Below are 115,343 nucleotides of genomic sequence, written 5' to 3' on the forward strand. Positions count from 1 at the left end.
CGGTACCCACGCAAAAACTGACGTAATCCGAGCTGTCCCACTCATAGCAAGGCTCCCCACAGGCTGGGGAGCCAGGAGACCCACCCATGATCACCTGTACCCTAAGATATGTTTTAGACCCGTACAAAATCGCCGAATTTGAGCAATACGCCCGTTTATGGATCCCTCTGGTCAATCGCATGGGCGGCACGCACCACGGTTATTTTTTGCCGTCGGAAGGCGCCAATAACATCGCACTGGCGTTATTCAGTTTTCCCAGCCTGGCCGCCTACGAGGAATACCGCGTAAAAATGGCCGCGGACGCAGAATGTTGCGCTGCCTATGAGCTGGAAAAACGCAATCGCAGCATCATCAGTTATGAACGGAGCTTTATGCGTCCGGTTCTTTCTGGACAGGACTGAGCGAAGAGAAAAATAAGGCGGGGTTCGGGTAGCTCCTGAATTTTTTATAAAAACCTGACATCTTTGCCATACTGAAAATATTTATCCAATACTTCACGATGCCGGTTAGATCATTGACATGCCATGACAATTTATCCTGCATCTTGAAGTGAACTGGGTATAGAAACATTTATATACAACCAGGGGTGAACCAGTATTCTTGAGAAAAGCGGAACGATTCGCGGATTAACTGGGCAGGCTGAGCGTCTCCTTAAAATGCTGCAACAGGAAGTCAACGTACAGACGGATCTTTGGCAACTGTTGACGATCAACAAACGTCAGTACATGCACAGGCCTTGCCAGTGGTTGATACTCCGGCAATAGAGGTATCAATCTGCCCTGACGCAAATCCTCTGCCAACAGTACCTCCGGCTGCATTAAAATTCCCAGCCCATTTAGCGCTGCACTGCGCAGAGCCTCCCCATTATTGACAGCCATAACAATATTAACAGGCACTTTAATCAATTTACCTCCCTGCTGTAGCGTCCATTCACTGCCCGCCAAGGGGTGGGCAAACCCCAGGCAGCGATGTTCGGTCAAGTCTTGAGGGTGAACAGGTGTGCCGGAGTGCGCCAGGTAGTCGGGAGAGGCACAGATGACCGACTGATAAGCAGCCAGCGGGTGAGCAACCAGCGAATTTACATGCTCAAGTTCACCCACTTTAATCATGACGTCGACGCCCTCCTCCGCCATGTCCAACATCTTGTCGCTCAGCACCAGATCCAGCGTCATTTCAGGCCAGGCCGTGAGAAACCGGGCGGTTACCGGAGACAGCGCATGTACCCCAAATGAAACGGGACAGGCCACCTTCAACCTTCCTCGTGGGCTTTGGTGCAATGCCAGCGCGACCGACTCAGTATCCTCGATATCGGCTAAAATTTGCCGACAGCGCTGATAATAAGCGCTGCCAAATTCAGTCAGGCTCTGGCGGCGGGTCGTCCGATTCAACAGGCGAATCCCAAGATGTTGTTCCAGCGCTTTGATATGCAGCCCAATCATAGTACCGCTCAGCCGCATTTCTTCAGCAACAGCGCTAAAACTTCCGCGTTCCACCACGCGGACAAACACCGACATGCTTTCCAGTTTATTCACGATTAACAAGCCCTCCTTGTTAAAGATCAAACTATATTGCTGTTTATCAATTTTTATTAGTGAGTTTTAATAGAATTTCACATAGAGAGGAAAATCACAATGGTAACAAACCCAGAGCTTCGCGAACGTGGTTTAGCGTTATTTACTGAGCTGTTTGGTAATGGTGCCGGCGAAGCATTGCGCCAAGATATGGCCGATCTTTGTCCCGACTTTACAGATATTTCAATAGAATGGGCGATGGGCGGCATTCTTGCTCGCCCTGGCTTGGATGCCATAACCCGAGAACTGGTAGTGATCGCTTCCTGTGTCACCTTGGGTCACACCGTTCCGCAATTGCGCGCACATACTCAGGCAGCACTGAATGCCGGGGCCAGTCGAGAACAAATCATTGAGACTATCCTGCAACTGCTGTTCTACGCCGGGGGGGCAGCGGTGCGTAATGCGCTGGTAAACGTGCGTGATATTCTGAACTCCCAAGGCAAAGCGGAGCAGTAAAATCTGGAACTCAGGACACCCGCTGGCTGTCGAGCCATTCCACTTCAGGCCAGCGCTCGCTGAGAGCAGAGTAGAGATCGTAGTTATCAACGACCACCTTTTCATCCGCCATTTCTAGCATCGGCACATCGCTCTGATGGTCGCCGTAAGCTCGGGAGCCACTTAAAGATAACCGATGCCGCGAGATATACTCTGCGATGAGCCGGGCTTTTCCCTCACCGATGGCCGGGGGGCCTTGCAGCTCACCCGTATAGATACCCTGCTCGCTAACCAGCTCGGTACAAAGGACTGCATCAGCTTTGAGGTAACGTGCCAACGGATCCAAGCATGCGTGATAAGAGCCTGACACCAGCACAATACGGGCGTTACACCGCTGATGGTGAACAATTTCGTCGCATATCTTGGTTTTCAGCAGTTTTATGCCGATAGAATTAAACCAAGACTCACAAGTAGCGGTCAAACTGACTACGTCAATGCCAGCAAAATGCCGGTAGTAGAGCTGATTTAAACTTGCCCTATCATTATTGTCTGAAGCCTGAGCTTCAGACAATACGGCCATTACTTCACCAAAACGCGACTCTCCCATAGGGACACCCTGTACGGCCCTCAAATGATACCTGAACGTGGCCAGCAGAGTTTTACAGTTAATGAGCGTTTCATCCACGTCTAAAAATACACTGTACGACATGATAACTCCTCCTTCAGCTGATACAGGTCAAGGGGGAAAATACGTGGACATCCTTTAAGTTGAGGCCTACTGCCCCCCAAGATAAGCCGACGCCAAATCCCGACATTATGGTCCTCCCTGGTCGTTGTCCGCCGTTACCGAAATGATGGCACAGGGTCAGAGGGATGGATGCCGGACCGGTGTTACCATAATGTTCTACCGCGATCGGTACCTTGTCAGGGATAACCTTTAGTTTTTTAGTAAGGTACTGCAGCATAAAACGGTTGGGTTGGTGTAGAAGAAAATGATCCACGTGATGTTTTTCCCATCCTTTCATTTCTAACGCCTTATTCACCGTGTTGTGTACCACTTTAAGCGCAAACTCCATCACGGCAGCCCCGTCCATCTGCAGATAACCATGGCGTAAATCCTCACCCTTCGGGACGATGAGTTTGTCATAACCACCGCCATCGGTATGAATATCAAAAGCCCAGTCATCATCACCGGCAGCAATGACCGTCGCACTGCCGGCATCTCCCAGTACCATGCGAAGTTTATGATCGTCGTCAGCAATGTGTCGGGTCATTGTGTCACCCGCACAGAGCAAAACCTTTCGACAGCTCTGCGAGCTTATTAACAGCGCAGCCTGATACAAGCCGTAAATATAACCGGAGCAACCATAATTAATGTCAAAGGCAACCACATCTTGGCGTAGTCCCAGTCGTTGCTGTAGCACGCAGGCAGTAGCGGGCATCAGATAGTCCGGCGTTTGAGAAACAAAAATCACGCCATCGATTTCTTCAGGATTGATCTGCCCACTAAAAATTTTGCTCGCTGCATGCAGGCATAAGTCAGAAGCCCGCTGTGAGGCCTGCGCAATACCCAGTTGGCCAATACCGGTGCTAAGTGCAATCCGCGCCACTTCCGCCTCACCAAATTGCTGCGCCAGCTGTGTTAGTGTCAGCTTAGTCGACGGAACAGAGGCGGCAACCGCCTCTATTTTTAACCCTCTAAGTGTGACATTCATGCTGCAGCCACTTCATTTTGCTTAAATACCAGATCAAATATTTCTCCCACACGCTGGCAACGGCCAAGAGCTTCTCCGTTCACCTGCACCGCATAGTGCTGGTCAATAGCACCAATTACAGAAACAATCGCCAGAGAATCCCAACGTCCCTCAGGATCAAGGGGATAATCATCGTTCAATAAGGTGATACTCGCCTCTAGTAGATCAGCAAGGTCGACAAGTAGTAGTGTCTTATTCATTTTATACCTCAGATAGTTGGTTGACGTTTCTTTTTAAATCTCAGACCATAATCAACTTCATTTATAAATGTGATTTTCTGAGGAACTTTAAATAAAGGGAGGAATTTCTTACACCCTAAAATCACCTCTCTCCTCAATTGAATAAGATCGATATCAACATCTGCTTTTATTTTTGCAACCACTATATTCCCCAATATAGAATTACTCTCTCCATTAACCACCACATCTTCTACTCCGGAGATTTGAAGAATAACGTTTTCAACTTCGTTCGGATAAACTTTTTCTCCGCCGACATTAATTACTTCCGTATCTCTGCCAACAATACGAAAGCTATCGTCACGCACTTCCACTACGTCACCGGTGACTAACCATCCATCAAATGTAAACGGTGATGGCGCATTCATATAACCTAACATTGACGTTTTTGATAAAATTTCCAGTTTATTATCTCTCACTCTGACCTTGACTCCTTCGTCAACGATACGAATGAAAGTTGATTGATTATCATCGCTACGAGTCTTAATTACGCCAGCCTCAGAAAGCCCATAAGCCTGAGTCAGTCTCGTTGAGGGTAGTTTTCCCGTCAGGTAGCTTAATATGGAAGCTGGCATCACTTCGCTGCCATAGTTAATTTGCTTTAGTACTTGCAGCGAAGTATTTTCAAAACACCTCTTTAAAATCATTAGGTTAAGGAAAGATGGTGAGGTAATCAGCACATCAACCCGATAACGCGATATAGCTTCACTGATATGCTCCGGTGTGCGTTGTTCAGGGATGACTAAACAGTTTCCGCTGGCAAATGCATTCAGCATGGTATTGATGCCACCAATGTGATCAAACAACAGAAACGAAATCACCGTCCTCGACTGCAAAGAGGGATTCACAGCGCCAATTAGTTGATGAAGGTTATGCACAATGGCTTTGCTTTTTCCGGAACTCCCAGAAGACATGATAATCAAGCCTGCATCACCGGAACAACGCAAAGCATTAATTAACTCATTTTCACTATTCATCCCCGTGGGTCTTATATCTTTGAACCCATTTTCGTCAATCCATAACTGGAATTCACTGCTGCATATTTCGCTGTTTCTCGCGATCTCCTCTTTACTGAGACGAGTCATTGGCTGCACAATCGCTTTTAGCTGGATCAGCGCGAGCAGTGAAGCCAACGAGTCTGGTTGGTAATCAGCAATAATAGAAACTATTTTTCCGGCAACCACACCGGCAGAGCTAAAGGTCCGAGTCAATTCATCACATCGCGACAGCAACCATTTATAGCTGTATGACTTCTGCTGGTACCAGCAGGCAATCCGGTCACCGTTGTTGTGAAGAGTATCAAATAGCAGCGTGTTATCCATCAGACGCCCCCCAAGTAAAGATTCTGCCCCGTAATAAAGTCGCTTTCTTTCCGTAAGAAGAAATCAGTGACGTTCGAGACATCCCGCAATACACCTTTACGAATAATGGCCTGGCGGGCCACCAAGCGGTCCATTTTATCCTGAGGCACAGAACGGATAAGATCGGTATCAATCGGAGTAGGCCCTACAGCATTGACGGTGATATTAAACTCCGCCAACTCGCGTGCCAGCACCTCCGTTAGGGAATAGACCGCTGCTTTTGAGGCGGCATAAATAGCTTCACCTTCAAGCTTCAGAGGGGTTGCAACGGTGGTAAAATTAACTATACGTCCATACTTGTTTTTCGCCATTATTTTCGCCGCTTCTCTGCAAAACAAGAAAGTCCCCACCACATTGGTATTAAATATGTTGTTTACGGTGGATAACGGAGTCAGCATCAGATGATTCATTGAGGCAATTCCTGCGTTATTAATCAAATTATCCAAAACACCAAACTTCAGACGGATATTTTTAAATAATGCTTTCACCGCCTGTTCATCTATCACGTCAGCAAGAAAATGATGATAGCCGTCCAACTGCCAGTCCACATCAGAACGACTGCACCCCACGACAATATGCCCCTGAGCCACATAGTGCTCTGCCAGGTATTTTCCAATTCCTTTTCGCGTCCCGGTGATTAGGGTAATAGGCTTACGCATGATGCTGTTCTCCAATTAAGTCGGCGATATAATCTGTCAGTTTACCTACTGATGAAAAAGGGCTATTTTTAACCGACATTGATTTCTCATTAGCCAGTGTGAGGGTAATATCAAAATCATCTTCCAGCTTACTTTCCAAATCAGAAATCAACATTACCAAAGAAATGGAATCAAGATGAGAGTCATATCTATAAATAAAGCATTCATCACCATGTTCAATCGGTAGTGGTTCGGTCAAGGTGGCATTAAGTTCTGTAACTGCCTGAATAATTACGTGGCGTATTTTTTCTTTCATAAATAATTCCTTATTTTATTCATTTCAATATAATGAGAAACAAACTCCAACTTTCCCAAGACTTCGTGGATAGCGACAAAACCATCAGGACGCACCAGAATATATTCTTCGGATTGAATTTCGTTTTTTTTACCCGACTCATTAACTTCTAAAAAATATATCTTCATATGATAATCACCCAACTTTTTAATCAGCTGCTGCTTATCACTTTCGCTACGTACAATAATAAAATAATTTTCTCCATCTACAATATCATAACTACTAACGCGGTTTCCCTGACAGGTGAGCGAGAGATACGGCAAATATTTTCCCGCTAGTTTCCCCCCCTCCCAAATCAATGAGGAGTCGGAGTAACGTTGTGCCAGACCTGAGAACAATTGTGGATGTAGCGTTCTCGCACGCCATCTGTTGCTGAACAATGGCAGCCAGCAGCTCGTTTTTTCGCTATCACGATCGATACGGGTAATGAGGCGAGTGCTGGTATCGGTGCTATCACGTAACATCGCCGCTACGCTGCGCCGCTCTTCACCGTAAGTATTGAGCAAATCATCAGGTTGCCGCTGACGAATAACCGCAGTCAACTTCCACGCAAGGTTCCAGGCATCCTGGAAACCAGTATTCATCCCCAGCCCCCCAATGGGACTGAAAAGGTGGCAGGAGTCCCCAGCAAGAAAAATATTGCCTGCCCGATACTGACTTGCCAGCCTATTGTAAAACTGAGATTTAGATTCCCAGACTACACGCTGAATGACAATTGGCTGCGGGATATATCGTGATAGTACAGCCTGATACTTAGCTAACGTTGGCCGCGAATCATCCTCCTGAGGGCACCGCAGAACAAAGCGATGATTACCATCCGCCAGCGGGATAACGATAATAAACCCCTGCTCGTCAACAAAATAATGTACTTCATCGCACTTACCTTGCCAGCTGACATGAGCATCAAACAAATAAAAATCAATATCGTAGTCGAATCCACTGAAGGTGATGCCAGCAAGGTCGCGTACTGTGCTATGGCTACCATCACAACCAACGAGATAGTCGCAGGTCAGCGTTACCCCGTCGGTGAGGCTGGCATTGATCCCCGCGGATCCAACATCAATTGCGTTTAACGTAACAGCACGTCGGATTTCTCCACCCAGTTCAATAAAATGCTCTTCCAGCAACCGCTCAGTTTCTGGTTGAGGAATGGCAAGAATATGCTGGTAGCAACTATTTAACTGACAATAATCAACGTGCGAAATTCGCTTCTGGTTCCAGTAAATTGAAATATCACCGATTTCTTTTCCTGACTGTTCGAAATTCTCAACTACGCCAAGAGAACGTAATAAAGCCAAAGAGGCAGCATTCATTGACAATGCTTTCGAATGCGTTGATCGAGAACATTTCTTTTCGACCACCACAACATCAATTCCATTTTTCTTCAACCTGCATGCCAGCAGCAGCCCGACAGGGCCAGCACCCACAACCAAGACCTGACAATGGTTTTTCATCGAGGCTCCCTATGCCTGGCGAATCGCTTTACGATTAATTACTCCCAGGCGCACCACAAACAGTAACCAGCTAACCAACAGTAATAATCCGCCGCCCACCACCGTTACACGGACATTAGTAGTATCAAGGAAACCGCCCAGTAACATTACCGTCAATGTGGCGAGTGCCTGAATGGAACTGATAGACCCCATAATTTCCCCCTGCTCATTTTCAGGCGCAAGATTTGAAATACTGCTTATCAGCCCAGTCAATGCAAAACCCATAGAGGTTACAAAAATGGTAATTAATATATGAAGATAAATAGTATTACTGACCATTGAAATAGCCATTACAGCAAGCGAAGACACCACTAGTGAATAACTAACCATATTTTCAGGCTTAGCGAATTTGGCAACACGTCTAACTACCAGAAATTGGAAAATAGCATAGGTGGCTCCCATTGATGCGAGGAAAGATCCAATCTGAAAAGAACTAAAACTGTAAATATCCAACAGATAAGCAGGAAGGAAAGACTCAAACAACCACCAACCTGCAACAAAAACCGTCCAGATAAAAAATGCCATTCTCAACTCAGCATGGCTAAAGGCTTTCGCTATTTGTACCAGGCCAGAGAAGACATTTATTTTTTCCTGCGTATGCTTTTCCAAAGTGTCTGGATACGCCACTAAAGTGTAAATAAATAACAGTGTAAAGATAGCAGCCATAATAACAAACGGTGTCATATATCCACTAAATTGCCCCAAAGAGAAATTGGTTAGCCAACCTCCGGCAGGTGGCCCTATTACCCAAGCCAGGCCAAGTGCAGTCTGAATCATGGTAAGATTTTTAGTTTTATTGCCCGGCGCACTGATATCAGCCATGCTTGCCTGTGCAATCGCCACATTACCCGCCATTATCCCTGCCAGTAAGCGGCTAATCAGCAGCAATCCCGCCGATGCTTCAACGACAGCATAGGCGCTGGCAGCAAAGGCGACGGCGGTGCCCGCTACTGTAATTAACATTATTTTTCTGCGGCCATAAATGTCCGACATTTTTCCCAAAATGGATGCACCAAAAAACTGACCAAGTGGGTATATTGCAAGAAAAACCCCCAATATAATTACTTTTTTTTGATGTCCCAACCCGCCAGGGAAGAGTGAAGCCGCATCAGAAATCATCATGTGGGGAAATATCGCCACCACCATTCCCAGACCAATAAAATCAAGTAACGCAACCAAGACAAGATACCAAATAAGCCCCGAATTCTCTCTCATTTTTATATTCCTCAAATTAACTCTTTCAATGCAGATGACTAAGAGATTTTACTGCCATCTGCTGCTCGATCAAACCTAGAGATCCTTTATCAATTGCACTAAATTTAACGGTGACACACAGACATAGGGTGCTGTTTTGCACTACAGTAATATTACACTCAGCAGTAAAGTCCCCTCTTAGCCCCCGACGAATATTCTTGAGAGTCATCTCCATGACTGACGCGACAGGAAAAAGATACTCCTTAAATTCAGAATTCATCATATGTAGAACAAACGATTTCTCACTGTCTTTTTTAATGAGAAAACGTTCAGAGACGGAATTAACCATCTGCCGACATGCTTCTAGTAAAACCATTCCCTGAACATGCTGCCCTGTTACGTGATCGGCCATTTCTGCACATCCGTCATCAATCAACAAATGACATTGGTATGAGGCAACATCTATTTGACTGACTTCTGAAATAAGAACATTTTCCGCTTTATTTTTATGTGTATTTCTGGTTGTTTCCCGACTCAGATAAGTCTGGTTAAACCGTAATTTTTTTTCGGTATCACACTGACGCAGTGATGTTTTAAACTCTTCTATATCTTCTTGAGAGATCCCTTGACCAAAAATAACTTGATAATTCCCGCCAATTTTAGCATCAGCAAAAAACTTCAACGCCTGAGTAAACGTAAATACATTATCATTCTCACTAAATTCGGAAAAGCGATCCCCTACAACGACTATATTAGCCATTATATCTCCTTTAACCTTACCATTAGATAGTTAACTATTTAATATTCTAAATTGATAATCACAATTTAATTTTACCTCAATGACATTCCCTCTCAGGAGAAATTAATAATGCGAGTTGCCTTTTTAGTCAACAAATTTAGTTTTGGACTCATACTAATAAAACTTGCAATTGATACTGATAAAAATAGCTTTACTCCTTATGTAAATAATATAATTGAAACAAAATAAATTTAAATGTAAAAAAGTAAAAAAAGTGGTTTTTAAATGATATTTATTCACAAAAATTAATGTTTCATTATCCAAAACCATTACATTAACTATCAAGATGTTTTTGGTAATCTCTATGAAAACGCTTTAAAAAAAACCAAATAAAAAGTAACACCATGATTTAAATAGCAAAAAAAAATAAAAATTTATTCAATATAACTTAATTGTTTCATAAGGTAAATCAATGAAACTTAAAGTTATCTAAAGCCAGTAAACTCTCTTTGCTAATACGCGCAGGGGTGTAAGAACACTCGTTTTAGTTCCACGCACTTTTTTGAGATATCCGGGTTTTCCACCAACGATCTGCGATCTCCCGAGTTTCACTCAATGTTCTGAGCAGGTAAAAACCCAATATTTATGTCCAGTACCTCTTGTTAAACCGTTCGATAAACGCGTTCTGTGCCGTCTTGCCTGGTTTGATAAACTTCAGTATTACGCCACAGTCGTCAGCCCATTACGCCAGAGCCTCACGGCTAAAATCATCCACCACGTTGAAAGTTCGGAAGTCACTGCCACACACCAGCGCATCATGCCTGTTCTGATTCACCGCCCTAATGTGGCAAGTGGCGATAAATTATGCGCCGGCAGGCGTCTTTGTAGTACCTACGGCCTCGACAGTTTTAAGAATGGCGATGATCGGGTGCTCGCTGAATGGGCTTTACGCGTGGCGATCCCCTTTGGGGAGATAATTCGTATGCCGGGAGATATCTAAGAGTGAATGCTTCTTTTACGCGGGGTACTTACACAGGCTTTAATGGCCTGAGGCAATAAAAGAGATATCGGTCGGCTAAACAGCCGACTGGCATCTGGATTTTCGGTGGGTTTAAAACTGTGGCTTTACGGCCGGAAACGTGATTGGAATTCCCTGGTGTCGGTAGCTAAAACATCCTTTAATACTCAGAGAATGGAAACGCCTCCCCTCTGAGTTTTTTATTATAGAAGCCGTTAATGACCGCTTTAAACTGTTTTGATCATCAAGAAACACTTCAGTATGGATGAACAGTAGCCCACCCAAACCACTCTGGTCAACATAAAAGTGGACATAAAAATCACTTTTGTGTCCACTTTTTCAAAAACTTAACATAACAAATTGATTTAAATATAATTATTAAGATTACCCACCATGCTAATCATGATTAAAGTATCAATTAGGCGAATGATTTCATTTTATATCATCTATTTTTAAAGGGTAATCAGGTGCTTACCAGTGTGAGTAATGCGTCCGTTGTAGACAATGTTGGTGCGTAGGATATAGTACTGCCTGCAACAATATTGTAAGGGATGCTTATGAAGACGACCAACGCTCAGCGCAAAATCAACATCATTAGAAATATAGAATATCTGATGCGAACCCGGGGCGAAACCAAGGCATCCTTCTCTAACCGCACCGGCCTGACGCGCACCACCCTCTATAAAATTCTGGATGGCCGGGTCAACAACGTGCAGCAGGCTACCGTTAACCGGATTTCAGACTTCTTCGGCGTTTCCTGTGAAGAGATTGAAGACTATGATCTGGAAAAACTGGAGCGGCTCAACGAAACGCTTTCCACCGAAGGGAATAAAAACCCTTCCGCTATCCCCGTCATTCCCCAGTCCCGATATCTCTCGGTGGCGGCCTGGAAGGTCGGGCAGTTGGTCACCGCGTTCCCTTTGACTTATTTCTTCGGCGATGAGTCAAATATGGTAGCAATGAAAATAGAAACCGAAATAAAAGGTTCATTTATCCCAGGCGAGGTCATCATTATAAAACGCCCGCCGGTGCTGGTTTGCGATTCGCCTTTATTGTATCACTCGGGAAAAAACGGCTTCTTTGTGGTTAACGGCAAAGAAGATAGCGGCATGGAAGATACCGTGCGATTTCTGGGTTATATCGTTGGAGAAAGGCTATAAATGGAATCTAATCAAAAATTTAAACTGCTGGGGTTTACGCACCACGGGACCATTGCCGCCAATGTCATGGTGCTGGCCACGGGCAAAACCATTACCCTCGGGCTGAAAGAGCTGGCAGACAGCGAGATCTCGGAGGATTTGAGCCGGCACGAACTTCAGGCGCTCTACAGAAAGCTCTACAGCGATGACAAGGTTAAGACCGCTTACGAGCTGGGCGATCGCAACGAACGTTCATGGCAAGCTTATCTGCTGATCAGCGTTGCGCTCAGCGTGATCTACATCTTCTCGACCATCTGCGGCGTAAAACCCATTCATATTCCGGTGCTGGACATTATCACGCCGCCCGGCGTTTTCATTTATCCGCTCACCTTCTTGCTGGTAGATATTCTGAATGAGTTTTACGGCCTGCGTCTGGCGCGCAGAACCATTGTCATCTCGTTTATCGCCAACCTGCTGTTCGTGCTTGGGCTGTGGGGCACCGCGTTAATTCCAAACCTGCCGGGTTGGGAATTCGGCGCGACCTATTCCGGCATGGTGAGCAGTATTGTTTCTGTCCTGCTGGCCTCTTCGCTGGCCTATTTTATTTCAGAAAATATCAACTCCTACCTGCTGTGCAAGATCAAGGCGCTGACCAATTCCAAATACCTGTTCTTGCGGGTGATTACCAGTACCGTGGTCGCCTCTGCCTTTGACAGTATTATTTTCTGCTCCATTGCCTTCTATGGCGTGCTGGGCTGGGACATTATCAAAGAGATGATTCTCGCGCAGTTCCTGATCAAGGTGGCCTATTCCATTATTGGCGTCGGCCCGATCTATCTGGCGAGAAGAATATTCCGCAACTATATTAACCGGCCTTCTACCGCGCCGGTGGCCGTCAACGACGCTGTGGCTTAAAACCGCAAAATATCCAGGGAGCCTTTCGCTCCCTGTTTTTCTTATGCCAACTGGGTTTTGCGCTTCATGCGGGCAGCCACGCCCACCTTATCTTTCCGGTAAGCCGCCAGGCCTTCGGCGCGCAGATGACAGGCCGTGCATTCCCCGCAACCCTCGCCTTTAACGCCGTTATAGCAGGTCAGCGTATCGCTGCGCACGCGCTCAAGCTGCCGATAATAGTCGGCCAGCGCCCAGATCTCCGCCTTATCCAACCACATCAGCGGCGTTTCAAAACGAATGTCCCGGGCCAGACCGAGCGCCACGCCGTGATGCAGCGCTTTGACAAACTCGTCGCGGCAATCCGGGTAGCCGGAGAAGTCGGTTTCACACACCCCGGTGATCACCGCCTCAGCTTCAACCTGATAGGCGTAGATAGACGCCAGCGTCAGGAACAGAATATTGCGCCCCGGCACGAAAGTGCTCGGCAAAGCGCCCGGCTGCGTGCCGTTAAACGCCGGAACCGGAATGTTGTCGCGCGTCAGGCTACTGATCGCCAGTTCGTTCAGCATGGTAACGTCCAACACCTTGTGGCCCTTGACGCCCAGCGCCACCGCCAACTCGCGCGCCACCTCGATCTCCGCCCGATGCCGCTGACCATAATCGAAAGTAATGCAGTGCACTTCATCATACTGCTCTAACGCCTGAACCAGGCAAGTGGTGGAATCCTGACCACCGCTAAATACCACAACTGCTCTCTTCATTACCTCTCCCTTACGTCCATACTTATTAGCAATCAAAAGCATAGACTAATCGACGAGAAAATCCCCCTGTAATCTTCCGGTGATTTTTGGTCATTACACTCGTTAACCGCTATCTTCAAACCACACCGCTAAAGGGAGTTAACGACGCATGCCCGATTTTTCACGCAGACAGTTACTGCAGGCTGCCGCCATCGGATCGGCATTTTCACTGCTGCCCGCCTCGATTCGCAAAGCGCTGGCCATACCGGCCAATAACCGCACCGGCACGATAAAGGATGTCGAGCATGTGGTGATCCTGATGCAGGAAAACCGCGCCTTCGACCACTACTTCGGCACCCTGCCCGGCGTGCGCGGCTTTAGCGATCGCATCACCATTCCTCTGCCGGAAGGCCGCCATGTCTGGCAACAGCAGGGTGCCGAGCGCTTGGTGTTGCCTTACCATCTGGACAGCAAACGCGGCAACGCCCAGCGCGTCGAGGGCACGCCGCATTCCTGGGTGGATGAGCAATCGGCCTGGGACCATGGCCGGATGAATGCCTGGCCCACTTATAAAACGCCGACCTCGATGGGCTATTACCGCCGTCACGAGCTGCCGTTCCAGTTTGCCCTGGCGGAAACCTTTACCCTGTGCGACGCCTATCATTGCTCAATCCACGCCGGCACCAACACCAACCGCCTGTTCCACTGGACCGGCACCAACGGCCCGTCGGCGGCCAACGTCGCCGTGGTGGTCAACGAGTGGGACAGTCCCGGCCCGGTTGGCGTCGGCTACGACTGGAAAACCTATCCGGAACGGCTGGAGGAGAGCGGCGTCAGCTGGAAGGTTTACCAATTCCTGCCGGATAACTTCACCGATAACCCGCTGGCGGGCTTTCGCCAGTACCGCGCCGCCAGCGTTAAGGTGGGTAACCCGGCGCAACCGCCGCAAGACTTCACTGCCTTTGTGCCCTATCGCGACGAGCTGAACGACAGAGCGCCGTTGTACAAAGGCAACGGCAATACCCTGCCGGCCGCCGACGGCAACGATCTGGACGCGATGCTGGCCGGTTTTCGCGCCGACGTGCAGCAGGGCAAGCTGCCGCAGGTGAGCTGGATAATCGCCCCGGCGGCCTACTCGGAGCATCCCGGGCCTTCCAGCCCGGTGCAGGGTGGCTGGTTTACCCAGGAGATCCTGAATGCGCTGACCGACAACCCCGAGGTGTGGAGCAAAACCGTGTTGCTGGTGAATTACGACGAAAACGACGGTTTCTTCGATCACATGCCTTCCCCTTCGGCGCCTTCGCTGCGGGAAGACGGCAGCTTCGCCGGTAAATCTACGGTGCCGTTCGAAACCGAGATATTCCAGCACGTCGCCCCGCCCGGCTCGCAGGAGCAACCGCCGCCGGATGGCCGCATCTATGGCCCCGGGCCACGCGTGCCGATGCTGATCCTGTCGCCCTGGAGCCGCGGCGGCTGGGTCAATTCGCAGGTATTCGACCACACCTCGGTACTGCAATTTCTGGAAAAACGTTTTCAGGTGCATGAACCTAACATCAGCGCCTGGCGCCGCGCGGTATGCGGCGATCTCACCTCGGCATTCAACTTTGTCGATCCCAACGGGGAAACCTTGCCCAAGCTGCCGGCCACCACCCGCCACAGCGCCGACCGCCTGCGCATGCGCCAGGAACAGCTGCCCCAGGTGCCATTGCCGCCGCCTGGCAGCCAGCAGTTACCGCATCAGCAGCGGCTGGCGCGCCCTTCCCGGGCACTGCCTTACCAGTTGCATGTCGAAGCCAGCGCCGATCCCGAACAAAAGCGGCTGACGCTCAACCTGTTGAATACCGGTGAGCAGGGCGCGGTGTTTCACGTTTACGACCGGCGGCATCTGGACCAGATCCCGCGTCGTTACACCGTCGAGGCCGGCAAGGCGCTCAGCGATGGCTGGCAAACGGCGGACGAATACCATCTCTGGCTGCTGGGGCCTAACGGTTTCCACCGTGAGCTGCGCGGCACCCTGCAACGGCCGCAGCCGGAAGTGCGTTTGATTCCACATGACGGCAGCCTGGAATTGGCGCTCAACAACCCCGGCGACCAGGCAGTAACCGTGACTATCGCCCGCTGCCCTTATACGCAAAGCGGCCCGTGGCGCATTGAGCTGCCGCCGGGCGAAAGCCATCGGCAGACCTTCGATACCTTATCCAGCGGCGGCTGGTACGATCTGGTGCTAGAGAGTGCGCACGGCTGGCAACGGCGGCTGGCGGGCCGCCTGGAAAACGGCCGGGATAGCGTCAGCGATCCGCTGATGGGCAAAGCCTGAGATATTCGTGGCGGGCGATTTATCGAAAAATGGGAGTAAAGGTTGTCGGCCTGCCGCAATGGGGAGGCCGACAGCGTTCAACTCATCAGAAACGATAGCCAACGCCGATATTGAAGCCGTTGATCGAAAGATTCCTACCGTCAGCATCCAGTCTGGAGCCTTCGTAGCCGACATCAATCGCCAGATTCTCGATAGGGTTAACCTGGAAACCGACGCCGTACATCAAGGACGTTTTCTTCTGGTTGCCACTCTCTTCGCCCATATACTCGTAAGTGTTGTAGGCGTAGTTATGCCAGGATGATTTGTAGTCGACCTTATTATAATTCAAACCCAACAGGCCATAGACGCTGATATATGGGTTAATACGGTACGCCGGGCCAACCGACAAGGAGTAATATTTAACTTCCGCATGGTTATCTATCCTGTCGCGATATACATAATAAGACTCGCTCTGATCGCCGCTCATATAGGTAAAGGAGCTGATAACGCTGATCGGTGAATCCCACTCGTAACGGTATTTGAGGTTAACGCCATTGATATTTTTGAAGTCCTGCACCTTGCTTTGCGCATAACCGGCAGTGAGGGTGCTTTGCCCGGCATGGGCCGCAGCGCTGAGGCCCAGAGTGGAAATAACCATGCTGGCGATAACTAACGTCTTCATCGAATCATCCTTAATAGTAAGTAGAACAAATACAGTGCCAACTCATATGAACCTATGAGTTATTGATGACATGAATATTTTATTGGAATTTATAAACCCAACAGCTAGTAAACAAGAATAAATAATAACTGACTTGATATAAAAATAAATCAGTCGAACTCGTAAGTTGCGAACCATCACGCATTAATAGTAATTTCTGCCGCCCAGTAACCCGGTCTTGTGATGGCATTCTTTATCTTCTTTCCCCCAAAATCTTGTCGCATGGTTACCCGCGGTTAAATCAATAATGCTTACATACGCATTGACTGGGTAAATATCATAGTCGTGACCGACCTCAGGAATGAAGCTGGAGGAGCGGGTGGCGATAGTTTGATTGTATTGCGATCTAAACGTCTCTTCTTTATAGGTGATGCTGACATGTTGATTCGCTTTGATTTTATACTCTACCGCATCCATGCCCTGCATTTCAGGCGACGGCGGCAGCATACCCGGCAATTTTTTATTGTAGGTAGACTTTATACCGATAACGTTAACCCCGGCGGTTAACGTCCTGGCGTCGGCAAGTTTGTAACACTCTCCTGATTTTTCATAAACCTCCAGCGTTAACGGCGGCATGTAGTTTTTCACTCTGATCCTGGCGGAATCTGTACCCGCATAATCTTCCATAGATTTTGTTAAGCTCACTGAACAGCCAGAGACAGCGCCGACAGAGAGGGTAACAGCCAGTATTTTTATCAATCGCTTTACAAGCATAATTAATATCCATTTTTAGCCAATAAACAGGATGCACAGCCAAAACTGACTGAAAGCACCACTCAAGAACTCGATTTATTTCTGTCCCCTGATTGTTGATACGCCAATGACTGTAGTCATTGAATACGGGCAACAGGTAATCCGGCCTGTTGCTGAATGACAGATAAAGAATCCCAGCCAAGCTGCTGGGATTCTTGCTAAGGTCAATCAGGATCTGAAGGTGGAGATTTTCGGGCTTTAATTTTATCTATCAGATTAAAGACTATTGTAGCTAATGTAATCGCTGTTCCTGCTATACACCCAAAAACAATGGCTCGCTTTAGTTGTCCATCTGGAATCAAAAAATATCCATTCTTAATGTATATAACAAACGACGCTCCAGCGCCTAATACAAAACAAAAAAGCACACAAAATAAGCAAGAATAAATTAGCAATTTGATGTACGCGATCATTTTTTACCCTCCTTTTCTTTTTCTGGGGTATTTTTCGGATCTGGTGTTTTTAAGAGCTCTTTTGTATATCCACCCAAAAATTCTGTTCCGAGTGAACCTATAGTATCAAATACTAATCCAGGTGCTTCCTTTCCTGTTATCGAATTAACGACCCCCGGTGCATATTTACTAAATCCCCAGCCCAGCCCAGCTCCACCTGCTGCGATACCAACAGATCCAACATCTGGTCCATCACTAAACGCCGCACCACCTGCGGCCATACCAACGTTCTGCCAGAGCCCACGCCCCGGTGCCAGCGCCCCTGTAATTCCCGCTGAGATACTTCCCTTATAATCCCAGGTCTTTTGCTGACTTTCTGGCAGGCTCAGATTTTTTTCACTGTTAATGTCGAACCACTGATAAGAACCATTGGCTATTTCCGCTATTGCGGCACCCGCCACCACTTTACCAATACTTGCTGCTGGCCCTAAATAAGCTGCCCCTGCTATCAGCACACCATCTTTATAGCCATTAACAATCACTTTAGTGATATTCGCCCCTTCCGGTAAATCACCTCTCGCATTCTTATTCAACGCTGCGCTTATCTCTGCCGCGCTTTTACCGTCTTTAATCATCTTTTCAGCCAAGGTCGTTGCCGCCATGCCATAACTTGACATCCCGCCCGGCAGACTCAGCTCGTTGTTTTCGAGCGAGTTCTTGCCCGCCTGTGCCCCTGCAACCGCTCCGGCAGTATCGCCACTCGCTATCCCACCGGCCAGCCCAGCCGCCAGCGTACCCAGTGCACTGATGGTCTGTTTCTGCTCTTCGGTCAGGTCCTTACGGTCGACATTCGGGTACATCTGCTGGGCGATATACTCGCCCATCACCGCGCCGGAAGCCCCTGCCAGTGCGCTGTTTCCACTGGCTTGCGCCACTACCGCTCCCAGTACAGCATGCGCCATCAGGTTCGCTTCCACGTTCACCTTGCCCGTTTTCAGGTCGGTGGTCTGGGTATGGATCACCTCCGCCAGATACGGCGCGGCTCCGCCAGCAATGGTTTTGGCAATATTTCCGCCCGCCAGCCCCTGAATCGCCGCCGTGGCCGCCTGCATGCCCTGCTGAACGCTGCTGCCGGTGCCCCACTGCTTCTGCGTCATTTTGTAGCTGTCTGTCGCGTGCTGCTTCTCGTTGTAGGCTTTCCACTGCTCTTTCGTGGCATCCCTACCCGGCTCTTTGATCCCGTTCTTCTCAAGCTCTGCCTTACCTGCATTGATGGAGCGGATATCCCCCTCGGTCCGCGCTATGTCCATCGCCTGATTGCCGATCTCGCCGATCAGCTGTGCCTGTTGCAGCCGCTTCTGCTCTTTCTCCTTGTCGAAGATCGGGCTTAACGTCTGGTTGGCGTGCTCGACGTCGCGGCTCAGATCGCTGACGTTCTGCGTCTGTTTATCCTGATCGCGAATGACGATAGTACCGTCGCTCACCGCCGCATGGGTGGTGGAGCTGTCGTGCCCGCTGTTATTAGCCCCCACCAGCAGGCCGTTGGCCATATTGCCGGCGAACTGGCTGCCGATGCTGCCGCCGGAGCTGATGCCCACGCTCTGGTGTTCTACCTCGAAGTCCGCCTGATTGTGGATGTCCTTAAAGCCCAGCGTGCCAGTGTCGAGTTTGTTTTTGTCCGCCGTGGCATCCTTGCCTGCACCTTTCCATACTACCAATATCAAATTCCCCTGCCATTAGCGCTTTGCGAAGTATCTCGCAAACTTAAAAACATCAGGATGTATTTTTTAAACATAATGATACCCTTTAAAAATAAACCCATTCCACGGGGTAACAATGAAATGCTATTTGGGTAACTCCCTTTAACAGGACTCTGTTTTCTATGCCATTAGCTGCCCGATTAAATGAGTTACGTCAAAGATTAGGGCTTTCTCAACAAGATATGGCCGATACCATTGGCATTCATGTAAACAGTTGGAAGAAATATGAAAATGCGCAAGCACTTCCCTCTCTGGATGCTCTCAAAAAAATAGCGATAGCATTGCAGGTCAGTACTGATTACTTACTTTTTGATGAATATGAACGTGGGCATACTTATGCACTGGCATTACAATTCGAAGCTGTCAGCCAGTTAAATGAAAACGAACAGGCGGTGATCCGCGAAGTATTGGAAAGTTTGATTACCCGCTATCAAACCCGACGTTGGGATTCAGCAAGAAAAGTTACAAAAGAAGGGTAGTGAAAATAACGCAGTAACAGCAGGGTGCAACCTGCTGTTACTGCTAACCACAAGCAACTATAGGAGTAGTTACTATGGCTAGAGCAGATTCTACGTCAGAACCCGCCACACCCCAAGCACGCAAGTGCATTGTTGGCTATCGCCCCAACGGCGGCAGGCCCAACCCGCCGCCACAGCTGACCCTTACCGGTAAATGGCTGGAGCAGCTCGGCTTTACCACCGGCCAGAGGATCGAGGTGATCACAGAACCGGGACGGTTGACCATCCGCATCGTACCCACCACGGAAGGAACCGCCCTATGAACATCACTTTTACCCCTGAACCGATCCCCGAACTGACGATTGCAGGCAACCAACTGGCCGGGCTGGGTTTTGGTATCGGTGAACCGTTGCAGCTCACGCTGCGGCCGGACGGACTGTGGATCACTACCGTTACCGACGATGCTATCTGGGAAGCACTGTGTGACAAATCTGCCTGGAGCAGATTTGAACGCTGCTTGCAGCGGCCCCGACAGGGGCGAGGCTCATGGATGAGCCGAGTATACCCAGCCAGCACCGCACGGATCTGGGGGCGGACTGGGTGCGGCAGAATGGCGAACTGGTTATTAGTGGCGACTGGCTCACCGAGTCCGGCATCACCGATGCCGCACAACTGGAAGTCACCGCCGCTCCGGGGGTTATTCGGCTGCTGCGGCGAGAAGTTAGGGGGTTTAGGGCTTAGAAGCAAAGATCCCGGCGCAAGGCCGGGATCTTTGTTAATCATCATATTTAAAATTGAAGAAAACCTTAGATGCTTTCAGATCAATAACAATCTCACATTCATTCCAAGCTGGCTTACCGTTAGTAAGATTATTTTTTATATAAAAATCTCTTAGCTCAACTAACAATAATCTCAGATCGTAACCCGCTAACTTATCTGGAACAAACCAATCTTCATCACCATTGTCATCTATGTAATCAAATTCATAGTCACATACATCGCCCTCTAAAGAAAGTTTCGCCCGCGTCACTATCTTTTGAGCATTGTCAGGGCCAGCATTAACTAGCAATTGCCCAATTTTATTATGGAGAACATCTAACTCTTTCATTTCATTCCTCCAGGTGCATTACTAATATCTTTGAATACAGGTCGTCCGCCATCAATAGAGTATATCACGTTAAAACTTTCAGGCCTTACGTTATCGCCTTTATAAATTGGCTCTATTTTAACATTAACGTTTTTACCATCTTTCAACGCGTTAGCCCAACTATTTTCCATCTGTTTCCAGACGCCCTTATTCAGATTACCGTCCATCGGAACAAGATTGAGTTTCTCACCTGGACCATTGAAAATACTGGCAATCAAGTGCCCACCCTCATCACCTGCACTACCACACTTACCGGCTTTACATTGTTGATAAGTATTTCGATCATTCTTGGACCATGATAATGAACTCTCGACGCTCTCTGTCCTTCCCAAAGAGTCAGTTTTAAATATCTTATTACCATCCAGGTTGTAGATCTTATTTGGCTGAGGATTATTCAGTTCTTTACTCCAGTTACCTTTGCTACCAGAAACAGCAACAATTTCATCGCTGGCCTTATTGAGTAACTTCGACGCTTCAGCAACATCACCTTTTTCCAGCGCTTTTTCTGCCGCCTTGATGAACTTACCGGCACCATCTCCCAGCACAGGAATCAGACCTACTGTCGCGGCCAGGTAATCCAGTGCGCTCTGCGCTTCCGCAAAGCTCTTGATATCACCCACCACAGGTACAAAGTCTATACCAAAACCGGCAGCGCCTTTCAGCATTTCATCTCTGTTAGCCTGCAACTTGGCCGAACAAGCATCTGGGCTCAACCCGGCACAGGTTTTCTGCTGATAGGCCTCTACTGCCGCTTTAAGCTCATCCTGCGCTCTTTGGTATTTTTCTTCCTGCGTTATCCCAGAGAATTTATTCTCTACGATATCGCTAATCGCATTGTTCTCAACCACCGTCTTACCGGTCTGCGCTCCCGCGACCGCATCGGCAGTGCTGTCGCCAATCAACCCGCCGGCCAGCCCTGCCGCCAGTGTAGCCAATGCTGATACCGTCTGCTTCTCCGTTTCGCTCAGTTCACTCACCGGTTTACCGTAAGCATTGACAGCAATCATGCCGATAAGCTCACCGGTCGCTGCACCGCCCGCACCAACCAAGGCGTTATTGCCCTGAGCCGCTGCCAGCGCACCATTGACCGCCGCATGCGCCAGGACTCTCGCTGCCGGATCGTCGATACTGTCTGCTATCACTTTGGTGATATAAGGCGTGGCCCCATTAGCCAATGCCCCCGTCAAATCGCCACCAGACAACCCCTGAACTGCTGCCGTGGCTGCCTGCATGGCGCGCTGCACCTTACCGCCCGTACCATAACCCGATTCGCTAAACGCCTGGTTATACGCCGTCTGGTAAATCTGCGCGTTGATATCGTCCTCGGTGATGACCTTGCCCGGTTTCTCTTTCGCCAGTTTAGCCGCCGCAGCCTGACGATCGGCGTCCGTGACGTTATTCATCTTCTCTTTTGCGGCTTTGGTCGCGGCGATCGAACCCTCAGTCCGCGCTATGTCCATCGCCTGATTGCCGATCTCGCCGATCAGCTGCGCCTGTTGCAGCCGCTTCTGCTCTTTCTCCTTGTCGAAGATCGGGCTTAACGTCTGGTTGGCGTGCTCGACGTCGCGGCTCAGATCGCTGACGTTCTGCGTCTGTTTGTCCTGATCGCGAATGACGATGGTGCCGTCGCTCACCGCAGCGTGGGTGGTGGAGCTGTCATGCCCGCTGTTGTTGGCCCCCACCAGCAGGCCGTTGGCCATATTGCCGGCGAACTGGCTGCCGATGCTGCCGCCGGAGCTGATGCCCACGCTCTGGTGTTCTACCTCGAAGTCCGCCTGATTGTGGATGTCCTTAAAGCCCAGCGTGCCGGTGTCGAGTTTGTTTTTATCCGCCGTGGCGGTGCTGCCGATCACCGCGCCGTTAAGCTGGGTGTGCTCGCCCACCGTCACGTCAAAACCGCCCTTGCCGGCAAAGATGCCCGTCTGCTCCTGCACGCTGTCGTAGTTGCTGTGCATTTTGTCTTTGCTCAGGCTGATGCTGCCCGAGCCGGTCATGGAGCCAAAGGTGAAGCTGCCGCCCGCGCTGGCGTTCTGCTGTTTGGAATCGTAGCGGTCGCTGTCCTGCTGGCTCTCCAGCAGCAGGTTGCGGCCCACGTCGGCTTTGACCGATTCGCCGGTGACCTGCGCGCCGATCAGATTGGTGTCGCGCCCGCTGGTGATGTTGACCCGGTTACCGGCATTGACCGTGGTTTCGGTGTAGCTGGTGCCGTTGCCTTTCTCGTTGCCCTTGCCTTTGTTGACGCTGGCCGAAACGCTCAGCCCGATGCCGCCGGAGCCGACGCCGATGCCCACGCCCAGCGTGCCGCCCTGGCTCTCGTTTTTGCCGTCCAGATACTGGGTGTTTTTGGCGGAAAGCAGGTTCACGTCGCGGTTGGCGTTCAGGGTGACGTCCCTGCCCGCCTGCAACTGGCTGCCCTGCACCAGAATGTCGCCGTCCTGGCCCTTCACGCCGTTCCCGCTGGCGGTAATGCTCAGATTGTTACCCGCCGTCAGGCTGCTGCCCTGGGCGGTACTCTGCCCGCTGTTCTGGGTAGAGGTGGAAGACTGGGTGCCGTAGGAAATGCTGATCCCCACCATGTTGTTATTGGCCGGGTCGGCACCCTGCGCCTGCGCCAAACGCGCCGCCTGTACCGCCTGCACGCCGCTCAGCGCCGCTTTGGTACCCTGCAAGGCCGCCAGGCGGCTGTCGTCGGTGGATTTTGCCTGTTGCGAGGTTTCCACGGCGGTGTTCAGCGCGCTGCCGACGGCGCCGGAAAGCGCCAGCGTCAGCCCGGATTTTTTCTGCTCGACCTTGTGGGTCTGGCTGTTTTCGTCCTGCGCCTGCGTCACCGACACATTCTTACCGCTCAGCGCCATGTCCTTGCCGGCCACCAGCTCGGAGCCGGTCACCGCCAGATTGTTGCCCGCCCCCAGCGTGACGTTGCCGTTCACGCTGCCGACGGTACTGCCCTGGTTGGTCACCCCCTGCGCGGTGTCGGTGGTTTTCAGGCTTTCGGTGCCGTAGCTGATGCCGATGCCGCCGCTGCTCATCAGGCCGGATTTTTTCTCCTGCTTGAGGTGCAGTTCGCTGTTGCGCTCGGTGGCGCCGGTAACGGTCAGATCATGGCCCGCCAGCAGCTTCACGTCCTGGGTGCCGGCCACGTTGCTGCCCTGCACGCGCAGATCGTTGCCCGCCAGCACCTTGATGCTGTCGCCGCTCAGGGTGCTGCTCTGCAGGGTCTGGCGATCCAGGGTGTCGCGGGTGGTGGTGGTTTTCGACATCAGGCCGTTGCCGCCGGTCACCTTGTGGCGCTCGTCCAGATCCTGGGTGTTTTCGCCGTTGAGGATGTTGACGTCATGGCCGGCATTCAGGTTCAGCGCCTCGCCGGCGGAAATCGTCGCCGCATGAGCCGTGATATCGTTGCCCGCATTGAGGGTCACCGCGCCTTTGCCGACCACTTCGCTGCCCACCTGCTGGCTGTTGCCCTGTTTCAGGCTGTTGTCGCCGTTCCAGATCAGGTTGTCGCGGCTGGCGGTGGTCACCGCGTTCAGGTTGAGATCGCGCCCGGCGCTCAGCAGCGTTTGGCCGTTCTCGCCGCTGTTGACCACCTGCGCCGCATCCAGTTTGATGTCGCGCCCGGCCTGCAACATCAGCTTGCCGTCGGCGCCCTGCACATACATGCCGGCTACGCTGTCGATATTGGTGCGCTCGAAGCTGTTGGCGCCGTTCACGCTTTGCGCCGATCGAGTGGTGCTGATGGCGTTGATGTCACGCCCGGCGCTGGCCAGCAGCGAGTTGTTGCCCTGGATCACGCCGCCGATATTATTGATATCGGTGCGGGCGGTCAGGCCGACGTCGGCACCCTGAATGCTGCCCGCCATATTGGTGATGTTGGCGGCACTCAGTTTCACCACTTCGCGCCCGGCGATATGGCCGCTGTTAAACAGGCCGTCGCCGAGGTTGAGGTTAAGGTTGCGCCCGGCGATCAGCGCGCCTGAGCCGTCCAGATCGCCCGGCTGCATGCGGGCATATACCTGCGGCACCAGTACGTTTTGCTGGCTGCCGTCCGGCAGCGTGACCTTGGCATTCACCAGCCAGACGATGTCTTTGGTCAACAGCCCCATTTGTTCCGGCGTCAGCGCCACGCCGACCTTCAGGTTATATTGCCGGCTGAAGGCCAGCCCCTGATCCATCAGCGCCTTGAACTGCTCTTCGTCGTTGTTGTACCCGTCCAGATAACGCTGGCCGGTCAGGTTGATCACCTGTTCGCGGATCAGCCGCTGCTCGTAGTAGCCATCCCCCAGACGTTTCAGCACGTTGTCCTGGTTGTTGGTGGCTTTCGCGATCATGTAATCCGAGCCCAGCCAGGATTTTTGGTTGGTGAAGCGCGGATCGGTTTCCACCAGATACTGGCCGCCCGGCGCCGGATTGGTTTTGAACAGGCTGTTGTCCGGCAGGCGGGTATCCGGCCCGACGATGCGCACCACGCTGCTCGCCGCGTCGCCCTGCTGGGCATTCACTTTGTTGGCCACTTCAAACTGCTGGCCCGGTTGCAGAGCCGCCGCCTGAATCACCGGCAATGCGCCACCGCCGATGCTCTGCATCCCGGCGGAAATATCGCTGCCGGTGACGACCGCGTTCACCCCACCGGCCGGGCCGATGGTAGCGTCTGTGCCTTGCGGCGTCAGCGGTGCAATGGCGATCGGGTTACCCGCCACCTGCCCGTGGTCAATCAGCTGGCTCGGTTTCAACGCGATGGTCTGGATGGTGGTCGGCGGCGTATAGGCCGTGGTGTTATGCCCCTGTTTGTCAGTGCCTTTTTTCTTGATGCGGTAGTAGCTGGTCACTTCCCCGACGTCGGTGGTCAGCCGCTGGCCCGCCACCGCCACGTTATCCAGGCTACCGGCGTTAATCGCCAGCGTGCCGCCGGCCACCACCTGGCTCTTGTCGTTCAACAAATGTCCTGCGTTGATCGCCATATCGCCACCGGCGATGATTTTGGCCGGATCGCTTTCCTTAATCTGGGTTTCCTGCACCGTCCGGTCATAGTCGTACTGATTAAATCTGTCGTTGCCGTGCCCGGTTTTACCTGGGGTGTTCAGGTTCAGCAGCGAGTCTGACGAATTGCGGTCAACGAAGACGCCTGGTTCCCCCGCCTGCCAGCGCACCGGATCGCCGGACTGCTGATACTCGGTGACTTTTTCGTTGGAAACGGTGACCAACTCGGTACTGAAACGATCGTTGATGTTGTTGATCAGCGCGGCGGACAGCGCCATGTTACCCGCAGACTCAATGGTCGAACTGTGGTTGTTAAGGGTGCCGGCCTGGCCGCTTGCCAGGTGGTTGGCGTCAAGCTGGCCGCCAATCACCATATCGCCACCGCTGTAAATCAGCCCGTGATCGTAGTTGTTCAGCGTCTGGGTGCCGATATCCACCCGCTCGCGCCCGGCCAGCGTAGCGGCGGTGCCGTTCTCCGCCAGGTTGTTGAAGGTCGCGGTCTGCACGCCGATGGCGTCGCCATAAATACGGCCGGTGCCGATGTTGTTCAGCGTGTTGGCCGTCAGCAGGGTGTGCTTGCCGTCGATCAGGCCATAGTTGGTCAGGGTGCCGTTCACCGTCAGCCAATCCTGCCCGGCATTGATCTCGCCGCTGGCTGCGTTAAACAGGTTATTGGCGTGCAGATCCAGCTTCGCGCCCGCCAGCAGCTTGCCGCTGTTGGTGACATCGCCCGGCGTGGTGAAGTTGAAATTGCCGTTGGCGATCATCTCGCCGCTGTTATTGATGCCCTGGGCGCTGACCAGATTGATATCGCCCAGCGACAACAATTGCCCATCTCCGCCGATCGCGTTGGCGTTAATCTCCAGCAGCTTGCCGGCTTTGAGCGTGCCGCCGGTGTTCAGCAGGTTGAGCGCCGAGCCCTTCAATTGCAGGGTGTCGGCCGCAGCCAGCTGGCCGCCGTGGTTGTCCAGAGTGCCATCGTTGGTGATGGCCAACTGCCGGTCAGCCAAAATGCTGCCGCCACGGTTGCTCAGCGTGCCGGTGTTCAGCGTTACCGTCTGGCCTTCCAGCCCTTTATTGTCCGCCAGCGTGGCGTCATTGGTGAACTGCAGGGCGTTGAGCGTCACGGTAGCGCCGCTGCGGATCAGCCCCAGGGTGTTATCGATAATCCCCTGCGCGCTGCCCAGCAACAGATTGCCGACCGCCTGAATCTGCCCGTTGCGGTTATCCAGCCCGGTGTTGTTCAGCGTTACCGCCTGCTCGCCGATAATCCGCCCGCCGTTGCTGTTGTCCAATTTGAGCGCCGCCAGCATGAAATCGCCCTTGGCCCCCAGCGTACCGCCCTGGTTATTGATATCGCCGCCGTTGAGTTGCAGCTGGCCCAGGCTGTGGAGGGTGCCGTTTTGGTTATCCAGCCGTTGGCCGCGGGTGTCCAGCCGCATGTCGCCGCCAGCCTGCACCAGCCCGCTCTGATTGTTCAGGCCGCCCGCACCGGTGGTAGTGAGCGTCAACGCCTGCTGCGCCACCAGTTTGCCGCCACCGTTCAGCAGCGAATCGGCATCAAGTTGCAGATTTTTGCCGGCAATCACCACACCCTGGCCGTTGTCGAACAGGCCGGTAGACAGGTTCATTGCACCCTGGCTGGTGATGCCGCCTTTCTCGCCGCTGTTGGCGTTGGTCAGCCGATCGACCGCCAGATCCAGGCGATCGCCGCTCTGGATCAACCCACCGTCGTTGTTATTGAGGCTATTGCCGTGCAGCTCCAGCGCCGTTTGGGCCGCCAGTTGGCCGCCCCGGTTTTCCAGCACGCCGAAGTTGATCTTCGCCGCATCGGCGCTGACCAGCGTCCCCTGATTATTCAGCACAGACCCGCTGTCCAGCTGCAGTTTTTTACCTGCGCCTATCACCCCGAGATTGCTGTTATCCAGCCGATCTTTGGCGTTCAGCGCCATGTCATGGCCGGATTTTATCGCCCCGCCCTGGTTATTGATCACACCGGCGGTCGCCGACAGCTGTTTTTCGGAGGCCAGCGTGCCGTGGCGGTTATCCAGTTGGCTGCCATTCAGTTGCAGGTCGCCCGAGCTGGCGATAAATCCGCTTTGGTTATCCACCTCGCCGCCGGCGATGTTCAGTTTGCCCAGGCTGCTGATGCCGCCATTTTTGCCGCTGTCGCGGTTGGTCAATGCCTGACCCTGGGTATCTATTGTCGCGTCGCTGCCGGCCTGCAACAGGCCGCCGTCGTTGGTCAATGCCAGGCTGTCGATGTTCAACCGCTGCTTGCCAACCAGCGTGCCTTTGCTGTTATCCAGCCGGCCGGTGAACACTTCGGTGGCACCGCCGCCCACCAGCATGCCCTGGCTATTGTCCAGCGCACCGCTGTGGATCGACAGCGCACCCTGGCTGAGAATGCCGCCGGTTTCGCCGCTCAGGCGGTTGCTCAACGCCGCACCCTGGGTGTCGAGGCTCATGTCGCCGGCGGATTGCAGCAGGCCGCCGTCATTGGTCAGCGCCCCGCCGTTCAGGCGCAGATCGCCCGCAGCGGCGATAGCGCCCTGTTGGTTGTTCAACGCACCCTTGCCCAGCGCCAGAGAAATGGCACCGCCAACCACTTGCCCACCCTGGTTTTCCAGCCCGGTGCCGCTCAGTTGCAGCCCCTGTTTGGCCTCGATACGGCCGCTGCGGTTATCCAGCACCTGACGGGTCTCCACCTCACCGTTGCCGGTAGCGGCGGAAACCAGGCCCTTGCTGTTATCCAGTTTATCCGCCTGCAATCGCGTATTGCCGCTCGCGGCCAGTTGGCCCTGCCGGTTGTCGAGGGTGCCGCCAATCTGCGCATTCAGGCTGCCGTCCTGCGCGGCGATCACTTTGCCGTTTTGGTTGTTCAGCTGTGCGGCATTCAGGGTCACATTGCCGTTGGCCGCCAGTTGGCCGCCCTGATTGTCGATCCCCTTACGGGTGCTGAGGCGCATGTCGCCGTCGCCGCTCTGCACCCATTGGCCGTTGCGGTTGGACAGGCTGCCGGCCTCCATAGCGATCTGCTGCGCCGACGTAGTACCGCCATCCAGCACGTAGTCGCCGCCCTGCATCGAGAGCTGCCCGTTGGACAACAGCTTGCCGTTATCCCCTTGCAGCCGGCCGGTATTCACCGCCAGCCTGCCCTTGCCGGCATGGATAATCTGCCCGCTCTGGTTGTCGATCGCCCCGGCGTTCAGCGTCAGGTTGTTGCCGTTGCTGGCGATGCGGCCGCCGCCGTTGTCCAGTTTGCCCTGCTGATTCAATGCCAGATCGTCTTCGCCAAGCTGAGCTATCTCGCCCTTGCGGTTAGAGAGATCCCGGGTGTTTAGCGCCAGTTTGTTCGCCGTCAGCGTGCCGCCGTCGTTGTTCAGCCCTTTGCCGGTGTCGGCGGCCAGTTGCTGCGCCGCCTCAACCTGGGCGTTGGCCGCCGTCAGATCGCTCTGCCCGGCGTTCAGCGTTACATTGGTGCCGGCGGTGCGGCTGCCGCTGATGTCCATACCTTGCCCGCTGGCACGCAGGTTGCCCGCAGCCAGGTTCTGGCCCTGCGCGGTCAGTTTGCCGCTGGCGGTCAACGCCAGTTCGCCGTTGCCGCCCAGTTTGCCGTCCTGCTGCACGCCTGCCGCCAGGGTGCTGCCTTTGCCGCTGTTCAGGCTGGCGGCCTGAACCTGCACATTGTTGCGCGCAGCGATAGAACCGCTGTTTTGCACTTCGCCCTCGCTGGTGACGCCTGCATTGCCCGCCGCGAACACTGAACCGCTGTTGCTGATGCCCCCTTTCGCAGCAAGCGCCATATCGCCGCCGCTGCTGATGGCACCGCTGTTTTCGATACGGCCGTCGGCGGTCACCACCACGCTGCCGGCCTGCGCGCCGATATTACCGGCGTTGCGCACCCCGACGCCGGTTTCGGTGCCGATCAGGCGGATCTTGCCGGCGTACATGCCGCCCAGCTTGGCCACGTCCACCGCCAGTTGCGGGCGGGTGGCCGGATCGTCTCCCTGTTTTTCGATCTGCTGATGCGCCGCATCCACCTTGTTTCGCCCGGTGGTGACTTTCAAATCGTTGGCCCACAGCCCGGCGTTGATCTTGGCCGAACGGGCAATGATCTCGGTGTAATCCTGACGCGAACTGTCCATGCCGGCACCTTCCACCACCACTTCGCCGCGCTCAACGTTAAAACCGGTCAGGTTGCCGTTGTTGATCTGCGCCTGGCCGGTGGTCAGCGTGGCGCGGTTGGCGTTGATAAAGCCGCAGCCGTTACAGGTAATGCCGGACGGGTTGGCGATCACCACCTGCGCGCGCTGGCCGGCGACCTCGATGTACCCGTTCAGACGGCTGGGATCGCGGGAGTTGACCTCGTTGAGGATCACCTTGGCTTCGCCTTTTGCCAGCCACGGATTGCCATCGACCCAGCCGCCCTGCTGGGTCTGGGTCATTTTGTGCGAGTTGTTGAGGATCGCGCCCTGTTTGTCGACGTCGAACTGGCTGTAGGTATTGCGGGAAACCCCACCGGCGCTTGGGGTCTGGATATTGACCTGCGGCGTACCGTTGGCGCTGTTGACGATGGTCGGCTGCTGGCCGCCCGGCGCATTGCGGTCGGCGACAATGGCCGCCTGTACCGGCTGTATCGCGCCCAGCGCCAATAACAGACTGAAGCTGACGGCGCTCATCTTGCCGATGCACTGGCTCAGGGTATGGCCCAGGCCAGGCGAACGTGCGGAGCCGGCACGGCCGGAGCGGGCGATATCCGCCACCACCATCAGCATGCCACGCGCTTTGTTGAAAACGATACGGTACAGGTTCTTGTTCATGGCAATGTCCTTATTGAATGTCCGACGGCTCGACGGCTAACGGGTGGTTCGCCCACCATTGCTGCGCTTGCTGGTGGCTGACCTGCGCGCCTTTAAAGTTCACGACGCGTTTGCCGCGCTGCGCCCCACGGTGGTACAGCGCCCGTACGCAGAACTGCGGGAAAATATCCCGGGCGATCAGATTGCGCATTTCCCGCGTGTGGCCGAACGGGGCAATCCAGTCGCAGAACCACAGGCGATCGCCGCTGTTCCAGTCGGTTTCCTGCATATTTATCGCCGGTTGCGTTAGATAACGCGCCTCGGCTTCTTGATTCATCCCGGCCCAGCTGAGGAAAAACACCGGCTGATTTTGGTGTGACGCCAGCACATATTGCTGACGCTTGATGATCGGCAACAGCAGCGTCGGCAGGGTGTGCAACGGCGCATCGCGGTGCATCGGCGAATGCATCCACAGCCATACCGCCGCGCCAAAGGCTTCCGCCTCGCTGTCATCGCCGCCGAGGATCAGCGGCGCTCGAATATCGTAGTCACCTATGCGCATCGTCGTTCCCTCAGTAGTTCCAGCTCAGGTTAAAGCCCAGCGTCACCGGGCTGGTGCTGAAGCCGTCCGGTTTGGAGAACGGCACGCCGGCGAACAGGTCGTAACCCACCTTGAAGGCGTAGCCGCGCAGACCGACCACCCCACCCGCCAGATGTTGCCCGACCAGGTAATCGGTGCCGTAACCGCCCACTTCGCCATAGTCTGCCCCCAGGTAGAGTTCTTGCCCCGGCAGCGGCGTGCGCCAGGCCAGATCGTTGCGCACGAACCAGCCGTGGTTGGCGTTCAGGGTGCGTTCGCCGTCAAAACCGCGTACCGTCCAGCGGTTGCCGATAGCAAACTGATCCTGCGGCGTCAGCGGGGTATCGCTGATCTGGCGCTGGTACTGCACGTTGTATCTGAAGTTCTGGCTGAACAGGCTGAACGGCACGTCAAGCTGGGCGTTGAGCTGAATGATTTTGCTGAGCGCCGTGGCCTCGCCAAAGGTCTCTTCCGGCGCGGGCAATGCGCCGAACCAGCGGGTGCCGCGCTGATAGCTGACGCCGGCGTCCAGCGTGGCCTGCTGGATGTAATGGCGGTGCTGCAAGCCCAGCCGCCAGCCGGAGGTGCGGCGGCGCTGCACTTCCACTTCGGTATCGTTGATGTAGTTGCTCGATTCGCGCGCCAGCACGTCATAGGTCAACGTGGTTTTCTGGCTGCCGTTGCGGTGCAGCACCCGGCTGAGCTGGAAATCCAGGTTTTTGCTCTTGCCGCTGTAGCGGTAATCCTGATTCTGCCCGGCAATAGTCTGGTGGTAGTCATAGCTGTTGGCGGTCACCCCGGCCATCCAGTAGCCGAACGGCACCGAATAGTGTCCGGTGATGTTTTTGGTGCCTCTGCCGCCCTGGTTTTGCAGGTCGGTAGTCCCGGAGATATAGAACAGATCGCTGAGCGAGAACGGGTTATCCAGCGACAGCGTCAGGCCCCCCTGATAGCGACCGGTACTCTTGGTGCCGGAGTCATCCAGCGAGGCGCCAACGCGCCACATGCGTTCTTGCTTCCAGCTCAGCGCAATGTCGCTTTCGCCGGGCTGTGCGCCGGGGATGATTTCCATATTGGCCTGCACCGTCGGCAGGCGCTGCAGGTTTTCCAGCCCCTGTTCGATATCGCGCAAGTCCAGCAGGTTACCCGCATGGGCCGGGAAACTGCTGTAAGGTTGAATGTAGCGGCCGCTGTCCGGCGTCAGTTTTACCTGGCGCACATAGCCGGGCACCACCACCAGCCGCAGTTTGCCGCTTTTTAGATCCTGCGTCGGCGCCAGCACGCGCGTGGTGATATAGCCGCTATCCACCAGCCGGTTTTGCAGGGTGCTCATCAACAGGTTGATGCCCTGCCCGCCCAGGCACTGGCCCTGCGCCTGATTGGCAATGCGCTGCAACGGCAGCCAATGCGGGAGTTTGTCCTGGCCGGTCAGAACGACCTGTTCGAGAGGGAAGCAGGGTTTTTCCTGCGGGAACGCAATGCGGCCAAAACCGGACGAAGGCGGCGACAGCCGCACATCCGGCGTCGGCGGCGTCAGCTGTTGTTCCAGCGCTTTTTGCCGCTGCTGCTGTATGATCAGTTGATCGCCATTTGGCGCTGCCGCCAGAACCGGTTGATTGAATATAAACAGCGGCAAGACAACGGAAGCCAATGGAATACAGCCCTTGCGCACAGCAAGGCTGAGCGAAGAGTAAGCAGAGAGGCGCATGACGTTTTCCCTGTCGAAGGACAAAAAAATGATAAGAATTGTAAATAAACGCGAACATTATGCGCACGAATAACTCAGGATCAACTCTATTTTGACCAATAATGAGTGCTGGGTAACAAAATACGCAGTATGAATAATCCTACAGGCTGATTTTCTCGCCCTTTCATCTTGCGAAATTACCATTTAACTGATTGTTTTTAAAATAAAAACAAACACTTTCATACATTCCCGCCAAAAATAGTTATGAATAATTGCATGGCGACAATGCAATTATTCATCATGGATAACTTATGCCTGATAACGCTAAAGGTTTAAGAGGATTCCTATTTTCAATGCATAATTACAGGAATTAGTTACCTTACGGGATAATAATATTATTAATTCTTTTCCCGCCTTTTTAATTATATTCGGCGTATTTCAAACCACCCTGTTGCCGGCCGCCAGTTAAGGTTATCGGGGCAGATTTATTAACCTGTCATCTTATTCCAGAGGGCGTCAGTTTATTCTCTTTACCCCATCTTCCGGCAGCCGGGCCTACGAACCCAGGCCGCTTTTTCGGATTCTTTCGTTGCATTGCTAAACCGGTTCTTCTATTTTAGCTCGCCATCTGACACAGGTTAAAACAGAGGTTGAGCATGGGAAATCGCGTATGGGTGCTGGGTGACGCTGTAGTCGACCTGGTTCCTGAAAATTCAAACAGTTACCTAAAATGCCCCGGTGGCGCACCTGCCAATGTCGCGGTCGGTATCGCCCGCCTGGGTGGTGACAGCGCCTTTATCGGCCGGGTCGGCAGAGATGGGTTCGGCGCTTTCCTGCAGCAGGTGCTGCGTGAAGAGCAGGTGGATATCCGCCACATGACGCAGGACGACACTCATCACACCTCTACCGTGGTGGTGGATCTCGATCTGCTCGGCGAACGCACCTTCACTTTCATGGTCACCCCCAGCGCCGATCTGTTCCTGCAACCTGAAGATCTGCCTGATTTCAAAGCGGATGAGTGGCTGCACGTTTGCTCTATCGCCCTGTCGCAAGAGCCCAGCCGCAGCACCACCTTTACCGCGATGGAGAACATCAGGGCGGCCGGTGGCTGGGTGAGTTTTGACCCGAATATTCGTGAAGATGTCTGGCGCCAGCCGGAAGCCTTGCGCCCCTGTCTGCAAAAAGCACTGCTGCTGGCGCATGTGGTCAAAATCTCGCAGGAAGAATTGAGTTTTATCAGCAACATCGGTGAGCTGGAGAGCGCCATCGACTGGATGATGCAACGCTATCCGCTGCGTTTGCTGCTGGTGACGCTGGGCGGCGATGGCGTGTGCGTGCATGACGGCAAACAGATCCGCCATTTCCGCGCCCCCTCTATTGTCCCGGTCGACACCACCGGCGCGGGCGACGCTTTTGTCGCCGGTCTGCTGGCAGCGCTGGCGCAACTCGGCGCTCTGCCACAGGATGAACAGTGGCCGGCGGTGATCGCTCAGGCCCAATCCTGCGGTGCCTTGGCCACTACCGCCAAGGGCGCCATGACCGCTCTGCCTACCTCAGAACAGTTAAAGAATTTCCTTCAGCGCTAAGCCCAATAACGGTGGGCCAGGCTCACCGTTTTGTGCTGCGGGGGCGAATTTGCGCACTCGATCACAATAGCTGAATCGGGTTAGCAAACTTGATTGCCAGTCGCCGTTCAACTCTCTATCTTTTCTCCTGAAAAACCGGTTTAGCAATTTAGCAAAAAACAATAACAACTTACCCGGATGATAGAGAATCATGAAAAAACTGAGTTATTTGGCTGTCACTACAGGGCTCCTCATCTCCACCTCTGCGGCGGCGGCTGGCGCCGACAGCAGTATCGAAGCACGTCTGAATGCGCTGGAACAACGGCTGCAACAGGCTGAACAACGCGCCCTCCAGGCCGAAACGCGTGCGACGGCGGCAGAGCGTCACGCGCAACAGCTGGAACAGCGCACCGCCAACACCGAGCGGCAAACCGTACAGGTTGCGCAGCGCACCGCGACGCTGGAAACCCAGACCGTGCCGGCCGCCAGCTTGAAGCTGAATGGTTTTAACGATCTGAAGCTGTATGGCGACGTCGAGTTCAACCTCGACGGCGCCAGCCGCAGCGGCCAGCTCACCTCGTTGAAAACCAGCAACAACAAGGACTGGAAGCCCGGCAACAAAGAGCGTTGGGATATCAACGGTCGTATTCTGGTCGGCGTGGACGGTTATCGCCGCAACCAGGACGGCAACTTCTCCGGTTTCAGCGTACAGCCGCTGGCGGACATGACCGGTAAAATGAACCTCGATGATGCCGCCTTCTTCTTCGGCAACGAAAAGAACTGGCAGACCAAAATCGGGCGTTTTGAAGCCTACGACATGTTCCCGCTCAATCAGGACACCTTCATCCAGTATTCCGGCAATACCGCCAACGACCTGTATGCCGATGGCTTCGGCTATATCTACATGATGAAAGAAGGCCGTGGCCGCAGCAGCAGCGGCGGCAACCTGATGCTGAGCAAATACGCCGGCGACTTCTACTTTGAACTCAATACGCTGGTGGAGGATGGCACCTCACTGTTCCAGGACAACGCTTACCACGGCAACAGTCTGGATAATAAGAAAAACGTCGCCTATCTGCGGCCGGTGATCGCCTGGAAAAAAGACCAGCTCAGCGCGGCGGTGGCGATGGAAAGCAACGTGGTCAACAATGCCTATGGTTACCAGGACAATCAGGGGAAATTCGTCGACCAGTCCAAACGCAACGGCTATGGCATGACCCTGAGCTGGAACAACACCGCCGCCAATCCGGACAACGGCGTGGTCGCCAACCTGAGCACCGCCTATCTGGACGCGTCGGGCGAGCAGGATTTGACCGCCGGCGTCAACGTGCTGTGGCGTCGCTTCGAAGTGGGGTATATCTACGCCCACAACAATATCAAAGAGTTTAATACGGCCGGCATGGCGGCCGACATCCATAACCCGCTCAGCGAACCGGGCAAGTATGACATTCACACCATCCATACTTCGTATCAGATACCTAACATCATGAATATGAAGAACTTCAATTTGTACCTCGGGGCCTACGTCTCGATGCTGGAAGCCAATGCCGATAGCAAAATAGCCAACGCCGATAACGATCAACGCTACGGTGTGCGCGCCAGATTCAAGTACTTCTTCTGACGCGGACGAGCAACTCATTTCCGCCGCGGAAAGCCGCGGCGGCGTTTTGATTTATTAAGGGAGAAAACATGGACATTACCGCAACTGCCAACGCGCTGTTGCCGCTGCTCGGCGGCAAAGAGAACATCGCCAGCGCCGCCCACTGCGCCACCCGTCTGCGGCTGGTATTGGTGGATGACAGCAAGGTGGACAAGGCCGCGATTGGCAAGCTTGACGGGGTAAAGGGCTGCTTCAGCAACGCCGGGCAGATCCAGGTGATTTTCGGCACCGGGCTGGTCAACAAGGTGCATGCGGAATTTATCAAGGCGGCGGGCGTCAGCGAATCCAGCAAGTCTGAAGCCGCCGACATCGCGGCGAAAAAACTCAATCCGCTGCAACGCATCGCCCGTTTGCTGTCGAACATCTTTGTGCCGATCATTCCGGCTATCGTCGCCTCCGGCCTGCTGATGGGCCTGCTCGGCATGGTGAAAACCTACGGCTGGGCCGATGCCAACAGCGCGCTGTTCGTGATGCTGGATATGTTCAGCTCGGCGGCGTTTATCATCTTACCGATCCTGATCGGCTTCACCGCCGCACGCGAGTTCGGCGGTAACCCTTATCTGGGCGCCACGCTGGGCGGCATTCTGACCCACCCGGCGCTGACCAACGCCTGGGGCGTCGCCGGCGGTTTCCACACCATGGATTTCTTCGGGCTCGAGATCGCCATGATCGGCTATCAGGGTACGGTGTTCCCGGTGCTGCTGACGGTGTGGTTTATGAGCATGCTGGAAAAACAGCTGCGCAAAGTGATCCCCAACGCGCTGGACCTGATCCTGACGCCATTCCTGACGGTGGTCATCTCCGGCTTCGTCGCCATGTTGTTTATCGGCCCCGCCGGGCGCGCACTGGGTGACGGCATCTCCTTCGTGCTCAGCACGCTGATTGCCCACGCAGGCTGGTTCGCCGGATTCCTGTTCGGCGGCCTGTATTCCGCCATCGTCATCACCGGCATTCACCACAGCTTCCACGCCGTCGAGGCCGGGCTGCTCGGCAACCCGAACATCGGCGTTAACTTCCTGCTGCCAATCTGGTCGATGGCCAATATCGCTCAGGGCGGCGCTTGCCTGGCGGTCTATTTCAAAACCCGCGACGCCAAGATTAAAGCCATTGCGGTGCCTTCGGCTTTTTCCGCGATGCTCGGCATTACCGAGGCGGCGCTGTTCGGCATCAACCTGCGCTTTGTGAAGCCTTTCCTGGCGGCGCTGGCGGGCGGTGCGCTCGGCGGTGCCTGGGTGGTGGCCAATCACGTCGGCATGAACGCCGTCGGGCTGACGGCGATCCCGGGGCTGGCGATCGTGCAGGCCAGCTCGCTGCTGAGCTATATCATTGGTCTGGTTATCGCCTTCGGCAGCGCCTTTACGCTCTCGCTGCTGCTGAAATACAAAACGGACAGTGAATGATGGAAGAACTGAATTTGATGAAACAGGCCGTTCAGGCGTTGATGAACGGCATGCCGCTGGCGCTGCGCGATCCTCACCGCCCGGCATGGCATTTGGCCCCCAGCGTCGGCCTGCTGAACGACCCCAACGGGTTTATTCAGCATCAGGGGGTTTTTCACCTGTTCTATCAATGGAACCCGTTGGGTTGCGACCACCGCAACAAATGCTGGGGCCATTGGCAATCGACGGATCTGTTGAACTGGCAGCATCAGCCGGTGGCGCTGGTACCCGGCGCCTGTTACGACAGCCACGGCTGTTACTCAGGCTCGGCGGTGGTGGCAGACGGCAAAATCATGCTGGCGTATACCGGCAACGTAAAATACCCCGACGGTTCTCGCACCGCGTACCAGTGTCTGGCGCTGGAAAATGCGCAGGGCGGGTATGACAAGCTCGGCCCGGTACTGCCGCTGCCGGAAGGCTACAGCGGCCACGTGCGCGATCCCAAGGTTTGGCGCCATCAAGACAGCTGGTACATGGTGCTCGGTGCCCGTGACCTGCAGGATCGCGGCAAGGTGCTGTTGCTGCGCTCCGCCGATCTGCGCAGTTGGCAGCTGTTGGGGGAGATTGCCGGATCGCAGCTGAACGGCATGGGCGATTTCGGCTATATGTGGGAATGCCCGGATCTGTTCACGCTGGCGGGTGCCGAGGTGTTGATTTGTTGCCCGCAGGGGCTGGCGGCGCAGGCTGAACGTTATCTCAACGTTTACCAGGCGGGCTACCTGACCGGCAAGCTGGATTATCGGCAGGCGAGCTTTGAACATGGCGAATTCCACGAGCTGGACGCCGGGTTCGAATTCTATGCGCCACAGACCACGCTGGCCGAAGATGGCCGCCGCCTGCTGGTCGGCTGGATGGGCGTACCTGAGCAGGACGAAGCCTGCCACCCGACGTTGCAATACGGCTGGATCCACACCATGACCTGCCCGCGCGAGCTGGCGTTGCACAACGGCAAGCTTTACCAACGGCCGGCGCGCGAGCTGCAACGGTTGCGCGGCGCGGGCAGCCAGTGGCAGGGGATCGCGGATAACGCGCCGGGCTGGCCGGTCGGCAGTGCCGAAGTGCTGTTGACGCCCAACGGCGCATTCAGCGCCGACTTTGGCGATGCGATGACGCTGAGCTGGGACGGTGCCTTGCTGCGTCTGACGCGCAACAACCTGCGCACTGGGCAGCCTGAACACCGTTACTGGAGTGGTGAGGTTACCCATCTGCAAATGCTGTTCGACAGCTCCAGCGTAGAGATTTTTATCAACCACGGCGAAGGGGTGATGAGTTCACGCTACTTCCCTGGCCCGCAGCCGCGGCTGCGTTTGAGCGGAGAGACGCAGCTTGCGCTGGAGCACTGGCCGCTGACGCCATGCATGCTAGAATGACGCATCTTCCGATGAACTCAGATGCCGTCAGTGAAAAAAAACAAACGCATAACCATCAGTGATATTGCCGCACTGGCCGGCGTGTCGAAATCGACCGCCAGCCTGGTGCTTAACGGACGCAGCAAAGAATACCGGGTGTCCGACGACACCCGCGACCGTATTCTGGCGCTGGCCGGCGAGCACCACTATCAGCCCAGCTTCCATGCACGTTCGCTGCGCTCCTCCCGCAGCCATACCCTGGGGCTGGTGGTGCCGGAAATGACCAACTACGGTTTTGCCGTGATTTCACGCGAGCTGGAAACCCTGTGCCGCGAGGCGGGTTTGCAGTTGCTGATCGCCTGTTCCGATGAAAACCCGGCGCAGGAAATGATGGCGGTGAACAGCCTGGTGCAACGCCAGGTCGACGGCCTGATTGTCGCCTCCAGCCAGCTCAGCGATGTGGAATACCAAAAGATTAACGCCGGCCTGCCGGTGGTGCAGATGGACCGCCTGATCACCGGTTCCGCGCTGCCGCTGGTGATCACCGACTCACTGACCTCGACCGCCACGTTGGTGGAAAACGTCGCGCGCCAGCATCCGGACGAATTCTATTTCCTCGGCGGCCAGCCGCGCATCTCGCCAACGCGCGATCGGTTGGCCGGTTTTCAGCTCGGCCTTGAACGCGCCGGGGTGACCTGTAAACCGGAATGGATCATCAACGGCAACTACCACCCCAGTTCCGGCTACGAGATGTTCGCCCAGCTTTGCGCGCAGCTCGGCCGGCCGCCGAAAGCGCTGTTTACCGCCGCCTGCGGCCTGCTGGAAGGCGTCCTGCGCTACCTGAATCAGCACCAGTTGATGGAAAGTGACCTGCACCTTTGCAGCTTCGACGACCACTACCTGTTCGATGGCCTGACGCTGAAAATCGACACCGTAGCCCAGGATTGCCGCGCCCTGGCCCAGCACAGTTTCGACATGGTCAGCCAGCTTATCGACGAACAGCCGCTGGCGCAGAATGCGTTATATCTGCCGGGCAGCATCCACTGGCGTCATCCCGGTTCGAAGGCGCTGCTCGGCCAGCCATAAATTCAGGTTTTCCCGCTTAAGGAGCCCATCATGAATCGTGAGATTAACAAAGATACCCAGCTGTGCATGTCGCTGGCCGGCCGCCCTGGCAACTTCGGTACCCGCTTCCATAACTATCTGTACCGGGAACTGGATCTGAACTTTATCTATAAGGCATTCACCACCCAGGATATTCAGGCAGCGGTAGGCGGCGTGCGCGCTCTGGGTATTCGCGGTTGCGCGGTCTCCATGCCGTTCAAAGAGAGCTGCATTCCCTTCCTCGATGAACTGGACGCTTCCGCCACGGCGATTGAATCGGTCAATACCATCGTCAATGACGGCGGGTTCCTGCGGGCCTATAACACCGACTATATCGCCATCGCCAAACTGCTGGCGCAGCATCAGATCCCGGCGGAAACCACTTTCGCCTTGCGCGGCAGCGGCGGCATGGCAAAGGCGGTGGCCGCCGCCCTGCGCGACGCCGGTTTCAAACGGGGACATATCATCGCCCGCAACCCGGCAGCAGGCCAGGCGCTGGCTAGCGCTTACGGTTATCAGTGGCTGGCGGAAGTCGGGGAGTTAACCGCGGATATGCTGATCAACGTGACCCCCATAGGTATGGCCGGTGGCGCGGAGGCGGAACAGCTGGCCTTTGCCCCGACAACCCTCGAAGCGGCGGAAATCGTCTTCGACGTGGTGGCGCTGCCGGCGGAAACCCCGCTGATTCGCAACGCGCGCGAGCAAGGCAAACGGGTGATCACCGGTGCGGAAGTGATTGCCTTGCAGGCGCTGGAGCAGTTCGTACTCTATACCGGCGTGCGCCCTACCGATGAGCAGATCGCCCGCGCCGCGGCGCACGCTCGCGGCTGAATTTTATCAAAGCATTGATATAGAAAAAGGGCGCCTCGGCGCCCTTCTCATTCTTAGCGATATTCGGCTCGCTACTTCGCGGCGCCTTCCATCCCCACCAGCCCCACTTTCAGGTAGCCGGCTTTACGCAACGTATCCATCACGCTCATCAGCGTTTCGTAGTCCACGGTCTTGTCCGCCTGGAAGAAGATGGTGGTCTCTTTGTTCGCCTGAGTGCGCTGATCCAGCACCGCCGTCAGTTGATCGGCGTTGACCGCTTGCTCACCCACATACAGCTGCTTATCCGCTTTCACCGACAGGAACACCGGTTTCTCCGGGCGCGGCTGCGGTTTGGCTGAAGAAGCGGGGAGATCGACGCGGATATCGACCGTTGCCAGCGGCGCGGCCACCATAAAGATGATCAACAGCACCAGCATGACGTCGATAAACGGCGTCACGTTGATTTCATGCAGTTCGCCGCTGTCGTCCAGATCTTCATTTAAGCGCATCGCCATAACTCACCCCACCCGCAGTTGGTGTGAATGCTGTGAGCGTTTGGCTTCCGCCGTCGCGGCCAGATCCAGATCGCGGCTCGACAGCAGCAGCACCTGCGCCGCCACGTCGCCAACCTGAGCGCGATGGCCGCCGATGACGCGGGCGAAGACGTTATAAATCACCACCGCCGGGATCGCGGCAACCAACCCCAACGCGGTCGCCAGCAGCGCTTCCGCAATGCCGGGCGCGACGACGGCCAGATTAGTGGTTTGCGAGTGGGCGATGCCGATAAAGCTGTTCATGATGCCCCAAACGGTGCCGAACAGGCCGACGAACGGCGAGATGGCGCCAATGGTCGCCAGGAAGCCGTTGCCACGGCCCATGTTGCGGCTGTAGCCCGCTACGCGGCGCTCAAGACGGAAAGCGGTACGTTCTTTGATGCCGTTGTTGTCGTTGGACTCCGCCGACAGTTCCAGCTCGTTTTGCGCGTCGTTCAACAACACCGCGCTGATGCTTTCTTCGGAGAAACCCTGCGCCAGTTCGCTGGCTTCATCCAGCGTACGCACATTGGCCAGCGCCAGTTGTTCGCGGCGCAGACGGCGCTTGGCGCGGAACAGTTCGCTGCCTTTGGAGAACAGAATGGTCCAGGTGACGATAGATGCCAGCACCAGGCCGATCATCACCGTTTTCACGACGATGTCCGCGTGCTGGTACATGCCCCAAACGGACAGATCCATGCCGCGGGTTTCCGGCGGTTGGATGGTGGGTTGCGGATTCACCGGAGTGAGGGTTTCAGGCGCAGCAGCAGGCGCGGCGGCCGGTGCAACGCTCTCGGTCACGGCGGGGTTTGCCGCCGGTGCAGCCTGCGCACTGCCGGCCAATCCAACCACCAATACCATCGAAGCGAACAGACCACGGCCTAACGCCTTGCCCCATTGCGCCCGGCCCTGGCCGAACGCTCCTTGATTTAAATGCTTGCCAGCCGTTTTCACGCTGTGCCTCCACCCGTTACCGAACAAAATTGAGGAATAATTCAGCGTGCGATCATATCAAACCAATCAGGGATTGATAGTAGTTCTCATTATTATTTACCAAATAGTCGGCAATATTTAAGATCTAGCGGCGCCGGAGCCGCAACATTCGCTTATTCACCGCCGGTTCGGCCCTTTACTCCCCTTTTAAAGAGTTTTTCGTTACTTTTCGCCCACAGAGGTGCAACAAACCCGCCCCGACAGCATTTATGCCTGCAGGCTGCCCGTTTGCCGACATGCGGGCCGGTTAAATGCCGTCAGGCAGAATGATGACGTGCCGGAACGCGCTCCGGCAGAGGATTATAGCCGTTTCTGTATCTGGAAGTTAAAACGTCTGGATGGCTATTATAGGTCATGTTAACCTAAGGGCTATCGCAAAATGCCAGTGAAAAGCCAGTAAAAGTGAGCCCATTCCCATGACATCAAAAAATATCGAAACCACGCTGATCGCCGCCGGGCGCAGCAAGCGCTATACCCAGGGCTCCGTTAATCCCGTCACCCAGCGCGCTTCCTCACTGGTATTTGACTCCGTTGCGGCCAAGAAACACGCCACCGCCCAACGCGCCCACGGCGAGCTATTTTACGGCCGGCGCGGCACCCTGACCCACTTCGCGTTTCAGGATGCGATGGTCGAGCTGGAAGGCGGTGCGGGCTGCGTGCTTTATCCGTGCGGCGCGGCGGCGGTATCCAACGCCATTTTGTCTTTTGTCGGCGCCGGCGACCACGTGCTGATGACCGGTTCGGTCTATGAGCCGACGCAAGATTTTTGCAGCCACATTCTTAGCCGCATGAACGTGGCGACCACCTATTTCGACCCGCTGATCGGCGCCGACATCGCCGGGCTGATTCAGCCCAATACCCGCGTGGTATTCCTCGAATCCCCCGGTTCCATCACCATGGAAATTCAGGATATTCCGGCGATGGTGCAGGCCATCCGCGCCGTAGCGCCAGAAACGGTGATCATGATCGACAATACCTGGGCGGCCGGCGTGCTGTTCAAGGCGCTGGATTTTGATATCGATATTTCGATTCAGGCCGGCACCAAATACATTATCGGCCACTCCGATTATATGCTCGGCACCGCCGTGGCCAACGAACGCTGTTGGGACCAACTGCGCGAATATTCTTACCTGATGGGCCAGATGGTGGACGCCGATACCGCCTATATGGCAAGCCGCGGCCTGCGCACGCTGGGCGTGCGCCTGAAGCAGCACGAGCAGAGCAGTATCGAAGTCGCCAACTGGCTGGCGGAACGGCCTGAGGTGGCGGTGGTCAATCACCCCGCGCTGCCTGGCTGCAAAGGCCATGAATTCTATCGCCGCGATTTCAGCGGCTGCAACGGCCTGTTCTCTTTCGTGTTGAAACAGCGGCTCAGCGACAATCAGCTGGCCGACTATCTGGATAACTTCAGCCATTTCAGCATGGCCTATTCCTGGGGGGGTTACGAATCGCTGATCCTGGCCAACCAACCGGAAGAGCTGGAGGCGATCCGTCCGGCGGGCGGCGTTGATTTCTCCGGCACGCTGGTGCGCCTTCATATCGGCCTGGAGAACGTGCAGGATCTGATCGCCGACCTCGCCGAAGGGTTCGAGCGTATCGCCAACGCACGCTGATCCGCAGCCCGCTGCACTGCCATTTTTATTCCGCTTCGTTTAATGTGTACTTAAGCTATTAGCAGTACACTAACCGGGTAATGGTCAGATAAGGTCAACACCGCCTCCTGGAGAAAGTGACCCCCGGGCGAAACCGGCATGCAACAGGACATAAAATGGATGTATTACGAGAGATTGTTCATGCGCTTTGGCAGCAGGACTTCATTGCCCTTGCCGACCCAAGCGTAATTTGGGTGGTTTATGCTGTGCTTTTCACCACGCTGTTCCTTGAAAATGGATTACTGCCGGCCTCCTTCCTGCCCGGCGACAGCCTGCTGCTGTTATCCGGCGCATTGATCGCCAAAGGCGTGATGGCTTTTATACCCACGCTGATTATTCTGACCCTCGCCGCCAGCCTCGGCTGCTGGCTCAGCTATTTGCAGGGCCGCTGGTTGGGCCATACCAGCCTGGTGAAAGGCTGGCTGCTGCAACTGCCCGCCCAATATCACCAACGCGCGCACAACCTGTTTAACCGTCACGGCCTGATGGCCCTGATGATCGGCCGCTTCCTCGGCTTCGTTCGCACCCTGCTGCCGACCATGGCCGGCATCTCCGGGCTGAACAGCGCGCGCTTTCATCTGTTCAACTGGTTAAGTGCGGTAGTTTGGGTCGGTGCCCTGGTCAGCCTCGGCTACGCTTTCAGCCAGATCCCGCTGGTGAAACGCTACGAAAGCCAGGTGATGACCGGGCTGATGATCCTGCCGCTGCTGCTGTTGCTGGTGGGTTTGCTGGGCGCCATGCTGGTCATCTGGCGCAAAAAGCGCGCCGCCGCCTAACCGACGGGCTTCGCCTCAATCAATTCCATATTGGCGGGCAACTTGCTCGCCAGTCGATCCACCGCCATGCGCACCTTCAACGGCAGATGCGGCGTCTGCGCCCACACCGCATGGGCGTCGAAAAACAGCCCCGGCCGATCTCGCATTATCCGCACCAATTCGCCTTTAATCAGTTGCCCGCGCACCAGCCAACAGGGCAGCCAGGCAATGCCGAACCCGGCGACGGCCGCATCCGCTATCGCCTGCAGGTCATCCATCTGCAAACGGGTACCCGGCATCATCTCGCGCGTCACGCCGTCCGCTTCCGGGATCAACCAGTTACGCACCACGCCGGCACGTACATAAGCCACCGCATCGTGCTGCGCCAGTTGTTCGATACTCTGCGGTTCGCCCCGGCGCTGCAAGTAAGCCGGCGCGGCGCAAAGCGCCATGCGATGGTTGCCGAGCCGCCGTGCCACCAGCCCGCTGCTGTTGGCCAACTCGCCGTTGCGGATCGCCAGGTCAAAACCGTCCTCAATCAAATCCACGACGCGATCGTTAAACGACAGTTCCAGCTCCAGCCCGGGGTGTTCGCGCGCCAGTTCGGTCAGCAGTGGCGCGATGCACATGCGGCCGAACAGCACCGGCATCGATACCCTCAACCTGCCGCTGACCTCGCGTTTGCCCGACTCCAGCAGCGTTTCCGCCGCGCGGATCTCCTCCAGCGCCCGCAGGCAACGTTCATAGAACAGCGCCCCGTCGTCGGTCAGGCTCAGGCTGCGGGTCGTGCGGTGGAACAGGCGCACGCCAAGCCGCTGTTCCAGTCTGGCGATGGTCTTCCCCACCGCCGAGCGCGAAAGATGCAGCCGGCTGGCGGCCAGCGCAAAGCTCCCCGCCCCCACTGCCGTGACAAATACCGAAATGCCGTTCAACCGATCGGTCATGGTTTGTATCTCTGAGGGAAACAATTGAAAGAAATCTTATCGCCACTGGCGAATATCAATCAACGATAATATCGACAGGTCTACTTATTTCCGACTTTGGAGTGAATCATGACCGACACAATGCAACGCTGGACGATGGCTGCCCTGGGGCGTGAACATTTGCAACTGACCGAAAGCGCAATCCCGCAGCCTGGCCCGCACGAGATCAGGGTGAAAGTGAAAGCGGTGGCGCTCAACTACCGCGACAAGCTGGTGATTGAAACCGGTATGGGGATGACGCTGCCGCAACCCTTTACCCCCGCCTCCGACATGGCCGGCGAGGTGGATGCCATCGGTGCCGGCGTCAGCCGCTTCCAGCCCGGCGATCGCGTAATCTCCACCTTCAGCCCAGGCTGGATCGACGGTCGACAGAAGCCTCACGGCGACGCGCGTACGCTGCCTTACCGCACCCTTGGCGGTTTCTATCAGGGCATGTTGGCGGAATACGTGGTGGTGCACGAAGACTGGCTGGCAGCAGCGCCCGCCTCGCTGGACGACGTACAGGCCAGCACCCTGCCCTGCGCCGGCCTGACCGCATGGTTCGCGCTGGTGGAACAGGGCCGCCTGCACGCCGGCGAATCGGTGTTGGTGCAAGGCACCGGCGGCGTGGCGCTGTTCGCGCTACAGATAGCCAAGGCGCACGGCGCTGAGGTGTACGTCACCTCGGCCAGCGATGAAAAACTGGCGCGCGCCAAAGTACTGGGTGCCGATCACGGCATTAACCGCCTGAACGGAGACTGGGTAGACGCCGTGTATGAACTGACGCAAGACAAGGGTATCGACCACGTGATTGACACCGTTGGCGGCCCCAACCTCGGCAACTCGGTTCGCGCCGTGGCGGTTCACGGGCGCATCTCGGTGATCGGCGCCCTGGAAGGCTTCGAAGTCTCTGCCCCTGCCGGCCCGCTGTTGATGAAATCGCCAGTGATTCAAGGTATTGGCGTCGGCCATCGCCGCGCGCTGGAAGATCTGGTGCGCGCCGTGGATCTCATCGGGCTGCAGCCGGTGATCGACCGGGTTTACCGCTTCGATCAACTGCCGCAGGCGCTCGATCATCTTGAGCGTGGGGCCTTCGGCAAGATCGTGCTGATCCCTTGAAGCATTGCCCGGCGGCAGGCTGCCGACGTTAACCCAGTGGGCTGTCGCGCAGTCGGGCAATTTCATCGCTCGGCGTCACGCCAAAGAAGCGTTTGAATTCGCGGCTGAACTGCGAAGCGCTCTCATAGCCGACGCGGATCGCCGCGGTGCTGGCCTTCAGGCCGTCGTGCACCATCAATAAACGCGCTTTGTGCAACCGATAAGATTTTACATATTGCAGCGGCGAGGTGTTGGTCACCGCCTTGAAGTTATGGTGAAACGCCGAGATGCTCATATTGACCTCGCCCGCCAACTGCTCCACGTTGAGGCCTTCCGCATACTGGTTCTCGATGCGCCGCAGCGCCTTGGCGATTTGACTAAAGTGCGTATGGCGGTTGACCAGCTCCTGCAGCGATGCCCCGCAGGAACCGCGCAACACGTGATAGAGGATTTCACGCACGATCTGCGGGCCCAGCACCCGGGCATCCAGCGGTTTGGCCATCACGTCCAGCAGACGCTCGGTGGCACACAGCATCTCTTCCGACAGCGTGGCCAGATTGACCCCGCTGCTTTCCCTGCGCGGCTGCATCAGATAGTCGTCATCGCCGATGTCGATCAACAGATCCTGCAGCATCTGGGTATCGATATTGACCGCCAACCCCACCAACGGCAGCTCCGGGCTGGCGAAGGTTTCGCACTCAAACGGCAGCGGCACCGACATCAGCAAATAGTTGCGCGGATCGTACTGGAACACCTTGTTGCCGCAATAACCGACCTTGTGCCCCTGAAAAACGATCACCACCCCGGGTTCATACATCACCGGTTGACGCGGGCAGTAGCGATCAACGTACAGGATCTTGACCCGCGGCACCGGCGACGGCGTATAGCCGTTGCCCTCGGCAAAGCGCGTGGCCTGGCGCGCCATGCGGCTGCGCAGTTCATCGATTTCCGTCACTGAAACACCCTCTTACACCTAGAACGATTCGGCATAAATAATAGTTTAAAACTCTATTTTTCTACAACGTTTTGTAGGAATAGGCAAGACTCGTACAGGAATGTGCATTGTGCTGCGGGGCTAAGGTACTGACAATACGCATCAGATATTTTTGCGCCGCCGGCGCTTTCCCCCTGCAGAAGAGAAATCATCCATGCAAAACTTTATTCTCCATACCCCAACCAAAATCCTGTTCGGCCAGGACCAAATTGCCGGCCTGGCACAGCAAATCCCTGCAGACGCACGCATCCTGATTACCTACGGTGGCGGCAGCGTGAAGAAAAACGGCGTGCTGGATCAAGTTTATGCCGCACTGGCCGGCCGTAACGTGCTGGAGTTCTCCGGCATCGAGCCCAACCCTACCTACGAAACGTTGATGAAAGCGGTCGACGTCGTACGTGCGGAAAACATCGATTTCCTGCTGGCGGTCGGCGGCGGTTCCGTGGTTGACGGCACCAAGTTCATTGCCGCAGCGGCCCATTATCAAGCGGACAGCGATGCCTGGCATATCCTGAAAACCGTCGGCAGCCAAATCACCGGTGCGGTGCCAATGGGCTGCGTGCTGACGCTGCCGGCCACCGGTTCTGAATCCAATAGCGGCGCAGTGATCACCCGCAAAAGCAGCGGCGACAAGCAACACTTCTTCTCGCCGCATGTGCAGCCGCTGTTCGCGGTGTTGGATCCGGTAGTGACCTACTCGCTGCCGCCGCGCCAGATCGCCAACGGCGTAGTGGATGCCTTTGTGCACACCCTGGAGCAGTACCTGACCTACCCGGTCAACGCCAAGGTGCAGGATCGTTTTGCCGAAGGCCTGCTGCTGACGCTGCTGGAAGACGGCCCGCGCGCGCTGGCCGAGCCGGAAAACTACGGAGTGCGCGCTAACGTGATGTGGAGCGCCACCATGGCGTTGAACGGCCTGATCGGCGCCGGCGTGCCGCAGGACTGGGCGACCCACATGCTGGGCCACGAGCTGACCGCGATGCACGATCTTGACCATGCGCAGACGCTGGCGATCGTTCTGCCGGCCCTGTTGACCGAGAAAAAAGCGCAAAAACGCGAAAAACTGCTGCAATACGCTGAACGCGTTTGGGGCCTGCACGACGGCAGCGAAGACAGCCGCATTGACGGCGCCATCGCCGCCACCCGCGCCTTCTTCGAGCAAATGGGCGTGCCGACCCGCATGGCAGATTACCAGCTCGACGGCAGCTCGATCCCGGCACTGCTCGACAAGCTGCATCAGCACGGCATGACCGCGTTGGGTGAACACCAGGACATCACGCTGGAAGTCAGCCAACGCATTTATGAAGCGGCGCGTTAATCGCAAACCGGCGATTTCCTGCTAGGCTTTAGTTTCTATTTGCCGTTTCTGCCCCCTGCGCCCGACCGATCACCGGGCGCAGTTCAGCGCTTTATCTGCGCTGCCGATCGTATCGCATGACATCGTCTCGTTAATCAATGGGAGAAAAACATGACCTGTATCAGACCGTGCCGCAACCGCTGAAATTTGGTTAGCAAACTCAGCAACACCCCGGTTTGCCAACTAGAATTTATTTATAGCCGTTTTCCGGTGCATGCAGCGCCGGGCAATCAGTTCACAAGGAGATGCGCATGACAACGCAACAACCCATCATCAAACTCCACGATGGTAATCTGATGCCGCAGTTGGGTCTCGGCGTTTGGCAGGCGAGTATTTCAGAGACCACCAATGCAGTGAGCAAAGCGCTGGAAATTGGTTATCGCTCGATTGATACCGCTGCGATCTACAAGAATGAGGAAGGGGTCGGCGCCGCGCTGCAATCTGCCTCGGTACCGCGCGACCAACTGTTCATTACCACCAAGCTGTGGAACGACGATCAGGGCGATCCGCAGGCCGCGCTGGAAACCAGCCTGGAAAAACTCAAACTGGACTATGTCGATCTGTATCTGATCCACTGGCCCAAACCGCAACAGGATCAGTACGTCGACGCCTGGCGCGGGTTGATCAAGCTGCGCGAACAGGGGCTGGCCAAGAGCATCGGGGTATGCAATTTCCACATTCCGCACCTGCAGCGCCTGCTGGATGAAACCGGCGTCGCACCGGTGATCAATCAGATCGAGCTGCACCCGCTGCTGCAACAGCGCCAGCTGCGCGCCTGGAACGCCACCCATCATATCGCCACCGAATCCTGGAGCCCGTTGGCACAGGGTGGCGAAGGGGTATTTGACCAGCAGGTAATCAAACACCTGGCGGATAAATACGAGAAGACCCCGGCGCAAATCGTGGTGCGCTGGCACCTGGACAGCGGCCTGATCGTGATCCCGAAATCGGTCACGCCATCGCGCATCCGTGAAAATTTCGAGGTATTCGATTTCAAACTGGATAAAGACGAACTGAGCCAAATCACCCAGTTGGATATCGGCAATCGCCTGGGGCCGGATCCCGAGTCTCTGTAATGTTACCCGGCCCTCTCCCCCAACGAGAGGGCCTTTTTATTTCCCCGCTATAACTGCTCGCCGTTGGTGGCGATCACCCGCTGATACCAGCCAAAGCTCTGCTTCTTCTTGCGCGCCAGATTGTCGTTGTGATCGACATAGACGAAACCGTATTGCTTCTGGTAGCCGTTGAGCCAGGAAAGCAGATCGATAAACGACCAGGGGTAATAGCCACGCACGTCGGCACCCTGTTCGATCGCCGCGCCGATCGCCTGAATATGATCGCGCAGATAGTCAATGCGCGGTTGATCGCGCACCTCGCCGTCGACAATCGGATCCTTGGCGCCCAGCCCGTTCTCGGTGATGTAAAGGGGAATATTGCCGTAGCGTTTGACGATGCGGCCAATCGCGTCGGTCAGCCCCTGCGGGTAAACCTCCCAATCCCAATCGGTGTAAACGCCGTTCGGGTTGCGTACCTGTTTGAACAACCCCTTAAAGCCCAGTTCGCGCCCGCTGCCCTTCTGGCCGCTGGTATTGATGGCATAGCCGTCCACGTCATCGTTATGCGCCACCATCTCACGCTTGTAGTAGTTCAGGCCGATAAAATCGACGATGTTCTGCTTGAGCAGTTCTTCGTCGCCCGGCGCGAAATACGGCACGCCAAACGCCTGCTGCGCCATCGCCAACAGCTCCGCCGGGTATTCGCCCTTCAACACCGGATCGTACAGCCAGTGGGTGAAGATCCCTTCGGCGATCTCGCAGGCGCGCCGATCCTGCGGCGAATCGCTGATCGGATCGTTAGGTTGCAGCACGTTGACGAAGCCGATCTGCCCGTCGATCCCCATTTCGCGGAAGCTTTTCACCGCCCGCGCATTGGCCAAAAACACATGGTGGCAGGCCTGGATGCCCTTTTTCGGATCGGTCAGTCTGGGCGGATGCGCGCCCGTAATGTAGCCCATGCCGATAAACACGATGGTTTCGTTGAAGGTTGACCACAACTCGACGCGATCGCCAAAGCGCTGATAGCACAGGCGGGCGTACTCATCGAAAGCGTCGACGATCTCACGCGATTCCCAACCGCCGAACTGTTCCTGCAATGCCTGCGGCAGATCCCAGTGATAGAGGGTGATCATAGGTTTGATATTGTGCTTCAGCAGTTCGTCGATCAGTTCGCTGTAGAAGCGGATCCCGGCTTCGTTCACCTCTCCGCGCCCCTGCGGCAACAGCCGCGGCCAGGAGATCGAAAATCGGTAGGTCTGCATGCCCAGCTCGGCCATCAGCGCCACGTCTTCTCGGAAGCGGTGATAATGATCGACCGCCACGTCGCCGTTGGTGCCCTGATAGGTGGTGCCGGGCAGATGGGAAAACAGATCCCAGTTGGACAGGCCCTTGCCGTCGGCATCATGGCCGCCTTCAACCTGATAAGACGCGGTCGCCGCGCCCCAGAGGAAATCCTTGGGAAATACGCTCATGCGTTTTGCACTCCATTCTGCTCCAGTAATCGATAAATTCTGACCAGCTCTTCCACCAGATCGCGCGCCAGCATGGCGTTCATGATGTGGTCCTGCGCGTGTACCATGATCAGGTTGACCGGCAGCTTGCCTTCGCCCTCGTCAAAACCGATCAGTTCAGTCTGGGTCGCGTGGGCGCGCTTCGCCGCCAACTGCGATTCCGCCAACAGAATATCTACCTGATCCCATTGGTATTTACGCGCCGCGTACAGCGCCTGCATAGCGCAGCTGCGCGCCTCGCCGGCATTGATAATCAGCTCCATTACCGCCGTTTCCATGTCGATCATTCGATCACTCCTTGCGTTTGTTCAATCGGATCCGCGTCACTCACTTCCTGCTCCAGCAGTTGCCGCTCATAGACTTTAAAGAACGGGTAATAAATCAGCGCCGATACCGCCGCCAGCAGCAGCACCAGCAGCGCTGCACGGAAATCCCAGCCGGTGGCCCAGGCTGCGCCAATCGGCGCCGGTGCGGTCCAGGGCACCACCGAGATCACCCGGCCGATCAGATCCAGTTTCACCGCCGCATAGGCGATGATCGCATTGACGATTGGCGCGGTGATAAACGGGATAAAGAAGGTGGGATTCATCACGATCGGCGTGCCGAAGATCACCGGTTCGTTGATGTTGAAACAGCTCGGCACCAGGCTCAGCTTGCCGATCGACCGCAGGTGCGCCGAACGGCTGCGCAGATAAAGCAGCACCAGCCCAAAGGTGGCGCCGGAGCCACCAATCACGATAAAGAAGGTCCAGAAAGCTTCCATAAAGATGTGCGGCAGCGGCTGGCCGGCCGCGAGCCTATCCTGGTTGATGCCCAGATTGGTCAGCCAGAACGCCTGCAGCATGCCGGAGACAATCACCGCGCCGTGAATGCCGGCAAACCACAGCAAATGGCCGATCAGTACCGCCAGCAGGATCGCCGGCAACGAGTCGGCGGCGGAAATCAGCGGCTGAAACAGCGCCATGATCGCCTGCGGCAACAACAGGCCAAACTGGTGTTGCACCAGCAGGCTGAGCGGATACAGCGTGATCACCACCGCCAGGATCGGGATCAACAGATCGAATGACTGTTTGATCTTGGCCGGCACCTGCTCCGGCAGCGAGATACCGATATTGCGTACTTTAAGGAAACGGATCAGCTCAGTGGTGTAGATCGCCACCAGAATGGCGGTGAAGATCCCCACGCCGCCCAACGCGGCGGTCGGCAGCACCTTCTCGGTCTGCGGCGCGGCAACCAGTAAAAAAGACATCAGCGCCAGCATCGCCGCCATAAAGGGATCGAGCTTATAACTCTGCGCCAGATTGTAGGCGATGGCGGCGGTAATATAGATCGACATAATGCCCATCGTCATATTAAACGGAGTAAGAATGGCGACCTGATGTTTTTCCGCAGCATTCAGCCACCATTGGGCTATTCCCCAACTGCTGTCGGCGGCAAAAGGCGGATAGGCGAAGACCAGTAAAAATGAGCCGACGATCATGAACGGCATGGCGGAAATAAAACCGTCGCGGATCGCCATAATATGACGCTGGGTCGATAATTTACCGGCAATCGGGCTGATGCGGTTTTCAATGAAATTGAATGCGGCCTGGCTGATACTCATGGTTCAACCCTCGGGACGTTTCTGAGTAATGGGGCAAAAAGCGGCTCAATCCTGGCCGGAGAGCCAGGGAAAACGGGTGCGGCACGGCTTTGGTTGTCTCGGTGTTATGCGATCATCGCCAAGGCTTCGGCCAGAATCTTATCCCCGCGCATCATGCCGTAATCCATGCTGTTAATAACCGCAATCGGCTTATTTTCCCGATCGGCGATCTTTTTAAAATCGGCCAGCTTATATTTGATTTGTGGCCCCAGCAGGCAGCATTGGTAATTAGCCAGCGTAGATTCGAATTCTTCTATGCCCACGGCAATAATATCCACCTCAATTCCCTGCTGTTCGGCAGACTTTTTCATTTTATTCACCACCATGCTGGTCGACATGCCGGCGGCGCAGCAAAGAAATATCTTTTTCATCCGATCTCCTGAGGCTAATCGCGTACAAATGATTCAGTTGAGAAATGAGTATGGTGGAAAATATGAAAAAACAGCAACCGGTTTCAGTAACCGGTTTCATCATTTAATCGGGTTATGTGAGGAAGATCCAGAATTGCCGCCAGCGATGAATTCATCATCATGGAGTACAAGAAAACAGCCATTTTTTTGCTAAAGATCTTTTACCCGGCTGACGCTATCATGACGCACCTGAGGTTACCCCCCACTCAACTAAAGCACGGAGCACCATGAAATTTTCTCTACGGCAGTGGTCACGCTTGGGCATCGTCTGCGCGATGCTGATATTGGCAGGCTGCGCCGGCAAAAAGCATCGCGTCAGTTACAATCCTCACGCCTACGACGACGCGATCGAAGATGCTGCCGATAAATACGGTGTCGACCAAAAACTGATCGCCGCGATGATTAAGGTAGAATCCGGCTTTAACCCAGAGGCGGTCAGTAAGTCCAACGCCATCGGTTTAATGCAGTTGAAAGCCGACACCGCCGGCTGCGATGCCTATCGCTACAAAGGCAAACGCGGCTGCCCGGACGACGACGATCTGCTGGATCCCGAGACCAACATCGATCTCGGTGCCGCCTATCTGGCCGTGTTGCAAAAACAGCAGCTTAGAGGGATCTACGATCCCGTGACTCTGCGTTACGCCACCATTATCGCCTACGTGAACGGCACAGGTGCGCTGTTGCGAACCTTTTCCAGCAACCGCGAGCAAGCCATCACGATGATTAACACGCTGTCGCCGGAAGCCTTTAACTGGCACGTGCGCAAATATCATCCTGCCCCGCAGGCACCGCGCCATTTGATGAAAGTAGAAGCGGCCTACGAGCAATTGTGATTTTCAAAAGCAAAAAAGGAGAACCCGGGGGTTCTCCTTCAGACGGCTGACAAAGCTTGTTATTAGGGAGAGCGTGCCGAAGGGGTCGTAACGGCCTTGGCCGTCGGAGCGCCCCTCGGTGCGCCAGGCCCGGGTATCTCGAACTTAAAGACAACTTTGTCATCAACCTCAAGGAGAACCCGAGGGTTCTCCTTTCGTTTTAAGCACCTGACTCAGCCGTTACGCTTTGCCGTTGCGGATAGGCTTGCGCGGCGGCTTGTTCGACGGCGTACGCTGCCGGGTAATGTCGGTATGCTTGGTCAGCGCCGGACGGGTATGACGCTGCAGACGTTTCGCTTCACGCTGCTCGTCGATGCTTGGCGCCGGCACCAGACACTCGCGGCGGCTGCCGATCAGGTGCTTCATGCCCATTTCTTCCAGCGCGGTGCGGATCATCGCCCAGTTAGCCGGGTCGTGATAGCGCAACAGCGCCTTGTGCAGGCGACGCTGACGATCGCCGCGCGGCACGACCACGTCTTCCGACTTATACCCCACCTTGCTCAACGGATTCTTGCCGGTGTAATACATGGTGGTGGAGTTGGCCATCGGTGAAGGATAGAAATTCTGCACCTGATCGAGGCGGAAACGGTTTTTCTTCAGCCACAGCGCCAGATTCACCATGTCCTCATCGCGGGTGCCCGGATGCGAAGAGATAAAATACGGGATCAGATACTGCTCTTTGCCCGCCAACTTCGAATAATGGTCGAACAGCTGTTTGAACCGATCGTAGCTGCCCATGCCCGGCTTCATCATTTTCGACAGCGGCCCTTCTTCGGTGTGTTCCGGGGCGATCTTCAGATACCCGCCGACGTGGTGGGTTGCCAGCTCTTTGATGTAGCGCGGATCTTCCACCGCCAGGTCATAACGGACACCGGAAGCGATCAGGATCTTCTTGACCCCCTCCAACGAACGCGCGCGGCGATACAGGTTGATGGTCGGCTCGTGGTTGGTGTCCATGTAGGTGCAGATTTCCGGATAGACGCACGAGGCGCGACGGCAGGTCTGCTCGGCGCGCGGGTTGGTGCAGCGCAGCATGTACATGTTGGCGGTCGGGCCACCCAGATCGGAGATCACGCCGGTAAAGCCTGGCACCTTGTCGCGAATCTCTTCGATTTCACGAATGATCGAATCTTCCGAGCGGCTCTGGATGATGCGCCCTTCATGCTCGGTGATCGAACAGAACGAGCAACCGCCGTAGCAACCGCGCATGATATTCACCGAGAAGCGGATCATGTCGTAGGCCGGGATGGTTTCCTTGCCGTAGGACGGATGCGGAATACGCTGGTACGGCAGGGCAAACACGCTGTCCATTTCCGGCGTGGTCAGCGGGATTGCCGGCGGGTTGATCCACACGTAACGGTCACCGTGCGACTGCATCAGCGCACGGGCGCAGCCTGGGTTGGTTTCATGGTGCAGAATTCGCGAAGTGTGCGCATACAGCACTTTGTCGGCCTTCACTTTTTCGAACGACGGCAGCAGCACGTAGGTTTTTTCCCACGGCTTTGGCTTGGCAGCGCGCACGGTGACCGGCTTGGCTTCCGGCTCCGGCGTACCGCCGTCGGCGCACGGCAGATCCTCGCCGTAAGGGTTAGGGATAGGCTCAATGCGGCCCGGCTTGTCCAGACGGGTAGAATCCACGCCGGTCCAGCCCGGCAGCGCGCCTTTACGCATCACCGCCGTGTTGCGGATGTCGTGGATCTCGCTGATTTTTTCACCGGCGGCCAGGCGGTGCGCCACTTCTACCAGCGGGCGCTCACCGTTGCCGTAGATCAGCATATCGGCTTTGGAATCCACCAGCACCGAACGGCGCACGGTATCCGACCAATAATCGTAGTGGGCGATGCGACGCAGGCTGGCTTCGATGCCGCCCAGCACGATCGGCACGTCTTTATAGGCTTCCTTGCAGCGCTGGCTGTACACCAGCGTAGCGCGATCCGGGCGTTTGCCGCCCACGTTGCCGGCGGTATAGGCATCGTCGTGGCGCAGTTTGCGATCGGCGGTGTAGCGGTTGATCATGGAATCCATGTTGCCGGCGGTGATGCCGAAGAACAGGTTCGGTTTGCCCAGTCGCATAAAGTCGTCTTTATTGCTCCAGTCCGGCTGCGCAATAATGCCCACGCGGAAGCCCTGCGCTTCCAGCATGCGGCCGATGATCGCCATGCCGAAACTCGGGTGATCGACATAGGCGTCACCACTGATAATGATCACATCGCAGCTGTCCCAGCCCAGTTGATCCATCTCTTCGCGCGACATCGGTAAAAACGGCGCGGTGCCAAAACATTCAGCCCAATAAGGCTTATAGGAAAACAATTCACGGTCGGGTTGGATCAGGCTGGTCGTGCTCATTCTGGTGCTCTTTCACAGGTTAATTAATCGCCGGGCGGCGATTATACGCACTAGTGGCAAAAAGAGCATGGTTATTTCACACATTAGTCACATCGCCAACCCGCTTGCCCCTCGACGCCGGGCGTTTGCGGCGTCATCATAGCCTATTCTGTCCGGCCCGGCGGCCGGCGGCGGAGAACATCAATGAGTGATTTTTTAGCAGTAAAACCGGTTTTGGTGCTGGGCAGCGCGATCGGTGAAATCGATCTGGGGCAACAGCGGCAGATTGGCGGCAGCGCATTTAGCGTGGCGCGCGCGCTAAGTCGTCTGCAGGTGCCGGTGGTCAATGGCATGCCGGTGGGCAACGGCGAATGGGGCGTGATGATTGAAACGGCCATGAACGCGCTTGGCTTGCCGGTGCTGCTGCGCCACGGCCAGAAGGATAACGGCCACCGCCTGACGCAACTGGAACCCAACGGCAAACGCACCCTTGTCAAGGTAGCGGGCTGCGAAACGCAGTGGAACAAGGCCCAGCTCGCCATGCTGCCGATGACGCCTGAAACGCTGATCTACATCCATGGCGACGAACTGACGGGCGAGAGCGGCGAAGCGCTGCGCGACTGGCTGACACGCTTGCCGTTCGATCAATGGCGCCTGATCGATCCCGGATCGCGCGTTGGCCTGCTGGATGCGGATTTCTTCGCCATGCTCAGCGACAGCGACACGGTACTGACGCTCAACCGCAGCGAAACGGCAACGCTGTGCGGTGAAGGCGACGCGGTCACCGCCGCACAGCGCTTTGCCGCGGCACACAATATTACGCTGATATGCCGGCTGGAGGCTGAAGGCGCATGGCTTTGCGATGGCCGTAACCCGCCGCTGAACCTTGCCGAATACCGGCTCCAGGCGGTGGATACTCTCGGTGCCGGCGACGCCCACTGCGCCGGTCTGCTGGCCGGTATCTCCGCCGGCTGGCCGCTGCCGCAGGCGGTCTGCCTGGCCAATCGCGTGGCTGCCTGCGTAGTGGCAAGCCAGGGTGCCGCAGACGTACCGGACTGGCAACAACTGCAACAACTGCAACAACGCTTTCCCGGTAACTGAAGCGCAATGGGCGCGCTACTGCGCCCATCTCCCCAGTGCTAATGAGCGCACTCAACGGGCCCGGCGTGCGGGTCTGCCCGCTGCAGCAGGCACCCTCAGCGGGTGTGTACGCCATTTGTCATGCCGAGAGCGCCACCTCGGTAGTACAGGCGTTTCTGGACATGTTGCGTGCGGCCCCTGGCGGTGCCGCACAGGGCCGGCTTAAGGCGCCGGCTGTACCATAAACTGGCCGGCGGTACCGCGATCTGCCATCTCCAGCGTCTGGCTGTAGAACAGGAACGGGAAGTGCTCCGAAGTGGACTGATTGAAGTAAACCAGCAGCTCGACGTCGCCGTCGACCCATACGGTATCCTTCCAGCCGCGATCTTCCGCCATCGGTTGTGCGCCATTGACGCGTTTCACCAGGAATTGCACGCCCTGAATGTGGAACGCCTGCGGCGTATCCGCGTGAATGTTCCAGCGCTCCCAGGTGCCCTGCTGCGTTTGCACATCGATGCGGTTCATGTCCCAGATGGCGCCGTTGATCCCAGGCTGGCTGTCGCCCAGACGGAATTCGCGGGTGCGACTGGCGCTGCCGTCCAACAGTTGATCCGCCAACAGGCGCATCGGCAAGTTATCGGTCACCAACGGCAACAGGCCGGTAGGCCGCAGCGTCAGCACCTGTGTGGAGACCAGAATGCTAGAGGGTTCAAACAGGCCGCGCAGGCGATCCATCATGCCCGCCGCTTCACCGGCGGTGATGGTCACCTCATCGCCTTTTGACATATCGATCAGCACTTCGCGGCGTTCGCCCGGCGCCAGCGAAAGTTGCTGCACCGCCACCGGCGCAGGCAGGAAGCCCTGATCGCTGGCGACAACGTTAAGCGGCCGGCCGTCACTCAGTTGCAGCATGTAGCGGCGCGAGTTGGAGGCATTGAGCAGGCGCAGACGTACCCAGCCGCGTGAAACCTCGACGTAGGGATTTTGCACGCCGTTGACCAGCAGCGTATCACCGACAAAACCGCCCTGCGACGGCGGATCGTATTCCGGCGTACCGAAATTATCCAACCGCTTGTCCTGAATGATCAGCGGGAAGTCGTCAACGCCGTAGTGGTTCGGCAACGGCAGCGCTTTGCTGACCTCATCCTCAACCAGCCACAGCCCGGTCAGGCCATTGTAAACGTGCGGTGCCATGCGGTTCGGCGTGCTGGCGTGATACCAGCAGGTGGCCGCGCTCTGGCGAATAGGCAACACCGGCGACCAGTCAACGTTAGGCGACATCATGCGCGGCGCGCCGCCCATCAAGGTGCCGGGCACCTGCAGGCCGCTGATGGTCATCGCCACCGGCTCCGGCAGACGGTTGCTGTAGATCAGCTTGACGTCGTCCCCGTTATAAACCCGAACCGTCGGCCCAAGATACATGCCGTTAATGCCCCATACCGATGCCTTGCGGTTATCCATAAACGCCCAGTGGGCACGCTGCAAGGTTAAAAACAGCGGCTGACCGCGGCGGGATTCCAGCAGCGGAGGAATGGGTAATGGCGTCTGCGTTCCGCTCGCCTCAGCCCTCAGCGGCACGGCTCCCGCGCACAGCGCCAAGCCCGATGCCTGAATAAACTGACGTCGACTGAGTGACATATTTTCTCCATGAAAAGCAATGACTAAACTCTGGGCAAAGACCGGGCCCCTGTTAATCAGATTAGCAGGAGCCCAGGCGTTAACGGCATCAGGCGCCGTTTAAAAATTCATTCTTTGAAGCCGGTTGGAATATTATTTTCCGGCCGCGTTGCGCTGGGCGACTTCTTCGTCCAACTCGGCGATTTTCGCCAGCATCAGCTCATGGCAATGAGCCGCCAGCTCGCGCACATTTTCTCTGCCGTAATGGCTGATGTCGATCGGCTCCAGTATTTCTACGATCGCATGGCCATTATTCCAACGGTTGAGATTAATTTTACCGCTGGTGGTAGAAACGCAGATAGGCACAATCGGCACCCCTGCGGCAATCGCCGCGTGGAATGCGCCGGTTTTAAACGGCATCAACCCGCGCCCACGGCTGCGGGTGCCTTCAGGAAACATCCAGATCGAAATGTCTTTCTTCTGGAACTGTTCGGCTACCTGAGCAATGGTGCCGTGCGCTTTGGCGCGATTATCCCTATCAATCAGCAGGTTACCGGTCAGCCAATACAGCGGGCCAAAAAAGGGAACCCACAACAGGCTCTTTTTACCGACGGTCACGGTTCGCGGCTGCACGGCTTTGGCGGCCGTCACCATATCGTAGTTATTCTGGTGATTGGCGATATAAATGCAATTGCCGTTTTTGGCTGCATCGGCCGGTACGCGGACTTCTACTTTCAGCCCGAATAACCCGGACAGGCGGCCAAACAGGTGGCCGAACGTCGCCACATGGCGGGGATCGCGGGGACGGAATAATAAACAGTAAATAGAACCGAAAATGCACACCAGAAGACAATATAGAGTGGCGAGCACGGCACGTAAAATTAATAACATAACAACCTCATTAGCACACTGCCGACGCAGCCTGAAGCGCTGCGCAGATCCCTTTACTCATTCTTTGATTGCAGAGTCCGAAAACCTCACCTGCATTTTTTTCTATTTTCCCGCCAGCCGACGATACGCACAATAATTTTATGCAGGGAAATGTTAACTATTTGAAAATAATTGCCGGTGGCAGGAAATAAAGCGGGCGCAGCATGCTGCGCCCGTTTGTTATGCCGTCAGGTTTACTCTTCGCTGTCGCCCGCAGGCACACGCGCCGGCGCATCGATCTCTACGCGATCGATCCGCTGCAGGCCACGCGGCAGTGAGGTACCTTTACGGCCGCGCTCAGCACGGAATTTCTGCAAATCTTCCGGACGCAGCGTCAGCTTGCGTTTACCCACATGCAAGGTCACGGAAGTTTGCGGCGGCAACACGAACAGCCACGCCAGTTTGTCTTCACCGGAAGCGGCCTGCGCCGCCGGGATGGAAACAATCTTGTTGCCCTTGCCCTTCGACAGCTGCGGCAAATCGGCAACCGGGAACAGCAACATGCGCCCGGCGGCGGTGATCGACAGCAACATGTCGTCGTCGCCGTGGATTTCCATCGGCGCCAGCGCTTTGGCGTTATCCGGCAGGGTGATCATCGCCTTACCGGCACGGTTGCGCGCCACCAGATCGTTGAAGGTACAGACGAAACCGTAACCGGCGTCAGAGGCCATCAGCAGTTTCTGATCGTCCGCCGCCATCAGCACTTGTTCGATAGTGGCGCCCGGCGGTGGCGTCAGCTTGCCGGTTAACGGCTCGCCCTGCCCGCGCGCCGAAGGCAGCGTCAGCGGATCGAGCGCGTAGCTGCGCCCGGTGGAGTCGATAAACACCACCGGCTGGTTGGTTTTGCCGCGCGCCGCGCTGCGGTAGCTGTCGCCGGCCTTGTAGCTCAGGCCGCTGGGATCGATATCGTGGCCCTTGGCGCTGCGTACCCAGCCCATTTCCGACAGGACGATGGTCACCGGCTCAGACGGCACGAAATCGTGCTCGCTCATTGCCTTGGCTTCCGCACGCTCGGTAATCGGCGAGCGGCGATCGTCGCCATAGGCCTGCGCATCGGCCTGGATCTCTTTTTTGATCAGGGTGTTCAGCTTGCGTTCAGAAGCCAGCAATGCCTGCAGGTGATCGCGCTCTTTGGCCAGCTCATCCTGCTCGCCGCGGATCTTGAACTCTTCCAGCTTCGCCAAATGGCGCAGTTTCAGCTCGAGGATCGCTTCCGCCTGAGTGTCGGAAATGCCGAAACGCTGCATCAGCACCGGCTTGGGTTCGTCCTCGCTGCGGATGATGTGGATCACTTCATCAATATTGAGGAACGCCACCAGCAAACCTTCCAGGATATGCAGGCGTTTCAGCACTTTTTCCAGACGGTAATTCAGGCGGCGGCGCACCGTGTCGCGGCGGAATGCCAGCCATTCGGTAAGGATTTCAACCAACCCTTTGACCTGCGGGCGGTTGTCCAGACCGATCATGTTCATATTGATGCGGTAGCTGCGTTCCAGATCGGTGGTGGCGAACAGATGGTTCATCACCTGATCCAGATCGATACGGTTGGAGCGCGGTACAATCACCAGCCGCGTCGGGTTCTCGTGATCGGATTCGTCACGCAGATCCTCCACCATCGGCAGCTTTTTGGCGCGCATCTGGCTGGCGATCTGCTCCAGCACCTTGGCGCCGGAAACCTGGTGCGGCAAGGCGGTGATCACCGCGCTGCCGTCTTCTTTTTTCCATACGGCGCGCATGCGCACCGAACCGCGGCCGTTTTGATAAATTTTACGGATTTCATCGCGCGGCGTAATGATTTCGGCTTCGGTCGGGAAGTCCGGGCCCTGCACGAACTCGAGCAACTCTTCGAGCCCTGCGCCGGGTTTGTCGATCAGCGCCACCACGGCGGCAGCCACTTCGCGCACGTTGTGCGGCGGGATGTCGGTCGCCATGCCGACGGCAATGCCGGTGGTGCCATTGAGCAGGATGTTGGGCAAGCGCGCCGGCAACATCTTCGGCTCCTGCATGGTTCCGTCAAAATTCGGCACCCAGTCAACGGTGCCCTGACCCAATTCGGCCAGCAGCACTTCCGCATATTTGGACAGGCGAGATTCGGTATAACGCATCGCCGCGAAGGATTTCGGATCGTCCGGTGCCCCCCAGTTCCCCTGGCCGTCTACCAGCGGATAGCGGTAAGAGAACGGCTGCGCCATCAGCACCATAGCTTCATAGCAGGCGCTGTCGCCGTGCGGATGGTATTTACCCAGCACGTCACCCACGGTACGGGCGGATTTTTTGAATTTGGCGCTGTTGTTCAGCCCCAGTTCGGACATGGCGTAGACAATGCGGCGTTGTACCGGCTTTAGACCGTCGCCAATGTACGGCAACGCCCGATCCATGATGACGTACATGGAATAGTTCAGATAGGCGTTTTCAGTGAATGTGTGCAGCGGTAAACGCTCTACACCGTCATGAGTCAGATCACTCATTACTCAATTATCCTCAGACCGTGGCTTGGCAATCCCTGGACGACAAAGCAAAGGGTATAGCTTGTCGATTCTGTCGGCGATAGTAACCCATCAGCAGGGTAGCTGTCACAGTTGGCGCAGCAATCCCCCAGGGAAGCCGATTCAACTGCCGATTTTATGCAAAAATTCATTGTCTGCCGGTAGGTTTGTTGACTGAGAGTCAACACTGTTGTGCGCTGGATCCCATTTTTACCGGCATAGCTAACGATTACACTCCCCGTCAACGAAATGTTTTCTGCGCCAAAACGCGGAAAGCCCCCCTATTTCAACTCTGACAGGAGCCGCGAAAAATGAGCAATATCCTGATTATCAATGCCAAAAAGCAATTCGGTCATTCTAATGGCGAACTCAACCAAACGCTGAGCGACGTGGCGGAAAGCTACCTGCGCGACGTGAAACACGATGTACAGGTGACCGTGGTTGACGACGGCTATGACATCGAAGCCGAAGTGCAGAAATACCTGTGGGCCGACGTGGTGATTTATCAGATGCCGGGCTGGTGGATGGGCGAACCCTGGATCCTGAAAAAATACATCGATGAAGTGTTCACCGCCGGGCACGGCAGCCTGTACGCCAGCGACGGTCGCACCCGCGCGGACGCCGGCAAGAAATACGGCTCCGGCGGCCTGATTCAGGGCAAGAAATACCTGCTGAGCCTGACCTGGAACGCGCCGCTGGAGGCCTTTACCGATCCGCAGCAATTCTTCCACGGCGTCGGCGTTGACGGCGTTTATCTGCACTTCCACAAAGCCAACCAGTTCCTGGGCATGGACGCGTTGCCGACCTTTATCTGTAATGACGTGATTAAACAACCTGATATCGACAGCGATATCGCACGTTATCGCGCGCACCTGGCAGAAATTTTTGCTTAACTAAGACCGCTTAAGCGCATAAATCAATGAGGTTGTGATGATCACCGTAATTGCAGAAATCAAGACCAAGCCGGGCCACCGTGAAACGGTGCTGAAAGCGATCGAAAAACTGATCCCGTTGGTACTGGCGGAAGAGGGTTGCGGCGAATATACGCCGATGATCGACAGCCATACTCAGGCACCGTGGCAGAAACTGTCGCCGGACTCGGTGTTTATGCTGGAAAAATGGGAAAGCCAGGCGCACCTGGAAAAACATCTGGATATCGCGCATATGCACAAGCATCGCGACACCATCAAAGACAGCGTGGTTGGCGTGACCATTCACGTGCTGGGTAACGCGCTGTAATACCCGGGGCCGCTTAGCCTCTATAGCGTCTGCGCGTCGATATGCGCGCTGACGTAGTCCAGAAAACAGGTAATACGCGCCGCCAGCTGGGTATTGCGGTAATACACCGCATTAATCGGCTGGCGCACGTCCAGCGTATCCTGCTCCAGCAGTTGCACCAACCGCCCGCTTTGCCGATCGTCGCGCGTCATGAAATCCGCCAACTGCACTATTCCTTCGCCACGTAACGCCAGTTGCCTCAGCGTTTCACCGCTGGATGCCGAGAGGGTCGGCGTAATGGCGAAATGCGGCGCCTGCGGGTTGCGCAGCGGCCACAGATTGAGTGATTCCGGTTGGCTAAAGCCGAGCAGGCAGTGGTCGCGCAGCGCTTCCACGCTGTTTGGGGTACCGTAACGCTCAAGGTAATCCGGGCTGGCGAGAATGCGCAAACGGCTGGCCCCCAGCAGGCGCGCATGAATGGTTGAGTCGCGCAGTGTGCCGATGCGAATGGCGATATCGGTGCGCTTCTCCAGCAGATCGATGATCAGGTTGTCGGTATTCAACTCCAGCTCGATCTGCGGGTAACCTTGGCGGAACCCCGCCACCAGCGGCACGATCACGTGTTCCATAAAAGGGGCGGCGGCGTTGACCCGCAATTTGCCGGCCGGGATCAGCCTGCGCAGCGCCATCTGCTCCTCGGCGTTTTCCACCGAACTGATAATGTCGCGTGCATGGCCAAGAAAGCTTTGGCCTTCTTCGGTCAGCTCAAGCCGGCGCGTGGTGCGGCGCATCAGGGTGGTGTCGAGTTTCTTTTCCAGACGACTGAGCGCGCGGCTAATACCGGACGTGGTCTGGCCGAGCTGCTCAGCGGCGGAGGTAATGGAGCCGCTGTCGACCACCGAGGTAAACGCCAGCAATTCTTCGAGGGTGATTTTCATGCATTCCGCCCAGAGTGGTCGGGTGCGGCTTGCCGCGCCCCTGCGGGAAGAAGGCCCGACGGAGAAGCCGGGCCTGACATAGAGATCAGAATCAGACGGAAAGTTCGGCCATGTCGCCTTTGTCCTGCAGCCAGTTACGGCGGTCTTCAGAACGTTTCTTGGCCAGCAGCATATCCATCATCGCCAGCGTCTGAGCCACATCGTCATCGCTCACCGTCAGTTGCACCAGACGACGGGTGTTCGGATCCAGAGTGGTTTCACGCAGTTGCAGCGGGTTCATCTCGCCCAGCCCTTTAAAGCGCTGAACGTTCGGTTTGCCCTTTTTGCGCTTCAACTGTTCCAGCACGCCGGCTTTCTCTTCTTCATCCAGCGCGTAGAACACCTCTTTGCCGAGGTCGATGCGATACAGCGGCGGCATCGCCACGTACACGTGGCCGCCCTTCACCAGCGAACTGAAGTGACGCACGAACAACGCGCACAACAGCGTGGCGATGTGCAAGCCGTCGGAGTCCGCATCCGCCAGGATACAGATTTTTCCGTAACGCAGTTGGCTGAGGTCTTCGCTGTCCGGATCGATGCCGATCGCCACGGAAATGTCATGCACCTCCTGCGAGGCCAGCACTTCGTCCGAAGACACTTCCCAGGTATTCAGGATCTTGCCCTTCAGCGGCATGATGGCCTGATACTCGCGATCGCGAGCCTGCTTGGCTGAACCGCCCGCCGAGTCCCCTTCCACCAGGAACAGTTCGGTCATGTTCAGATCCTGCGACGTACAGTCAGCCAGTTTACCCGGCAGAGCCGGGCCGCTGGTCAGCTTCTTGCGCACCACTTTCTTGGCGGCGCGCAGACGGCGCTGGGCGCTGGAAATCGCCAGCTCGGCCAGCTGTTCCGCCGCCTGTATGTTTTGGTTCAACCACAGGCTGAAGGCGTCTTTCACCACGCCGGAAACGAAGGCCGCGCACTGGCGCGACGACAGACGTTCTTTGGTCTGCCCGGCGAACTGAGGATCCTGCATCTTCACCGACAACACGTAAGCACAGCGGTCCCAGATGTCTTCGGCGGACAGCTTCACGCCACGCGGCAGAATATTGCGGAACTCGCAGAACTCGCGCATCGCGTCCAGCAGCCCCTGACGCAGGCCGTTAACGTGGGTGCCGCCCTGCATGGTCGGGATCAGGTTAACGTAGCTTTCGGTCAGCAACTCGCCACCCTCCGGCAGCCACAACAGCGCCCAATCCACCGCTTCGGTATCGCCGGCGAAGTTGCCGACAAACGGCGCTTCCGGCAGGGTGATCAGGCCGTTGACCGCTTCCATCAGGTAATCGGTCAGGCCGTCCTGATAGCACCAGCGTTGCTCGGTGTTGTTCAGCTTGTCGATAAAGTAAATTTCAACGCCGGGGCACAGCACCGCTTTGGCTTTCAGCAAATGGCTCAGGCGCGAAACCGAAAAGCGCGGGCTGTCGAAGAACTTCTCGTCAGGCCAGAAGTGGATGCTGGTACCGGTATTGCGTTTACCGCAGCTGCCGGTTATCGCCAGTTCTTGCACCTTGTCGCCGTTTTCGAAGGCGATGCTGTAGACATTGCCGTCACGCTTGACGCTGACTTCCACCCGCGTAGACAGGGCATTAACCACCGAAATCCCCACGCCGTGCAGGCCGCCGGAGAACTGATAGTTTTTATTGGAGAATTTACCGCCCGCGTGCAAACGGCACATGATCAATTCAACCGCCGGGACGCCTTCTTCAGGGTGGATATCCACCGGCATGCCGCGGCCGTCGTCGATCACTTCCAGTGACTGATCGGCGTGCAGAATCACATCGATGCGCTTGGCGTGGCCGGCCAGGGCTTCATCGACGCTGTTATCGATCACCTCTTGGCCGAGGTGATTTGGGCGCGTCGTGTCGGTATACATGCCGGGACGACGGCGCACTGGTTCTAGACCGCTGAGTACTTCAATGGCATCAGCGTTATAGCTGGATTGAGTCATCGTTGAGTTTTTTCGTGGTTAAAGGAAGGTGCCTATACCCGTCGTCTTTCAAGCCGCAGGGTATAACTCGCTTATTCACACAGCGTTTAGCCCTAAAAAATCCACAATCTGGGGGAAGTAGTGCTCGAAACCGACGAAGGCGTGGTTTCCACCCGACTCCACCGTTTGCCGGCACGCAGTGTAATAGGCCACCGCCTGCCCATAATCGAGAATTTCATCGCCCGTTTGTTGCAGCAACCAGATTAAATCCGGTGACTCCAAGGGATCGATCTGCATCGTTTTCAGATCGTAAACGTGACGTGACTCTAACACATATTGTTGACCGGTGTAGGGGTTCTCGTTTTTGCCAAGGTAGTCAATCAGCAGCTCAAACGGCTTCACAGCGGGGTTAACCACTACCGCCGGCAGTGAAAAACACTGTGAAAGCCAGGTGGCGTAGTATCCGCCCAGCGAGGAACCCACGATGCCCAGAGTCTGCCCGGCGCGTTCCATCACCATGTTTTCAAGCATCTCGGCGGCATCGGCCGGAAAAACCGGCAATTGCGGCACCAGCATCTCGATGTCCGGGTGATTGTCAGCCAGCCACGCCTTGAACGAGGTTGCCTTGGCCGAGAGCGGCGAACTGTTAAAACCGTGCAAATAAAGTAGCGTCGACATCAGTACCCTTCCGAATCCATGTCGGGGCGAAAATCATCGTTTTCCAAGCGGAAAACCTGGGTCTCGACGCGGCCGTCCGGCAGCAGATCGAGATAGCGCCAGCCGGGCGAAACGTCGTCGATGGTAAAATTGGTACAGTGCGGCTTGAATTGCACGCAGGTGGAAGGCGACGCCAGCAACCGGCGGCCCTGCCATTCCAGATCCAGATCCTGGTGAATGTGCCCGCACACCACGGTGTTCACGTTCGGGTAGCGCAGCAGCACCGCGCCCAGCGTGTGCGGGTTGCGCAAGCTGTGTTGATCGAGCCAGGTACAACCGGAAGGCAACGGGTGATGATGCAGCAGCAGTAACGTATAACGCTCGGGATAGGCCTGCAGACAGCGCTCCATCCACTCAAGCTGATACTCGCTCAGTTCGCCGTGCGGCACGCCAAACACCTGGCTATCCAGCAGCAACACCTGCCAGTTCTCGCCCAGCAGCACCTGCTTTGACGGAGCAATACCTGCGGCGGCCAGCGCATCGACCATTGCCGGTTGAAAATCATGGTTGCCCGGCAGCCAGACGCAAGGCGCAGGCAGCCGCGCAATACCTTCGGCAAAGTGCCGGTAAGCAGCCAGAGAATGATCCTGCGCCAGGTCGCCGGTGGCGACGACCAGATCAAAACCGCGCTGCTGCGCCAGGATGGCGTCCAGCACCGCGTGGTAGCTGCGATAGGTATTGATGCCGAGCAAGGTCTCGTTTTCGCCGGCAAAAAGGTGGGTATCTGTTATTTGCAGAATCCTGACCCTGGCCCCACTTGCCACGGTCAGTTTAAACAGGCTTTCCAAATGGTGTCCTTTGTTATTTCAGTCTGTTTAACAAACCGGAACCGCCATCGCTCCATGCGCCAAACAGTAGCGCAACCAATCAGCAAGAAACTGGTTAATTTGATGCTTTTCGTCGCGTTGATGCAACTTTTTATTGGGATAATCATAACGCGCTTTAAAACGGTAGATCTGCTGACTGGAACACACTTCCGCAACCATCGCGTCGTGATACAGCCGCACCGTCATGGCAGGCAGGCTCCAATAACTGACCGCCGGCACGGTCTGCTCGATCTGCACCAACGAGGTGTAACGCGTGGATTCAACAATAGTCAGACGATAACTGGCGCCGTTCACCTGATAAGTCACCGTTTCGCCCACTTCATCGTTGCGCGGCAGCAAGCGACGCAATTGCGCGAAGTTGGTTTCACACAATCTCATCATTTCCGGGAAATCAGGGGTATAGCGCTGTTTCATTGGTTGGCCCACTCTTTTCTTAACGATTCATGGTGCAACGCCAGCCACTGCAATGCAATCACAGATGCAGCGTTATCAATCGCGCCTTCTTCAACCCAACGGTAAGCCTGTTCGCGGCTAACCACGTGGACACGAATATCTTCATGCTCTTCTTCCAGCCCATGGATGCCTTCGGCAGTAGTGGCGTCCACTTCGCCCACCATGATTGACAGCCGCTCGCTGGTACCGCCGGGGCTTGCCAGGTAGCTCAACACCGGTTTGCAGCGCCCGACTTCGACGCCGGCTTCTTCCTGCGCTTCACGGCGGCACACGTCTTCGACGCTCTCGCCGGTTTCGATCATACCCGCCACCATTTCCAGTAGCCAGGGGGAACTACTGGTATCGACCGCGGCGATCCGCAGTTGTTCAATCAACACCACCTCGTCCCGCACCGGGTCATAGGGCAGCAGCACCGCCGCGTGGCCGCGTTCGAAAATCTCGCGTTTTATCTCTGGGCTCATGTCGCCGTTGAATAAGCGATGGCGGAACCGATAGAGATTGAGTGAAAAAAAACCACGGTAAAGCGTCTCACGTGCAATAATTTCTACATCATTTTTATCGAGAGTAACGGGCGACGGCTGTGAGCGGTTCATAAACGAATTCTCCTGCGTGAGTATGCCGATAAAATAAACAGTTTTGATGACAGAAACGGCGGGGTAATCTTCCGCAGCTTTATGCTAGATTGAGAGCCATGATATCAGGTGTCACGTGCTCGACCAGTTGAACCAAAGTACACACGGCAGTCTGAAAGGCAAAAGATACGCGAGATGGCACATTCAGCCACCTTATGCGAACAACAGACTCTGCTAGAATCGGCAACTATTTCGTCTATCGTCAGCGCTAACCATAGCAATATTGCTGCACAACAAGGAATGCAAATGAAGAAACTGCTCCCCCTTCTTATCGGACTGAGCCTGGGCGGCTTCAGTGCAATGAGCCAGGCAGAGAACCTGCTGCAGGTTTACAAACAGGCCAGGGAAAGTAATCCGGATCTGCGCAAGACTGCCGCTGACCGTGACGCCGCATTCGAAAAAATCAACGAAGCGCGCAGCCCGCTGCTGCCGCAGTTGGGTTTGACCGCCGGCTACGATTACACCAACGGTTATCGTGACAGCAATGGTGTTAACAGCAACGTCACCAGCGGCTCGCTGGCGCTGACCCAAACCATTTTCGACATGTCGAAATGGCGTGCGCTGACGCTGCAGGAAAAAACCGCCGGTATCTCCGACGTGACCTTCCAGACCTCGTCGCAACAGCTGATCCTCGACACCGCTACCGCCTATTTCAACGTGCTGAGCGCCATCGATTCGCTGTCCTATACTCAGGCGCAAAAACAGGCGGTTTACCGCACCCTGGATCAAACCACCCAACGTTTTAACGTGGGTCTGGTGGCGATCACCGACGTGCAGAACGCCCGTTCCAACTACGACACCGTGCTGGCGTCCGAAGTGACCGCCCGCAACACGCTGGATAACGCGCTGGAAAAACTGCGCCAGGTGACCGGCACCTTCTACCCGGAACTGGCCTCGTTGAATACCGATCGTTTCAGCACCCAGCGTCCGGAAGCGGTGAATAACCTGCTGAAAGAAGCCGAAGCGCGCAACCTGAGCCTGCTTTCCGCCCGTCTGAGCCAGGATCTGGCGCGTGAGCAGATCCGCTCTGCGCAGACCGGCTATATGCCTACGGTTGACGTAAGCGCATCCACCGGCATCAGCAATACCAAATACAACGGTTCAGCTACCAGCGGCCCGGTAAATTCATCACGTTACAGCGATTCCGATGCAGGTCAGAATAAAGTTGGCATCAGCTTCAATCTTCCGCTGTACAGCGGCGGCCAGACCAATTCGCAGGTGCAGCAGGCGCAGTACAAGTTCGTCGGCGCCAGTGAGCAACTTGAAAGCGCGCACCGCAGCGTAGTGCAGACCGTGCGTTCGTCATTCAACAACGTGAACGCTTCGATCAGCAGCATCAACGCCTACAAGCAGGCCGTGGTCTCTGCCCAGAGTTCATTGGATGCGATGGAAGCCGGTTACCAGGTGGGTACCCGCACTATCGTTGACGTGTTGGATGCCACCACCACGCTGTATAACGCCAAGCAGCAGCTCTCGAGCGCACGTTATACCTATCTGATCAACCAGTTGAACATCAAGTCCGCACTCGGTACGCTGAATGAAAATGACCTGCTGTTACTGAACGGCGCGTTGGGCAAACCGATTTCTACCTCGCAGGATGTGGTAGCGCCGCCGACCACCGCACAGGACGCATACGCGGACGGTTATAACGACAATGCACCTGCGCCGCAAACGGCGGCACCGGTCGCTACCCGCGCATCTGCGCCGGCGGTCACCCCCACCCAGCCGGCACGCAGCAACAGCGGTAACCCATTCCGCAACTGATTCGCGCACGTCTGAACGCGGGGCCCGGCATCTGTCGCGCCCCGTTTTTTTTGCCTCAACGCCGGTTCTGCCCGCCGCCTCACAGCCAGCCCCCCGCCCTGCAGTGGTATCATCAGCGCCATTGCCTTATCTCAGTCCGGATGGGATCCCATGGAGAACACCTCAAGCTGGCAACGGTTGATGGCCGATGGCACATTGCCGCTTGCACAGCGCCCTGCGCCGGCAATCTATGCTTCCTGGTTGCGCTGCCGCAGCCTGATGCAGCCCGCCGTGTGGAAAGCGCCGCACCTTGCGCTCGGCGCCACCTTCAACTCTATCTGCCAGCGTAAAAACGATCTGCTGACGCTTGGCCAGGCGTCGCTGGAAGATGCCTGCGAATATATGGAACCGCGCCGCTGCCTGCTGATGATCCTCGACGAAAGCGGCTGCATGCTGTGGCTGTGCGGTGACGCCCTGACGCGTGAACGCCTGCAGCAATTGGGGTTTACCCCCGGCGCCTATTGGGCCGAAGGTGACATTGGCACCAACGCGCCTTCGCTGGCGGCGGCAGAAGGCCACCCGATGCAGGTAAGCGGCAGCGAGCACGTGCGGCAGGCGCTGCACGACTGGTCATTCTGCGCCACGCCGGTTTATGACAACAGCGGCCGCCAACGCGGCTCGATTGCGCTGGGTTGCCTGCTGGCGGACTGCGCCGCCGGCGATCTGTCACTGACGCTGGCGATCGCACGCGAGATAGGCAATTCGCTGAACGCCGACGGCCTGTTGGCGGAATCCAACCGTCACCTGAATCAGCTTTACGGTTTGCTTGACGGGGTGGATGACGGGGTGATGGCCTGGGATCATCGCGGCTACCTGCAATACATCAACCAGCGGGCCGCCACCCTGCTGAAGCTGGACGAACAGCAGAGCCAGGGCAAACCCTTGACGCAGTTGCTGACGCTGCCCGCCCTGCTCAACCGGGCCATCGCCCAGCGCCAGCCGCTGCAACACGTTGAAGTCACTTTCGAAAGCCAGCGGCAGTTTATCGCCGCGCTGCTGACCCTAAAACCGATCTTCGACGGCGAGCGCTGCAGCTTTATCGCCCTGCTGCACCCGATTGAACGGCTGCACCAGTACGTCAGCAGCCAGCTGGGCCGCGTCAGCCACAGCTTTGAACAAATGCCTTCCGCCTCCCTGGAGATGCGCAGGTTGATCCGCTACGGCCAGCAGGCGGCGAAGGGCCAGCACCCGATCCTGCTGTGCGGCGAAGAAGGGGTCGGCAAGGAGCGGCTCAGCCAGGCAATCCACAACGCCAGCGAACGCGCCGCCGGGCCGTATATCGCGCTTAACTGCCAGTTGATGCCGGAAGCGCAGGGGCTGCGTGAACTGCTGGGCAGCGACGCCAGCGAGGAGGAAGCGGGCCAGCTCAGCAAGTTTGAACTGGCCAACGGCGGCACGCTGTACCTGGAGCAAATTGAGTATCTGCCGGCGGAAATGCAGTCTGCGCTGCTGCAGGTGCTGAAAACCGGCGTGGTAATGCGGCTGAATTCCAACCGGGTGATCCCGGTCGATGTGCGGGTGATCGCCGGCAGCGCCGCCAATCTGCCGCTGTTGGTGCAGCAGAACCGCTTCCGCCGTCAGCTGTTTTACAGCCTGCAGGCATTCGAGATCCAGATCCCGGCGCTGCGCCAGCGGCTGAGCGACATTCCGCTATTGGTAAAGCACCACCTGCGTACGCTGGAACAGCATTTCCAGTGCCGATTCCGGGTCGATGACGATGTCATGGCCCAGTTGGGGCTGTATCTGTGGCCCGGCAACGATCTGGAGCTGAAAGGCGTGGTCGAGCGTACGGCGATGATTTGCCACGGCCACCATCTCCAGTTGGCGGACTTGCCTGCGCATTTGCTCAGCCACCAGCCGTTGCTGGAAAGTGAACCGCAGCCGGGTACGCCACTGCTGACGCTGGCGGAAATGGAACGCCAGGCGATCATTCGCGCTGCCAACGTCAGCCGCGGGCAGCTCAATGAAATGGCGCAGCTGTTGGGCATCGGCCGCACCACGCTGTGGCGGAAAATCAAACAATATCAGATTGATATCCGCCAATTTAAGCTGCGTGCCTGATAGCTTAGCTCAATGACTGAGCTGCAATACTCCACGCGCCGCGTCCAGCATCGCTTTCTGGCCGCTACGGGTTTTGCTCAGGCAATCGTTCATGCCGACCACCATCGGGATGCCCATCGCTTTCGCCAGGATCGCGCTGTGCGACAGCGCATTGCCGCCGCTCAGACAGATGCCGAGCACCAGGCGACGATCGAGCATCACCACGTCGGAAGGCATCAGTTCATCCATCACCAAAATCGAGGGCGCAGTCAGCGTAATCGGCAGCAACGGCTGCTGTTGCAGATGGCTCAGAGTGCGGCGCAGCATGTCCCGCACGTCCAGTTCGCGCGCCCGCATGTACTCATCGTCCAGCGCGCGATAATCCTCGATGATCGCCTCCATTTCCTGCCGCCAGGCCTGCTCGGCGCTGCATTGTTGTTGAGCAATGCGCGTATAGGCCGCCTGTTGCAGATCCGGATCGTCCAACAGCATGCTGTGCGCGCCGAAAATCGCCGCCTGCGGTTTGCCGATCAATGTGCCGGTACGCTCCGCCAATCGGTTGAGATCGCTCAGGGTATGCTGCAACGCCTCACGCAGCCGCTGCTGTTCGGTCAACACGTCGTCCGCGCCAATCGGGCGCTCGCTCACCGTCGGCCAGAAGCTGAGCGCTTGCAACACCGGGCCGCTGGTCACGCTTTCCGCCACCGGGATGCCGTGCAGCGAAGGCAGTTGCTGTTCCGAAACCGTTTCGCCAAAGTGCTGTTCCGCCAGCGCCCTGAACGCCGCCAGCGCCTGCTCAGCCTGCGGGCCGTCGGCAATCAACCGAACGGTGTCGCCGTGCCGTACCTGCAGCAACGCCAGTTGATTGAGGCTGCGCGGATTGGCGCATTGCCCCTGTTTTTCCAACACCAGTTCGGCCTCAAAGGGCGCCAGCGTTTCCGCCAGCCGCGCCGCCGGTCGGGCATGTAACCCATGCGGGTTCTGCACCGTCCAACTGACGCTTTTTCCCTGCGTCAACGGCAATTCAACGCTTTTTGCCGCCGGCGCGGCTTCACCCAGTTGCGCCTGCTTGGCCAGCAGCGCGCCCTGCGCTTCTGCCAGCACCTGTTCCAGCCCGGCACCGGAATTGGCGGCGACCACCGCGGCCAGCGTCCCCTCAACCAGCGGTGCCGAACACAGCCGCACTTTGGCGGCCAACTGCGGATCCAGCAGCTCGATCGCGGTTTCTGCGCTCAGCAACGCACTGCCCAAATCCATCAGCACTACAATGCCCGCGCCGTCCGCCACCGACTCAATGGCCTCCATGACCTTGATCGCATCGGTGCCTATAGGATGCTCGGCATCATCGACGCCCGCCGCCAGCACCAGTTTGCAGCCGTCGCCGCGCATCATCTGCAACGCCAGCTCTTCGACCCCGCGCGCCAGCTGCGCGCTGTGGGAAACTACAACGATATTGATCATCTCGCCTCCTGCTAGTGGCCGGCGACCTCGGCCAGCGTTTTTATCATCAGCATCACCGAGGTGGCGCCCGGATCCTGATGGCCGATGCTGCGCTCGCCCAGGTAGCTGGCCCGCCCTTTACGCGCCTGCAGGGTGATGGTGCCCTCTACCGCCTGTTCCGCCCGTTCACTGGCGCGCTGCAGGGCCTCCGCCACGCTCGACTGCTGTTGCGCCGACTGGCCGAGACTTTCCACCACCGGCCACCAGACGTCGCACATGGTTTTATCGCCCGGCTCCGCCTTGCCGCGCATCACCACGCCCTCGACGCCCTCTTGCATCATCTGATGGAGCTCCGCCAGATCCAGGCTTTGCTTGGCATTGGCCGCCTGTGCCGCGCGGATAAAGAAAGTGCCGAACAGCGGGCCGCTGGCGCCGCCAACGCTCGACAGCAGCGTCATGCCCGTATTTTTAAGAATAAAACCGATGTCTTTATCCGCCACCGACGGCAGCTTTTCCACCACCTTGTTGAAGCCGCGGTTCATGTTCAGGCCATGGTCGGCATCGCCAATTTCGGTATCCAGCCGGGTCAAAAAATCACGCTGCTGAGTAAACACCTCGCCGCAGCGCATCAGCCAGTCCACGACCTGTTGTTTCGTTAATGCCATAGATCCTCCTCAGCAACCCCAACGTAGCGCGGGCGTTTTCACCGGCGCATCCCACAATGCCAACAGCTCGTCATCCACCTTCAGCAAGGTAATCGATACTCCCTGCATGTCCAGCGAGGTGCAATAGGCGCCCACCAGGCTGCGTTCAACGATCATGCCCGCCTCGGCGCAACGTTCCGCCAACCGGTGATAAACGCCGTACAGCTCGGAAAGCGGCGTCGCACCCAGGTTATTCACCAGCGCAATCACCCGGTCGCCGCGCGTCAGCGGCTGCTTGGTCTGCACTTCATCGCGCCATTCACCCTGCCGGCGATCCCAGGCACGAATGGTGCGCTGGTAATGCCCATGTTCGATCAGGGTATGGAACATGTCATCCACCGCCGCATTGAGACCGGTGAACGGACGCCGCGCAATGCCCGGCTCGCCGTGAATACCGACGCCGAACTCCATCTCGTTTTCCGCCAGCACAAACGAGGGTTTGCCGGCTGCGGGCACGGTACAGGCGCCCAGCGCGATGCCAATCGAATGCCCTTGATTGTTGATCCTGTGGCCCAGCGTCACCACGGTGTCCAGATCGTCGCCGCGCGCCGTCGCGGCACCGAGCAATTTCTCCATCAATACGGTATTCGCTACCCCACGCCGGCCGGCGGTGAACAGGCTGTCTTTGACCGCCACGTCATCGTCCACCAGCACCGTCGCCACCTGGGTGCCGCTGTCGTGCAGCAGTTCGGTGGCGGTTTCGAAATTCAGCACGTCGCCGGTGTAGTTTTTGATCAGCAACAACACCCCGGCACCGCCGTCGATAGCCTGGCCGCACTCGTACATTTTATCCGGCGTCGGCGAGGTAAAAATCTCCCCCGGACAGGCACCGTCGAGCATGCCTTCGCCGACAAAGCCGCAGTGCATGGGTTCGTGGCCGCTGCCGCCGCCGGACAGGATAGCCACCTTGCCCGCTACCGGCGCGTCGGCGCGGGTCACGAACACCGGCTCCTGGTGCACCAACAGTTCTGGGTGCGCTTCCGCCAGCCCCAGCAGTTGCTCTTCCAGTACCGACTCAACCTTATTGATCAGTTTTTTCACGGTCATTTCCTCGTTTAGCCAATGGGACGCAGCCTGCTGCGCCCCTGCGGTATCAGCATTGATGCTGTTGCAGCCAGGCGCTGCCCAGCCGGTCTGCCGTCAAGATTGCGGCCTGTACGCCGGCCGGCGTCACCTTGAAAGGCATGTTGTGGATGGTTTCGCCGGCGGCGCAGCTGGCTTCGGCAACCGCCATGATTTTCTCTGCCGCATCGCCGCTAATGCCCATCTCGGCCAGCGTGACGGGCAGGCCGATGCGGTGGCAGAAATCCAGCACCGTGTCGATCTGCGCCATGCTGCTGTTTTGCAGCACCAGTTGCGATAGCGTGCCGAAAGCCACTTTCTCGCCGTGGTACAGGTGATGGCACTCTTCCAGCACGGTGAAACCGTTGTGAATAGCGTGCGCCGCCGCCAGCCCGCTGCTTTCAAAACCCATGCCGCTCAAATAGGTATTGGCCTCGATAATGCGTTCGACCGCTTCCGTCACTACGCCAGCCTCGACAGCCAGTTTGGCTTTGACGCCTTCTGCCAGCAGCGTTTCATAGCACAGCCGCGCCAGGCTAAGCGCCGCCAGCGTCGATTTGCCGCCCGCCATGCTGGTTGCCTGGGCGTCGAAACAAGCCTGCGCCTCGAAATAAGTGGAAAGCGCATCGCCCATTCCCGCCACCAAGAGGCGCACCGGTGCCTTGGCGATAATCGCGCTGTCCATCACCACCATATCGGGGTTGCGCGGGTAGATCAGGTACTCGGCAAACTCGCCCTGTTCGGTGTAGATCACCGACAGCGCGCTGGTCGGCGCATCGGTGGAGGCAATGGTGGGGATTAACACCACCGGCAATTGCTGGTAATGCGCGATGGCTTTGGCGGTATCGAGGGTTTTGCCGCCGCCGACGCCAATCACGCCGCGACAGCCATGAGCCTTCAGTTCGCGCCCCAACCGGTCGATTTCCTTATGGCAGCATTCGCCGTTGAACAGGCAGGCGTGATATTTCACCCCGTGCTGTTGCAGGCTGCCCATCAGCGTATCGCCTGCCAGCTTCATGACGAAGTCGTCGGCAATCACGAAATAATGGTCGGCAAGCGCTTTAGCGTATTGACCCACGGCGACCAGTGCATTGGCGCCCTGAATGTACTTGCCTGGGGACTGGATGATTCTCAACATAACCGGTTCCTTGTAGGGAAATTGGCGATGGTAACGTTCAGATATCAGGTGATGATGCGTCCGGTCTTGTGCCGTCGCGTTGTTATGCACTGACTATAGGGCGAACGGAGAGCTTTGCGCCATCCCGCGTTTTTGTTCCATTATGAAACGAAACAATCTTTCTGCCGTTTCATAATGGAACTCTGCCGCTACTTTTTTAGCCGGTAAAGCGAGCTGGCGCACAGCCTAACGTATAACTGCGTAAAGAGTGGATTCCACGGGCGTTTCAGCTTTAATTTTGACCATCTTTCCCCTATTCTTACCGCCACTACTGGGAAAGGGCGACAACAGCCCGACTGATGGGATTAATAACGATGAAACGGACAAAAAACATCAACCAAGAGACGTTCCGCAAATCCTGGCGCAGCTACCGCGTTGCGCCCGTAGCCTTGGCAATCAGCGGCGTATTTATGCTGGCCGGCTGTGAAAAAGCGGATGAAACGGTCTCGATGTATCAAAATGCCGACGAGTGTTCGCGCACTAACCCTTCCATGAGCGAGCAGTGCACCACCGCCTATAACAACGCCCTGAAAGAAGCCGAAAAAACCGCGCCTAAATACGCCACCCGCGAAGACTGCGTCGCCGAATTCGGTGAAGCGCAGTGTACTCAGACCCCCGCTCCGGCGCAGGCCGGCATGGCGGCAGAATCGCAAAGCAGCGGCAGTTTCTGGATGCCGCTGATGGCAGGCTACATGATGGGCCGCATGATGGGCGGCTCCGGCTTTGCCCAACAGCCGCTGTTCACCTCCAAAAATGCCGCCAGCCCGGCCAACGGCAAGTTCGTTGACGCCACCGGCAAGAGTTATGGCCCGGCCACCGCCGGCGGCCGCACCATGACGGTACCGAAAACCGCGATGGCGCCAAAACCGGCGGTAACCAACACCGTTACCCGCGGCGGCTTTGGCGAATCCGTGGCCAAGCAGACCAGCATGCAGCGCAGCAGCGCGACCTCCGGCAGCTCACGCAGCATGGGCGGTTAAGACATGAAACGCGTTGCGATTACCGAGCGCCCGGACTGGCGCGAAAAAGCGACCGAGTTCGGCTTCAAATTCCACACCATGTACGGCGAGCCGTACTGGTGTGAGGATGCCTATTACCAGTTTACGCTGGCGCAAATTGAAGAGATCGAAAGCGCCACCGCCGAACTGCATCAGATGTGTCTGCAGGTGGTGGAAAAAGTGGTCGGCAGCGATGCGCTGATGGCCAAATTCCAGATCCCGAAACACACCTGGGATTTCGTGCGCAGCTCATGGCGCACCAGCCAACCTTCGCTGTATTCGCGTCTCGATCTGGCCTACGACGGCGTCAATCCGCCCAAGTTGCTGGAGAATAATGCCGATACGCCAACCTCGCTGTATGAAGCGGCCTTCTTCCAATGGCTGTGGCTGGAAGACCAGATCAACGCCGGTAACCTCAGCCCGGAGTCCGATCAGTACAACAGCCTGCAGGAAAAACTGATTGAACGTTTTGCCGATCTGAAAGCGCACCACGGCTTCGGTCTGCTGCATCTGGCCTGCTGCCAGGACAGCGAAGAAGATCGCGGTACGGTGCAATACTTGCAGGACTGCGCGCTGGAAGCCGGCGTGCCGACCGAGTTCCTGTTTATGGAAGAGATTGGTCTCGGCGAGAAAGGCCAGTTTACCGATCTGCAAGACCAGGTTATCGGTAATCTGTTCAAGCTCTATCCGTGGGAGTTTATGCTGCGCGAGATGTTTTCCACCAAGCTGGAAGATGCCGGCGTGCGCTGGCTGGAGCCGGCCTGGAAAAGCATTATCTCCAACAAGGCGCTGCTGCCGATGCTGTGGGAAATGTTCCCGGATCACCCGAACCTGCTGCCTGCCTACTTCGCGCAGGACGAGCATCCGCAGCTCGATCACTACGTTACCAAGCCGCTGTTCTCACGCGAAGGCGCCAATATCCAGATCGTGCAGAACGGTCAGGAAGTGGCACGCGTTGACGGCCCGTACGGCGAAGAAGGCATGATTGTGCAACAGTTCCACCCGTTGCCGCAGTTCGAGGGCAGCTATACGCTGATCGGTAGTTGGTTGGTGGACGATCAGCCCTGCGGTATCGGCCTGCGTGAAGATCGCGAGTTGATCACTCAGGATCTGTCGCGCTTCTACCCGCACATCATCCTCGGCTGACGAACACTCGACAGATACCTGAAATGCAAACGCCAGTCTGAGACTGGCGTTTTTTATTTAACCGACCTGTACCGACAGCATGCTCAAAGCCCCCATCTCGATGCCGTCCACAGGCACGGATATCGCTTCTTCACCATCCCAACTGCCCAGCACATACAGCAGCGGCAAATAGTGTTCCGGCGTCGGGTTCGACAACGCCGCCCCCGGATGTTGCATGAAATCCACCAGAGGATGGTTATCTCCCCGATAATTCAGATTATCGCGTACGTACTTGTCAAAGGCCTCCGCCCACGGATACGGGGTGGCGTCACCTTGCCATTTCACCATCCGCAGGTTATGCACCACGTTGCCGCTGGCGACAATCATCACCCCCTGCTCACGCAGCGCCGCCAGTTTGCGGCCCAGCTGGTAATGGTATTCAGCCGGTTTGGTGCCGTCGATACTGAGTTGTACGATAGGGATATCCGCGTCGGGATACATCTTGATCAAGACTCCCCAGGTGCCGTGGTCCAGCCCCCATTCGCTGATATCCGCCGTGACCTCAATCGGCGCAAGCAACTGCTGCAACTGCGCCGCCAGTTCAGGAGAGCCCGGCGCCGGGTACTGAGTATCAAACAGCGCCTGTGGGAAACCGCCAAAATCATGGATGGTTTTCGGCTTTTCCATCGCGGTAACCGCGGTGCCACGGGTGTACCAGTGCGCAGAAACGGCGACGATAGCTTTCGGACGCGGTAGCGTTTTACCCAACGTACGCCATGCCTGGGTGTAGCGATTTTCTTCCAGCGCGTTCATCGGGCTACCGTGGCCGAGGAAAAGAGCAGGCATACGAGAGGTGTTCATACATAATCCTTGGTTAGTCATCATAGGTTCTGTTAAGCAGATTACGCCGTTTGCCATGGCAATACAGCCGGATAACCATGATGATCATCTTCAATAAATTTGAATGGTTTGAACAATCGAAGTCATCCGTCAAACCCGCTCGATTTCAGCTGTGACTCTGTTAGTATCAGAAAATAAACAACAATTATCGGCATATAAGGAGGCTATTCTGTCAGTACCCCTGATCCTGACCCTGCTGGCCGGCGGAGCCACCTTTGTCGGCGCCCTGTTCGGCATCATCGGCCAAAAACCGTCTAACCGGATGCTGGCCTTTGCCCTCGGCTTTGCCGCAGGGATTATGCTGCTGATTTCACTGATGGAAATGCTGCCTGCGGCGTTGCACACCCAGGGTATGTCGCCAATGCTGGGCTACGGCATGTTCATGCTCGGCCTTTTGGGGTATTTTGCGCTGGACCGCCTGCTGCCACATCAGCACCCACAGGATTTGCAGCAAAAGCCGCTCACTCCCTATAACCTGAAACGCACCGCAATGCTGCTGACGCTCGGCATCAGCCTGCACAATTTCCCGGAAGGCGTCGCGACCTTCGTCACCGCCAGCGCCGATCTGGAATTGGGGATGGGCGTCGCGCTGGCAGTCGCCATCCACAATATTCCTGAAGGATTGGCGGTTGCCGGGCCGGTGTATGCCGCAACCGGCTCAAAAACCAAAGCGCTGCTGTGGTCGGGCATTTCCGGCATGGCGGAAATTCTCGGCGGCGTGCTGGCGTTCCTGCTGCTCGGCCCGATGATCTCGCCGGTAGTGATGGCGTCGATTATGGCCGCGGTGGCCGGTATCATGGTGGCCCTGTCGGTGGATGAATTGATGCCGCTGGCCAAAGAGATCGACCCGCACAACAACCCCAGCTACGGTGTGCTGTGCGGGATGGCGGTCATGGGGTTCAGCCTGACGCTGTTGCAAAGCGGCGGCATCGGTTAAGTATTTTCAGCCACAAAAAAAGCCGCATTCGCGGCTTTTTTCATATTCGGCGTCGCTATCAACTGGCCTTCTGCTCGTGGGCCTGGCGATAAGCCACCAGATCCTCGATGGTCACCACAGTCATACCATGCTGGCTGGCGAAAGCGATCACTTCCGGGGCATGCGCCATGCTGCCATCGTCGTTGGTCAGTTCACACAGCACGCCGGCAGGTTTGAAACCGGCCATTGCCACCAGGTCGATGGTCGCTTCGGTGTGACCACGGCGGCTTAGCACCCCGCCCGGCTGCGCACGCAGAGGGAACACGTGGCCAGGGCGGTTCAGATCGCTCGGCTTGGCGTTCTCGGCAACCGCCGCACGAATGGTGGTCAGGCGGTCGGAAGCGGAAACGCCGGTCGTCACACCCTGCGCCGCTTCGATAGTCACGGTGAAGGCAGTCTGGAACTGGCTGGAGTTGTTGGTCACCATCATCGGCAGCTCAAGCTGCTGACGGCGGTCTTCGGTGATGCACAGGCACACAATACCGCTGCCGTGACGAATGGTCAGCGCCATTTGCTCAACGGTCATGGTTTCTGCGGCGAAGATCATATCACCTTCGTTTTCACGATTTTCATCATCAAGCACCATCACACCGCGCCCGTTGCGCAATGCTTCAAGAGCGCGTTCAACGCGTTCTACCGGCGTGCCGAAATCTGAAAGTAGCGTCTGATTCATGGTAAAAAACCTCATTAGAAAATTATGGATTACCAGAACCAGGGCGATCTTGAGGAGTAGCTACAACAATAGCTAAAAAAATAACGCAAGCGGGCGCAAGCCCGGCAGATACCGTTACTCTCTCCCATCCGGACTATAACCGTCGGCCCCGGAATTACACCGGATCTGCTGACCTCTAACCAGGCTACAAGAGACTGGCTGAGCGCTCGCGGGCTTTCACCGTAGAAGGTGATTTACCGCCGGTGGGGACTTGCACCCCGCCCTGAGAATAAGCATTCTGACTATAACGCTAATGATTAATCAGGGCAATTGGCAAAAGCACAATTCGGCCCCCTGCGGAGAATGCGGTTATTGGTTTATCCGGCGGGCAACTCGCATTACACTAGGCAACAGCTATTAAACTCTGAAAGGGATACGCCATGATTGACCCGAAAAAAATTGAACAGATCGCACGCCAGGTTCATGAGTCCATGCCTAAAGGCGTTCGTGAATTCGGGGAAGACGTCGAGAAGAAAATCCGTCAGGTACTGCAGTCGCAGCTCACTCGCCTGGATTTGGTCAACCGCGAAGAGTTCGACGTGCAAACCCAGGTGCTGCTGCGCACCCGTGAAAAACTGGCGTTACTGGAACAGCGTATGAGCGAGTTGGAAAGCAAGCTGAACGCAGCGCCGGCAGCGCAACGGCCAGACGCAGAATAAGGCTTCACCCAGGGCGCGATACCGCGCCCTTATCAGGGTGCGATCGCCGCCCGCGGCCCGCGCGGCAGCACCAGCCAAATCAGCGCGAACATCCCCAGCGCATACAGGCTTTTCCAGCCGATAATCACCATTAGCAACAGGCACAGCACCAAACCTGTCGCCGCCATCAGCCGTGAACGCCCGTGCAAAATTCGGCACCCCGCCAGCATGCACAGCAGATAAATCAGCACAAAAATGCCATTGGCATACACCAACAGCGTATCCAGCGGCAGCTTCAGCGTATAAATCAGCAAGGTGAACAACAGACAGCACCCCACGACCGCGCTCAATGCATTGACCGGTGCTTGCCCGGCAGACAGCTTGGCCAACGCGCTGGACGGCCGCTCCTGCGCCTGCGACCACACCAGCCTGGCAAAGCTCTGCGTATAGATATTCACGCTGGCGAAACAGGCCAGATAACCAATGATGCAGGCGACCCACAGCGCATGCTGGCCAAACAGTTGCACCACGATGCCGGGCAGCGACGCGGCGGCAGCCTGATGCTCGCCGTAAGCGTGGAAATGCAGCACCGCCACGGTACAGCCCCAGTAGACAGCCCCGGCAACCAACATGCCAAGCAGCAGCGCACGCGGGAAATCGCGCTCGGGGTTACGGAATTCCGTCGCCAAATGCGCGAACGCCTCCAGGCCGACAAAACACCAGAACATCACCGCCAGCGCATGGAACAGATTGGGGGGAGAAATTTCGTCTATCGCAGGCCAGGGGATTTGGGCAAGCGAGATATCGCCTCGCCACCAGATAGCGGCCACCAGCGCCACCACCAGAATGGCGATCAACGTTTGAATATTGGCGCTGGAGCCCGCGCTGCGCGTCCCCAGCAGCCAAATCGCCACCAGCGTGGCGATCTGTACCAGCAGCAGGCCGTTGGCGCTCCAACCGAGCGTGGCCTGCCAGAACCCGGCGGCAATTTGCAAGGCAGCCGGCAGACCGACCGGGATCACCGACAGAAACAACCAGCCGGTGACCTTCGCCATGCGCGGGCCAAAGGCCATACCGACAAAGTGCGCGGCACCACCGGCACTGGGGAAGTGGCGGCCCAAAGCCGCAAAGGCGATGGCGATAGGAAAGACCAGCGCAATCAGCACCGGCCAGGCCCACAGGCTATCGCCCTGCGCCACCTGTGCCGCCAGTGCCGGAACGGCAAACACCCCGGTGCCCAGCAACGACGTGGACAATAACCCGACGCCCTGCGCCAACCCCAGTTCCTGCTTCAGTCCACTCACTGACCACCGCCATTTTATCCGTCATACTTCAAGCTGCATCCACGTTGGCTGCTCTTACTCGCCCGAATCACTTACTCATGTAAGCTCATCGGGACTCACTCGATTGCCGCCTTTATGCAACTCGAATTATTTAGGCTAAAAAAGAAGATGTTAACCACGCCCGTCTTTGATTGCCTTGATGATGTTGGTCGTCGACAGGCCGTCTTCAAAGTTCAGTACCTTGACATCGCCGCCGTTGGCCCACACCTCGGCACTGCCGGCGATCTCTTCAGGTTTGTAGTCACCGCCTTTCACCAGCAGATCCGGCAGGATGTCGGCGATCAAGCGCTGCGGCGTGTCTTCTTCAAACGGCACGACCCAGTCCACCGCTTCCAGCGCGCCGAGCACGATCATGCGGTTTTCCAGCGCGTTGACCGGGCGGGTTTCACCTTTCAGACGTTTGGTGGACGCATCGCTGTTCACCGCCACGATCAGGCGATCGCCCAATTTGCGGGCATTAGCCAGATAAGAAACATGGCCGGCATGCAGAATGTCGAAGATGCCGTTGGTCATCACCACTTTCTCACCGCGCTGGCGAGCCTGGGCCACGGCAGTTTTCAACTGGGCTTCGGTCATCACGCCAAAGCCGGTTTCGGCACGGCCGCGCACTGCGTTTTCCAGTTCGATTGGCGACACGGTCGAGGTCCCCAGTTTGCCCACCACCACGCCGGCGGCGGCATTGGCCAGGAAACAGGATTCTTCCAACGTATTACCGGCAGCCAGAGCCGCAGCCAGTACACCAATCACGGTATCGCCGGCACCGGTCACGTCAAACACTTCCTGCGCCAACGTTGGCAGATGCAACGGCGCAATGCCCGGTTGCAGCAGCGTCATGCCATGCTCGGAACGGGTGACCAGCAGCGCGGAAAGCTCAAAATCCGCCACCAGCTTCATGCCGCGTTCAACCAATTCTGCTTCGTCTTTGCAGTGGCCTACCACCGCCTCAAACTCGGACAGGTTTGGCGTCAGCAGCGTCGCACCGCGATAGCGCTCAAAATCGGAGCCTTTTGGATCGATGAGCACCGGCACCTTGGCGGCACGCGCCAATTGGATCATGCTCTGCACCTGGCTCAATGCACCTTTGGCGTAGTCAGACAGCACCAGCGCGCCAATATGCGGCAGCGCCTGCTGGATGCGTTCCAGCATCGGCTGCGGATCGACGTTGGAAAAACCTTCTTCGAAATCGAGACGGATCAGTTGCTGGTTACGCGACAGCACGCGCAGCTTGGTAATGGTCGGGTGCGTCGGCACCGAGACAAAATCGCAGCGCACGTTCACTTCGTTCAGCTTGGCGCTCAGCGCACGCGCCGCGTCATCGATGCCGGTCAGGCCCACCAGACGCGAGTTGGCGCCCAGCGAAGCAATGTTCATCGCCACGTTAGCCGCACCGCCCGGACGCTCTTCGGTGGTATCAACCTTGACCACCGGCACCGGCGCTTCCGGTGAAATGCGGCTGGTCGGGCCATACCAATAGCGATCCAACATGACGTCACCCACCACCAATACCCCGGCGCGGCGAAAATCAGGCAGCGTAACTTTCATCCGATAACTCCAAAAAAGTCCAAAATTTTAGTGGCGCAGATATTACCACAGACGTCCGTAATACCTGCAAAACGTATTGCGCAACCGGCCTTGTCAGCCCAGCCATTTCGCCCAACTGGCGCGTACCTGCTCACGTTCGGCGGCGAACAGCTCACTACTGACCTTGCCGGAATGCTCTTGCAACGCCAGGTGATGGATCTCATCGCGCATGGTGACGTAAGCCTGGGTCAGCGCGCGCGCTTCCTCTTCCGGCATGATGTCGTAATTGGCCATCAGTTCGAAAATGCGCACGTTATCCGACCAGCGCGTCAGACGCGGCTCGGCGCTCGCATAGCCTAAGACCAGATACTGGGCAATAAATTCGATATCGGTGATGCCGCCCTCGTCGGCTTTGATATCAAACAGGTCGCGTTGCTTGCTGCCGAGGTGACTGCGCATTTTCTCGCGCATCTCTCGCACCTCTTTCCGCAAGGTTTCAGGGTCGCGCGGTTTGCACAGGATTTCGCGACGGATAACGTCAAACTGTTGATGCAGAACCGGGTCACCGTGCACGATGCGCGCCCGCACCAGCGCCTGATGTTCCCAGGTCCAGGCCTCGTTGTGTTGATAATCGGCAAACGCCTCGACGGTGCTGACCAGCATACCGGCAGCGCCCGAAGGCCGCAGGCGAGCATCCACCTCATACAAAATACCGGACGAGGTGCGGGTGCCGAACAGATGCATCACCCGCTGCGCCAGGCGCAGATAGAACTGACGGCCATCAATGCAACGTTCGCCGTCAGTCATCACGTCCGGGGGGCAATCGAGGATAAACACCAGGTCCAGATCGGAGCTGTAGCCCAGTTCCCAACCGCCCAATTTGCCGTAGCCAATCACCGCAAAACCACGCCCTTCCCGCTCTTGCAAATGGGTTGGCTGGCCATAGCGCGCCACCATGTCGCTCCATGCCTGCTGCACCACCACGTCAATGATCGCCTCTGCCAGATAGGTGAGGTGATCGCTGACTTTCATCACCGGTAGCGCGCCGGAGATATCCCCGGCGGCGATACGCAGTTGCTGGGCCTGTTTGAACTGGCGCAACGCTTCCAGTTTTTGCTCTTCGTCGTCTTCCGGCACCCGCAGCAGGTACTGGCGCAGCTCGCTGCGGTAGGCATCCGGCGCCACCGGCTGATACAACGTCGCCGGTTCCAGCAGTTCATCCAGCAGCAGCGGGTAGCGCGACAGCTGATTGGCGACCATCGGCGAAGCGGCGCACAGGCGAATCAAATGGTTAAGCGCCGCGTGGTACTCCACCAGCAGCTCAAGATAGGTAGTGCGGGTCACAATGCTCAGCAGCAATTGCGTCAAACGCAGCAGCGCGGTCGGCGCATCCCGACGCGGGCACACCTCGGCCAACAAGCGTGGCATCAGTTGATCGAGCACGTCACGCCCGCGTGGGCCAATGGTGCGTTTGTCTACGTCGTGGCGGAATTCGGCAATGATACGCAGCACCTGCCTGCGCGCGTCTTCATCCAAATGCGGGGTCAGCGGCGCCAGTTCGTTCTCTTCAAGCGCATCCTGCCACAGACTGTGATAGTGCTGATAATCAGGATCTTCGCCCACATCGGGGCTATCATCGCCAATCAGGTCGTTAAATACCGCCCTTACTGCCTGCATGTGGGTTTCCAGCGCCGCCAGCAGCGCCGGCCAGTCGCTGAACCCCATGCCCCAGGCCAGACGCGCCTGATCGAGCTCATCCTGCGGCAGCGTTTGGGTCTGTTGATCGGCAATCGCCTGCAGCAGGTTTTCCAGCCGGCGCAGGAACAGATAGCTGGTGCTCAGCGCCTGGGCCTGTTGCGGCTCCAACAGCCCCAGTTCACCCACCGCTTGCAAGGTCGGCAGCAGCGAACGCCCTTGCAGCATCGGCTCGCGCCCGCCGCGGATCAGTTGGAACACCTGGGTGATAAATTCAATTTCGCGAATGCCGCCGGCGCCCAGTTTGATGTTGTCTTTCAAGCCGCGTCGCCGCACTTCACGTGCGATCATGCCTTTCATGTTGCGCAGCGACTGGATCACGCTGAAATCGATGTAACGGCGGAACACGAACGGCCGCAGGGTTTTGCGCAGTTCCTGGCTGTAAGCGTCTTCAGATCCGCCCATCAGCCGCGCCTTTACCATGGCGTAACGCTCCCAGTCACGGCCCTGCTCCTGATAATAATCTTCCAGCGCGGCAAAACTCATCACCAGCGGACCGCTGTCGCCGAAAGGCCGCAGCCGCATGTCCACGCGATAGACAAAGCCGTCAATGGTTTGCTGATCCAGCGCTTTGATCAGCCGCTGCCCCAGACGGGTGAAGAACTGGGCGTTATCCAGCTCGCGCCGCCCGCCCTGGGTCTGGCCGTTTTCCGGGTAGGCGAAGATCAGATCGATATCGGACGAGAAGTTCAGCTCACCGCCGCCCAATTTCCCCATGCCGAGGATCAGCAGCGGCTGCGGAACGCCCTGCGCGTTGCAAGGCGTACCCCACTCGCGGCAACAGGTTTGGTACAGCCAGTCGCGGGCGCTGACGATCAGCGTTTCCGCCAACCGGCTCAGTTGCAACAGCGTTTCTTCCGTGCTGCACAGGTTCAGCGCCTGCGCCCAGGCGATCCTCACCAGCGTCTCGCGGCGGAACAGGCGCAACACACGCATCAGTTGCGTTTCGTCACGCACCTCTTCCAGGGAGTCCTGCAACCAGGCGGCATAATGTTGCCATTCGTCCGCCACCGGTGGTTGCTTGCGTAGCGTCTCCAGCCATGCAGGCTGGTTGAGCAACATGTCGCTGACAAAGTCACTTGACGCTAAAACCCACTGTTCCTGACTACTGAGCGTACAATCGGCGCCCTGAGCTTCCTGAAAACGCTGCACGATGTTCTGTGCCTGAACCTGTAACGCGCACGAGAGTGGCAACATAGTGAATGATCCGTCCTGCGGCCTGCACCTCGCAGGCCGGCTTGATTAGCGGAGCGCGCCGTTTAACCAGAATGGCGCATGCGATAAGGCCTGTTTGCGAGTAGCTTCGTACCAGCCCTGACGCCGTTCAGCCACCGCCAGCTGCAGCTCGCGCCAGCTTTCGATGTACGGGCCGGTTTCGTCGTCCGGATACGCGCCCGACAGCAGAATAAATGCCGAGACCTGGCGCGTCAGACGCGGCAGCTGTTCTTCATACTCGTCGTCATTGAGCGTGCGGGTGAAGGCTTCCTTCAGCTCGGCGGCGCTGCGCCCAAGCATAATGTCGCTGAAACGTTTGAAAGAGCCGTCCAGCTTGGTCTGGGCTTTGGCGTCGATAAACGGCCGCCAGGCGCCGGTCACCAGCCATGATGTGAGCGCCAACTTACATTGCAGGTATTCTGCGCTGTAGCACAGCACCTGCGGTTTGGTGGTTTTATCAACCAGCAGCGGCTCCAGCGCAGTCAGCCGGGCGCGCAGATCGGCACTGGCCTTGCGCGGCACCAGGCCGCCGAAGACCACCAGCGCCTGACGAATCAGAGCAATCGCTTCCATTACCGAACGGCGAGCCTGACCATCGCCGCGCAGCCACAGTTCTTCGTGATACTGCCAATGGCTCAGCCCCAGTTCAAAGCTGGCAACCATCCCCTGTTCAACGCTGGATTTGGCTGCCGGCTTCAATACCGCCAGCGGGTGGCGCTCGCGCGAGGGGTTCCCCTGCGCCAAATGATAACCGCGCGCCGCCTTGCTCAGGCTGCCCTGACGCAGGCCGCCGTGTTCTGCCAGCACGTTCGCCAACGCCAGCAAATCGGCGGTGTTGCCTTCTTTAAGCTCCAGTTCGATCTCGCACAGCGCTTCGTTCAGTTCACCCGCACTCACCTCGCCCTGGTCCAGACCAACCTCAATCTCGCTCTTACCGTAAGTGACCACCCACTTCTCACGCACGAAATCGGTGCGGAACAGCGGTTGCAATTGCTGCTGCAGCGCCTGGATGTCGCAGCCCTGCGGCCAGATATCCGCCGGGAACAAATCCAGCGCCAGCTCGGGCTTGGCGATCGCCACGTTGTATTCCGGACGCTGATGCAAACCCGCCACCACCTTGCCGGCGGTTTTGATGGTCATTTCGTAACTGTCGTCAAAACCGCGAATGCGCAGCCCCATATCATGGTTGCGCAAAAAATTGTCGGCGGTTTCGAAGTAAATATTGGTCAGCTTTTGCGGCGCCGAATGCTGATGCGGCCAGGCGGCCAGTTGCTGCGGCAAAGCGGCGACGGCATCCGGGGTAGCAATAAATTTCAATTCTATTTCAACGGTCATAAGTCTTTTACACCAATAAGTTACGCATTCGCGTCAGCCTTCACGGCGGCGAGCTCTGCCTGCCGCGCTCTGCCCGATGACGCACAGTTGCCATTATCTTACCGCGATTCCCGGCGCCTTAACCCTGCTAACTGCAGAAAAAACCTGTTACGTTATAAAACGCTGCGCAACTCACAGAATCTGCCACAGTAAGATAGTTCTCATTCCGGTTTTTGCGTTGCGTCGTCAGACTGAACGCTCTACTATCGTTCCATAAATTCACACAGAAACGATGAACTAATGCAGAAATTACGCCTAATTTGCCTTGCCGTGCTGAGCTTCAGCATCACTTGGGGCGCACATGCCGAAGACAAGCGCTATATCTCCGATGAATTGAGTACTTACGTCCACAGCGGCCCGGGTAATCAGTACCGTATCGTCGGTACTCTGAACGCCGGTGAAGAAGTCACCCTGTTGAGCGTAAATGACAGCACCAATTATGGCCAAATCCGCGATCCGAAAGGCCGCAATATCTGGATCCCGCTCGATCAGCTCAGCGAAACGCCAAGCCTGCGCACTCGCGTTCCCGCACTGGAACAGCAAGTGAAAACCTTGACCGACAAGCTGGCCAATATCGACAACAGCTGGAACCAGCGCACGGCGGAAATGCAGCAAAAAGTGGCTGCAAGCGACGGCACCATCAGCGGCCTGCAGCAGGAAAATCAAGATCTGAAAAATCAGCTGGTCGTAGCCCAGAAGAAGGTTAACGCGGTTAACCTGCAGCTCGACGACAAACAGCGCACCATTATCCTGCAGTGGTTCATGTACGGCGGCGGCGTAGCCGGCGTTGGCCTGCTGCTTGGCCTGCTGTTGCCGCACCTGATCCCGCGTCGCAAGAACAGCAATCGCTGGATGAACTGATTTCAGTATCGTCCAGTTTGAGATTGGCGCCTGCGGGCGCTTTTTTATTGGCTTCGGCACGGCCCGGCTAATTGAGGTAATCTGGTCGACAGAGTCCCAGAATCATGCAGGAGCATAATAGTGAAGATCTACCTGGTCGGCGGCGCCGTCCGCGACAGTTTGCTTGAGATACCGGTTTTCGACCGCGACTGGGTGGTGGTAGGCGCTGCGCCTGCAGAACTGCTGGCGCAAGGGTATCAACAGGTCGGTAAAGACTTCCCGGTGTTTCTCAACCCTGAGACCCATGAAGAATATGCGCTGGCGCGCACCGAGCGTAAATCCGGTCAGGGGTATACCGGTTTTACCTGCTACGCCGCGCCGGACGTGACGCTGGAAGAGGATTTGCAGCGCAGAGATTTGACCATCAACGCCATCGCTCGCGGCAGCGACGGTGAGCTGATCGACCCTTTCCACGGCGTGGCCGATTTGCAAGCGCGCGTGCTGCGCCACGTTTCCGATGCCTTCGGTGAAGATCCGCTGCGCGTGCTGCGCGTGGCCCGTTTTGCCGCCCGCTTTGCTCATCTGGGCTTTACCGTTGCCCCGGAAACCGCTGAGCTGATGCGCCAAATGACCCACAGCGGTGAGTTGACGGCCCTGACCGCCGAACGGGTATGGAAAGAAACCGAAAAAGCGCTGCAAAGCCAGAGCCCGCAAGTATATTTCCAGGTCCTGCGCGACTGCGATGCGCTGGCAGTGCTATTCCCCGAGATCGACGCCCTGTTCGGCGTGCCGGCCCCGGCCAAATGGCACCCGGAGATCGACACCGGCATTCACACCCTGATGACGCTGGCTATCGCCGCCCGGCTCAGCCCCGAAGTCAACGTACGCTTCGCGGCACTGTGTCACGATCTCGGTAAGGGGCTGACGCCGCAAGAACTCTGGCCGCATCATCACGGTCACGGCCTGACCGGCGTTAAGCTGGTCGAAGAACTATGCCAACGTTTACGGGTGCCCAACCCGGTGCGCGATTTGGCCAAACTGGTGGCCGAATACCATGATCTGATTCATACCGTCAACAAGCTGCGCCCGGAGACCCTGCTGAAGCTTTTCGATGCGATAGACGTCTGGCGTAAACCGCAGAGGCTGGAACAGATGATCCTGACCAGTGAGGCGGACGCACGCGGCCGTACCGGGTTTGAAAACAATCCCTATCCGCAGGGCGACTATTTGCGCCAGGCTTTCCAGGTGGCAAATGCCGTCTCGGTAAAAGAGGTCGTGGCCAGCGGCCTGCAGGGGCTGGCGATCCGCGATGAGCTAAAACGCCGCCGCCAGCAAGTGCTGGCCGACTGGAAACTCACCCAGGATATCCCTCTCGATCAGGCATAAAAAAACCCCGCGGTGCGGGGTTTTTTATTGGCGCGGTCGCTTACATGAAGACCATGTAAACCACGGCGGCAACGATAAAGCGGTAAATAGCGAACGGTACAAACGAGATGCGTTTGATCAGCGACAGGAAGGTTTTGATCGCAATCAGTGCCACCACGAAAGCGGTCGCAAAACCGACGGCGAACATCGGCAGATCGCCCATCGTCAGGAAGTGCAGGCTCTTGTACAGATCCAGGCCGCTGGCGCCAATCATCATCGGCACCGCCAAAATAAAGGAGAACTCAGAAGCCGCATAACGGTTCACACCCACCAGCATGCCGCCGGCAATGGTGGAGCCTGAACGGGAGAAGCCCGGCCACAGCGCCAGACACTGGAAACAGCCAATCATAAACGCCTGACGGTAGGTGATGTCGTCCAGCCCTTCCGCACTCGGTTTTTTCGGCTTCAGCCATTCCGCCGCCAGCAGCAGCAAACCGCCGACCACCAGCGCATACATCACGTTTTTTGGCTCAAACAGCGATTTAATGACATCGTGGAACACCAACCCCAGAACCACCGCAGGAATCATCGCCAACAGGATATGGCCCAGCTTTAGCCGCCCAGCGGTCTTACCTTCGTGCTCCACCGGCTTGCCGCCAAAGTGAATGCCGATCAGGCCGAACAGACGGCGCCAGAACATCACCACCACCGCCAGAATCGACCCCAGTTGAATAATGACTTCAAAGGTTTTGGCCTTGTCGCCGGTAAAGCCCAGCCACTCGCCCACAATAATCATGTGCCCGGTAGAAGATACCGGCAAAAATTCAGTTAACCCTTCGACCACCCCAAGAACAAACGCGATAAACAGTGAATGCATGTCCGCCATGTGTTTCGCTCACCCTATAAATTTGCGACTACCAACATAAAAAAGCGGCAGTGTTCAATACATTGCCGCTAAAACAATTCTCAGGTTCAGACCAGGTTAACGGTCTTTAGTTGCACGCACATGACAGGAAGTCACACCGGCCGGGTGCCGCGCTCAATAATGACCCCAACCCGGCTGGCGTGTGCAACTGCGCCCGGTTTGCTGACCTTAATACGGACCCATGGGGAATTGAAGCGCTGGAGTAAAATTTCAGATATTTCCTCTGCCACCCGCTCCACCAACGCAAAACGATTCGGTTCCACGTGCTGGATGATGGCTTCGCTGATATCGGCATAGCTCAGACAGTCGTTTACGTCGTCGCTGGCAGCGGCCTGGCGGTTGTCCCAGCCCATTTCGATATCGAACACCAGCTTCTGGCGAATGTTTTGTTCCCAATCATAAACGCCAATGGTAGTAATAACGGTAAGCTCTTCAATAAATACGATATCCATCACGTCATTCTCTGTTTTTGGCCTTGCCGGATACCACTTCCAGCGGAATATGCGTATTATCCATAGATGTTGCGAGTAAAACGACCATTATTAAACGGAACCGCGTTATGAGTGCTACCGCGCTTGGCATGATTATCTTCGCGTATCTGTGTGGCTCAGTTTCCAGTGCGATCCTGGTTTGTCGGATCGCCAGGCTGCCCGATCCGCGTGAACATGGCTCAGGGAATCCAGGGGCCACCAACGTCCTGCGCATCGGCGGTCGCCTGGCGGCGGCAGCGGTGCTGGTGTTCGATATTCTCAAGGGGATGCTGCCGGTTTGGTTGGCGTACAAGCTTGAAATACCGCCGCTGTATCTGGGCCTGACGGCGATTGCCGCCTGCCTGGGGCATATTTATCCGGTGTTCTTCCATTTCCGCGGCGGTAAAGGCGTGGCGACGGCCTTTGGTGCCATAGCGCCGATAGGCTGGGATCTTACCGGCCTGATGACCGGCACCTGGCTGCTGACCGTGCTGCTCAGCGGTTATTCCTCACTGGGCGCGATTGTCAGCGCCTTGATTGCCCCTTTTTACGTTTGGTGGTTCAAACCGCAGTTCACCTTCCCGGTGGCGATGCTGTCTTGCCTGATTTTGATGCGGCACCATGACAATATCCAGCGCCTGTGGCGTGGGCAGGAAGGGAAAATCTGGGGCAAGTTCCGCAAGAAAAAAGCGGATGCGGCGGAGCCGGAAGAAAAGAAAGAATCGTGAAGTAAAAGGCCGGAAATTTCCGGCCTTTTCTTTTATCTGTTATCTGTGGAATGCGCGAGCAGGGGGCGAGACAAGGCGCCAGAAAGTGAGTGGGCGGAACATACTCGAGTATGTGAGCATCACGAACGACCGCAGCAACGCAGTCGCAGTCCCGCACAGCCATTCCGCTTACACGGCGGGCAATTCTGCCAACGGCCAGCGCGGGCGCACCGAAACGCTCAGTTCCGGGTTGGCGCCGCTTTTCAATCGCACCAAACCCGCATAGGCGATCATCGCACCGTTATCGGTACAGAATTCCGGACGGGCATAGAACACCTCACCGCCGCGTTTATGCATCATTTCCGCCATTTTGGTGCGCAGAGTACGGTTGGCGCTGACGCCGCCGGCCATCACCAGGCGTTTAAAACCGGTCTGCTCCAGCGCACGTTTGCATTTGATCGCCAACGTATCCACCACCGCATCCTCAAACGCGCGAGCGATGTCCGCTCGTGTCTGGTCATCATTACCGTTGGAACGAATGGTGTTGGCGGCAAAGGTCTTCAGCCCGGAGAAGCTGAAATCCAGCCCCGGACGATCGGTCATCGGACGCGGGAAGGTGAAGCGGCCCGCAATGCCCTGTTGCGCCATCTTCGACAGCATTGGCCCGCCGGGGTAATCCAGCCCAAGCAGCTTGGCGGTTTTATCGAAGGCTTCACCGGCCGCATCGTCTATCGACTCGCCCAGCAGTTCATACTGCCCAATGCCGGTCACGCTGATCAATTGCGTGTGGCCGCCGGAAACCAGCAGCGCGACAAACGGGAATGCGGGCGGATTGTCTTCCAGCATCGGCGCCAACAGGTGACCTTCCATATGGTGCACCGGCACCGCCGGCACGTTCCAGGCAAACGCCAGCGCGCGACCAATGGTGGCGCCGACCAGCAACGCGCCCACCAGGCCAGGCCCGGCAGTATAGGCGACGCCATCGATATCGGCGGCGGTCAGGTTCGCTTCCTTCAAGGCCGCCTGAATCAACGGCACGGTTTTACGCACGTGATCGCGGGAGGCCAGCTCCGGCACCACACCGCCGTAATCGGCATGCAGCTTTACCTGGCTGTACAACTGATTCGCTAATAAACCGGTTTGATCGTCATACACTGCAATTCCGGTTTCATCGCAGGAGGTTTCTATACCCAGTACTCGCATTACCCTTTCCCATCATTCACGTGCGGCCTGCAGTTTACCACAATCATGCCTATTTACCGCCAGCAGGGTACATCTTGTCGCTGGCCGGAAGCTATGTTGATGATTCCAGCCATAAATGCCGGTTTGATTAAAAACGAGCATTTTTTTCTGATTAGACTATAATCAGCGCCCGATGCAAAATTGCGCACGTTTTACCAGGGCGGCGCAGGTTTCAATTTGCTGTGGTGCTTTACAAAGCAGCATCCGTTGAAGTAAAATTCCGCACCATTTTGAAAAGGCTGGCGCTTGGCCAGCAGCAAACCGAATTTTATTGAGGTGAGAGGCACATGCCGGTAATTAAAGTACGTGAAAACGAGCCATTTGACGTTGCTCTGCGTCGTTTCAAACGCTCTTGCGAGAAAGCAGGCGTTTTAGCTGAAGTTCGTCGTCGTGAGTTCTATGAAAAACCGACTACCGAACGTAAACGCGCTAAAGCTTCTGCTGTGAAACGTCACGCGAAGAAACTGGCTCGCGAAAACGCACGCCGCACTCGTCTGTATTAATTCTTCGGGGGTAACCCCGCCGCGTGAATTTCTGATTTTAAAAATCGCGCAGACCGTGTAGTTGCATACGAAGGCCGTGCTTTCCGAAAGGAATGCGCGGCTTGTTCTCGTTTATAGGCTAGTAAAGTAAGGGCTTATGGCTGGACGAATTCCGCGTGTATTTATCAATGACTTGCTGGCTCGCACCGACATCGTCGATCTGATCGACGCGCGTGTAAAGCTCAAGAAGCAAGGCAAGAACTATCACGCGTGCTGTCCGTTCCACCACGAAAAAACGCCTTCATTTACCGTTAATGGCGAAAAGCAGTTTTACCACTGCTTTGGTTGTGGTGCGCACGGTAACGCCGTCGACTTTCTGATGAATTACGACAGGCTAGAGTTTGTCGAAACCATCGAAGAGTTGGCGACCATGCACGGGCTGGAAGTGCCTTACGAGGCAGGAACCGGGCCGACCCAGATCGAACGTCATCAGCGTCAAAGCCTGTATCAACTGATGGAACAGCTCAGTACGTTCTATCAACAGTCACTGCATCAGCCTTCCGGCACGCCGGCGCGTAATTATCTGCAACAGCGCGGGCTCAGTGACGACGTTATCCGCCATTTTGCCATCGGCTTTGCACCCGCCGGTTGGGATAACGCATTGAAACGTTTTGGTCGTGACGCCGACTCGCGTCTCGCATTGAACGATGCCGGCATGCTGGTGACTAACGATCAAGGCCGCTCGTACGATCGTTTCCGTGAGCGCGTGATGTTCCCTATTCGCGATAAACGCGGGCGAGTGATCGCCTTTGGCGGACGCGTATTGGGTGACGGCATGCCGAAATACCTGAACTCGCCGGAAACCGACGTATTCCACAAGGGTCGTCAGCTGTACGGCCTGTATGAAGCGCAGCAGAACCACCCTACCCCGCAGCGTTTGCTGGTAGTGGAAGGCTATATGGACGTGGTAGCGCTGGCGCAATACGGCATCGATTATGCCGTCGCCTCGCTCGGAACCTCAACGACGGCTGAACATATTCAGCTGCTGTTCCGCGCTACCGATAACGTTGTCTGCTGCTATGACGGTGACAGAGCCGGTCGCGAAGCGGCCTGGCGTGCACTGGAAACCGCGCTGCCCTATCTGAACGACGGGCGCCAACTGCGGTTTATGTTTTTGCCCGACGGCGAAGACCCGGACACATTGGTCCGAAAAGAAGGCAAAGATGCCTTCGAGCAGCGAATGGAGCTGGCGCAGCCGCTTTCCACTTTCCTGTTCGAAACGCTGATGCCACAGGTGGATTTGAGCAGCCCGGACGGCCGCGCCAAGCTGAGTACGCTGGCACTGCCACTGATTACCCAAGTGCCGGGCGAAACGTTGCGTTTGTACCTGCGCCAACAGCTCGGCAGCAAGCTTGGCCTGCTCGATGACAGCCAGTTGGACAAGCTGATGCCCAAACAGGCTGAAAATGCGAATACTTATCAGGCGCCCCAGCTAAAACGCACAACCATGCGTATACTGATAGGGTTACTGGTACAAAATCCGCAACTGGCTACACTTATCCCTTCACTCGAGGGATTGGAGCAGACCAAACAGGCGGGTTTACCGCTATTTGTCGAGCTGGTGCAGACCTGCCTGGCCCAGCCGGGGCTGACGACCGGCCAATTGTTGGAGCAGTATCGCGACAACAAATTGAGCCAGCAGCTTGAAACCCTGGCGACATGGAACCATATGATCGTTGAGGACAGGGTCGAGCAGACATTTTTGGATACCTTGGCCAGCCTGTACGACTCCGTACTGGAGCAGCGGCTGGAGACATTGATCGCGCAGGCCAGAACGCATGGCCTGAGCCCGGAAGAACGTGAAGAAGTCCGTTCTCTCAATCAGGTTTTAGCGAAGAAAAACTGAATACCAAACGGCTTAAGTGCCGATAAATGCGAGGGCAGAGCCCTGCAATATGCCGCCACAGTGGGCCGCGGCAACAACAAAAACGCCCCAAATGCTATTGTTGGCGGTTTCGCCGACCGACACCAACCTAAATACTCTGAAGTGTGGATACCGTCTTATGGAGCAAAACCCGCAGTCACAGCTTAAACTTCTTGTCCAACGTGGTAAGGAGCAAGGCTATCTGACCTATGCTGAGGTCAATGACCATCTGCCGGAAGATATCGTCGACTCCGATCAGATCGAAGACATCATCCAGATGATTAACGACATGGGCATCCAGGTGATGGAAGAAGCCCCGGACGCCGATGACCTGTTGCTGGCTGAAAACTCAAACAGCACAGACGAAGATGCGGAAGAAGCTGCCGCTCAAGTCCTGTCCAGCGTTGAATCTGAAATTGGCCGTACCACCGACCCGGTGCGCATGTACATGCGCGAAATGGGTACCGTTGAACTGCTGACGCGCGAAGGCGAAATCGACATCGCCAAACGTATCGAAGACGGGATCAACCAGGTTCAGTGCTCGGTTGCCGAATACCCGGAAGCCATTACCTACCTGCTGGAGCAGTACGATCGCGTTGAAGCCGGCGAAGCTCGCCTGTCCGACCTGATCACCGGTTTCGTCGATCCTAATGCGGAAGAGGACATCGCCCCAACCGCAACGCACGTCGGTTCTGAGCTGTCGACCGAAGAGCAGAACGACGACGAAGAAGACGAAGAAGACGACGACGACGCTGAAGACGACAACAGCATCGATCCGGAACTGGCGCGTCAGAAATTCACCGACCTGCGCGATCAGTATGAAGCGACCCGTCTGGTCATCAAAAAGAACGGCCGTAGCCACGCCAGCGCAGCAGAAGAAATACTGAAGCTGTCTGAGGTGTTCAAGCAGTTCCGCCTGGTGCCAAAACAGTTCGACTTCCTGGTCAACAGCATGCGCATCATGATGGACCGCGTTCGTACTCAGGAACGTATCATCATGAAGCTGTGCGTTGAACAGTGCAAAATGCCGAAGAAAAACTTCGTCACTTTGTTCGCCGGCAACGAAACCAGCGATTCCTGGTTCGAAGCGGCGCTGGCGATGGCCAAGCCATGGTCAGAGAAGCTGAAAGACGTGACGGATGACGTACAGCGCAGCCTGCAGAAACTGCGTCAGATCGAAGAAGAGACCGGCCTGACCATCGAGCAAGTGAAGGACATCAACCGTCGCATGTCTATCGGCGAAGCGAAAGCGCGCCGTGCGAAGAAAGAAATGGTTGAAGCCAACTTGCGTCTGGTTATTTCTATCGCCAAGAAATACACCAACCGCGGTCTGCAGTTCCTGGATCTGATCCAGGAAGGCAACATCGGTTTGATGAAAGCGGTAGACAAGTTCGAATACCGCCGTGGTTATAAGTTCTCAACTTACGCCACCTGGTGGATCCGTCAGGCCATCACCCGTTCTATCGCCGACCAGGCGCGTACCATCCGTATTCCGGTGCACATGATTGAGACCATCAACAAGCTCAACCGTATTTCGCGCCAGATGCTGCAAGAGATGGGCCGCGAACCGACGCCGGAAGAGCTGGCTGAACGCATGCTGATGCCGGAAGACAAAATCCGCAAAGTGCTGAAGATCGCCAAAGAGCCGATCTCCATGGAAACGCCGATCGGTGATGATGAAGATTCACATCTGGGCGATTTCATCGAGGATACCACCCTCGAGCTGCCGCTGGATTCTGCCACCTCGGAAAGCCTGCGCTCTGCAACGCACGACGTATTGGCCGGCCTGACCGCCCGTGAAGCGAAAGTGCTGCGCATGCGTTTCGGCATCGATATGAACACTGACCACACGCTGGAAGAAGTGGGCAAACAGTTCGACGTTACCCGTGAGCGTATTCGTCAGATCGAAGCCAAAGCCCTGCGTAAACTGCGTCACCCAAGCCGTTCCGAAGTGCTGCGCAGCTTCCTGGACGACTAAGGCTAGCGGTTAGCTGCAAACAAAAAACCCCGGCATGCCGGGGTTTTTTATTGCCTGAAATCCTGGAGAGTCACTCCAGCGCCAGGAACAGCTCGCGGTAGCTCTCGGTAAGCTGCTCCAGCGTGGCGCGGTTCAGCCCGCTGGGATTAGGCAATACCCACACCTGGGTTTTACCGATCGTCATCTCCTGCCGCCCCCAGGGCACATTTGTCACCCCGAAGGCGCTGCTGAACGCCTGCTTGCCCAGAACCGCCAATGCACGCGGCTGGAATTGCAGAATTTTGTCTTTTAGCGCCTCACCGCCGCTGCGCAACTCTTCACGCGTCACTTCGCTGGCCGCAACCGTCGGACGCGCCACCAAGGCGGTGATGCCGCAGCCGGTATCCTGCAATTGCTGCCACTGTTCCGGCGCCAGTTGACGCTGAGTGAAACCGGCCTGATGCAGCACCTTCCAGAAACGGTTGCTGCCGTTGGCAAAGGGATAGCCCTGATGAGCCGATGAAAGGCCGGGATTGATGCCGCAAAACACCACCCGCAAGTTTGGCGCCAAAAGATTCATGAGTCTGTTAGGTCCGATAAAAGGGATTTACACCGGTTATCGCAAAATCCGCCAGCAATTACAACAGACTACAACTGCGCATAAAAGCAACATACAGATGGTTAACTGTAGACCTGCGCCGAAGGATTACCGTATAATCTCGCCGCCTGGCCCCTTAGCTCAGTTGGTTAGAGCACGCGACTCATAATCGCTTGGTCACTGGTTCAAGTCCAGTAGGGGCCACCAAATTCTCGCTGATATAACAGCGCATCAAACCACCTCTCTGCAGGTGGTTTTTTGTTTCCGCTCACTCAACGCTGCCAAAGCGAATCTCGCCCCTCCTGATGCACATCGCAACGCCGTAGCCCGATGTCACGCAACTGACAACAACTCATCGAGCGCAAAGACTTTCTGCGACCATACGCAAAAAAACCACGGCGGCAATGCCGGCATAATTTGCGCCATAAGCCTTCGCGGTCGGCGGGTAAATCCAGTGTTTTTTCCATCACGTCACCCCAATTACACGCAAAGTAATAGGGTGACTCAGGTCACAAACACAAGACAGATTCAACGACTAACAATCAAAACCACACAGAAAGGCGTTCTGTAATTCTGTATGGTTAAAACAGTGGGTTTGTGTACCGGTTGCCGTTTTGCTGCGCGCCGACATCATCAGGCTGCGCCGTTCTGCCGCCGATGAGCGACCTGCTCCGCACGCCGCAGGATCTCCTGCAAATCGTCCTCGTCGATGTCAAACAGCTCGCCCTGCATCAGCACTTCATGCAGATCCGCCCGGGTAATAGATACCGCATCAATCGGCAGGCCGGTGGGCTTGGCCTCGGCCGGTGCCAGTTGGTGCGGGTAGCGGCGCCCGGCCAGGTTATTGAAGATAATCGCCAGTACCGCCAACAACACCGAATTAAGCAGCACCGGGTACAGCACAAAACTGTAACCCAGTTGGTGAATGCCCGGCCCGCCGAGGATCGCGGTCAGCGCCACCGCGCCGCCGGGCGGATGCAGGCAACGCAGTTTGAACATCAATCCAATGGCCACGGCGGCCGCCACGCCGCAAGCCAGCCCGGGATCGGCAATCAGCAGGCTGGTGCTGACCCCCACCAGCGCAGCCGACATATTGCCGCCCACGATCGACCAGGGTTGCGCCAACGGGCTGTTAGGTACGCCAAACAGCAAAACGGCGGAGGCTCCCATCGGCGCGATAAACCACAGGTTCACCTCCCCCAACACAAAATGGCTGATCCAGCCGGTAATCATCAACCCCAACCCGGCGCCGATGCTGGAAAGCAAAATCTCTTTTTTGCCCATGGCCAACGGATGCGGCCACAGGCGCGCGCAGCCGATCTTGAGTCTTGTTACTAACGGGTTCTTCATGTTACTTCGCACTGCCAAATTCAACGTAATAGCAACAAATATATCACACCATGCCTGGCGGAATAACCGCTGCCCCGCCAGCATTCGGCAACAACTTTCCGCTAACAGATTGATCTTTCGCCACCCCTCGGCAATGATCAAGGTTCTCTCCCCTTCGCCTTGAGGAAAAGCCGATGTCTCAACCGATTACCGAGCTCTATACCGACAGCCAATTTTTCAGCCCTTATGCCATGTCTGCATTTATTGTGCTGACGGAGAAAAGCATTCCCTTCAACGTGAAACCGGTCGATTTGGCACAGGAAGAAAATAAAGGCGCTGCCTATGCAGCACTGTCGTTAACCCGTCGGGTACCTACGTTGGTGATCGGTGAGTTCCAGCTGTCCGAGTCCTCGGCAATTGCCGAATATCTGGAGGATATTCATCCGGCGCATGCGGTCTACCCGCGCGACGTCAAGCTGCGGGCCAAAGCGCGTGAAATACAAGCCTGGCTGCGCAGCGATCTGTTGCCCATTCGCGTAGAACGGCCAACCGAGGCGGTGTTCGGCAACGAAAAATTCCCACCGCTGTCCGCTGCCGCAGAGGCCGCCGCCAACACACTGATCGCCGCAGTCGAAAAATTGCTGGGCCACGGCCAGGATAATTTGTTCAGGGAGTGGTGCATTGCCGATACCGATCTGGCGTTGATGCTGAACCGGTTGGTGATGCACGGGGATGAAGTGCCGGAGAACCTTCGCCACTACGCGCAAAAACAGTGGCAACGCCCTTCGGTGCAGGCCTGGCTGGCGCTGCCGGAGAAAACGCGCGGCTGAAAAAAATCGGCGGCCACGACGCCGCCGTTCTCAACTGAGAAACAACATCACTTATTGAGGGAAGGCAGTCACCATCCAGAGGGCAGATAGCCTAACAACGAGGCAATGGCGTATACCGCACTGGCCAGATACAGCAGCACGATGCTGATCTGCAACAGCGGGTGGGTGATCCAGTTGCACTGCCAGCGCGGCGTTTGATCACCGTGCTTGCGCGCCCCTCGCAGGATCAACATCGGCATAATCGACAGGATCACCCCGCTGAACACCCCGGCGAAATACAGCGCGTTAACGAACGACACCAGGCCGCTGTATGCCAGCGCGAACGGGGGTAGCACCACCAGCAACAGCACGCCGAATCGGCGCAGCGGTTGCTCGTCATTGCCCAGTCTGAACTGGTCGAAAATATTGGTCAGGAAGCTGCCGCCCAGCCCCCAGTAAGAAGTCAGCATCGCGCACAGCGCAAAGATATTGGCGGAGAAGAACGCCCACTGCCCGAGAGCCTGCCCCCAGGAAATGGTCGCCACGTCGGAGATATTATTCAGCCCGCTGAGGGCAATCACCGACATCGGCACCGCCGCCAGCAACACGAAGGTTACCGCCATGCCGACCATAATCGCCTTCGGCAGTTGCTCCGGCTTATCCGAGAAGCCACGTGCCATTTCCGGCACTATGTATTGCGCCGAGAAGCAGAACACCACCACGTTGAATACCGGCACCATAAAGCGCCAGTCGCCGTCCAGCAGATTGCGCATCTGGGTGGTGTCTTTCAGCAGTGTGGCCGCCACCAGCGCGCTCAGCATCACCACCATGCCGATGCTGATAAATTTCTCGCCGCGGCCAATCGCCTTCAGCCCCAGGTACAACACCCCCGCTGCGGGCACGAAAAACAGCAGGCTGCCGATGGCCGGGGAGATACCGAACAGCGATTGCAGCAGTTTGCCGCTGCCGGTCATATATGCGGTCAATGCGCCGACGCTGTTCACACATACCGAAGCAAACATCAGCCAGGCGCCAATGCCGCCGACGTAGCGTTTTGCCAGCCCGCTTAATTGCAGGTGCGCGCGGGTGCGCAGGGTAGATTCGGCGACGTACAGCATGGTGATGGTGGTCAGGCTCCCCACCAGCACCAGCCAGAACAGCAGCGGTAAAAAACCGGCTTTGCTGGAGGCATAAGCGATGGATAATACGCCGGCGCCGATATTGGTGCCGACAATCATCGCCACCCCTTCGAGGAAACTCAGTGATTTGGCGGGTGCAGACGTTCGCACCCCGGCGGCAAGCGCCGGAGAAATAGAGATGTTTTCAGAAGACATGCAGCATCCTTTGTTGCCCGGCGGCTCCGGCCACCGGGACAGGTTAATTTCCCGGTGGTTAACAGCTCACATCGATACACAGGTATTTCAGCTCCAGATATTCTTCAATGCCGTAACGCGATCCTTCACGTCCGAGTCCTGACTGCTTCACACCGCCAAACGGCGCGACTTCATTGGAGATCAGCCCGGTGTTGATGCCGACCATGCCGTATTCCAGCGCTTCCGGCACTCGCCACTGGCGCGAGGCACTCTGCGTAAACAGATAAGCAGCCAGACCGAATTCGGTGTCGTTGGCCATGGCGATCGCTTCCGCTTCATCATGGAAACGGAACAGCGGCGCCACCGGGCCAAAGGTTTCTTCCCGGGCGAAGCGCATTTTTTGCGTCACGCCGGTCACCACCGTCGGTTGGAAGAAGGTTCGGCCCAGCTCGTGCGGCTGCCCGCCGATAGCAATCTGCGCACCTTTGATCAAGGCATCGTCGATGTGGCTCTGCACTTTATCCACCGCGTCCTGGTCGATCAGCGGCCCCTGGGTGGTGCCTTCATGGCTGCCGTCACCGACCTTCAGTTGCTCAACCGCCGCCACCAACTTGTCCACCAAACGATCGTAGATGCCGTCCTGCACGTAGATGCGGTTGGCACAGACGCAGGTCTGGCCGCTGTTACGGAACTTGGAGGCCATAATGCCCGCCACCGCCGCGTCCAGATTGGCATCGTCGAAAACGATCACCGGCGCGTTGCCCCCCAGCTCCAGCGACAACTTTTTAATCGTCGGTGCGCACTGCGCCATCAGAATGCGGCCGACCTCGGTCGAACCGGTAAAGCTCAGTTTGCGCACCACCGGGCTGTCGCACAGCACCTTGCCCACCTGCGCCGCGTCGCCGGTCACCACCTGCAACACGCCTGGCGGAATGCCGGCATCCTGCGCCAGCTTCGCCAACGCCAACGCGGTTAGCGGCGTCTGTTCGGCCGGTTTGACGATCATCGCGCAGCCCGCAGCCAACGCCGGCGCAACCTTGCGGGTGATCATCGCCGCCGGGAAGTTCCACGGCGTGATCGCCGCGCAAACGCCGATCGGCTGTTTCACTACCACCAGGCGCTGCGAAGCCAGTGGCGCCTGCAACACGGCGCCGTCGACGCGTTTGGCCTCTTCGGCGAACCAGGTAATAAACGAAGCGGCATAGGCGACTTCACCGCGCGCTTCCGCCAGCGATTTACCCTGCTCGGCGGTCATCAGCTGCGCCAAATCCTCCTGGGCCGCCAGTATCTTGTCGGCCCAGGCCAGCAACAGTACAGAGCGCTGTTTGGCGGTCAGCTGTTTCCAGCCCTGCTGCGCCAACTGCGCCGCGTTAATCGCCTGCTGCGTTTCTTCTTCGCTGACCAACGGAATGCTGGCCAGCTCTGCGCCGCTCGCCGGGTTGATGACCGCTTCACGCCGGCCGCTCAACGCGTCGCACCACTCACCGTTAATCAGGCACTGGCTGCGCAGCAGCTCGGGGTTATTCAGTTTCATTGCCGGTCACTCCTTATTGGGCCAACGCGCGGGAAAGAATGCCCAGCGCCTGGGTGAACTGTTCCTCAGGGATGGTCAGCGGATACAGGAAGCGGATCACGTTGCCGTTCACACCACAGCTCAACAGCAGCAGGCCCTCTTCCAGCGCCTTCTGTTGTACCTGACGGGTGATTTCCGCCGAAGGCTTGCCGGTCGCCGGATCCTTGAACTCCACCGCCACCATTGAACCCTGCGCGCGAATATCCGCGATCGCCGGGCTGGTTTTGCGCGCCTGTTGCAGCACTTCCACCAAATGCTGGCCCAAACGTTGGGAACGCTGGCACAGCTGTTCTTCGTCGATCACGTCCAGCACCGCAAGTGCCGCAGCCACCGCCAGCGGGTTACCGGCATAGGTGCCACCCAGCCCGCCCGGCGCCGGGGCGTCCATCACATCGGCACGGCCGGCTACCGCCGACAGCGGCATACCGCCCGCCAGGCTTTTCGCCATGGTGATCAGATCCGGTTTCACCGCGTAATGTTCCATGGCAAACAGCTTGCCGGTACGGGCAAACCCGGTCTGCACTTCGTCGGCAATCAGCAAAATGCCGTGCTGGTCGCACAGTTCGCGCAGCGCCTGCATAAAATCGGCCGGCGCGATGTTGAAACCGCCCTCGCCCTGCACCGGCTCCAGTACGATGGCGGCCACTTGTTTGGGATCGATATCCGCCTTAAAGATGCGCTCCAGGCTGTTCATCGCGTCTTCGGTAGTCACGCCATACAGCGCATTCGGATACTGGCCGTGGAACACCGAACCGGGGAAGGGCCCGAAGCCCAGCTTGTACGGCGCCACTTTGCCGGTCAGCGCCATGGTCATGTAAGTGCGGCCATGGAAACCGCCGCCAAAGGTGATCAGGCCCGGCCGGCCGGTATAGGCGCGGGCGATTTTGACCGCGTTTTCCACCGCTTCTGCGCCGGTGGTGAACAAGGCGGTTTTGCAAGGGCCTTCGATCGGTGCGCGCTGGTTGATGCGCTCTGCCAGCGAGACGTAACTTTCGTAAGGAACAATCTGATAAGCGGTGTGGGTGAAGGCCTTCAGTTGCCGTTCAATGGCGGCGATCACCTTCGGATGCCGGTGTCCGGTATTCAGAACAGCAATACCGGAAGCGAAATCGATAACTTCATTACCTTCTACGTCCCACAGCGTGGCGTTCTCCGCACGCTCGGCGTAAAAACCGCACATCACACCAATCCCGCGTGGGGTGGCATCCTGACGACGTTGATTCAGTTCTGCGTTTTTCATGCTGTTCTCTCCGGTCGGTGTCCGTTGTACGTTTCGTTCACATTCGTGAAACAATGACGTTTATTTACACAGGATGTGGCCCTATAATCGAGTGCCAGTTACGATTAATTGAGGGATCCAATTGCGCTCACTGAGTGGTGACCTGTTATTGCAGCGTCTCGGCGAACAGCCCGATGATAAGCTGCACAAGCGGCTGTATAACGCGATCCGCACCAGCATTTTGGACGGCAGTTTGCCGCCCTCCAGCCGCCTGCCCGCCTCGCGCGATCTGGCGCAGGAACTCAGGCTGTCTCGCAACACCGTATTAACCGTTTATGAACAACTTCTGGCGGAAGGTTATGTTTTGGCACGCGCAGGCAGTGGCACATTCGTCGCCGAAACCGTGCCGGACAGCTGTTTATCTGCCGTCAGCGCCCCCGCAGGCAGTGATGGAGAACAGCGGCGCATTGAGCTGTCGGCGCGGGGTTCCACCCTGCTGCATCACGCCAGCGCCAGCCCCAAACAGTGGGGCGCGTTTATCCCCGGCGTACCCGACGTCAACGCCTTTCCTCACCAATTGTTCAGCAAGATCCAGGCGCGTATCAGCCGCCGCCCCGCCCCGCAGCGGCTGACCTACAGTAATCAGGGCGGCAGCCCGGAGTTGCAGCATGCATTGGTGGACTATCTGCGCGTCGCGCGTTCGGTGCGCTGCTCGCCGGAGCAAATTTTGATTACCGAAGGCATTCATCAGGCGATAGATCTGGTGACGCGCATGCTGTGCAATCCGGGCGACGACGCGTGGATTGAAGAACCTGGCTATTGGGGGATCCGCAATATTTTGCGGATGAACGACGTGAATATCTGCCCATTGGGGGTCGATGAGGCCGGCATGGTGCCGCCGGAGCAGCCAACCGGCTCGCCACGGCTGATTTTCGTCACCCCATCGCACCAGTATCCGCTGGGATCGGTGATGAGTCTGGCGCGACGGCAGCGCTTGCTGGCATTGGCGCGCAACGGCGGCAGTTGGATTGTCGAAGATGACTACGACAGCGAATTCCGCTTTTCCGGCCAGCCCATCCCGGCGCTGCAAGGGCTGGAAGCCGATGCGCCGGTGATTTATATCGGCACCTTCAGCAAGACGCTGTACCCGGCGCTGCGGCTGGGTTACGTGGTGCTGCCAAAACCCTTGATGACGGCGCTGAAAACCGCGCACGCCGAACTCTATCGCGGCGGTCATCTGCTGATCCAGACCGCGCTGGCGCAGTTTATTCAGGAAGGCCACTACACCGCGCATATTCGCCGCATGCGGCTGCTGTATGCCCGGCGGCGGGCATTTCTGACCGCGTTGATTGAGCAGCATCTGGGCAAGCAGGCGTTGAGCGAATTCAACAACAACGCCGGGCTGCACCTGATCCTGAACCTGCCGGACGAAGCCGACGACGTGGCGATCGCCGCAGCCGCCGCTGCACGCGGCGTGCTGGTGCGGCCGCTGTCGCGTTACTACATGCAGCCCAACCACCGCCGCGGCCTGCTGATGGGCTTCGCCTGCGTGCCGGAGGAACAGATGGCCGCCGCCTTTACCCTGCTGCTGCAATGCATTACAGCGCCCTGAACTGCCAGCTTCCGTCCTGCCAGTACAGGCGATGAGTCAGTTTCAGCGCCCGCAGGAAGGCTTCATCGTGCGAAACCACCAGCATCGCGCCGGGAAACTCCGCTAGCGCGGCCTCAATGGCCAGTGACGAAGCCAGATCCAAATGGTTGGTCGGCTCGTCCAGCAACAGCAATTGCGCCGGCTCCTTACGCCACAGGGCACAGGCCAGTGCCGCCTTCAGCCTTTCTCCGCCGCTTAGCGCCGCCAACGGTAACGAGATCCGTTCCGCACCGAGTTGCAACTGCGCCAGTTGGGTGCGCAATGCCCCCTCCGCCAACGGGGAATCCTGCAACCCCAGCAGCGCCATCACCGATAGCCGCGAATCGAACTGAGACAGGGTTTGGTCGAGGTAAGCCATTGGCAGCGGGCAGTGAACCTGACCGGACACCGCAGCCAACTGACCGAGAATCACCTTCAGCAACGTGGATTTTCCGCAACCGTTCGGGCCGGTCAGCGCTACGCGCATGGGCCCGTCGATGCGCATATCCAGCGGCGGCGCACTGACAAAAGGCAGCTGCAGTTGCTCGAGCACCAGCACCTGCTTACCCGCCATCACCGTGCTGCCTGGCAGGGTCAACATCACCGGGCTGTCTTCTTCGACCCGCTGGTACGCCTCGCGCACGGCGGCATCGAGGCTGCCTTTTTGCTCCTGATGCTGTTTGCGCAGCGTGCCGAGGCTCTCTTTGGCCGCCGCCTTGTAGGCCACGCGTTCGAAAGAGGCGATATTCAGCGTGTCGACGGTTCTCAGCGTTTGGGCTGAACGCCGCTGGCTGATGTCGTGTTCTTTCTGCTGCCGGGCGCGAGTGCGTTTGCGTTCCTGCCGCGCATGTTCCCAGCCGGCTCGCGCCGCCTGCTGCTCCAAATCGCGCTGCCGGCGATAGTCATCGTAGTTGCCGCCATAGCTGTGCAGCCCGTCGGGCGTCAGCTCGACGATGCGTGCCATACGCGCCAGCAGTTGCCGATCGTGGCTGGCAACCAGCAGCCCGCCACGCCACTGCGCCAACTGCCGGTACAGCCAGTCGCGGCCGTCGGTATCAAGATGATTGGTCGGTTCATCCAGCAGCAAGAAATCCGCACCGCCCAGCATCGCGCCGCAGAGTGCCGCACGCATTCGCTCCCCGCCGCTCAGAGAGCCGGCCGGTCGCAGCGGGTCGAACTCAGGCAGCCCGGCGGCGGCAAAGGCAGCGTGCAGACGATCGATCAGATCCCACTGCCCTTCCAGACGATCGATATCGTCCGCCAACGGACGCCCCTGCTCAATGCGCGCCAACGCGGCAAATACCTCACCATAGCCCAGCAATTGCGCCAGCGTGATCTGAGCTGCGATCTCCGGCTGTTGCGCCACATAGGCCAGCGAAGCATGCGTTTCCACATGCCCGCCACCCGGTTGAGCCAGGCCGGCGATCAGGCGCAGCAGACGGGTTTTGCCGACGCCGTTGCGCCCAACCAGGCCACAGTGCTGTTGATCGAAAGTGAGATCCAGCGGGCCGAACAGCGTTTCGCCGTCAGCAAACTGGCAGGTCAGTTGGTGTAAAACAAAATAAGGGGATTGCGCAAAATGAGCCATAAGCACTCCTGAATGAAATCAAAACATCCCCATCCGGCACTGGCGTGCTCAGCATGGGACAAGATATCAACAGGCGTGTTTGTTCATTTTCGGTGATGGCTCCGCAGAGAAGGCATGGATATGCCGCAGACAAAGATTACCCGATAACTTGTCTACTATGCAAACAACTACAAAGATTCATGACATCTATCACATTCAGCGCAACGCAGATTCCCAATGGCACAGACAACGGCTAGATTTATCTCATCCGACCACTTGGGTCGCACATAATAATAACGATTTCTCATACCCAATAGCTTTCAGACCGCAGCCAGGCGGCAAATTCGCGAATCCTCGGGAACTTACTCCAGTAAGTGACTGGGGTGACCGAACGCGGCCAACAACGCTGCGGTTTGAAAGATGAAGGGGATGAACGATGGAGACTACAATGAGCAATTACCCACACCTGCTGGCACCGCTGGATCTCGGCTTCACCACTCTGAAAAACCGGGTGCTGATGGGATCGATGCACACCGGCCTGGAAGAGCTTTCCGATGGCCCGGAACGCATGGCCGCTTTCTATGCCGAACGCGCAGCGGCCGGCGTGGCGCTGATCGTGACCGGCGGCATCGCCCCCAATGAAAAAGGCGTGGTATACCGCGGCGGTTCCACTCTCAGCCGCCGGGATCAGGTCGATCATCATCGGATCGTCACCGATGCCGTCCACCGGGCCGGGGGCAAAATTGCGTTGCAGATCCTGCATGCCGGCCGCTACAGCTATCAACCGCAGCCGGTGGCGCCGTCCGCCCTGCAGGCGCCGATCAACCCCTTCACCCCGACCGCACTGAGCGAGGCGGAGATCGAACAGACCATCGCCGACTTCGCCCACTGTGCGCTGCTGGCGCAGCAGGCCGGTTACGACGGCGTAGAAGTGATGGGTTCCGAAGGCTATTTGATCAACCAATTCCTGGTGGCGCGCACCAACCAGCGCGATGACTCCTGGGGAGGCAGCTTCAGCAACCGCATGCGTTTTGCCGTGGAGATCGTTCGGGCGGTGCGTCAGGCGGTTGGCCGCGAGTTCATTTTGATTTACCGCCTGTCGATGCTCGATCTGGTGGAAGACGGCTCCAGCTGGCAGGAGATCGAACAGCTGGCGCTGGCGATCGAACAAGCGGGCGCGACCCTGATCAACACCGGCATCGGCTGGCATGAGGCGCGGATCCCGACTATCGCCACCATGGTGCCGCGCGCCGGTTTCAGTTGGGTGACCCGCAAGTTGATGGGCAAAGTGCGCATTCCGCTGATCACCACCAACCGCATCAATGATCCCGCTGTTGCAGAACAAGTGCTGGCGGACGGCTGCGCCGACATGGTGTCGATGGCTCGCCCGTTCCTGGCCGACGCGGCTTTTGTGCAAAAAGCCGCCGAAGGGCGCGCCGACGAGATAAACACCTGCATTGGCTGCAATCAGGCCTGTCTCGATCAGATTTTTGAAGGCAAGCTCACCTCCTGCCTGGTAAACCCACGTGCCTGCCGCGAAACCGAAATGCCGTTGACCATGGCCGAAAAGCCGAAAAAGCTGGCGGTGATCGGCGCCGGGCCGGCCGGGCTGGCGTTTGCCACCACCGCCGCCAGCCGTGGCCACCGGGTGACGCTGTTCGATGCCGCCGATCAGATTGGCGGGCAGTTCAATATCGCCAAGCAGATCCCCGGTAAAGAAGAATTCCACGAAACCCTGCGCTACTTCCGCCGCCAGCTGGCATTGCTTGAGGTGACGGTGAAACTGGGTACGCAGGTAGAAGCCGCCGATCTGGCGGAATTCGACGAAGTGATCCTCGCCTGCGGCATTGTGCCGCGCACGCCGGCAATTCCAGGGATTGATAACGCCAAGGTGCTGACCTATCTGGACGTATTGCGCGACAAAAAGCCGGTCGGCCAGCGGGTGGCGATTATCGGCGCCGGCGGCATCGGCTTCGACACCGCCGAGTACCTCAGCCAGCACGGCGTGTCGAGCAGCCTGGATCAGGCAGAATTTAACCGTGAATGGGGTATCGATGGCCAACTCAGCCAACGCGGCGGGCTGGCGGCGCAAGGGCCGGTGGCGGAACGCGGGCCGCGGCAAATCTATCTGCTGCAGCGCAAAACCAGCAAAGTGGGCGAAGGCCTGGGGAAAACCACCGGTTGGATCCACCGCACCAGCCTGACAATGCGTGGCGTCAAGATGCTCAACAGCGTGAACTATCAACGTATTGATGAGGAAGGATTGCACATCTCGCGTGCCGAGCAGGAAAGCTGTCTGCCGGTGGATACGGTGGTTATCTGCGCCGGGCAGGAGCCACGCCGCGAACTGCAGCAGCCGCTGCTGGCGATGGGAAAAACCGTGCATTTGATTGGCGGTGCGGACGTTGCCGCCGAGCTGGATGCCCGCCGCGCCATCGATCAGGGTACGCGGCTGGCGATGGCGCTGTAATAAATAATCATTAAGGGGCGCATGCATTGCGCCCCCGGTGACTCAGTAACGTGCGCCGGATTTCACCGCTTTCAGGATCACAAACTTCTTGTTGGATGCCACCAGGGTGCAGTTGCCGAACAAACGCTTCAGCTTCTGGTGGTAGTCCAGATGACGGTTGCCGACGATGCGCAGCTCGCCGCCCACCTGCAGGCAACGCTTGGCGTCGCAGAACATCTGCCAGGCGGTATGGTCGGTGATCGCATGCTGCTGGTGGAACGGTGGGTTGCACAGTACCGCCTGCACGCTTTCACGCTCAATCCCCGCCAGCGAGTTATTCACTTCAAACTGACAGCGATCCAGCTCCTGCGGCAGGTTGTGCTCCACGTTCAACTCGCTGGACGCCACCGCCATATAAGATTCATCGACAAAGCTCACCTGCGCCTGCGGGTTCTGCACCAGCGCAGCCAGGCCAATAACGCCGTTGCCGCAACCGAGATCGACAATGTGACCGTCCAGATCGTGCGGCAGATTATCCAGGAACAGACGAGCGCCAATATCCAGGCTGCCGCGTGAGAACACGTTGGCATGGTTGTGGATCAGCCAATCGGTGCCGTCCAGCGTCCAGTTGGTGGTTTCCGGCGCCGTCGGTGGCACGATGTCCGCCACTTCGCAATGGATCAGGCGCGCTTTCTTCCACGCCAGGCTGGTGCGCGTCGGCCCCAGTACCTTTTCAAACAGCTGCATGGTTGAAGTGTGCACGTCGCGCGCCTTGGCTCCGGCGATGATCACCGTGTCCGGCGCCACCACGTTGCGCAGCGAGCGCAGTTGCTGTTCCAGCAGCGCCAGCGCCTTGGGTATGCGGATCAACACCACTGCCGGCGATGCAGGCAGTTCGGCGAGGCTGTCCAGCAGCGTCACCTGCTCCGGATCCAGCCCATTGAGCTTCAGATTATGGCGCGTAGCCAGCTGACTCATGTATGAATCGCTGATGCTGTAGGGCCGATGGCCGTGCAGCGCACAGGCCAGCGTGCCGAAGTTGTCGTTGAAAATCAGCACCGGGCGATCGCCGATGTCTACATTTTCAAGCTGTTGCAGCAAATATTCGTCTGCCGCTTCCCACGCCTGCAATTGGGTGGATTCTTCCTGTTGGGGATAACGCTCCAGCTCAAGTTGCTGTGTTCCCAGATCGAGTTGGCTCATTGCCCCTCCTGACTGATAAAATTTGGGCTGTTTATCCCCTAAAAACGTCCATCAGTAAAATGTTTTTTCGGATAAATTGCCCTTTGCGGGCTTTGCGCGAAAAAACGTCATAGAATAGCCCGCTGAATTGCCGCCAATACGGGAAGATGATGTCCGAACTGACTTACCTGCAGGGTTACCCTGAACATCTGCAAAGCCAGGTGCAGCAGTTGATCGACCAGCAGCGGCTGGGGGATGTGCTGTTGCAGCGCTATCCGCAGGTGCATGATTGCACCACCGACAAGTCGCTTTATCAGTATACCGTCGATCTGAAAAACCAATACCTGCGCAACGCCCAGCCGCTGAGCAAAGTAGCCTACGACGGTAAAATCCAGGTGATGAAACACGCGCTTGGCATGCACACCGCCATTTCACGCGTACAGGGCGGCAAGCTGAAGGCCAAGGCGGAAATCCGCGTGGCGACGGTGTTCAAGCTGGCGCCGGAGCCGTTCCTGCGCATGATCGTGGTGCATGAACTGGCGCATCTGAAAGAGAAGGATCACAACAAAGCCTTCTACAGCCTGTGCTGCCATATGGAGCCGAATTACCATCAGCTGGAATTCGACACCCGGCTGTACCTGACCCACCTCTCCGTATTTGGCGATCTGTATGCATAGCGGGATTCGCCTTCGGTAATTGCCGTGATAATCTGATTCTTTCTACCCTATGCCGCACTTGAAATTCATAGGGTATAGGGCCTGGGAACCGGAGATATCTATGATTCGCTTTGCCGTTGTTGGCACCAACTGGATTACGGAACGCTTTATCGACGCCGCACATGAAAGCGGCAAACTGAAGCTGACCGCCATCTATTCGCGCAAGCTCGAGC

At 56.9% G+C, this 115,343-nt stretch carries 96 protein-coding genes, 1 tRNA gene, 2 pseudogenes and 1 riboswitch (2 of these 100 cut by a window edge); of the genes and pseudogenes, 42 read left to right on the forward strand and 57 right to left on the reverse strand.

Annotation, left to right across the window (positions count from 1 at the left end; genetic code table 11):
• A protein-coding gene (locus V2S86_RS18345) for a cytosine permease (protein WP_330763609.1) crosses the window boundary here: on the forward strand, positions 1-26 show its 3' end. It extends 1,276 nt beyond the left edge of the window; the window shows 26 of its 1,302 coding nt (coding positions 1,277-1,302); the start codon falls outside the window, past its left edge; its stop codon occupies positions 24-26.
• A 60-nt stretch (positions 27-86) separates the two neighbouring features.
• Entirely contained in the window at positions 87-401 is a 315-nt protein-coding gene (locus V2S86_RS18350; RefSeq protein WP_330763610.1) for an NIPSNAP family protein, read from the forward strand.
• Positions 402-626: 225 nt separating this feature from the next.
• On the opposite strand, the gene V2S86_RS18355 is transcribed toward V2S86_RS18350, so the two are convergent.
• Positions 627-1,532 carry a LysR family transcriptional regulator gene (locus V2S86_RS18355; RefSeq protein ID WP_122289382.1) on the reverse strand — a complete coding sequence of 302 codons (906 nt, stop codon included), beginning with the start codon at positions 1,530-1,532 and terminating at the stop codon, positions 627-629.
• A gap of 99 nt (positions 1,533-1,631) precedes the next feature.
• Between V2S86_RS18355 and V2S86_RS18360 the strand changes: the two genes are divergently transcribed.
• On the forward strand, positions 1,632-2,027 hold the full coding sequence (locus V2S86_RS18360; protein ID WP_004948181.1) for a carboxymuconolactone decarboxylase family protein: 396 nt from the start codon (positions 1,632-1,634) through the stop codon (positions 2,025-2,027).
• A gap of 10 nt (positions 2,028-2,037) precedes the next feature.
• Here V2S86_RS18360 and V2S86_RS18365 read toward each other — a convergent pair whose 3' ends face one another.
• The 10 genes and pseudogenes from V2S86_RS18365 to V2S86_RS18410 form a co-directional block, all read right to left on the reverse strand.
• A complete protein-coding gene (locus V2S86_RS18365; protein ID WP_330763611.1) occupies positions 2,038-2,715 on the reverse strand; it encodes an HAD-IB family hydrolase in 678 nt (225 codons plus the stop codon).
• A gap of 13 nt (positions 2,716-2,728) precedes the next feature.
• Positions 2,729-3,721, reverse strand: coding sequence for a 3-oxoacyl-ACP synthase III family protein (locus tag V2S86_RS18370; protein WP_330763612.1), 993 nt, complete (start codon positions 3,719-3,721; stop codon positions 2,729-2,731).
• Complete coding sequence (locus V2S86_RS18375) at positions 3,718-3,960, reverse strand: hypothetical protein (protein WP_330763613.1); 243 nt, start codon at positions 3,958-3,960, stop codon at positions 3,718-3,720. Before V2S86_RS18375 ends, V2S86_RS18370 begins: the two co-directional genes overlap by 4 nt.
• Before the next feature lie 8 nt (positions 3,961-3,968).
• Complete coding sequence (locus tag V2S86_RS18380) at positions 3,969-5,318, reverse strand: ANL family adenylate-forming protein (RefSeq protein ID WP_330763614.1); 1,350 nt, start codon at positions 5,316-5,318, stop codon at positions 3,969-3,971.
• Complete coding sequence (locus tag V2S86_RS18385) at positions 5,318-6,016, reverse strand: SDR family NAD(P)-dependent oxidoreductase (RefSeq protein WP_330763615.1); 699 nt, start codon at positions 6,014-6,016, stop codon at positions 5,318-5,320. Before V2S86_RS18385 ends, V2S86_RS18380 begins: the two co-directional genes overlap by 1 nt.
• The gene (locus V2S86_RS18390; protein WP_330763616.1) at positions 6,009-6,311 is read right to left on the reverse strand and encodes a hypothetical protein; all 303 of its coding nucleotides are present in this window, start codon (positions 6,309-6,311) and stop codon (positions 6,009-6,011) included. The genes V2S86_RS18385 and V2S86_RS18390 overlap by 8 nt, the downstream gene beginning before the upstream one ends.
• Positions 6,308-7,804, reverse strand: a complete 1,497-nt coding sequence (locus V2S86_RS18395) for an FAD-dependent oxidoreductase (RefSeq protein ID WP_330763617.1) — start codon at positions 7,802-7,804, stop codon at positions 6,308-6,310. The genes V2S86_RS18390 and V2S86_RS18395 overlap by 4 nt, the downstream gene beginning before the upstream one ends.
• Positions 7,805-7,813: 9 nt before the next feature.
• Positions 7,814-9,058: an MFS transporter gene (locus V2S86_RS18400; protein WP_330763618.1), complete on the reverse strand. Its 1,245-nt coding sequence runs from the start codon at positions 9,056-9,058 to the stop codon at positions 7,814-7,816.
• Between the two features lie 25 nt (positions 9,059-9,083).
• On the reverse strand, positions 9,084-9,797 hold the full coding sequence (locus tag V2S86_RS18405; protein WP_330763619.1) for an AfsA-related hotdog domain-containing protein: 714 nt from the start codon (positions 9,795-9,797) through the stop codon (positions 9,084-9,086).
• 562 nt (positions 9,798-10,359) lie between these two features.
• Positions 10,360-10,661, reverse strand: a pseudogene (locus tag V2S86_RS18410) (integrase core domain-containing protein); the annotation flags it as partial.
• Positions 10,662-11,351: 690 nt separating this feature from the next.
• On the opposite strand from V2S86_RS18410, the gene V2S86_RS18415 reads away from it, so the two are divergent.
• Positions 11,352-11,954 carry a helix-turn-helix domain-containing protein gene (locus V2S86_RS18415; RefSeq protein ID WP_330763620.1) on the forward strand — a complete coding sequence of 201 codons (603 nt, stop codon included), beginning with the start codon at positions 11,352-11,354 and terminating at the stop codon, positions 11,952-11,954.
• Positions 11,955-12,848, forward strand: coding sequence for a queuosine precursor transporter (locus tag V2S86_RS18420; protein ID WP_330763621.1), 894 nt, complete (start codon positions 11,955-11,957; stop codon positions 12,846-12,848).
• Positions 12,849-12,889: 41 nt separating this feature from the next.
• Here the strand turns inward: V2S86_RS18420 and queC are convergent, their stop codons facing one another.
• Entirely contained in the window at positions 12,890-13,588 is a 699-nt protein-coding gene (queC, locus tag V2S86_RS18425) for a 7-cyano-7-deazaguanine synthase QueC (RefSeq protein ID WP_330763622.1), read from the reverse strand.
• Between the two features lie 148 nt (positions 13,589-13,736).
• Between queC and V2S86_RS18430 the strand changes: the two genes are divergently transcribed.
• Positions 13,737-15,884, forward strand: a complete 2,148-nt coding sequence (locus V2S86_RS18430; RefSeq protein ID WP_330763623.1) for a phosphocholine-specific phospholipase C — start codon at positions 13,737-13,739, stop codon at positions 15,882-15,884.
• Between the two features lie 85 nt (positions 15,885-15,969).
• Here V2S86_RS18430 and V2S86_RS18435 read toward each other — a convergent pair whose 3' ends face one another.
• The 3 genes from V2S86_RS18435 to V2S86_RS18445 form a co-directional block, all read right to left on the reverse strand.
• The gene (locus tag V2S86_RS18435) at positions 15,970-16,545 is read right to left on the reverse strand and encodes an Ail/Lom family outer membrane beta-barrel protein (protein ID WP_330763624.1); all 576 of its coding nucleotides are present in this window, start codon (positions 16,543-16,545) and stop codon (positions 15,970-15,972) included.
• A gap of 183 nt (positions 16,546-16,728) precedes the next feature.
• Positions 16,729-17,298 carry a hypothetical protein gene (locus V2S86_RS18440; protein WP_330763625.1) on the reverse strand — a complete coding sequence of 190 codons (570 nt, stop codon included), beginning with the start codon at positions 17,296-17,298 and terminating at the stop codon, positions 16,729-16,731.
• 448 nt (positions 17,299-17,746) lie between these two features.
• Positions 17,747-19,447, reverse strand: a complete 1,701-nt coding sequence (locus V2S86_RS18445) for a VENN motif pre-toxin domain-containing protein (RefSeq protein ID WP_330763626.1) — start codon at positions 19,445-19,447, stop codon at positions 17,747-17,749.
• Between the two features lie 164 nt (positions 19,448-19,611).
• On the opposite strand from V2S86_RS18445, the gene V2S86_RS18450 reads away from it, so the two are divergent.
• From V2S86_RS18450 to V2S86_RS25500, 3 genes and pseudogenes are all read left to right on the forward strand, one after another.
• Positions 19,612-19,968, forward strand: a complete 357-nt coding sequence (locus V2S86_RS18450; RefSeq protein ID WP_241921658.1) for a helix-turn-helix domain-containing protein — start codon at positions 19,612-19,614, stop codon at positions 19,966-19,968.
• 74 nt (positions 19,969-20,042) lie between these two features.
• Positions 20,043-20,270 (forward strand): SymE family type I addiction module toxin, encoded by a 228-nt coding sequence (locus V2S86_RS18455; protein WP_330763627.1) that lies wholly within the window; start codon positions 20,043-20,045, stop codon positions 20,268-20,270.
• Positions 20,267-20,688 (forward strand): annotated as a pseudogene (locus tag V2S86_RS25500) (hypothetical protein). Before V2S86_RS18455 ends, V2S86_RS25500 begins: the two are co-directional and overlap by 4 nt.
• A 34-nt stretch (positions 20,689-20,722) precedes the next feature.
• Here V2S86_RS25500 and V2S86_RS18460 read toward each other — a convergent pair.
• The 4 genes from V2S86_RS18460 to V2S86_RS18475 are packed head-to-tail and all read right to left on the reverse strand — an operon-like array spanning position 20,723 to position 33,161.
• Positions 20,723-21,055 carry a hypothetical protein gene (locus V2S86_RS18460; RefSeq protein ID WP_330763628.1) on the reverse strand — a complete coding sequence of 111 codons (333 nt, stop codon included), beginning with the start codon at positions 21,053-21,055 and terminating at the stop codon, positions 20,723-20,725.
• A complete protein-coding gene (locus tag V2S86_RS18465; RefSeq protein WP_330763629.1) occupies positions 21,052-30,894 on the reverse strand; it encodes a hemagglutinin repeat-containing protein in 9,843 nt (3,280 codons plus the stop codon). The genes V2S86_RS18460 and V2S86_RS18465 overlap by 4 nt, the downstream gene beginning before the upstream one ends.
• A 10-nt stretch (positions 30,895-30,904) precedes the next feature.
• A complete protein-coding gene (locus tag V2S86_RS18470; RefSeq protein WP_330763630.1) occupies positions 30,905-31,435 on the reverse strand; it encodes a toxin-activating lysine-acyltransferase in 531 nt (176 codons plus the stop codon).
• 10 nt (positions 31,436-31,445) lie between these two features.
• Complete coding sequence (locus V2S86_RS18475) at positions 31,446-33,161, reverse strand: ShlB/FhaC/HecB family hemolysin secretion/activation protein (protein ID WP_330763631.1); 1,716 nt, start codon at positions 33,159-33,161, stop codon at positions 31,446-31,448.
• Positions 33,162-33,796: 635 nt separating this feature from the next.
• Between V2S86_RS18475 and V2S86_RS18480 the strand changes: the two genes are divergently transcribed.
• The 6 genes from V2S86_RS18480 (at position 33,797) to V2S86_RS18505 (ending at position 41,088) form a co-directional block, all read left to right on the forward strand.
• Positions 33,797-34,726: an aminoimidazole riboside kinase gene (locus V2S86_RS18480; RefSeq protein WP_330763632.1), complete on the forward strand. Its 930-nt coding sequence runs from the start codon at positions 33,797-33,799 to the stop codon at positions 34,724-34,726.
• Positions 34,727-34,916: 190 nt separating this feature from the next.
• Positions 34,917-36,326: a carbohydrate porin gene (locus tag V2S86_RS18485; protein WP_330763633.1), complete on the forward strand. Its 1,410-nt coding sequence runs from the start codon at positions 34,917-34,919 to the stop codon at positions 36,324-36,326.
• A gap of 68 nt (positions 36,327-36,394) precedes the next feature.
• Positions 36,395-37,765: a sucrose-specific PTS transporter subunit IIBC gene (locus V2S86_RS18490; RefSeq protein ID WP_330763634.1), complete on the forward strand. Its 1,371-nt coding sequence runs from the start codon at positions 36,395-36,397 to the stop codon at positions 37,763-37,765.
• On the forward strand, positions 37,765-39,174 hold the full coding sequence (locus V2S86_RS18495) for a sucrose-6-phosphate hydrolase (protein WP_330763804.1): 1,410 nt from the start codon (positions 37,765-37,767) through the stop codon (positions 39,172-39,174). The genes V2S86_RS18490 and V2S86_RS18495 overlap by 1 nt, the downstream gene beginning before the upstream one ends.
• 21 nt (positions 39,175-39,195) lie before the next feature.
• Positions 39,196-40,239, forward strand: coding sequence for a substrate-binding domain-containing protein (locus V2S86_RS18500; RefSeq protein ID WP_330763635.1), 1,044 nt, complete (start codon positions 39,196-39,198; stop codon positions 40,237-40,239).
• A 30-nt stretch (positions 40,240-40,269) separates the two neighbouring features.
• On the forward strand, positions 40,270-41,088 hold the full coding sequence (locus tag V2S86_RS18505) for a shikimate 5-dehydrogenase (protein ID WP_330763636.1): 819 nt from the start codon (positions 40,270-40,272) through the stop codon (positions 41,086-41,088).
• A 71-nt stretch (positions 41,089-41,159) separates the two neighbouring features.
• Here the strand turns inward: V2S86_RS18505 and exbD are convergent, their stop codons facing one another.
• Complete coding sequence (gene exbD, locus V2S86_RS18510; RefSeq protein ID WP_006320636.1) at positions 41,160-41,582, reverse strand: TonB system transport protein ExbD; 423 nt, start codon at positions 41,580-41,582, stop codon at positions 41,160-41,162.
• 3 nt (positions 41,583-41,585) lie between these two features.
• On the reverse strand, positions 41,586-42,554 hold the full coding sequence (gene exbB / locus V2S86_RS18515) for a tol-pal system-associated acyl-CoA thioesterase (protein ID WP_330763637.1): 969 nt from the start codon (positions 42,552-42,554) through the stop codon (positions 41,586-41,588).
• 455 nt (positions 42,555-43,009) lie between these two features.
• Here exbB and metC point away from each other — a divergent pair, with 455 nt between their 5' ends.
• The gene (gene metC, locus V2S86_RS18520; RefSeq protein WP_330763638.1) at positions 43,010-44,206 is read left to right on the forward strand and encodes a cystathionine beta-lyase; all 1,197 of its coding nucleotides are present in this window, start codon (positions 43,010-43,012) and stop codon (positions 44,204-44,206) included.
• Positions 44,207-44,361: 155 nt separating this feature from the next.
• On the forward strand, positions 44,362-45,021 hold the full coding sequence (locus tag V2S86_RS18525) for a DedA family protein (protein WP_126485315.1): 660 nt from the start codon (positions 44,362-44,364) through the stop codon (positions 45,019-45,021).
• Here V2S86_RS18525 and V2S86_RS18530 read toward each other — a convergent pair.
• Complete coding sequence (locus tag V2S86_RS18530) at positions 45,018-45,944, reverse strand: LysR family transcriptional regulator (protein ID WP_330763639.1); 927 nt, start codon at positions 45,942-45,944, stop codon at positions 45,018-45,020. The genes V2S86_RS18525 and V2S86_RS18530 overlap by 4 nt on opposite strands.
• Before the next feature lie 108 nt (positions 45,945-46,052).
• Between V2S86_RS18530 and V2S86_RS18535 the strand changes: the two genes are divergently transcribed.
• Positions 46,053-47,081 carry a zinc-dependent alcohol dehydrogenase family protein gene (locus tag V2S86_RS18535; RefSeq protein WP_330763640.1) on the forward strand — a complete coding sequence of 343 codons (1,029 nt, stop codon included), beginning with the start codon at positions 46,053-46,055 and terminating at the stop codon, positions 47,079-47,081.
• 28 nt (positions 47,082-47,109) lie between these two features.
• Here the strand turns inward: V2S86_RS18535 and V2S86_RS18540 are convergent, their stop codons facing one another.
• Positions 47,110-48,015: an AraC family transcriptional regulator gene (locus tag V2S86_RS18540; protein WP_330763641.1), complete on the reverse strand. Its 906-nt coding sequence runs from the start codon at positions 48,013-48,015 to the stop codon at positions 47,110-47,112.
• Between the two features lie 193 nt (positions 48,016-48,208).
• Here V2S86_RS18540 and yqhD point away from each other — a divergent pair, with 193 nt between their 5' ends.
• Together yqhD and dkgA are read left to right on the forward strand one after the other, a co-directional pair.
• The gene (gene yqhD / locus V2S86_RS18545) at positions 48,209-49,372 is read left to right on the forward strand and encodes an alcohol dehydrogenase (protein ID WP_330763642.1); all 1,164 of its coding nucleotides are present in this window, start codon (positions 48,209-48,211) and stop codon (positions 49,370-49,372) included.
• A 290-nt stretch (positions 49,373-49,662) separates the two neighbouring features.
• Positions 49,663-50,487, forward strand: coding sequence for a 2,5-didehydrogluconate reductase DkgA (gene dkgA, locus V2S86_RS18550; protein ID WP_330763643.1), 825 nt, complete (start codon positions 49,663-49,665; stop codon positions 50,485-50,487).
• Positions 50,488-50,534: 47 nt separating this feature from the next.
• On the opposite strand, the gene V2S86_RS18555 is transcribed toward dkgA, so the two are convergent.
• The 4 genes from V2S86_RS18555 to V2S86_RS18570 form a co-directional block, all read right to left on the reverse strand.
• A complete protein-coding gene (locus V2S86_RS18555) occupies positions 50,535-51,938 on the reverse strand; it encodes a GH1 family beta-glucosidase (RefSeq protein WP_013814603.1) in 1,404 nt (467 codons plus the stop codon).
• Entirely contained in the window at positions 51,935-52,264 is a 330-nt protein-coding gene (locus tag V2S86_RS18560; RefSeq protein WP_004948247.1) for a PTS lactose/cellobiose transporter subunit IIA, read from the reverse strand. Before V2S86_RS18560 ends, V2S86_RS18555 begins: the two co-directional genes overlap by 4 nt.
• Positions 52,261-53,580, reverse strand: a complete 1,320-nt coding sequence (locus V2S86_RS18565; RefSeq protein ID WP_330763644.1) for a PTS sugar transporter subunit IIC — start codon at positions 53,578-53,580, stop codon at positions 52,261-52,263. The genes V2S86_RS18560 and V2S86_RS18565 overlap by 4 nt, the downstream gene beginning before the upstream one ends.
• A 104-nt stretch (positions 53,581-53,684) precedes the next feature.
• Positions 53,685-53,990 (reverse strand): PTS sugar transporter subunit IIB, encoded by a 306-nt coding sequence (locus V2S86_RS18570; protein ID WP_006320614.1) that lies wholly within the window; start codon positions 53,988-53,990, stop codon positions 53,685-53,687.
• Positions 53,991-54,256: 266 nt separating this feature from the next.
• Between V2S86_RS18570 and V2S86_RS18575 the strand changes: the two genes are divergently transcribed.
• On the forward strand, positions 54,257-54,862 hold the full coding sequence (locus V2S86_RS18575) for a transglycosylase SLT domain-containing protein (RefSeq protein WP_330763645.1): 606 nt from the start codon (positions 54,257-54,259) through the stop codon (positions 54,860-54,862).
• A gap of 219 nt (positions 54,863-55,081) precedes the next feature.
• On the opposite strand, the gene V2S86_RS18580 is transcribed toward V2S86_RS18575, so the two are convergent.
• The gene (locus tag V2S86_RS18580) at positions 55,082-57,247 is read right to left on the reverse strand and encodes a YgiQ family radical SAM protein (protein ID WP_330763646.1); all 2,166 of its coding nucleotides are present in this window, start codon (positions 57,245-57,247) and stop codon (positions 55,082-55,084) included.
• A 183-nt stretch (positions 57,248-57,430) separates the two neighbouring features.
• Here V2S86_RS18580 and V2S86_RS18585 point away from each other — a divergent pair, with 183 nt between their 5' ends.
• Positions 57,431-58,327 carry a PfkB family carbohydrate kinase gene (locus V2S86_RS18585; protein WP_330763647.1) on the forward strand — a complete coding sequence of 299 codons (897 nt, stop codon included), beginning with the start codon at positions 57,431-57,433 and terminating at the stop codon, positions 58,325-58,327.
• Positions 58,328-58,528: 201 nt separating this feature from the next.
• Here V2S86_RS18585 and ftsP read toward each other — a convergent pair whose 3' ends face one another.
• The 3 genes from ftsP to parC all read right to left on the reverse strand — a co-directional run bounded on the left by ftsP (position 58,529) and on the right by parC (position 63,321).
• Positions 58,529-59,944 (reverse strand): cell division protein FtsP, encoded by a 1,416-nt coding sequence (gene ftsP, locus V2S86_RS18590; protein WP_330763648.1) that lies wholly within the window; start codon positions 59,942-59,944, stop codon positions 58,529-58,531.
• Positions 59,945-60,076: 132 nt separating this feature from the next.
• Complete coding sequence (locus V2S86_RS18595; RefSeq protein WP_330763649.1) at positions 60,077-60,814, reverse strand: 1-acylglycerol-3-phosphate O-acyltransferase; 738 nt, start codon at positions 60,812-60,814, stop codon at positions 60,077-60,079.
• 233 nt (positions 60,815-61,047) lie between these two features.
• Positions 61,048-63,321 carry a DNA topoisomerase IV subunit A gene (gene parC / locus V2S86_RS18600; protein ID WP_330763650.1) on the reverse strand — a complete coding sequence of 758 codons (2,274 nt, stop codon included), beginning with the start codon at positions 63,319-63,321 and terminating at the stop codon, positions 61,048-61,050.
• 329 nt (positions 63,322-63,650) lie between these two features.
• Here parC and V2S86_RS18605 point away from each other — a divergent pair, with 329 nt between their 5' ends.
• Together V2S86_RS18605 and V2S86_RS18610 are read left to right on the forward strand one after the other, a co-directional pair.
• Positions 63,651-64,232, forward strand: coding sequence for an NAD(P)H-dependent oxidoreductase (locus V2S86_RS18605; protein WP_330763651.1), 582 nt, complete (start codon positions 63,651-63,653; stop codon positions 64,230-64,232).
• A 37-nt stretch (positions 64,233-64,269) separates the two neighbouring features.
• On the forward strand, positions 64,270-64,578 hold the full coding sequence (locus V2S86_RS18610; protein WP_004948272.1) for a putative quinol monooxygenase: 309 nt from the start codon (positions 64,270-64,272) through the stop codon (positions 64,576-64,578).
• 20 nt (positions 64,579-64,598) lie between these two features.
• On the opposite strand, the gene V2S86_RS18615 is transcribed toward V2S86_RS18610, so the two are convergent.
• The 6 genes from V2S86_RS18615 to nudF all read right to left on the reverse strand — a co-directional run bounded on the left by V2S86_RS18615 (position 64,599) and on the right by nudF (position 70,051).
• A complete protein-coding gene (locus V2S86_RS18615; protein WP_330763652.1) occupies positions 64,599-65,495 on the reverse strand; it encodes a LysR substrate-binding domain-containing protein in 897 nt (298 codons plus the stop codon).
• A 91-nt stretch (positions 65,496-65,586) separates the two neighbouring features.
• Positions 65,587-67,482: a DNA topoisomerase IV subunit B gene (gene parE, locus V2S86_RS18620; RefSeq protein ID WP_330763653.1), complete on the reverse strand. Its 1,896-nt coding sequence runs from the start codon at positions 67,480-67,482 to the stop codon at positions 65,587-65,589.
• A 75-nt stretch (positions 67,483-67,557) separates the two neighbouring features.
• Positions 67,558-68,139 (reverse strand): esterase YqiA, encoded by a 582-nt coding sequence (yqiA, locus tag V2S86_RS18625; protein ID WP_330763654.1) that lies wholly within the window; start codon positions 68,137-68,139, stop codon positions 67,558-67,560.
• Positions 68,139-68,966 (reverse strand): 3',5'-cyclic-AMP phosphodiesterase, encoded by an 828-nt coding sequence (gene cpdA / locus V2S86_RS18630; RefSeq protein WP_330763655.1) that lies wholly within the window; start codon positions 68,964-68,966, stop codon positions 68,139-68,141. Before cpdA ends, yqiA begins: the two co-directional genes overlap by 1 nt.
• Positions 68,967-68,993: 27 nt before the next feature.
• Positions 68,994-69,419: a DUF1249 family protein gene (locus tag V2S86_RS18635; protein WP_311994719.1), complete on the reverse strand. Its 426-nt coding sequence runs from the start codon at positions 69,417-69,419 to the stop codon at positions 68,994-68,996.
• Positions 69,416-70,051: an ADP-ribose diphosphatase gene (gene nudF / locus V2S86_RS18640; RefSeq protein ID WP_330763656.1), complete on the reverse strand. Its 636-nt coding sequence runs from the start codon at positions 70,049-70,051 to the stop codon at positions 69,416-69,418. Before nudF ends, V2S86_RS18635 begins: the two co-directional genes overlap by 4 nt.
• Before the next feature lie 285 nt (positions 70,052-70,336).
• Here nudF and tolC point away from each other — a divergent pair, with 285 nt between their 5' ends.
• Positions 70,337-71,854 carry an outer membrane channel protein TolC gene (tolC, locus tag V2S86_RS18645; RefSeq protein ID WP_330763657.1) on the forward strand — a complete coding sequence of 506 codons (1,518 nt, stop codon included), beginning with the start codon at positions 70,337-70,339 and terminating at the stop codon, positions 71,852-71,854.
• Positions 71,855-72,004: 150 nt separating this feature from the next.
• On the forward strand, positions 72,005-73,954 hold the full coding sequence (gene dhaR, locus V2S86_RS18650; protein WP_330763658.1) for a dihydroxyacetone kinase operon transcriptional regulator DhaR: 1,950 nt from the start codon (positions 72,005-72,007) through the stop codon (positions 73,952-73,954).
• Between the two features lie 9 nt (positions 73,955-73,963).
• Here the strand turns inward: dhaR and dhaM are convergent, their stop codons facing one another.
• The 4 genes from dhaM to V2S86_RS18670 are packed head-to-tail and all read right to left on the reverse strand — an operon-like array spanning position 73,964 to position 78,277.
• The gene (dhaM, locus tag V2S86_RS18655) at positions 73,964-75,394 is read right to left on the reverse strand and encodes a dihydroxyacetone kinase phosphoryl donor subunit DhaM (RefSeq protein ID WP_330763659.1); all 1,431 of its coding nucleotides are present in this window, start codon (positions 75,392-75,394) and stop codon (positions 73,964-73,966) included.
• A gap of 11 nt (positions 75,395-75,405) precedes the next feature.
• The gene (gene dhaL / locus V2S86_RS18660; RefSeq protein ID WP_330763660.1) at positions 75,406-76,038 is read right to left on the reverse strand and encodes a dihydroxyacetone kinase subunit DhaL; all 633 of its coding nucleotides are present in this window, start codon (positions 76,036-76,038) and stop codon (positions 75,406-75,408) included.
• A gap of 9 nt (positions 76,039-76,047) precedes the next feature.
• Positions 76,048-77,118, reverse strand: coding sequence for a dihydroxyacetone kinase subunit DhaK (gene dhaK / locus V2S86_RS18665; protein ID WP_330763661.1), 1,071 nt, complete (start codon positions 77,116-77,118; stop codon positions 76,048-76,050).
• Between the two features lie 52 nt (positions 77,119-77,170).
• Positions 77,171-78,277 carry a glycerol dehydrogenase gene (locus tag V2S86_RS18670; RefSeq protein WP_330763662.1) on the reverse strand — a complete coding sequence of 369 codons (1,107 nt, stop codon included), beginning with the start codon at positions 78,275-78,277 and terminating at the stop codon, positions 77,171-77,173.
• Positions 78,278-78,630: 353 nt separating this feature from the next.
• Between V2S86_RS18670 and V2S86_RS18675 the strand changes: the two genes are divergently transcribed.
• Together V2S86_RS18675 and V2S86_RS18680 are read left to right on the forward strand one after the other, a co-directional pair.
• The gene (locus tag V2S86_RS18675) at positions 78,631-79,296 is read left to right on the forward strand and encodes a DUF1190 family protein (protein ID WP_330763663.1); all 666 of its coding nucleotides are present in this window, start codon (positions 78,631-78,633) and stop codon (positions 79,294-79,296) included.
• A 3-nt stretch (positions 79,297-79,299) separates the two neighbouring features.
• Entirely contained in the window at positions 79,300-80,460 is a 1,161-nt protein-coding gene (locus V2S86_RS18680; protein ID WP_330763664.1) for a glutathionylspermidine synthase family protein, read from the forward strand.
• A gap of 57 nt (positions 80,461-80,517) precedes the next feature.
• Here the strand turns inward: V2S86_RS18680 and ygiD are convergent, their stop codons facing one another.
• Positions 80,518-81,300 carry a 4,5-DOPA dioxygenase extradiol gene (gene ygiD, locus V2S86_RS18685; RefSeq protein WP_330763665.1) on the reverse strand — a complete coding sequence of 261 codons (783 nt, stop codon included), beginning with the start codon at positions 81,298-81,300 and terminating at the stop codon, positions 80,518-80,520.
• A gap of 208 nt (positions 81,301-81,508) precedes the next feature.
• Here ygiD and zupT point away from each other — a divergent pair, with 208 nt between their 5' ends.
• Positions 81,509-82,276 (forward strand): zinc transporter ZupT, encoded by a 768-nt coding sequence (gene zupT / locus V2S86_RS18690; protein ID WP_119805059.1) that lies wholly within the window; start codon positions 81,509-81,511, stop codon positions 82,274-82,276.
• Between the two features lie 58 nt (positions 82,277-82,334).
• Here zupT and ribB read toward each other — a convergent pair whose 3' ends face one another.
• Positions 82,335-82,988: a 3,4-dihydroxy-2-butanone-4-phosphate synthase gene (gene ribB / locus V2S86_RS18695; RefSeq protein WP_330763666.1), complete on the reverse strand. Its 654-nt coding sequence runs from the start codon at positions 82,986-82,988 to the stop codon at positions 82,335-82,337.
• Positions 82,989-83,100: 112 nt separating this feature from the next.
• A riboswitch (FMN riboswitch) is annotated at positions 83,101-83,262 on the reverse strand.
• Between the two features lie 145 nt (positions 83,263-83,407).
• Here ribB and ubiK point away from each other — a divergent pair.
• Complete coding sequence (gene ubiK / locus V2S86_RS18700; RefSeq protein ID WP_330763667.1) at positions 83,408-83,686, forward strand: ubiquinone biosynthesis accessory factor UbiK; 279 nt, start codon at positions 83,408-83,410, stop codon at positions 83,684-83,686.
• 32 nt (positions 83,687-83,718) lie between these two features.
• On the opposite strand, the gene yjeH is transcribed toward ubiK, so the two are convergent.
• From yjeH to V2S86_RS18720, 4 genes are all read right to left on the reverse strand, one after another.
• Entirely contained in the window at positions 83,719-84,969 is a 1,251-nt protein-coding gene (gene yjeH / locus V2S86_RS18705; RefSeq protein WP_330763668.1) for an L-methionine/branched-chain amino acid transporter, read from the reverse strand.
• Between the two features lie 150 nt (positions 84,970-85,119).
• Positions 85,120-86,550 carry a bifunctional D-glycero-beta-D-manno-heptose-7-phosphate kinase/D-glycero-beta-D-manno-heptose 1-phosphate adenylyltransferase HldE gene (gene hldE, locus V2S86_RS18710; RefSeq protein ID WP_330763669.1) on the reverse strand — a complete coding sequence of 477 codons (1,431 nt, stop codon included), beginning with the start codon at positions 86,548-86,550 and terminating at the stop codon, positions 85,120-85,122.
• A 93-nt stretch (positions 86,551-86,643) separates the two neighbouring features.
• Positions 86,644-89,481 carry a bifunctional [glutamate--ammonia ligase]-adenylyl-L-tyrosine phosphorylase/[glutamate--ammonia-ligase] adenylyltransferase gene (glnE, locus tag V2S86_RS18715; RefSeq protein ID WP_330763670.1) on the reverse strand — a complete coding sequence of 946 codons (2,838 nt, stop codon included), beginning with the start codon at positions 89,479-89,481 and terminating at the stop codon, positions 86,644-86,646.
• 45 nt (positions 89,482-89,526) lie between these two features.
• Positions 89,527-90,834, reverse strand: coding sequence for an inorganic triphosphatase (locus tag V2S86_RS18720; RefSeq protein ID WP_330763671.1), 1,308 nt, complete (start codon positions 90,832-90,834; stop codon positions 89,527-89,529).
• Between the two features lie 279 nt (positions 90,835-91,113).
• On the opposite strand from V2S86_RS18720, the gene V2S86_RS18725 reads away from it, so the two are divergent.
• A complete protein-coding gene (locus tag V2S86_RS18725) occupies positions 91,114-91,734 on the forward strand; it encodes a TIGR04211 family SH3 domain-containing protein (RefSeq protein WP_330763672.1) in 621 nt (206 codons plus the stop codon).
• A gap of 120 nt (positions 91,735-91,854) precedes the next feature.
• The gene (locus V2S86_RS18730; protein WP_330763673.1) at positions 91,855-93,099 is read left to right on the forward strand and encodes a multifunctional CCA addition/repair protein; all 1,245 of its coding nucleotides are present in this window, start codon (positions 91,855-91,857) and stop codon (positions 93,097-93,099) included.
• A gap of 40 nt (positions 93,100-93,139) precedes the next feature.
• On the opposite strand, the gene bacA is transcribed toward V2S86_RS18730, so the two are convergent.
• Both bacA and folB read right to left on the reverse strand, forming a co-directional pair.
• Positions 93,140-93,964, reverse strand: coding sequence for an undecaprenyl-diphosphate phosphatase (gene bacA, locus V2S86_RS18735; protein ID WP_063200890.1), 825 nt, complete (start codon positions 93,962-93,964; stop codon positions 93,140-93,142).
• A gap of 131 nt (positions 93,965-94,095) precedes the next feature.
• Positions 94,096-94,455, reverse strand: a complete 360-nt coding sequence (gene folB, locus V2S86_RS18740; protein ID WP_006320572.1) for a bifunctional dihydroneopterin aldolase/7,8-dihydroneopterin epimerase — start codon at positions 94,453-94,455, stop codon at positions 94,096-94,098.
• Between the two features lie 107 nt (positions 94,456-94,562).
• Here folB and plsY point away from each other — a divergent pair, with 107 nt between their 5' ends.
• The gene (gene plsY / locus V2S86_RS18745) at positions 94,563-95,201 is read left to right on the forward strand and encodes a glycerol-3-phosphate 1-O-acyltransferase PlsY (RefSeq protein ID WP_330763674.1); all 639 of its coding nucleotides are present in this window, start codon (positions 94,563-94,565) and stop codon (positions 95,199-95,201) included.
• Positions 95,202-95,369: 168 nt separating this feature from the next.
• Here plsY and tsaD read toward each other — a convergent pair whose 3' ends face one another.
• Positions 95,370-96,383, reverse strand: a complete 1,014-nt coding sequence (gene tsaD, locus V2S86_RS18750) for a tRNA (adenosine(37)-N6)-threonylcarbamoyltransferase complex transferase subunit TsaD (protein WP_330763675.1) — start codon at positions 96,381-96,383, stop codon at positions 95,370-95,372.
• Between the two features lie 326 nt (positions 96,384-96,709).
• Here tsaD and rpsU point away from each other — a divergent pair, with 326 nt between their 5' ends.
• From rpsU to rpoD, 3 genes are all read left to right on the forward strand, one after another.
• Entirely contained in the window at positions 96,710-96,925 is a 216-nt protein-coding gene (gene rpsU, locus V2S86_RS18755; RefSeq protein ID WP_001144069.1) for a 30S ribosomal protein S21, read from the forward strand.
• Between the two features lie 136 nt (positions 96,926-97,061).
• Complete coding sequence (dnaG, locus tag V2S86_RS18760; protein ID WP_330763676.1) at positions 97,062-98,810, forward strand: DNA primase; 1,749 nt, start codon at positions 97,062-97,064, stop codon at positions 98,808-98,810.
• Between the two features lie 157 nt (positions 98,811-98,967).
• Positions 98,968-100,806, forward strand: coding sequence for an RNA polymerase sigma factor RpoD (rpoD, locus tag V2S86_RS18765; protein ID WP_006320545.1), 1,839 nt, complete (start codon positions 98,968-98,970; stop codon positions 100,804-100,806).
• Positions 100,807-100,876: 70 nt separating this feature from the next.
• On the opposite strand, the gene mug is transcribed toward rpoD, so the two are convergent.
• Positions 100,877-101,365 (reverse strand): G/U mismatch-specific DNA glycosylase, encoded by a 489-nt coding sequence (gene mug / locus V2S86_RS18770; RefSeq protein ID WP_330763677.1) that lies wholly within the window; start codon positions 101,363-101,365, stop codon positions 100,877-100,879.
• 148 nt (positions 101,366-101,513) lie between these two features.
• Here mug and V2S86_RS18775 point away from each other — a divergent pair.
• Positions 101,514-101,590, forward strand: a tRNA-Ile gene (locus V2S86_RS18775).
• A 426-nt stretch (positions 101,591-102,016) separates the two neighbouring features.
• On the opposite strand, the gene V2S86_RS18780 is transcribed toward V2S86_RS18775, so the two are convergent.
• Positions 102,017-102,733 carry an HPP family protein gene (locus tag V2S86_RS18780; protein WP_330763678.1) on the reverse strand — a complete coding sequence of 239 codons (717 nt, stop codon included), beginning with the start codon at positions 102,731-102,733 and terminating at the stop codon, positions 102,017-102,019.
• 173 nt (positions 102,734-102,906) lie between these two features.
• Between V2S86_RS18780 and yfcF the strand changes: the two genes are divergently transcribed.
• Complete coding sequence (gene yfcF, locus V2S86_RS18785; RefSeq protein ID WP_330763679.1) at positions 102,907-103,542, forward strand: glutathione transferase; 636 nt, start codon at positions 102,907-102,909, stop codon at positions 103,540-103,542.
• Between the two features lie 68 nt (positions 103,543-103,610).
• Here yfcF and V2S86_RS18790 read toward each other — a convergent pair whose 3' ends face one another.
• The 3 genes from V2S86_RS18790 to V2S86_RS18800 are packed head-to-tail and all read right to left on the reverse strand — an operon-like array spanning position 103,611 to position 107,647.
• Positions 103,611-104,855, reverse strand: a complete 1,245-nt coding sequence (locus V2S86_RS18790) for an amino acid permease (RefSeq protein ID WP_330763680.1) — start codon at positions 104,853-104,855, stop codon at positions 103,611-103,613.
• 58 nt (positions 104,856-104,913) lie between these two features.
• Positions 104,914-106,368, reverse strand: a complete 1,455-nt coding sequence (locus tag V2S86_RS18795; protein ID WP_330763681.1) for an NAD-dependent succinate-semialdehyde dehydrogenase — start codon at positions 106,366-106,368, stop codon at positions 104,914-104,916.
• 13 nt (positions 106,369-106,381) lie between these two features.
• On the reverse strand, positions 106,382-107,647 hold the full coding sequence (locus V2S86_RS18800; RefSeq protein ID WP_330763682.1) for a 4-aminobutyrate--2-oxoglutarate transaminase: 1,266 nt from the start codon (positions 107,645-107,647) through the stop codon (positions 106,382-106,384).
• Positions 107,648-107,768: 121 nt separating this feature from the next.
• Here V2S86_RS18800 and pdxR point away from each other — a divergent pair, with 121 nt between their 5' ends.
• Positions 107,769-109,238 (forward strand): MocR-like pyridoxine biosynthesis transcription factor PdxR, encoded by a 1,470-nt coding sequence (gene pdxR, locus V2S86_RS18805; RefSeq protein WP_330763683.1) that lies wholly within the window; start codon positions 107,769-107,771, stop codon positions 109,236-109,238.
• Here pdxR and V2S86_RS18810 read toward each other — a convergent pair.
• Positions 109,225-110,844: an ABC-F family ATP-binding cassette domain-containing protein gene (locus tag V2S86_RS18810; RefSeq protein ID WP_330763684.1), complete on the reverse strand. Its 1,620-nt coding sequence runs from the start codon at positions 110,842-110,844 to the stop codon at positions 109,225-109,227. The two genes, pdxR and V2S86_RS18810, sit on opposite strands and share 14 nt — an antisense overlap.
• 427 nt (positions 110,845-111,271) lie before the next feature.
• On the opposite strand from V2S86_RS18810, the gene V2S86_RS18815 reads away from it, so the two are divergent.
• On the forward strand, positions 111,272-113,293 hold the full coding sequence (locus V2S86_RS18815) for an NADPH-dependent 2,4-dienoyl-CoA reductase (protein ID WP_330763685.1): 2,022 nt from the start codon (positions 111,272-111,274) through the stop codon (positions 113,291-113,293).
• 42 nt (positions 113,294-113,335) lie between these two features.
• On the opposite strand, the gene rlmG is transcribed toward V2S86_RS18815, so the two are convergent.
• Complete coding sequence (rlmG, locus tag V2S86_RS18820) at positions 113,336-114,475, reverse strand: 23S rRNA (guanine(1835)-N(2))-methyltransferase RlmG (protein WP_330763686.1); 1,140 nt, start codon at positions 114,473-114,475, stop codon at positions 113,336-113,338.
• 149 nt (positions 114,476-114,624) lie between these two features.
• Between rlmG and V2S86_RS18825 the strand changes: the two genes are divergently transcribed.
• On the forward strand, positions 114,625-115,131 hold the full coding sequence (locus tag V2S86_RS18825; RefSeq protein WP_004948389.1) for a M48 metallopeptidase family protein: 507 nt from the start codon (positions 114,625-114,627) through the stop codon (positions 115,129-115,131).
• A 100-nt stretch (positions 115,132-115,231) separates the two neighbouring features.
• Positions 115,232-115,343, forward strand: partial view of a Gfo/Idh/MocA family protein gene (locus V2S86_RS18830; protein WP_330763687.1) — the start only. The gene runs 869 nt beyond the window's last position; the window shows 112 of its 981 coding nt (coding positions 1-112); the start codon lies at positions 115,232-115,234; the stop codon falls past the right edge of the window.

It is taken from the genome of Serratia sp. C2(1) (assembly GCF_036352655.1).
Classification (GTDB): domain Bacteria; phylum Pseudomonadota; class Gammaproteobacteria; order Enterobacterales; family Enterobacteriaceae; genus Serratia; species Serratia inhibens.

Excerpts from the sequence above, each read along its gene's own strand:
- V2S86_RS18350 (WP_330763610.1), top strand. The coding sequence starts at position 87 with ATGATCACCTGTACCCTAAGATATGTTTTAGACCCGTACAAAATCGCC.
- V2S86_RS18360 (WP_004948181.1), top strand. The coding sequence starts at position 1,632 with ATGGTAACAAACCCAGAGCTTCGCGAACGTGGTTTAGCGTTATTTACT.
- V2S86_RS18365 (WP_330763611.1), bottom strand. The coding sequence starts at position 2,715 with ATGTCGTACAGTGTATTTTTAGACGTGGATGAAACGCTCATTAACTGT.
- V2S86_RS18370 (WP_330763612.1), bottom strand. The coding sequence starts at position 3,721 with ATGAATGTCACACTTAGAGGGTTAAAAATAGAGGCGGTTGCCGCCTCT.
- V2S86_RS18375 (WP_330763613.1), bottom strand. The coding sequence starts at position 3,960 with ATGAATAAGACACTACTACTTGTCGACCTTGCTGATCTACTAGAGGCG.
- V2S86_RS18380 (WP_330763614.1), bottom strand. The coding sequence starts at position 5,318 with ATGGATAACACGCTGCTATTTGATACTCTTCACAACAACGGTGACCGG.
- V2S86_RS18385 (WP_330763615.1), bottom strand. The coding sequence starts at position 6,016 with ATGCGTAAGCCTATTACCCTAATCACCGGGACGCGAAAAGGAATTGGA.
- V2S86_RS18390 (WP_330763616.1), bottom strand. The coding sequence starts at position 6,311 with ATGAAAGAAAAAATACGCCACGTAATTATTCAGGCAGTTACAGAACTT.
- V2S86_RS18395 (WP_330763617.1), bottom strand. The coding sequence starts at position 7,804 with ATGAAAAACCATTGTCAGGTCTTGGTTGTGGGTGCTGGCCCTGTCGGG.
- V2S86_RS18400 (WP_330763618.1), bottom strand. The coding sequence starts at position 9,058 with ATGAGAGAGAATTCGGGGCTTATTTGGTATCTTGTCTTGGTTGCGTTA.
- V2S86_RS18405 (WP_330763619.1), bottom strand. The coding sequence starts at position 9,797 with ATGGCTAATATAGTCGTTGTAGGGGATCGCTTTTCCGAATTTAGTGAG.
- V2S86_RS18415 (WP_330763620.1), top strand. The coding sequence starts at position 11,352 with ATGAAGACGACCAACGCTCAGCGCAAAATCAACATCATTAGAAATATA.
- V2S86_RS18420 (WP_330763621.1), top strand. The coding sequence starts at position 11,955 with ATGGAATCTAATCAAAAATTTAAACTGCTGGGGTTTACGCACCACGGG.
- queC (WP_330763622.1), bottom strand. The coding sequence starts at position 13,588 with ATGAAGAGAGCAGTTGTGGTATTTAGCGGTGGTCAGGATTCCACCACT.
- V2S86_RS18430 (WP_330763623.1), top strand. The coding sequence starts at position 13,737 with ATGCCCGATTTTTCACGCAGACAGTTACTGCAGGCTGCCGCCATCGGA.
- V2S86_RS18435 (WP_330763624.1), bottom strand. The coding sequence starts at position 16,545 with ATGAAGACGTTAGTTATCGCCAGCATGGTTATTTCCACTCTGGGCCTC.
- V2S86_RS18440 (WP_330763625.1), bottom strand. The coding sequence starts at position 17,298 with ATGCTTGTAAAGCGATTGATAAAAATACTGGCTGTTACCCTCTCTGTC.
- V2S86_RS18450 (WP_241921658.1), top strand. The coding sequence starts at position 19,612 with ATGCCATTAGCTGCCCGATTAAATGAGTTACGTCAAAGATTAGGGCTT.
- V2S86_RS18455 (WP_330763627.1), top strand. The coding sequence starts at position 20,043 with ATGGCTAGAGCAGATTCTACGTCAGAACCCGCCACACCCCAAGCACGC.
- V2S86_RS18460 (WP_330763628.1), bottom strand. The coding sequence starts at position 21,055 with ATGAAAGAGTTAGATGTTCTCCATAATAAAATTGGGCAATTGCTAGTT.
- V2S86_RS18465 (WP_330763629.1), bottom strand. The coding sequence starts at position 30,894 with ATGAACAAGAACCTGTACCGTATCGTTTTCAACAAAGCGCGTGGCATG.
- V2S86_RS18470 (WP_330763630.1), bottom strand. The coding sequence starts at position 31,435 with ATGCGCATAGGTGACTACGATATTCGAGCGCCGCTGATCCTCGGCGGC.
- V2S86_RS18475 (WP_330763631.1), bottom strand. The coding sequence starts at position 33,161 with ATGCGCCTCTCTGCTTACTCTTCGCTCAGCCTTGCTGTGCGCAAGGGC.
- V2S86_RS18480 (WP_330763632.1), top strand. The coding sequence starts at position 33,797 with ATGGGAAATCGCGTATGGGTGCTGGGTGACGCTGTAGTCGACCTGGTT.
- V2S86_RS18485 (WP_330763633.1), top strand. The coding sequence starts at position 34,917 with ATGAAAAAACTGAGTTATTTGGCTGTCACTACAGGGCTCCTCATCTCC.
- V2S86_RS18490 (WP_330763634.1), top strand. The coding sequence starts at position 36,395 with ATGGACATTACCGCAACTGCCAACGCGCTGTTGCCGCTGCTCGGCGGC.
- V2S86_RS18495 (WP_330763804.1), top strand. The coding sequence starts at position 37,765 with ATGGAAGAACTGAATTTGATGAAACAGGCCGTTCAGGCGTTGATGAAC.
- V2S86_RS18500 (WP_330763635.1), top strand. The coding sequence starts at position 39,196 with ATGCCGTCAGTGAAAAAAAACAAACGCATAACCATCAGTGATATTGCC.
- V2S86_RS18505 (WP_330763636.1), top strand. The coding sequence starts at position 40,270 with ATGAATCGTGAGATTAACAAAGATACCCAGCTGTGCATGTCGCTGGCC.
- exbD (WP_006320636.1), bottom strand. The coding sequence starts at position 41,582 with ATGGCGATGCGCTTAAATGAAGATCTGGACGACAGCGGCGAACTGCAT.
- metC (WP_330763638.1), top strand. The coding sequence starts at position 43,010 with ATGACATCAAAAAATATCGAAACCACGCTGATCGCCGCCGGGCGCAGC.
- V2S86_RS18525 (WP_126485315.1), top strand. The coding sequence starts at position 44,362 with ATGGATGTATTACGAGAGATTGTTCATGCGCTTTGGCAGCAGGACTTC.
- V2S86_RS18530 (WP_330763639.1), bottom strand. The coding sequence starts at position 45,944 with ATGACCGATCGGTTGAACGGCATTTCGGTATTTGTCACGGCAGTGGGG.
- V2S86_RS18535 (WP_330763640.1), top strand. The coding sequence starts at position 46,053 with ATGACCGACACAATGCAACGCTGGACGATGGCTGCCCTGGGGCGTGAA.
- yqhD (WP_330763642.1), top strand. The coding sequence starts at position 48,209 with ATGCAAAACTTTATTCTCCATACCCCAACCAAAATCCTGTTCGGCCAG.
- dkgA (WP_330763643.1), top strand. The coding sequence starts at position 49,663 with ATGACAACGCAACAACCCATCATCAAACTCCACGATGGTAATCTGATG.
- V2S86_RS18555 (WP_013814603.1), bottom strand. The coding sequence starts at position 51,938 with ATGAGCGTATTTCCCAAGGATTTCCTCTGGGGCGCGGCGACCGCGTCT.
- V2S86_RS18560 (WP_004948247.1), bottom strand. The coding sequence starts at position 52,264 with ATGATCGACATGGAAACGGCGGTAATGGAGCTGATTATCAATGCCGGC.
- V2S86_RS18565 (WP_330763644.1), bottom strand. The coding sequence starts at position 53,580 with ATGAGTATCAGCCAGGCCGCATTCAATTTCATTGAAAACCGCATCAGC.
- V2S86_RS18570 (WP_006320614.1), bottom strand. The coding sequence starts at position 53,990 with ATGAAAAAGATATTTCTTTGCTGCGCCGCCGGCATGTCGACCAGCATG.
- V2S86_RS18575 (WP_330763645.1), top strand. The coding sequence starts at position 54,257 with ATGAAATTTTCTCTACGGCAGTGGTCACGCTTGGGCATCGTCTGCGCG.
- V2S86_RS18580 (WP_330763646.1), bottom strand. The coding sequence starts at position 57,247 with ATGAGCACGACCAGCCTGATCCAACCCGACCGTGAATTGTTTTCCTAT.
- V2S86_RS18585 (WP_330763647.1), top strand. The coding sequence starts at position 57,431 with ATGAGTGATTTTTTAGCAGTAAAACCGGTTTTGGTGCTGGGCAGCGCG.
- ftsP (WP_330763648.1), bottom strand. The coding sequence starts at position 59,944 with ATGTCACTCAGTCGACGTCAGTTTATTCAGGCATCGGGCTTGGCGCTG.
- V2S86_RS18595 (WP_330763649.1), bottom strand. The coding sequence starts at position 60,814 with ATGTTATTAATTTTACGTGCCGTGCTCGCCACTCTATATTGTCTTCTG.
- parC (WP_330763650.1), bottom strand. The coding sequence starts at position 63,321 with ATGAGTGATCTGACTCATGACGGTGTAGAGCGTTTACCGCTGCACACA.
- V2S86_RS18605 (WP_330763651.1), top strand. The coding sequence starts at position 63,651 with ATGAGCAATATCCTGATTATCAATGCCAAAAAGCAATTCGGTCATTCT.
- V2S86_RS18610 (WP_004948272.1), top strand. The coding sequence starts at position 64,270 with ATGATCACCGTAATTGCAGAAATCAAGACCAAGCCGGGCCACCGTGAA.
- V2S86_RS18615 (WP_330763652.1), bottom strand. The coding sequence starts at position 65,495 with ATGAAAATCACCCTCGAAGAATTGCTGGCGTTTACCTCGGTGGTCGAC.
- parE (WP_330763653.1), bottom strand. The coding sequence starts at position 67,482 with ATGACTCAATCCAGCTATAACGCTGATGCCATTGAAGTACTCAGCGGT.
- yqiA (WP_330763654.1), bottom strand. The coding sequence starts at position 68,139 with ATGTCGACGCTACTTTATTTGCACGGTTTTAACAGTTCGCCGCTCTCG.
- V2S86_RS18635 (WP_311994719.1), bottom strand. The coding sequence starts at position 69,419 with ATGAAACAGCGCTATACCCCTGATTTCCCGGAAATGATGAGATTGTGT.
- nudF (WP_330763656.1), bottom strand. The coding sequence starts at position 70,051 with ATGAACCGCTCACAGCCGTCGCCCGTTACTCTCGATAAAAATGATGTA.
- tolC (WP_330763657.1), top strand. The coding sequence starts at position 70,337 with ATGAAGAAACTGCTCCCCCTTCTTATCGGACTGAGCCTGGGCGGCTTC.
- dhaR (WP_330763658.1), top strand. The coding sequence starts at position 72,005 with ATGGAGAACACCTCAAGCTGGCAACGGTTGATGGCCGATGGCACATTG.
- dhaM (WP_330763659.1), bottom strand. The coding sequence starts at position 75,394 with ATGATCAATATCGTTGTAGTTTCCCACAGCGCGCAGCTGGCGCGCGGG.
- dhaL (WP_330763660.1), bottom strand. The coding sequence starts at position 76,038 with ATGGCATTAACGAAACAACAGGTCGTGGACTGGCTGATGCGCTGCGGC.
- V2S86_RS18670 (WP_330763662.1), bottom strand. The coding sequence starts at position 78,277 with ATGTTGAGAATCATCCAGTCCCCAGGCAAGTACATTCAGGGCGCCAAT.
- V2S86_RS18675 (WP_330763663.1), top strand. The coding sequence starts at position 78,631 with ATGAAACGGACAAAAAACATCAACCAAGAGACGTTCCGCAAATCCTGG.
- V2S86_RS18680 (WP_330763664.1), top strand. The coding sequence starts at position 79,300 with ATGAAACGCGTTGCGATTACCGAGCGCCCGGACTGGCGCGAAAAAGCG.
- ygiD (WP_330763665.1), bottom strand. The coding sequence starts at position 81,300 with ATGAACACCTCTCGTATGCCTGCTCTTTTCCTCGGCCACGGTAGCCCG.
- ribB (WP_330763666.1), bottom strand. The coding sequence starts at position 82,988 with ATGAATCAGACGCTACTTTCAGATTTCGGCACGCCGGTAGAACGCGTT.
- ubiK (WP_330763667.1), top strand. The coding sequence starts at position 83,408 with ATGATTGACCCGAAAAAAATTGAACAGATCGCACGCCAGGTTCATGAG.
- hldE (WP_330763669.1), bottom strand. The coding sequence starts at position 86,550 with ATGAAAGTTACGCTGCCTGATTTTCGCCGCGCCGGGGTATTGGTGGTG.
- glnE (WP_330763670.1), bottom strand. The coding sequence starts at position 89,481 with ATGTTGCCACTCTCGTGCGCGTTACAGGTTCAGGCACAGAACATCGTG.
- V2S86_RS18720 (WP_330763671.1), bottom strand. The coding sequence starts at position 90,834 with ATGACCGTTGAAATAGAATTGAAATTTATTGCTACCCCGGATGCCGTC.
- V2S86_RS18725 (WP_330763672.1), top strand. The coding sequence starts at position 91,114 with ATGCAGAAATTACGCCTAATTTGCCTTGCCGTGCTGAGCTTCAGCATC.
- bacA (WP_063200890.1), bottom strand. The coding sequence starts at position 93,964 with ATGGCGGACATGCATTCACTGTTTATCGCGTTTGTTCTTGGGGTGGTC.
- folB (WP_006320572.1), bottom strand. The coding sequence starts at position 94,455 with ATGGATATCGTATTTATTGAAGAGCTTACCGTTATTACTACCATTGGC.
- plsY (WP_330763674.1), top strand. The coding sequence starts at position 94,563 with ATGAGTGCTACCGCGCTTGGCATGATTATCTTCGCGTATCTGTGTGGC.
- tsaD (WP_330763675.1), bottom strand. The coding sequence starts at position 96,383 with ATGCGAGTACTGGGTATAGAAACCTCCTGCGATGAAACCGGAATTGCA.
- rpsU (WP_001144069.1), top strand. The coding sequence starts at position 96,710 with ATGCCGGTAATTAAAGTACGTGAAAACGAGCCATTTGACGTTGCTCTG.
- dnaG (WP_330763676.1), top strand. The coding sequence starts at position 97,062 with ATGGCTGGACGAATTCCGCGTGTATTTATCAATGACTTGCTGGCTCGC.
- rpoD (WP_006320545.1), top strand. The coding sequence starts at position 98,968 with ATGGAGCAAAACCCGCAGTCACAGCTTAAACTTCTTGTCCAACGTGGT.
- mug (WP_330763677.1), bottom strand. The coding sequence starts at position 101,365 with ATGAATCTTTTGGCGCCAAACTTGCGGGTGGTGTTTTGCGGCATCAAT.
- V2S86_RS18780 (WP_330763678.1), bottom strand. The coding sequence starts at position 102,733 with ATGAAGAACCCGTTAGTAACAAGACTCAAGATCGGCTGCGCGCGCCTG.
- yfcF (WP_330763679.1), top strand. The coding sequence starts at position 102,907 with ATGTCTCAACCGATTACCGAGCTCTATACCGACAGCCAATTTTTCAGC.
- V2S86_RS18790 (WP_330763680.1), bottom strand. The coding sequence starts at position 104,855 with ATGTCTTCTGAAAACATCTCTATTTCTCCGGCGCTTGCCGCCGGGGTG.
- V2S86_RS18795 (WP_330763681.1), bottom strand. The coding sequence starts at position 106,368 with ATGAAACTGAATAACCCCGAGCTGCTGCGCAGCCAGTGCCTGATTAAC.
- V2S86_RS18800 (WP_330763682.1), bottom strand. The coding sequence starts at position 107,647 with ATGAAAAACGCAGAACTGAATCAACGTCGTCAGGATGCCACCCCACGC.
- V2S86_RS18810 (WP_330763684.1), bottom strand. The coding sequence starts at position 110,844 with ATGGCTCATTTTGCGCAATCCCCTTATTTTGTTTTACACCAACTGACC.
- V2S86_RS18815 (WP_330763685.1), top strand. The coding sequence starts at position 111,272 with ATGAGCAATTACCCACACCTGCTGGCACCGCTGGATCTCGGCTTCACC.
- rlmG (WP_330763686.1), bottom strand. The coding sequence starts at position 114,475 with ATGAGCCAACTCGATCTGGGAACACAGCAACTTGAGCTGGAGCGTTAT.
- V2S86_RS18825 (WP_004948389.1), top strand. The coding sequence starts at position 114,625 with ATGTCCGAACTGACTTACCTGCAGGGTTACCCTGAACATCTGCAAAGC.